Source organism: Pseudomonas sp. 1 (genome assembly GCF_056626735.1).
Genome location: NZ_JBWXMQ010000019.1, coordinates 1 through 112,521 on the forward strand (window position 1 = coordinate 1; position 112,521 = coordinate 112,521).

Annotated in this window: 106 protein-coding genes and 1 pseudogene (1 of these 107 only partly in view); 47 read left to right on the forward strand and 60 right to left on the reverse strand. The window is 61.0% G+C overall.

Translation table 11 applies throughout. The features are described from left to right. Positions 1-225: 225 nt before the first annotated feature. On the forward strand, positions 226-534 hold the full coding sequence (locus tag AC1MDC_RS24160) for a hypothetical protein (RefSeq protein WP_085607170.1): 309 nt from the start codon (positions 226-228) through the stop codon (positions 532-534). Between the two features lie 3 nt (positions 535-537). On the opposite strand, the gene greB is transcribed toward AC1MDC_RS24160, so the two are convergent. From greB to AC1MDC_RS24175, 3 genes are read right to left on the reverse strand one after another with little or no spacing between them, the layout of a single operon-like run. Continuing rightward, on the reverse strand, positions 538-1,035 hold the full coding sequence (gene greB / locus AC1MDC_RS24165) for a transcription elongation factor GreB (RefSeq protein ID WP_039770483.1): 498 nt from the start codon (positions 1,033-1,035) through the stop codon (positions 538-540). A gap of 34 nt (positions 1,036-1,069) precedes the next feature. Further along, positions 1,070-3,574 carry an ABC transporter permease gene (locus tag AC1MDC_RS24170; RefSeq protein WP_480393834.1) on the reverse strand — a complete coding sequence of 835 codons (2,505 nt, stop codon included), beginning with the start codon at positions 3,572-3,574 and terminating at the stop codon, positions 1,070-1,072. After that, positions 3,574-4,257, reverse strand: a complete 684-nt coding sequence (locus AC1MDC_RS24175; protein ID WP_007955651.1) for an ABC transporter ATP-binding protein — start codon at positions 4,255-4,257, stop codon at positions 3,574-3,576. The genes AC1MDC_RS24170 and AC1MDC_RS24175 overlap by 1 nt, the downstream gene beginning before the upstream one ends. A gap of 10 nt (positions 4,258-4,267) precedes the next feature. Between AC1MDC_RS24175 and AC1MDC_RS24180 the strand changes: the two genes are divergently transcribed. The 3 genes from AC1MDC_RS24180 to AC1MDC_RS24190 all read left to right on the forward strand — a co-directional run bounded on the left by AC1MDC_RS24180 (position 4,268) and on the right by AC1MDC_RS24190 (position 6,346). Beyond that, positions 4,268-4,873: an arylesterase gene (locus AC1MDC_RS24180; protein ID WP_007955652.1), complete on the forward strand. Its 606-nt coding sequence runs from the start codon at positions 4,268-4,270 to the stop codon at positions 4,871-4,873. A 57-nt stretch (positions 4,874-4,930) separates the two neighbouring features. After that, positions 4,931-5,224: a hypothetical protein gene (locus AC1MDC_RS24185; protein WP_003226812.1), complete on the forward strand. Its 294-nt coding sequence runs from the start codon at positions 4,931-4,933 to the stop codon at positions 5,222-5,224. A 150-nt stretch (positions 5,225-5,374) separates the two neighbouring features. After that, positions 5,375-6,346: a L,D-transpeptidase family protein gene (locus AC1MDC_RS24190; protein ID WP_064383316.1), complete on the forward strand. Its 972-nt coding sequence runs from the start codon at positions 5,375-5,377 to the stop codon at positions 6,344-6,346. Between the two features lie 124 nt (positions 6,347-6,470). Here the strand turns inward: AC1MDC_RS24190 and oprI are convergent, their stop codons facing one another. Beyond that, positions 6,471-6,722: an outer membrane lipoprotei OprI gene (gene oprI / locus AC1MDC_RS24195; protein ID WP_011335311.1), complete on the reverse strand. Its 252-nt coding sequence runs from the start codon at positions 6,720-6,722 to the stop codon at positions 6,471-6,473. Between the two features lie 637 nt (positions 6,723-7,359). Here oprI and AC1MDC_RS24200 point away from each other — a divergent pair. After that, a complete protein-coding gene (locus AC1MDC_RS24200; RefSeq protein WP_007955658.1) occupies positions 7,360-7,641 on the forward strand; it encodes a GNAT family N-acetyltransferase in 282 nt (93 codons plus the stop codon). A 68-nt stretch (positions 7,642-7,709) separates the two neighbouring features. Here the strand turns inward: AC1MDC_RS24200 and AC1MDC_RS24205 are convergent, their stop codons facing one another. Continuing rightward, positions 7,710-8,786, reverse strand: coding sequence for a 3-deoxy-7-phosphoheptulonate synthase (locus AC1MDC_RS24205; protein ID WP_011335309.1), 1,077 nt, complete (start codon positions 8,784-8,786; stop codon positions 7,710-7,712). A 130-nt stretch (positions 8,787-8,916) separates the two neighbouring features. Continuing rightward, on the reverse strand, positions 8,917-9,360 hold the full coding sequence (locus AC1MDC_RS24210; RefSeq protein ID WP_085700012.1) for a PilZ domain-containing protein: 444 nt from the start codon (positions 9,358-9,360) through the stop codon (positions 8,917-8,919). Between AC1MDC_RS24210 and AC1MDC_RS24215 the strand changes: the two genes are divergently transcribed. The 5 genes from AC1MDC_RS24215 to cysB all read left to right on the forward strand — a co-directional run bounded on the left by AC1MDC_RS24215 (position 9,359) and on the right by cysB (position 13,317). Next, a complete protein-coding gene (locus tag AC1MDC_RS24215) occupies positions 9,359-9,745 on the forward strand; it encodes a thioredoxin family protein (RefSeq protein ID WP_085700014.1) in 387 nt (128 codons plus the stop codon). The two genes, AC1MDC_RS24210 and AC1MDC_RS24215, sit on opposite strands and share 2 nt — an antisense overlap. Further along, positions 9,742-10,698 (forward strand): putative 2-dehydropantoate 2-reductase, encoded by a 957-nt coding sequence (locus AC1MDC_RS24220; RefSeq protein ID WP_176247767.1) that lies wholly within the window; start codon positions 9,742-9,744, stop codon positions 10,696-10,698. Before AC1MDC_RS24215 ends, AC1MDC_RS24220 begins: the two co-directional genes overlap by 4 nt. 23 nt (positions 10,699-10,721) lie before the next feature. Next, positions 10,722-11,627 (forward strand): 5'-nucleotidase, encoded by a 906-nt coding sequence (locus AC1MDC_RS24225; protein WP_085700018.1) that lies wholly within the window; start codon positions 10,722-10,724, stop codon positions 11,625-11,627. Positions 11,628-11,725: 98 nt separating this feature from the next. Next, positions 11,726-12,229, forward strand: coding sequence for a universal stress protein (locus AC1MDC_RS24230; RefSeq protein ID WP_007955683.1), 504 nt, complete (start codon positions 11,726-11,728; stop codon positions 12,227-12,229). Positions 12,230-12,342: 113 nt separating this feature from the next. Then, a complete protein-coding gene (gene cysB, locus AC1MDC_RS24235) occupies positions 12,343-13,317 on the forward strand; it encodes an HTH-type transcriptional regulator CysB (RefSeq protein ID WP_085700020.1) in 975 nt (324 codons plus the stop codon). 22 nt (positions 13,318-13,339) lie between these two features. On the opposite strand, the gene AC1MDC_RS24240 is transcribed toward cysB, so the two are convergent. Next, positions 13,340-13,822 (reverse strand): GreA/GreB family elongation factor, encoded by a 483-nt coding sequence (locus AC1MDC_RS24240; RefSeq protein WP_085704410.1) that lies wholly within the window; start codon positions 13,820-13,822, stop codon positions 13,340-13,342. Positions 13,823-13,824: 2 nt separating this feature from the next. Then, the gene (locus AC1MDC_RS24245; protein ID WP_227233151.1) at positions 13,825-14,232 is read right to left on the reverse strand and encodes a hypothetical protein; all 408 of its coding nucleotides are present in this window, start codon (positions 14,230-14,232) and stop codon (positions 13,825-13,827) included. A 124-nt stretch (positions 14,233-14,356) separates the two neighbouring features. On the opposite strand from AC1MDC_RS24245, the gene earP reads away from it, so the two are divergent. Both earP and AC1MDC_RS24255 read left to right on the forward strand, forming a co-directional pair. Further along, positions 14,357-15,499: an elongation factor P maturation arginine rhamnosyltransferase EarP gene (gene earP, locus AC1MDC_RS24250; RefSeq protein ID WP_480393835.1), complete on the forward strand. Its 1,143-nt coding sequence runs from the start codon at positions 14,357-14,359 to the stop codon at positions 15,497-15,499. 48 nt (positions 15,500-15,547) lie between these two features. Continuing rightward, positions 15,548-16,117 (forward strand): elongation factor P, encoded by a 570-nt coding sequence (locus AC1MDC_RS24255; protein WP_007955690.1) that lies wholly within the window; start codon positions 15,548-15,550, stop codon positions 16,115-16,117. Between the two features lie 65 nt (positions 16,118-16,182). Here the strand turns inward: AC1MDC_RS24255 and AC1MDC_RS24260 are convergent, their stop codons facing one another. The 4 genes from AC1MDC_RS24260 to AC1MDC_RS24275 all read right to left on the reverse strand — a co-directional run bounded on the left by AC1MDC_RS24260 (position 16,183) and on the right by AC1MDC_RS24275 (position 19,426). Beyond that, positions 16,183-17,196 carry an alpha/beta hydrolase gene (locus AC1MDC_RS24260; protein WP_085607156.1) on the reverse strand — a complete coding sequence of 338 codons (1,014 nt, stop codon included), beginning with the start codon at positions 17,194-17,196 and terminating at the stop codon, positions 16,183-16,185. 33 nt (positions 17,197-17,229) lie between these two features. Beyond that, positions 17,230-17,649 (reverse strand): organic hydroperoxide resistance protein, encoded by a 420-nt coding sequence (locus tag AC1MDC_RS24265; RefSeq protein ID WP_480393836.1) that lies wholly within the window; start codon positions 17,647-17,649, stop codon positions 17,230-17,232. 272 nt (positions 17,650-17,921) lie between these two features. Next, the gene (locus AC1MDC_RS24270) at positions 17,922-18,386 is read right to left on the reverse strand and encodes a MarR family winged helix-turn-helix transcriptional regulator (protein ID WP_085700031.1); all 465 of its coding nucleotides are present in this window, start codon (positions 18,384-18,386) and stop codon (positions 17,922-17,924) included. An 83-nt stretch (positions 18,387-18,469) separates the two neighbouring features. After that, positions 18,470-19,426: a LysR family transcriptional regulator gene (locus AC1MDC_RS24275; protein ID WP_227233148.1), complete on the reverse strand. Its 957-nt coding sequence runs from the start codon at positions 19,424-19,426 to the stop codon at positions 18,470-18,472. A 112-nt stretch (positions 19,427-19,538) separates the two neighbouring features. Here AC1MDC_RS24275 and AC1MDC_RS24280 point away from each other — a divergent pair, with 112 nt between their 5' ends. Continuing rightward, positions 19,539-20,288: a sulfite exporter TauE/SafE family protein gene (locus tag AC1MDC_RS24280; protein ID WP_227233147.1), complete on the forward strand. Its 750-nt coding sequence runs from the start codon at positions 19,539-19,541 to the stop codon at positions 20,286-20,288. On the opposite strand, the gene AC1MDC_RS24285 is transcribed toward AC1MDC_RS24280, so the two are convergent. Continuing rightward, entirely contained in the window at positions 20,278-21,132 is an 855-nt protein-coding gene (locus AC1MDC_RS24285) for a LysR substrate-binding domain-containing protein (protein WP_170929765.1), read from the reverse strand. The two genes, AC1MDC_RS24280 and AC1MDC_RS24285, sit on opposite strands and share 11 nt — an antisense overlap. Positions 21,133-21,229: 97 nt before the next feature. Between AC1MDC_RS24285 and AC1MDC_RS24290 the strand changes: the two genes are divergently transcribed. Next, positions 21,230-21,445: a DUF1127 domain-containing protein gene (locus AC1MDC_RS24290; protein WP_085700039.1), complete on the forward strand. Its 216-nt coding sequence runs from the start codon at positions 21,230-21,232 to the stop codon at positions 21,443-21,445. Positions 21,446-21,509: 64 nt separating this feature from the next. Then, positions 21,510-22,736 (forward strand): winged helix-turn-helix domain-containing protein, encoded by a 1,227-nt coding sequence (locus tag AC1MDC_RS24295; RefSeq protein ID WP_085700041.1) that lies wholly within the window; start codon positions 21,510-21,512, stop codon positions 22,734-22,736. A 132-nt stretch (positions 22,737-22,868) separates the two neighbouring features. Here AC1MDC_RS24295 and AC1MDC_RS24300 read toward each other — a convergent pair whose 3' ends face one another. Beyond that, a complete protein-coding gene (locus AC1MDC_RS24300) occupies positions 22,869-24,215 on the reverse strand; it encodes a class II 3-deoxy-7-phosphoheptulonate synthase (protein WP_064383296.1) in 1,347 nt (448 codons plus the stop codon). 150 nt (positions 24,216-24,365) lie between these two features. On the opposite strand from AC1MDC_RS24300, the gene AC1MDC_RS24305 reads away from it, so the two are divergent. Then, entirely contained in the window at positions 24,366-25,121 is a 756-nt protein-coding gene (locus AC1MDC_RS24305) for a spermidine synthase (RefSeq protein WP_085647568.1), read from the forward strand. Between the two features lie 145 nt (positions 25,122-25,266). Here AC1MDC_RS24305 and AC1MDC_RS24310 read toward each other — a convergent pair whose 3' ends face one another. Then, on the reverse strand, positions 25,267-26,058 hold the full coding sequence (locus AC1MDC_RS24310; RefSeq protein ID WP_480393837.1) for a crotonase/enoyl-CoA hydratase family protein: 792 nt from the start codon (positions 26,056-26,058) through the stop codon (positions 25,267-25,269). Between the two features lie 421 nt (positions 26,059-26,479). On the opposite strand from AC1MDC_RS24310, the gene AC1MDC_RS24315 reads away from it, so the two are divergent. Next, positions 26,480-28,153 carry a DEAD/DEAH box helicase gene (locus AC1MDC_RS24315; protein ID WP_085704422.1) on the forward strand — a complete coding sequence of 558 codons (1,674 nt, stop codon included), beginning with the start codon at positions 26,480-26,482 and terminating at the stop codon, positions 28,151-28,153. A 77-nt stretch (positions 28,154-28,230) separates the two neighbouring features. Here AC1MDC_RS24315 and AC1MDC_RS24320 read toward each other — a convergent pair whose 3' ends face one another. Beyond that, positions 28,231-28,998 carry a DODA-type extradiol aromatic ring-opening family dioxygenase gene (locus tag AC1MDC_RS24320; protein WP_085704424.1) on the reverse strand — a complete coding sequence of 256 codons (768 nt, stop codon included), beginning with the start codon at positions 28,996-28,998 and terminating at the stop codon, positions 28,231-28,233. A 102-nt stretch (positions 28,999-29,100) separates the two neighbouring features. Here AC1MDC_RS24320 and AC1MDC_RS24325 point away from each other — a divergent pair, with 102 nt between their 5' ends. Continuing rightward, a complete protein-coding gene (locus AC1MDC_RS24325; RefSeq protein WP_480393838.1) occupies positions 29,101-29,754 on the forward strand; it encodes a thiopurine S-methyltransferase in 654 nt (217 codons plus the stop codon). A 59-nt stretch (positions 29,755-29,813) separates the two neighbouring features. Here the strand turns inward: AC1MDC_RS24325 and htpX are convergent, their stop codons facing one another. Then, positions 29,814-30,701, reverse strand: coding sequence for a protease HtpX (htpX, locus tag AC1MDC_RS24330; RefSeq protein ID WP_085700052.1), 888 nt, complete (start codon positions 30,699-30,701; stop codon positions 29,814-29,816). A gap of 303 nt (positions 30,702-31,004) precedes the next feature. Then, positions 31,005-32,216, reverse strand: coding sequence for a pyridoxal phosphate-dependent aminotransferase (locus AC1MDC_RS24335; protein ID WP_007955711.1), 1,212 nt, complete (start codon positions 32,214-32,216; stop codon positions 31,005-31,007). 225 nt (positions 32,217-32,441) lie between these two features. On the opposite strand from AC1MDC_RS24335, the gene msrB reads away from it, so the two are divergent. The 3 genes from msrB to AC1MDC_RS24350 all read left to right on the forward strand — a co-directional run bounded on the left by msrB (position 32,442) and on the right by AC1MDC_RS24350 (position 33,882). After that, the gene (gene msrB / locus AC1MDC_RS24340) at positions 32,442-32,837 is read left to right on the forward strand and encodes a peptide-methionine (R)-S-oxide reductase MsrB (RefSeq protein WP_085700159.1); all 396 of its coding nucleotides are present in this window, start codon (positions 32,442-32,444) and stop codon (positions 32,835-32,837) included. Positions 32,838-32,938: 101 nt separating this feature from the next. Beyond that, on the forward strand, positions 32,939-33,424 hold the full coding sequence (locus tag AC1MDC_RS24345; RefSeq protein WP_085700054.1) for a glutathione peroxidase: 486 nt from the start codon (positions 32,939-32,941) through the stop codon (positions 33,422-33,424). Then, entirely contained in the window at positions 33,421-33,882 is a 462-nt protein-coding gene (locus AC1MDC_RS24350; protein ID WP_085700056.1) for a MarR family winged helix-turn-helix transcriptional regulator, read from the forward strand. Before AC1MDC_RS24345 ends, AC1MDC_RS24350 begins: the two co-directional genes overlap by 4 nt. On the opposite strand, the gene AC1MDC_RS24355 is transcribed toward AC1MDC_RS24350, so the two are convergent. Further along, positions 33,866-36,229 (reverse strand): hybrid sensor histidine kinase/response regulator, encoded by a 2,364-nt coding sequence (locus AC1MDC_RS24355; protein ID WP_371917935.1) that lies wholly within the window; start codon positions 36,227-36,229, stop codon positions 33,866-33,868. The genes AC1MDC_RS24350 and AC1MDC_RS24355 overlap by 17 nt on opposite strands. Positions 36,230-36,353: 124 nt before the next feature. Here AC1MDC_RS24355 and AC1MDC_RS24360 point away from each other — a divergent pair, with 124 nt between their 5' ends. Both AC1MDC_RS24360 and AC1MDC_RS24365 read left to right on the forward strand, forming a co-directional pair. Continuing rightward, the gene (locus tag AC1MDC_RS24360; protein WP_085700061.1) at positions 36,354-37,244 is read left to right on the forward strand and encodes an ATP-binding protein; all 891 of its coding nucleotides are present in this window, start codon (positions 36,354-36,356) and stop codon (positions 37,242-37,244) included. Further along, positions 37,241-37,723 (forward strand): GAF domain-containing protein, encoded by a 483-nt coding sequence (locus tag AC1MDC_RS24365; RefSeq protein WP_085700063.1) that lies wholly within the window; start codon positions 37,241-37,243, stop codon positions 37,721-37,723. The genes AC1MDC_RS24360 and AC1MDC_RS24365 overlap by 4 nt, the downstream gene beginning before the upstream one ends. On the opposite strand, the gene AC1MDC_RS24370 is transcribed toward AC1MDC_RS24365, so the two are convergent. From AC1MDC_RS24370 to AC1MDC_RS24405, 8 genes are all read right to left on the reverse strand, one after another. Then, on the reverse strand, positions 37,724-40,666 hold the full coding sequence (locus tag AC1MDC_RS24370) for an HD domain-containing phosphohydrolase (RefSeq protein ID WP_480393839.1): 2,943 nt from the start codon (positions 40,664-40,666) through the stop codon (positions 37,724-37,726). Positions 40,667-40,714: 48 nt separating this feature from the next. Continuing rightward, positions 40,715-44,359, reverse strand: coding sequence for a transporter substrate-binding domain-containing protein (locus AC1MDC_RS24375; protein ID WP_085704432.1), 3,645 nt, complete (start codon positions 44,357-44,359; stop codon positions 40,715-40,717). An 8-nt stretch (positions 44,360-44,367) separates the two neighbouring features. Then, entirely contained in the window at positions 44,368-44,994 is a 627-nt protein-coding gene (locus AC1MDC_RS24380; RefSeq protein ID WP_085700069.1) for a response regulator transcription factor, read from the reverse strand. Positions 44,995-45,333: 339 nt separating this feature from the next. Continuing rightward, the gene (locus AC1MDC_RS24385; protein ID WP_085700071.1) at positions 45,334-46,662 is read right to left on the reverse strand and encodes a deoxyguanosinetriphosphate triphosphohydrolase; all 1,329 of its coding nucleotides are present in this window, start codon (positions 46,660-46,662) and stop codon (positions 45,334-45,336) included. 68 nt (positions 46,663-46,730) lie between these two features. Beyond that, complete coding sequence (locus AC1MDC_RS24390; protein WP_085700073.1) at positions 46,731-47,894, reverse strand: EAL domain-containing protein; 1,164 nt, start codon at positions 47,892-47,894, stop codon at positions 46,731-46,733. 123 nt (positions 47,895-48,017) lie between these two features. Beyond that, positions 48,018-48,356 (reverse strand): hypothetical protein, encoded by a 339-nt coding sequence (locus tag AC1MDC_RS24395; protein ID WP_064598290.1) that lies wholly within the window; start codon positions 48,354-48,356, stop codon positions 48,018-48,020. After that, on the reverse strand, positions 48,353-48,739 hold the full coding sequence (locus AC1MDC_RS24400; protein WP_085700075.1) for a phage holin family protein: 387 nt from the start codon (positions 48,737-48,739) through the stop codon (positions 48,353-48,355). The genes AC1MDC_RS24395 and AC1MDC_RS24400 overlap by 4 nt, the downstream gene beginning before the upstream one ends. A gap of 2 nt (positions 48,740-48,741) precedes the next feature. After that, positions 48,742-49,056: an ElaB/YgaM/YqjD family protein gene (locus AC1MDC_RS24405; RefSeq protein ID WP_480393840.1), complete on the reverse strand. Its 315-nt coding sequence runs from the start codon at positions 49,054-49,056 to the stop codon at positions 48,742-48,744. Positions 49,057-49,374: 318 nt separating this feature from the next. On the opposite strand from AC1MDC_RS24405, the gene AC1MDC_RS24410 reads away from it, so the two are divergent. Continuing rightward, on the forward strand, positions 49,375-50,583 hold the full coding sequence (locus AC1MDC_RS24410) for an ammonium transporter (protein ID WP_085700079.1): 1,209 nt from the start codon (positions 49,375-49,377) through the stop codon (positions 50,581-50,583). On the opposite strand, the gene AC1MDC_RS24415 is transcribed toward AC1MDC_RS24410, so the two are convergent. Beyond that, positions 50,580-52,292: a cation:proton antiporter gene (locus AC1MDC_RS24415; protein WP_480393841.1), complete on the reverse strand. Its 1,713-nt coding sequence runs from the start codon at positions 52,290-52,292 to the stop codon at positions 50,580-50,582. The two genes, AC1MDC_RS24410 and AC1MDC_RS24415, sit on opposite strands and share 4 nt — an antisense overlap. Positions 52,293-52,483: 191 nt before the next feature. Here AC1MDC_RS24415 and AC1MDC_RS24420 point away from each other — a divergent pair, with 191 nt between their 5' ends. From AC1MDC_RS24420 to AC1MDC_RS24430, 3 genes are all read left to right on the forward strand, one after another. Then, a complete protein-coding gene (locus tag AC1MDC_RS24420) occupies positions 52,484-52,720 on the forward strand; it encodes a glutaredoxin family protein (protein WP_085700083.1) in 237 nt (78 codons plus the stop codon). 165 nt (positions 52,721-52,885) lie between these two features. After that, positions 52,886-53,203 carry a hypothetical protein gene (locus tag AC1MDC_RS24425; RefSeq protein WP_007955735.1) on the forward strand — a complete coding sequence of 106 codons (318 nt, stop codon included), beginning with the start codon at positions 52,886-52,888 and terminating at the stop codon, positions 53,201-53,203. A 69-nt stretch (positions 53,204-53,272) separates the two neighbouring features. Beyond that, positions 53,273-54,166 carry a pseudouridine synthase gene (locus AC1MDC_RS24430; protein WP_480393842.1) on the forward strand — a complete coding sequence of 298 codons (894 nt, stop codon included), beginning with the start codon at positions 53,273-53,275 and terminating at the stop codon, positions 54,164-54,166. An 83-nt stretch (positions 54,167-54,249) separates the two neighbouring features. On the opposite strand, the gene AC1MDC_RS24435 is transcribed toward AC1MDC_RS24430, so the two are convergent. Both AC1MDC_RS24435 and mobA read right to left on the reverse strand, forming a co-directional pair. Beyond that, positions 54,250-54,471: a YgdI/YgdR family lipoprotein gene (locus AC1MDC_RS24435; protein ID WP_039770418.1), complete on the reverse strand. Its 222-nt coding sequence runs from the start codon at positions 54,469-54,471 to the stop codon at positions 54,250-54,252. 78 nt (positions 54,472-54,549) lie between these two features. Further along, positions 54,550-55,152: a molybdenum cofactor guanylyltransferase MobA gene (mobA, locus tag AC1MDC_RS24440; RefSeq protein ID WP_085704438.1), complete on the reverse strand. Its 603-nt coding sequence runs from the start codon at positions 55,150-55,152 to the stop codon at positions 54,550-54,552. 81 nt (positions 55,153-55,233) lie between these two features. On the opposite strand from mobA, the gene moaB reads away from it, so the two are divergent. Next, positions 55,234-55,773: a molybdenum cofactor biosynthesis protein B gene (gene moaB / locus AC1MDC_RS24445; RefSeq protein WP_007955742.1), complete on the forward strand. Its 540-nt coding sequence runs from the start codon at positions 55,234-55,236 to the stop codon at positions 55,771-55,773. Beyond that, on the forward strand, positions 55,757-56,983 hold the full coding sequence (locus tag AC1MDC_RS24450; RefSeq protein ID WP_227233130.1) for a molybdopterin molybdotransferase MoeA: 1,227 nt from the start codon (positions 55,757-55,759) through the stop codon (positions 56,981-56,983). Before moaB ends, AC1MDC_RS24450 begins: the two co-directional genes overlap by 17 nt. Positions 56,984-57,039: 56 nt before the next feature. On the opposite strand, the gene AC1MDC_RS24455 is transcribed toward AC1MDC_RS24450, so the two are convergent. Beyond that, the gene (locus tag AC1MDC_RS24455) at positions 57,040-57,348 is read right to left on the reverse strand and encodes a hypothetical protein (protein WP_170929763.1); all 309 of its coding nucleotides are present in this window, start codon (positions 57,346-57,348) and stop codon (positions 57,040-57,042) included. A 314-nt stretch (positions 57,349-57,662) separates the two neighbouring features. On the opposite strand from AC1MDC_RS24455, the gene yegS reads away from it, so the two are divergent. Then, positions 57,663-58,580 (forward strand): lipid kinase YegS, encoded by a 918-nt coding sequence (gene yegS, locus AC1MDC_RS24460; protein WP_085700093.1) that lies wholly within the window; start codon positions 57,663-57,665, stop codon positions 58,578-58,580. Here yegS and AC1MDC_RS24465 read toward each other — a convergent pair. From AC1MDC_RS24465 to AC1MDC_RS24475, 3 genes are all read right to left on the reverse strand, one after another. After that, entirely contained in the window at positions 58,564-59,223 is a 660-nt protein-coding gene (locus AC1MDC_RS24465) for a response regulator (protein WP_085683400.1), read from the reverse strand. The two genes, yegS and AC1MDC_RS24465, sit on opposite strands and share 17 nt — an antisense overlap. After that, on the reverse strand, positions 59,220-60,113 hold the full coding sequence (locus AC1MDC_RS24470) for a sensor histidine kinase (RefSeq protein WP_085683399.1): 894 nt from the start codon (positions 60,111-60,113) through the stop codon (positions 59,220-59,222). The genes AC1MDC_RS24465 and AC1MDC_RS24470 overlap by 4 nt, the downstream gene beginning before the upstream one ends. Before the next feature lie 484 nt (positions 60,114-60,597). After that, the gene (locus tag AC1MDC_RS24475; protein ID WP_085704442.1) at positions 60,598-61,068 is read right to left on the reverse strand and encodes a hypothetical protein; all 471 of its coding nucleotides are present in this window, start codon (positions 61,066-61,068) and stop codon (positions 60,598-60,600) included. Between the two features lie 452 nt (positions 61,069-61,520). On the opposite strand from AC1MDC_RS24475, the gene AC1MDC_RS24480 reads away from it, so the two are divergent. Both AC1MDC_RS24480 and AC1MDC_RS24485 read left to right on the forward strand, forming a co-directional pair. Next, positions 61,521-62,456, forward strand: coding sequence for a chemotaxis protein CheV (locus tag AC1MDC_RS24480; protein WP_003226705.1), 936 nt, complete (start codon positions 61,521-61,523; stop codon positions 62,454-62,456). A 90-nt stretch (positions 62,457-62,546) separates the two neighbouring features. Beyond that, a complete protein-coding gene (locus tag AC1MDC_RS24485) occupies positions 62,547-63,353 on the forward strand; it encodes an MOSC domain-containing protein (RefSeq protein WP_085700099.1) in 807 nt (268 codons plus the stop codon). Between the two features lie 69 nt (positions 63,354-63,422). On the opposite strand, the gene ppnP is transcribed toward AC1MDC_RS24485, so the two are convergent. The 8 genes from ppnP to AC1MDC_RS24525 form a co-directional block, all read right to left on the reverse strand. Further along, positions 63,423-63,707 (reverse strand): pyrimidine/purine nucleoside phosphorylase, encoded by a 285-nt coding sequence (gene ppnP / locus AC1MDC_RS24490; protein WP_085700101.1) that lies wholly within the window; start codon positions 63,705-63,707, stop codon positions 63,423-63,425. Positions 63,708-63,789: 82 nt separating this feature from the next. Next, on the reverse strand, positions 63,790-64,332 hold the full coding sequence (locus tag AC1MDC_RS24495) for a 3'-5' exonuclease (protein WP_085704446.1): 543 nt from the start codon (positions 64,330-64,332) through the stop codon (positions 63,790-63,792). Positions 64,333-64,401: 69 nt separating this feature from the next. Beyond that, positions 64,402-66,363 (reverse strand): acetyl/propionyl/methylcrotonyl-CoA carboxylase subunit alpha, encoded by a 1,962-nt coding sequence (locus tag AC1MDC_RS24500; protein ID WP_480393843.1) that lies wholly within the window; start codon positions 66,361-66,363, stop codon positions 64,402-64,404. A gap of 66 nt (positions 66,364-66,429) precedes the next feature. Then, positions 66,430-67,227: an enoyl-CoA hydratase/isomerase family protein gene (locus tag AC1MDC_RS24505; RefSeq protein WP_480393844.1), complete on the reverse strand. Its 798-nt coding sequence runs from the start codon at positions 67,225-67,227 to the stop codon at positions 66,430-66,432. Then, a complete protein-coding gene (gene atuD / locus AC1MDC_RS24510) occupies positions 67,224-68,381 on the reverse strand; it encodes a citronellyl-CoA dehydrogenase (RefSeq protein WP_085700109.1) in 1,158 nt (385 codons plus the stop codon). Before atuD ends, AC1MDC_RS24505 begins: the two co-directional genes overlap by 4 nt. Before the next feature lie 29 nt (positions 68,382-68,410). Beyond that, positions 68,411-70,027 carry a geranyl-CoA carboxylase subunit beta gene (atuC, locus tag AC1MDC_RS24515; RefSeq protein WP_085704452.1) on the reverse strand — a complete coding sequence of 539 codons (1,617 nt, stop codon included), beginning with the start codon at positions 70,025-70,027 and terminating at the stop codon, positions 68,411-68,413. A gap of 3 nt (positions 70,028-70,030) precedes the next feature. Next, entirely contained in the window at positions 70,031-70,900 is an 870-nt protein-coding gene (locus AC1MDC_RS24520) for an SDR family oxidoreductase (protein WP_480393845.1), read from the reverse strand. Between the two features lie 12 nt (positions 70,901-70,912). Further along, positions 70,913-72,703 (reverse strand): acyclic terpene utilization AtuA family protein, encoded by a 1,791-nt coding sequence (locus AC1MDC_RS24525; protein WP_480393846.1) that lies wholly within the window; start codon positions 72,701-72,703, stop codon positions 70,913-70,915. Between the two features lie 194 nt (positions 72,704-72,897). On the opposite strand from AC1MDC_RS24525, the gene AC1MDC_RS24530 reads away from it, so the two are divergent. The 3 genes from AC1MDC_RS24530 (at position 72,898) to AC1MDC_RS24540 (ending at position 75,511) form a co-directional block, all read left to right on the forward strand. Next, complete coding sequence (locus AC1MDC_RS24530) at positions 72,898-73,521, forward strand: TetR/AcrR family transcriptional regulator (RefSeq protein WP_007955773.1); 624 nt, start codon at positions 72,898-72,900, stop codon at positions 73,519-73,521. 91 nt (positions 73,522-73,612) lie between these two features. Further along, complete coding sequence (locus AC1MDC_RS24535; protein WP_085700116.1) at positions 73,613-74,410, forward strand: substrate-binding periplasmic protein; 798 nt, start codon at positions 73,613-73,615, stop codon at positions 74,408-74,410. 87 nt (positions 74,411-74,497) lie between these two features. Next, positions 74,498-75,511, forward strand: coding sequence for a GNAT family N-acetyltransferase (locus AC1MDC_RS24540; protein WP_480393847.1), 1,014 nt, complete (start codon positions 74,498-74,500; stop codon positions 75,509-75,511). A 71-nt stretch (positions 75,512-75,582) separates the two neighbouring features. Here AC1MDC_RS24540 and AC1MDC_RS24545 read toward each other — a convergent pair whose 3' ends face one another. Beyond that, the gene (locus AC1MDC_RS24545) at positions 75,583-76,137 is read right to left on the reverse strand and encodes an RNA polymerase factor sigma-70 (protein WP_085700118.1); all 555 of its coding nucleotides are present in this window, start codon (positions 76,135-76,137) and stop codon (positions 75,583-75,585) included. Between the two features lie 381 nt (positions 76,138-76,518). Here AC1MDC_RS24545 and AC1MDC_RS24550 point away from each other — a divergent pair, with 381 nt between their 5' ends. The 3 genes from AC1MDC_RS24550 to AC1MDC_RS24560 all read left to right on the forward strand — a co-directional run bounded on the left by AC1MDC_RS24550 (position 76,519) and on the right by AC1MDC_RS24560 (position 91,561). Next, the gene (locus AC1MDC_RS24550; protein WP_480393848.1) at positions 76,519-89,517 is read left to right on the forward strand and encodes a non-ribosomal peptide synthetase; all 12,999 of its coding nucleotides are present in this window, start codon (positions 76,519-76,521) and stop codon (positions 89,515-89,517) included. A gap of 149 nt (positions 89,518-89,666) precedes the next feature. Next, a complete protein-coding gene (locus tag AC1MDC_RS24555; RefSeq protein ID WP_480393849.1) occupies positions 89,667-90,491 on the forward strand; it encodes an alpha/beta fold hydrolase in 825 nt (274 codons plus the stop codon). 32 nt (positions 90,492-90,523) lie between these two features. Next, positions 90,524-91,561, forward strand: coding sequence for a hypothetical protein (locus AC1MDC_RS24560; protein ID WP_227233109.1), 1,038 nt, complete (start codon positions 90,524-90,526; stop codon positions 91,559-91,561). Positions 91,562-91,595: 34 nt separating this feature from the next. On the opposite strand, the gene dsbG is transcribed toward AC1MDC_RS24560, so the two are convergent. The 5 genes from dsbG to AC1MDC_RS24585 form a co-directional block, all read right to left on the reverse strand. Next, positions 91,596-92,366, reverse strand: a complete 771-nt coding sequence (dsbG, locus tag AC1MDC_RS24565; protein ID WP_064378573.1) for a thiol:disulfide interchange protein DsbG — start codon at positions 92,364-92,366, stop codon at positions 91,596-91,598. Then, positions 92,342-93,214, reverse strand: a complete 873-nt coding sequence (locus AC1MDC_RS24570) for a TlpA disulfide reductase family protein (RefSeq protein ID WP_085704468.1) — start codon at positions 93,212-93,214, stop codon at positions 92,342-92,344. Before AC1MDC_RS24570 ends, dsbG begins: the two co-directional genes overlap by 25 nt. Further along, complete coding sequence (dsbD, locus tag AC1MDC_RS24575) at positions 93,214-94,944, reverse strand: protein-disulfide reductase DsbD (RefSeq protein ID WP_480393850.1); 1,731 nt, start codon at positions 94,942-94,944, stop codon at positions 93,214-93,216. Before dsbD ends, AC1MDC_RS24570 begins: the two co-directional genes overlap by 1 nt. 109 nt (positions 94,945-95,053) lie before the next feature. Further along, positions 95,054-95,734: a hypothetical protein gene (locus AC1MDC_RS24580; RefSeq protein WP_480393851.1), complete on the reverse strand. Its 681-nt coding sequence runs from the start codon at positions 95,732-95,734 to the stop codon at positions 95,054-95,056. A gap of 153 nt (positions 95,735-95,887) precedes the next feature. Next, positions 95,888-96,571, reverse strand: a complete 684-nt coding sequence (locus AC1MDC_RS24585; protein WP_480393852.1) for a hypothetical protein — start codon at positions 96,569-96,571, stop codon at positions 95,888-95,890. 324 nt (positions 96,572-96,895) lie between these two features. Between AC1MDC_RS24585 and AC1MDC_RS24590 the strand changes: the two genes are divergently transcribed. The 5 genes from AC1MDC_RS24590 (at position 96,896) to AC1MDC_RS24610 (ending at position 101,352) form a co-directional block, all read left to right on the forward strand. Next, positions 96,896-97,576 carry a response regulator gene (locus AC1MDC_RS24590; RefSeq protein ID WP_085704475.1) on the forward strand — a complete coding sequence of 227 codons (681 nt, stop codon included), beginning with the start codon at positions 96,896-96,898 and terminating at the stop codon, positions 97,574-97,576. Beyond that, positions 97,576-98,898, forward strand: a complete 1,323-nt coding sequence (locus AC1MDC_RS24595) for an ATP-binding protein (RefSeq protein WP_085700127.1) — start codon at positions 97,576-97,578, stop codon at positions 98,896-98,898. The genes AC1MDC_RS24590 and AC1MDC_RS24595 overlap by 1 nt, the downstream gene beginning before the upstream one ends. Positions 98,899-99,004: 106 nt before the next feature. Then, positions 99,005-99,490, forward strand: a complete 486-nt coding sequence (locus AC1MDC_RS24600) for a GNAT family N-acetyltransferase (RefSeq protein WP_085700128.1) — start codon at positions 99,005-99,007, stop codon at positions 99,488-99,490. A 141-nt stretch (positions 99,491-99,631) separates the two neighbouring features. Next, entirely contained in the window at positions 99,632-101,044 is a 1,413-nt protein-coding gene (locus tag AC1MDC_RS24605) for an aspartate aminotransferase family protein (protein ID WP_085704478.1), read from the forward strand. An 83-nt stretch (positions 101,045-101,127) separates the two neighbouring features. Further along, positions 101,128-101,352, forward strand: a complete 225-nt coding sequence (locus tag AC1MDC_RS24610) for an MbtH family protein (RefSeq protein ID WP_007917715.1) — start codon at positions 101,128-101,130, stop codon at positions 101,350-101,352. A gap of 219 nt (positions 101,353-101,571) precedes the next feature. Here the strand turns inward: AC1MDC_RS24610 and AC1MDC_RS24615 are convergent, their stop codons facing one another. The 11 genes from AC1MDC_RS24615 to soxR form a co-directional block, all read right to left on the reverse strand. Continuing rightward, the gene (locus AC1MDC_RS24615) at positions 101,572-102,471 is read right to left on the reverse strand and encodes a metal ABC transporter substrate-binding protein (RefSeq protein WP_480393853.1); all 900 of its coding nucleotides are present in this window, start codon (positions 102,469-102,471) and stop codon (positions 101,572-101,574) included. Then, positions 102,472-103,371: a metal ABC transporter permease gene (locus AC1MDC_RS24620; protein WP_085704481.1), complete on the reverse strand. Its 900-nt coding sequence runs from the start codon at positions 103,369-103,371 to the stop codon at positions 102,472-102,474. After that, the gene (locus AC1MDC_RS24625; RefSeq protein ID WP_480393854.1) at positions 103,371-104,201 is read right to left on the reverse strand and encodes a metal ABC transporter ATP-binding protein; all 831 of its coding nucleotides are present in this window, start codon (positions 104,199-104,201) and stop codon (positions 103,371-103,373) included. The genes AC1MDC_RS24620 and AC1MDC_RS24625 overlap by 1 nt, the downstream gene beginning before the upstream one ends. Further along, positions 104,198-105,127: a metal ABC transporter substrate-binding protein gene (locus AC1MDC_RS24630; RefSeq protein ID WP_480393855.1), complete on the reverse strand. Its 930-nt coding sequence runs from the start codon at positions 105,125-105,127 to the stop codon at positions 104,198-104,200. Before AC1MDC_RS24630 ends, AC1MDC_RS24625 begins: the two co-directional genes overlap by 4 nt. A 35-nt stretch (positions 105,128-105,162) precedes the next feature. After that, the gene (locus AC1MDC_RS24635) at positions 105,163-105,729 is read right to left on the reverse strand and encodes a DUF6162 family protein (RefSeq protein WP_480393856.1); all 567 of its coding nucleotides are present in this window, start codon (positions 105,727-105,729) and stop codon (positions 105,163-105,165) included. Next, positions 105,726-106,058 carry a hypothetical protein gene (locus AC1MDC_RS24640; protein WP_085700135.1) on the reverse strand — a complete coding sequence of 111 codons (333 nt, stop codon included), beginning with the start codon at positions 106,056-106,058 and terminating at the stop codon, positions 105,726-105,728. The genes AC1MDC_RS24635 and AC1MDC_RS24640 overlap by 4 nt, the downstream gene beginning before the upstream one ends. Then, positions 106,055-106,597, reverse strand: a complete 543-nt coding sequence (locus tag AC1MDC_RS24645; RefSeq protein WP_480393857.1) for a thiamine pyrophosphate-binding protein — start codon at positions 106,595-106,597, stop codon at positions 106,055-106,057. Before AC1MDC_RS24645 ends, AC1MDC_RS24640 begins: the two co-directional genes overlap by 4 nt. Continuing rightward, on the reverse strand, positions 106,594-107,793 hold the full coding sequence (locus AC1MDC_RS24650) for a PepSY-associated TM helix domain-containing protein (RefSeq protein ID WP_480393858.1): 1,200 nt from the start codon (positions 107,791-107,793) through the stop codon (positions 106,594-106,596). Before AC1MDC_RS24650 ends, AC1MDC_RS24645 begins: the two co-directional genes overlap by 4 nt. 254 nt (positions 107,794-108,047) lie before the next feature. Beyond that, complete coding sequence (locus AC1MDC_RS24655) at positions 108,048-108,923, reverse strand: alpha/beta fold hydrolase (RefSeq protein ID WP_480393859.1); 876 nt, start codon at positions 108,921-108,923, stop codon at positions 108,048-108,050. A 144-nt stretch (positions 108,924-109,067) separates the two neighbouring features. Continuing rightward, positions 109,068-109,526 (reverse strand): VOC family protein, encoded by a 459-nt coding sequence (locus AC1MDC_RS24660; protein ID WP_085700139.1) that lies wholly within the window; start codon positions 109,524-109,526, stop codon positions 109,068-109,070. 235 nt (positions 109,527-109,761) lie between these two features. After that, entirely contained in the window at positions 109,762-110,220 is a 459-nt protein-coding gene (gene soxR, locus AC1MDC_RS24665; protein ID WP_480393860.1) for a redox-sensitive transcriptional activator SoxR, read from the reverse strand. Positions 110,221-110,310: 90 nt separating this feature from the next. Here soxR and AC1MDC_RS24670 point away from each other — a divergent pair, with 90 nt between their 5' ends. Then, entirely contained in the window at positions 110,311-110,676 is a 366-nt protein-coding gene (locus tag AC1MDC_RS24670; protein WP_085700141.1) for an antibiotic biosynthesis monooxygenase family protein, read from the forward strand. A 103-nt stretch (positions 110,677-110,779) separates the two neighbouring features. Here AC1MDC_RS24670 and AC1MDC_RS24675 read toward each other — a convergent pair. Beyond that, positions 110,780-110,864: pseudogene (locus tag AC1MDC_RS24675) on the reverse strand (hypothetical protein); the annotation flags it as partial. Positions 110,865-110,989: 125 nt separating this feature from the next. Here AC1MDC_RS24675 and AC1MDC_RS24680 point away from each other — a divergent pair. The 3 genes from AC1MDC_RS24680 to AC1MDC_RS24690 all read left to right on the forward strand — a co-directional run. Further along, on the forward strand, positions 110,990-111,259 hold the full coding sequence (locus tag AC1MDC_RS24680) for a hypothetical protein (protein WP_085700142.1): 270 nt from the start codon (positions 110,990-110,992) through the stop codon (positions 111,257-111,259). 102 nt (positions 111,260-111,361) lie between these two features. Beyond that, positions 111,362-111,976, forward strand: a complete 615-nt coding sequence (locus tag AC1MDC_RS24685) for a LysE family translocator (protein WP_085700143.1) — start codon at positions 111,362-111,364, stop codon at positions 111,974-111,976. A gap of 206 nt (positions 111,977-112,182) precedes the next feature. Further along, on the forward strand, positions 112,183-112,521 hold the start of the coding sequence (locus AC1MDC_RS24690; RefSeq protein ID WP_480393861.1) for an aminotransferase class V-fold PLP-dependent enzyme. The gene runs 828 nt beyond the window's last position; only the first 339 of its 1,167 coding nucleotides appear in the window; its start codon is at positions 112,183-112,185; its stop codon lies beyond the right edge, outside the window.

Genomic DNA, 112,521 nt, shown 5'->3' on the forward strand with positions numbered 1-112,521 from the left:
GCATTATGCGGGCTTTTTTTGTTGCGGCTGATTCTTGACACTGGCCGGTCACGTTCTCTAGGATGCCGCTCATGCGCCGATTTAAACAGCTACTTGCGGGGCGCCAGGTGACTATTCTTCAGTTGCCGTCAGAAGCCGGAACAGGGCTTCGAAATACCGCTAAAGCGCTGGTTCGGTGTTGCCTCTCACCTGCCATGCAGACTTTTGAGGCAGAGACACGACACGATGAATGCACTACGCCCTCCAGCACGTCCCGCGCCGATCACGGCACACATCACCCAGCGCAATCCGAAAATCCTGCTTGGCGGCAAACATCAGCCGACGCTGTTGCGTTATCTCGATGGCTGGCCACGTCGCAGCGGCGGTCCTGCCGCATTTCTGATCCAGTTTGTCGAAGACGGTGAGTCGCTGGCGCGTTTTGCCGATGACAGCTTCGATCTGGCCGTCATTCAGGCTCCGAGTCTTGAAGAAGCGCCGGAAATGATTCGCCAACTGACCCGCGTCGCACGCCAGGGCCTGATTACCCGGCGCTGAGCGTCAGGGATATTCGATCGCCACGATGTAGACGAACTGTTCGCCGGTCGGCGTCTGTACTCGCACTTCAGCATCCAGCGCCTTGCCGATAAGGGCGCGGGCCAGTGGTGAGTCGATGCTGATCAGGCCGAGTTTCAGGTCCAGTTCGTCCGGGCCGACGATGCGATAGCGCGACTGTTTGCCGTCCTCGTCTTCGATGGTCACCCAGGCGCCGAAATAGACCTTGTTCGGATCACTCGGTTTTTCGCTGACCACTTTGAGCGCTTCAAGGCGTTTGGTGAGAAAACGCACGCGACTGTCGATCTCGCGCAGCATTTTCTTGCCGTAGGTGTACTCGGCATTTTCCGAACGATCACCCTGAGCCGCTGCCTCGCTGACCGATTGCGTCACTTGCGGACGGCGCACATGCCACAGCTCATGGAATTCGGCCCGCATCCGCGCTTCACCCTCAGGGGTGATCAGCGCGGTGCCAGCGGTGCGGGGAGGGCGATAACGGCTCATGGCAAGTTCTTTTGAGGGAGACGGCTGGAGTCTATCAACCCTCACGCAACACTGTCAGCGGGCTGGCGTTGAGCGCACGCCGTGTGCCGAACACCCCGGCGCCACCAATCAGCGCCGCGCCGATCAACGGCAACAGCAGCAACCACGGATGGGGATGCCAAGGCAGATCGAAGGCGAAGCGATACAGCACCAGGCTCACCACTTCCGAACCGATGGCCGCGAGCAATCCGCTGACCGCGCCGAGCAAGCCGAACTCGATCCGTCGCGCCTTGATCAACAATTGCCGCTCGGCACCCAGCGCACGCAAAAGCGCCCCCTGGCGAATGCGTTCATCCAGCGTTGCCTGCAACCCTGAAAACAACACCGCCATCCCCGCCGCCAACACAAACAACAGCACATACTCCACCGCCAGGGTGACTTGGGCGAGGATGCTGCGCAGCTGTTCGAGCAAGGCTTCGACCTGCAGGATGGTCACCGCCGGAAACGCTCGCGACAACTCGACAATCTGCTGATCGTGGCCGGGCGCCAGATAGAAGCTGGTCAGGTAAGTCGCCGGCAGATCCTTCAAGGTGCCGGGCTGGAAGATCATGAAGAAGTTCGGCTGGAAGTTGTCCCAGTTGATCTCCCGCAGACTGGTGACCTTCGCCTCGCGATTGACCCCGCCGACGCTGAACACCATGTGATCGCCCAGTTTGAGTTTCAGGCTTTCGGCCACTTTGCCTTCGACCGAAACGCCCGGAACGTCATCCGAAGGTTGACCGGTCCACCACGAGCCGGCGGTGATTTTATTGCCCGCCGGCAGGTCGGCCGACCAGGTCAGGCTCAGGTCGCGCTGGATGGCACGGTCGCCGGCCGAATCCTTGCTGACGATCTGCTGCACCGCCTCGCCATTGATGCTGATCAGCCGTCCCGGCACCACCGGATACAACGGCGCGGCCTGGGCCGAGACATTGATCAGGTGATCGGTGAAGGCCTGTTTGTCCGCCGGCAGGATGTTCAGAGCGAAGTAGTTGGGTGCGTTTTTCGGCAACTGGTTTTGCCAAGTGTCGAGCAGTTCGCCGCGCAGCAGTGCAATCAAAGCCATGGACAGCAGAATCAGCCCGAAGGCCAATGACTGGCCAGCCGCCGCCAAAGGATGGCGCAACAACTGACCCAGACCAAGCCGCCACGGCAGGGACGCGCGTGCGAGCAGGCGACGCAGACTCTGCAGCAGCAACAGCAGCAAGCCGCCGAGCACCAGCGCGGCCACCACGCCACCGCCAAGCAGGGCGAATGTCAGCAGCAGGTCCAGACTCAGGCGCCACATGATCAGCCCAAGCGCGCCGAGTGCCGCGCCATAGACCATCCAGGTACTCGACGGAATCGGCAGCATGTCCCGGCGCAATACCCGCAATGGCGGCACGCGGCCCAGTGCGGCGAGCGGTGGCAGGGCGAAACCTGCCAGGGCGACCAGTCCGGTGCCGATTCCGGCGAGCGCCGGCAGCAAGCCACCCGGCGGTACGTCGGTCGGCAGCAGATCATGCAACAGCGCGAACAATCCCAATTGTGCGAGCCAGCCGAGCAGGGCGCCGCTGAGGCTGGCGAGCAGGCCGAGCACTGTCAGTTGCAGACTGAACAGCACCAGGGTTTCCCGGCGCGACAAGCCCAGGCAACGCAGCAGGGCGCTGGCATCGAAACGTCGACTGGCAAAGCGGTTGGCCGACAACGCCACCGCCACCCCCGCCAGAAGCACGGCGACCAGACTGGCCATGTTCAGATAACGTTCGGCCTTGCCCAGTGCGCCGCCGATCTGTCGGTTGCCGTCGCGGGCATCCTGAATCCGCTGGTTGGCGGCGAGGCCCGGTTTGATCAGTTGACGATAGGTTTCCAGCGCTTGCGGCTCACCGCGCCAGAGTTCGCGATAGCTCACCCGGCTGCCGGGTTGCACCACGCCGGTCGCGGCGAGATCGTCGAGGTTGATCATTACGCGTGGTGTGAGGCTGTAGAAGTTGCCCGCGCGATCGGGCTCGTAGGTCAGCACTCGCGTCAGTTTCAATGTCTTCATGCCGACGTCGATACTGTCGCCGATTTTCAGGTCCAGCGCCGTCAGCAGGCGTGCTTCGACCCAGGCTTCACCGGGCTGCGGCTCGCCTCCGGCTTCTTCCGTCGCGTAAGGGGCGGGGGCGCTTTTCAGCTCGCCGCGCAGCGGATAGGCGCGGTCGACAGCTTTGATGCTGGAGAGCTGAATGCCGTTGTCCGTAGCGATGACGCTGGAAAACTCCACCACCTGCGCATGGTCCAGCCGCAGCTCGGTGCCGCTCCGGATCTGCTCCGGTCGGGCTGGCGAGCTGCCTTCGAGCGACAGGTCGGCGCCGAGAAACTCGGTGGCGCGCAGCATCATTGCGCCGTTGAGGCGGGCGCCGAAATAACCGATCGCGGTACTCGCCGCCACCGCCACGACCAAGGCGAAAAACAGCACCCGCAGTTCACCGGCGCGGGCATCGCGCATCAGTTGGCGCAGGGCGAGACTGAACAGACGCAACAGCGGCAGACGTGCCATCAAGGCTCCAGAGGGGCGACCAACAGGCCGGCTTCAAGACGGATCAGGCGCCGGCACCGATGGGCCAGGCGTTCATCGTGGGTCACCAGCACCAGGGTGGTGCCGCGTTCCTTGTTCAATTCGAACAGCAAGTCACTGATGCGCTCGCCGGTGTGACTGTCGAGGTTGCCGGTGGGTTCGTCGGCGAACAGCACGTCCGGCTCGGCGGCGAAGGCCCGGGCAATTGCAACGCGTTGCTGCTCACCCCCGGAGAGTTGGCGCGGCGAGTGAGTCAGGCGCTGGCCGAGGCCGACCCGTTGCAGCAGTTCGGTGGCGCGGCTTCTGGCGTCTTTGCGGCCGTCGAGCTCCAGCGGCAGCATGACGTTTTCCAGCGCGTTGAGGCTGTCGAGCAACTGGAACGACTGAAAGACGAAACCCACATGCTCGGCACGAATGCGCGCGCGCTGGTCTTCGTCGAGATTGCTCAGGCCTTGCCCGGCGAGAGTCACTTCGCCGCTGCTCGGCAGGTCGAGGCCGGCAAGCAGACCCAGAAGGGTGGATTTGCCGGAACCGGACGCGCCGACGATGGCCAGGCTATCGCCCTTGTTCAGTTCCAGGCTGAGTTCGTGCAGGATGGTCAGTTCACCTTCCGCGCTGGGAACCACTTTGCTAAGGTTCTTCGCGGTGAGAATGCTTGCGCCCATGGAGAATCCGATGCGTGTGTGGTTTTTGAGTGCTGGCCTGGCCTTGATGTGCATGGCCCAGAACGCAGCGGCGGGTACAGTCCTGATCGTTGGCGATAGTATCAGCGCCGGTTTCGGACTGGATACCCGGCTGGGGTGGGTGTCGTTACTCGAACAGCGGCTCAAGACCGAAGGGTTTGACGACAAAGTGGTCAATGCGTCCATCAGTGGCGACACCAGTGCCGGAGGCCAGGCGCGGCTGCCTGCGCTGCTTGCAGAGCACAAACCGGAACTGGTGATCCTCGAATTGGGCGGCAACGATGGCCTGCGCGGAATGCCGCCCACGCAATTGCAACAAAATCTTGCTTCGATGATCGACAGCTCCCGGCAGAGCGGTGCCAAGGTGCTGTTGCTTGGCATGCAATTGCCGCCCAACTACGGCAAGCGCTACACCGATGCCTTTGCCGAGGTTTACGGCAAACTCGCCGAGGAGAAAAAAATCCCGCTGGTGCCATTTTTCCTCGACGGCGTGGGCGGGCATCCGGACCTGATGCAGGCCGACGGTCTGCACCCGGCAGCCGGGGCTCAGGGCAAGTTGCTGGAAAATGTCTGGCCGACGCTAAAACCGCTGCTATGAGGCTTTTCTAGCGGCAGGCTTTCGGCTAATGTGGCGCCCCCTTATTTGGAGCCCCCGATGCCGCGTCCTGCCTGGTCCCTGTTCGCCTACCAACTGATCGAGCCTGACGAACAGCTGGATCTGTTCGCCTGCCAGGAAGTGCGGGTGCATCTGGTGACCCGTCAACTGGAGCTCGGCGGCTCGGCAGACCGGACCCTGTGCGGCAGTCTGCTGCCGGCGCAACCGCGCTGGTCGAGCGTGGATCGCCGGGTGTTTCAGGATCAGCGCCTGTGCTCGCTGTGCCGGGCGATCCTTGAATCGCAGAAGCGCGGCACCTCGCCGATCTGGCCCGAGTTGCGTTTCGAGCTTTAAGCTCAGCCATCTCCGAATGCAGTCGGAGCTAGCGCCAGCTTCAATCATGAAGAGTGATGCCAGCCCATCGGCGCATCTCCCCGAATTCTCTGGGCGCGGTGTACAATCGCGTTCTTATTACCCTTGTCGATCTTGCGAAGGATTCTCCGGATGTTGCCGCGTTTTCCTGCCGTCACCCGCTGCCTGTCTCTTGCCGCCCTGTGCGTGGCCGGTCCCGTTGCCGCACTGGAGTTTCCCCTGCCACCGCCTGGTGAAGACATCATCGGCCAGGTGCAGGTGATCAAGGCCAAGTACGAAGACACCTTTGCCGATCTGGGCACCACTTACGATCTTGGCTATTCGGAAATGGTCGCGGCCAACCCGGGCGTCGATGCCTGGCTGCCGGGCGCCGGCACCGAAATCGTTCTTCCGACCCGCTTCATCCTGCCACCGGGCCCGCGTGAAGGCATTGTGATCAACCTCGCCGAATACCGCCTCTACTACTACCCGAAAGGCCGGAACGTGGTGTACACCTTCCCGCTGGGTATCGGTCGTGAAGGCTGGGGCTCGCCGATCGCCCACACCACGATCACTGCCAAGACACCGAATCCGACCTGGACGCCACCGGCCTCGATCAAGGCGGAACACGCCGCTGACGGTGATCCGCTGCCGAACGTGGTGCCGGCGGGTCCGGACAATCCGCTGGGTCCGTTCAAGTTCACTCTGGGCACGCCGGGCTACCTGATCCACGGCTCGAACAAGAAGTTCGGTATCGGCATGCGTACCAGCCATGGCTGTTTCCGCATGTTCAACAACAACGTGCTGGAAATGGCCAGCATGGTGCCGGTGGGTACTTCGGTACGAATCCTCAACGACGCTTACAAGTTCGGTCGCAGTGGCGGCAAGATCTATCTGGAAGCGCACACGCCGATCGACGACAAGGGCAACCCGTCGGTGGTCGACAAGCACACCGCCGTGATCAACGCGATGCTCAAGCGCGAAGACATCACCAACAACCTGCGCATGAACTGGGATGTGGTGCGTGATGTGGTGGCGGCCGAAGATGGCCTGCCCACCGAAATCGGCACACCGAACACCTCGGCGCCAATGGTCTCCAGCGCACCGATCGACCTGCAGCAATAAGCTGAAAGATGAAACCCGCCGAGGCTTGCGCAGCGGCGGGTTTTTTGTTGCCTGCCGAAAACCGCAGGCACAAAAAAAGCCGACCCGAAAAACGGGTCGGCTTGATAACAATCCCGAAGGACTATTACTTGCGGCTAGCTTTTTCCAGCATGCGCAGAGCACGCTCGTTAGCTTCGTCAGCAGTCTGTTGTGCTTTTTGAGCAGCAGCCAGAGCTTCATCAGCTTTACGGTAAGCTTCGTCTGCACGAGCCTGGGCGCGAGCAGCTGCGTCTTCAGTAGCGGTCAGACGTGCTTCGGTTTCTTTCGATGCGCTGCTGCAACCGGTAGCCAGAACTGCGGCCAGAGCCAGAGCAGAGAATTTCAGAACGTTGTTCATCGTGTTCCCCTTCAAGGACTTTCAATTAAGTGGCTGTCTCCTCCGATTGAGGAAATAGCCGGCGTACATACTACCCATTACTTGTAGTAAGTAAACTGACGTGAGGCAAGAAGCAAAAAAAATTGTAGGCGTTGATTCTTTTTCGAGCAACTTTTAACTGGGCTGTATAAAAAATATCCACCTGTAAGCCGCGAGATGAGTGAGTTAATGAGAAAAAGTTCCCGTTGCCCTTCGCTGTTTTGCAGGTAGTGGCTAAAGTCTGTCTATATGGATTCGTCCACACTTCTGTTGCGAATTTGCGCAGCGCCTCGCATATCTTTGTCCATGTTGAGGTGACTTTAAAACAGGGGGCTCGTCTTAAGTCTCAACATCCGGCGATGTTCAGCCTTTCGGCTCGGGAAGATCGTCTCCCGAACCGGACCTGAGTCCACTGAAATTGCCCCGTCGATCTGAGTAAAGACGAGCGTACCTTGAGCATTTTCGCCAATGGTGCCTACTATTTGATACGTGCTCGGGTTGCGCGAGATCGGTGCAGTTCTTCTCGGTGTCCATCAGGCACAGGGTGGCGTAGATGTTCCTTCGCCGGGAAAACATCGGTAAGGTAGGGGTCAGAATTCGAGACCCGCGAGGAGTAGTGATGAGCGAGGCGTTGTCCATCCACCATGACCAGGCTGGTCATCAGTTCGAGACCAATGTGGACGGTCATCGTGCCTATCTGACTTATATGGATCTGGGGAAACAGACCCTGGATATCTACCGCACCTTCGTGCCCAACGCCTTGCGTGGCCGAGGCATCGCGGCTGCCCTGACCGAACGGGCGTTGCAGTACGCCGATGAAATGGGTTACACGGTCATTCCTTCGTGCTCCTACGTGGAGCGTTATATGGAGCGTCATCAGCGGCGCACCGCCAAGATCTGACTGACCTCACCGCACACACAAAAACGCCGGGCAATGCCCGGCGTTTTTTTATGCCTGCGAAACGGCTGTCAGCCGCGCTGACGTTTCGGCAGGACATCCTTGAGCTTGGCGTGCATGCTGCGCAAGGTGTTTTCGGTAGCGGACCAGTCGATGCACGCATCGGTGATCGACACGCCGTATTGCAGGTCGGCGAGGTCTTTCGGGATCGCCTGGCAGCCCCAGTTCAGATGACTCTCGACCATCAGGCCGATGATCGACTGGTTGCCTTCAAGGATCTGGTTGGCAACGTTCTCCATCACCAGCGGTTGCAGGGCCGGATCCTTGTTGGAGTTGGCGTGGCTGCAATCGACCATGATGTTCGGCTTGATCTTCGCCTTGTTCAGCGCCTGCTCGCACAGGGCGACGCTCACCGAATCGTAGTTCGGCTTGCCGTTACCACCGCGCAGCACCACGTGACCGTAGGCGTTGCCCTTGGTGGTGACGATCGACACGCCACCTTCCTGATTGATGCCCAGGAAACGGTGCGGGCTGGAAACCGACTGCAAGGCGTTGATTGCCACAGTCAGGCCGCCGTCGGTGCCGTTCTTGAAACCGACCGCCGAGGACAGGCCGGAAGCCATTTCGCGGTGGGTCTGGGATTCGGTGGTCCGTGCGCCGATGGCCGACCAACTGATCAGGTCCTGCAGATACTGCGGGGAGATCGGGTCGAGGGCTTCAGTGGCAGTCGGCAGGCCTTTCTCGGCCAGGTCCAGCAACAACTGGCGACCGATGTGCAGACCGTCCTGGATCTTGAACGAGTCATCCAGGTATGGGTCGTTGATCAGGCCTTTCCAGCCGACGGTGGTCCGTGGCTTCTCGAAGTAAACGCGCATGACCAGATACAGGGTGTCCGACACTTCTGCCGCCAGCACTTTCAGGCGATCGGCATATTCGTGGGCAGCCTTGATGTCGTGGATCGAGCAGGGGCCGATCACCACGAACAGACGATGGTCAGTGCCATCGAGAATGTTGCGGATGACTTCGCGACCCTTGGTGACGGTGCGCAGGGCAGCGTCGCTCAGAGGGATATCACGCTTGAGCTGATCAGGAGTGATCAGGGTCTCGTTGGAAGCGACGTTCAGGTCGTTGATCGGTAAATCAGCCATCGTTTACTCGTCAGGTCACGGGTGCCGGCCGCCAGCGATCCCCGCGCGGCGGAGCACAGCGGATTTAAGCGCGTCGGGGAGCCGAACCTTATCGCGTTAGGCGCCTGCTAGACAATGGGCAAGTAACTGTTCAGTCCGGCACTGGCTGCGCAAAAGCTTTGCGAACGGTGTCGTGAGAGAACTCGTCGGCGTGTTGTTCGACCCATTGCAGGGCCAGGGCCTGAATATCCTGGAGATCGTCGTGGGCATCGTTGAGTCGGCAATAGCGTTCGATCTGACACACCTGTTCACCCATTCGCGCACTGAACAGCGTCTGTTCGTCGGTGAAGGCGATGCCCACCAGATAGCCTTTTTTACGTCGCAGGCACCAGGCCACGTAGCCCGGATAACAGATGTCGGCGTTGAGGGTCGGCATGCGTACCTGCAAGGCGGTGCCATGGCGCCAGGCACGGTGGTAATTGCAAGCGATGCCGCCGAGGCTGATAGTGTGCAGCCGTTGACGCGAAATACACTCCGGTGTGAGCAAGGTCAATTCAACGGGCACATCATCCGGATGAGGAATAAACCGTCCCATGAGCACAGACTCCCTGTGTCGGCCATTTGACATTGTTTCCCCCAGTATAGTGGTCGAATCGCAGCTGACCGATTTCGACGCCGACCAACGGCTGCTGGCGATGGACGGCGTTTCGCTGGTGATCTTCACCAGTGTCGGCTGCGCCAGTTGTCGCTATGCCCGCGAAGTGTTGCCGGGGTTCGACTTGACCGTCGATCGCGTGTGCTGGATCGATGCCGGTGACAACGGCGGACTGGTCGAGCGTTATCAGGTCTTTCATTTGCCGGCGCTGTTTGTGGTGCGCGACGGCGAGTTTTTTGGGGCAGTGCACACGCGCCTGAATGTCGATGAGCTGAACGCAGCCGTGGCGCAGGCGCTGGGTCGAATTGCAGAGGAGTTGCCGTGATGGGAGCAGTTAACAAACCGGTGGTGGGGATCATTGGCACCGGCGCCATCGGAGGGTTTTACGGAGTGATGCTGGCCCGGGCCGGGTTCGATGTGCACTTTCTATTGCGCAGTGAATTTTCAACAGTCGCCGAGCGCGGCTTGCAAGTGGACAGTGCCGTGCATGGCGCATTGACGCTAAACCCGGTGCAGGCCTATTCGTCAGCAGAAGACATGCCGCCCTGCGACTGGCTGCTGGTCGGCGCCAAGACCACCAGCAATGCCGGGCTGGCACCGTCGATCATTCAGGCGGCGAAACCCGACGCGAAAGTGCTGTTGTTGCAAAACGGCCTCGATGTCGAAGACAGCTTGCGTGCATTGCTGCCCGATTCCCTGCATTTGCTGGGCGGCTTGTGCCTGATCTGCGTCCACCGTGAAGGGCCGGGGCAGGTCACTCACCAGGCGCTGGGGGCGGTGAACGTCGGTTATCACAGCGGCCCGGCACCGGATGAAGCGGCGCGCATGGCGATCGTCGAGGAGGGCGCCGGCCTGTTTCGGGCCGCCGGTCTCGACTCCCAGGCGATGCCGAACCTGCATCAGGCGCGCTGGCAGAAGCTGGTGTGGAACATTCCCTACAACGGGCTTTCGGTGTTGCTCGGTGCCGGCACCACGCCATTGATGGCCGACACTGACAGCCGCGCATTGATTCAGGCGCTGATGGCTGAAGTGGTGCAGGGCGCCAAGGCCTGCGGCCACGACATGCCGCCCGGTTACGCCGAATACCTGTTCATGATGACCGAGAAAATGCCCGACTATTGGCCGAGCATGTACCACGACTTTTTGCACAAGCGACCGCTGGAGCTGGAGGCGATCTACGCTCGTCCTTTGGCGGCGGCAAAAGCGGCAGGCTGCGAGTTGCCGCGTATCGAGTCGTTGTATCGCACATTGAGCTTTATCGATCGGCGCAACGTATAAACCGGTCGCACGGGGGGAAAGGCATGGCCAAGAATATCGATGACAAACTGGTGCTGGCGATTTCGTCCCGTGCCCTGTTCGACCTGAGCGAAAGTCACAAGGTGTATGAGTCGAGTGGCGTGGAAGCCTACCGGCAATATCAGATCGATCACGAAGACGAAATTCTCGCGCCGGGCGATGCCTTTCCGCTGGTGGAAAAACTGCTCAACCTCAACAGTCGCCTCGGCCGCGCCCGGGTCGAGGTGATTCTGGTGTCGCGCAACAGTGCTGACACCGGCCTGCGCGTTTTCAATTCCATTGGTCATTACGGCCTGGCGATTTCCCGTGCTGCGTTTGTCGGCGGGCGCAGTCCTTATCCGTACCTGAAGGCTTTCGGTTGCGACCTGTTTCTCTCCACCCATGCCGAAGACGTGCGCGCCGCACTGGATGCCGGTTTTGCGGCGGCGACCATTCTGTCCGGCGGCGCCAGCCGTGCGGCCAGCGATGAATTGCGCATCGCCTTCGACGGGGACGCGGTGCTGTTTTCCGACGAGTCGGAACGGGTTTATCAATCCGGTGGCCTCGAAGCCTTCCAGGCCAAGGAGCGTGAATCCGCGCGCGAACCGTTGCGCGGCGGTCCGTTCAAGGGCTTCCTCGCGGCACTCAATCTGTTGCAGCGCGAATTCTCCGATGAGGAATGCCCGATCCGTACGGCACTGGTCACTGCGCGTTCGGCTCCGGCCCACGAGCGGGTGATTCGCACCTTGCGTGAGTGGGACATTCGTCTGGACGAATCGCTGTTTCTCGGTGGCTTGAACAAATCGGCGTTCCTCGAAGCCTTCGCCGCCGACGTGTTTTTCGACGATCAGGCCGGCCACTGCGAGTTGGCCCGGGAAGTCGTGGCAACCGGTCACGTACCCCACGGCATCAGCAACGAACCGGCGGTCTAGAGCGCACGTTGTTCAAGACGTTGCGTCGCACGTCGTACTCGCGAAGGCACTGCTAAGCTGAATCAAATCTCCGCCATGTTGGCACGCGAGGAGGTCATATGATTCGTTCGATGCTGTATGCCACTGACCTCGGTCTGTACGCACCGTTAGTGATGCAGCATGCCTTGGCAATGGCACGAACGTTCAATGCCGATCTGTACGTGGTGCACGCGGTGGAGCCCATGGGGCTGTTTGCCGAATCGGTGTTGCAGAGCTATCTCGACGAACAGGCATTGAACGAATTCCACAGTCAGGGTCTGAAAACCGTTATCGCCAATATCGAGCAACGGGTGCTCGACAGCTTTCGTGAAGAGCTGGGGGACGAGGGCGAGCAGGACCTGCAGCGGATACGCGCGGTACGGGTGCTGCAGGGCGATCCGTCACAGGTGATTCTCGATCAGGTGCAGAAACTCTCTGTCGATTTGCTGATCGTAGGAAGTCACAGCCATGGGGTCGGGGCGGAGACACCCCTGGGGCGAACGGCAGCACGGCTGCTGCAATTGTCCAAGGTGCCGGTTTATCTGGTGCCGTTGGTGGAGCGTCGGCGTCGGGAGGATCGCTGAAGCAGGAATAATGGCCCTTTGATAAAAAAGTTCTAGATTTATTATTCAAACCATTAATATAGTTATATATCGTCGCTGATGCCCGTGGCGTCTACCTGCTTTGAGGGATTCATATGAAGCTTCAACAATTGCGCTACATCTGGGAAGTGGCGCACCACGACCTCAACGTTTCCGCTACAGCCCAAAGCCTCTACACCTCGCAACCGGGCATCAGTAAACAAATCCGTCTGCTGGAAGACGAACTGGGCGTCGAAGTATTCGCCCGCAGCGGCAAGCACCTGACCCGCGTCACCCCGGCCGGCGAGCGCATCATCACCACTGCCGGTGAGATTCTGCGCAAGGTCGAAAGCATCAAGCAGATCGCTCAGGAATTCTCCAACGAGAAGAAGGGCACCCTGTCGATCGCCACCACTCACACCCAGGCGCGTTATGCACTGCCGCCGGTGATCAGCAACTTCATCAAGCAATACCCGGACGTGGCGCTGCACATGCACCAGGGTTCGCCGATGCAGATCGCCGAAATGGCCGCTGACGGCACCGTCGATTTCGCCATCGCCACTGAAGCGCTGGAGCTGTTCGGCGATCTGGTGATGATGCCGTGCTACCGCTGGAACCGTTGCGTGGTCGTGCCTCAGGGCCACCCGCTGACCAAGCTGCCGAAGCTGACCCTCGAAGCGCTGGCCGAATACCCGATCGTGACTTACGTGTTCGGTTTCACCGGCCGTTCGAAACTCGACGAAGCCTTCAGCCATCGCGGCCTGACGCCGAAAGTGGTGTTCACCGCTGCCGACGCCGACGTCATCAAAACCTATGTGCGCCTGGGGCTGGGTGTGGGCATCGTGGCGAAAATGGCAGTCGACACCAAACTCGATAACGATCTGGTGGTACTCGATGCCAGCGAGCTGTTCGAGTCCAGCGTGACCAAGATCGGTTTCCGTCGTGGCACTTTCCTGCGCGGCTTCATGTGCGACTTCATTGAAAAATTCGCGCCGCACCTGACCCGCGATGTCATGGCCAAGGCCATTCAGTGCCACAACAAGCAGGAACTGGAAGAGCTGTTCGAAGGCGTCGAACTGCCGGTCCACTAAGCCCCTGTCACCAAGCGCCTGTCTACAGCACCTCGGTGACAGCAAACTGTTGCCGGGTGCCTGCCACCAGAATCTCCACCTCGTCACCCTCGAACTTGCCCAGCAGGCTTTTCCCCAGCGGCGAGCGCGGGGTGATGACGGTAATCGGCTGACCCACCACGTCGACTTTCAAGCCCGCGGCATCCGGTGCCAGAAACAGCCATTGCTCGCGACCTTTTTCGTCTTCCAGACCAAGCAGGGCGCCGACTTCAATCCCTCGCTGATCGTCGTATGCACGCAGCGTCAGGTTCTGGCACAGCGCCAGCGAGTGACGAATCTCCTCGACCCGTTTTGCCTGGCCCGCCGCCAGGTACGAAGCCTCAAGTCCCAGGGTGTCGTACTTGTTTTCGGCGATGTTCTCTTCGTGGGTCGCAGTTTCGTAAGCGGTTTGCGCCGCGCGTTCGGCGATGTCGAGGTCGACGCGCAGCCTGTCGAGAATCAGTTGGTGAACCGTCTGTTTATTCATGATCAATCGCAGAATTGCAGGACATTGGCGCGGCTTTTTTCGCTCGGGGCCGTCTGATCCTGTTGCAGCCAGAACTGGCATTTGGGATTCGACAGATTGCGTGTGTTGCCTCGGGCCTGATCCAGGCGTGCCTGTTGTTCGTTCTTGCGCAGGTTTTCTTCGTACTGCTCGAACAGGCGGTTTTGTGGCTCAGGTTCTGGCTGTGGCTGGGCGGCCACCGCAGGCTTGCTCAGTTGTTGTACCGCCTGCGCCACCGGCTGCAACTGATGGCTGAAGAGAGACGAGGCGAGCCAGCACGTCAGCGCAATGGCCAGGAAACCCAGCCACAAACCCAGCGCAATGCTGCCGGTCAATTGCAGCGCGCTAAGCTGAACAGGCAAGGGGCGACGGGGATTGGGACGATAGGGCATGGCTGCCTCCTGGCGGATGAATGCGGGCGAGTGGCGATTGTCGCACGAAGATTAATTGCCGTCGGCTCTTCTGCATGGAGACATTTATGCGGACAATCGGCGCTTTTGCCAACGGGAGCCTTGAATGCCGCAACCGATAACCCGCTGGGACATTTTTTGTACGGTCGTCGACAACTACGGCGACATCGGCGTGACCTGGCGTCTGGCCCGGCAACTGGTCAGTGAACATGCAATGACGGTGCGACTGTGGGTCGATGACCTGCGCGCCTTCGAGCGCATCTGCCCGGAAATCGACATCCATCTTGACCAGCAAAGGCAGCAGGGTGTCGAAGTCCGACACTGGTCGGCTGAATGGCCGGAAACGGACGCCGCCGACGTAGTGATCGCCGCGTTTGCCTGCCAGTTGCCGAGTCTCTACATGGACGCCATGGCCGCGCGGCAGAAGCCGCCGTTGTGGATGAACCTCGACTACCTCAGTGCCGAAGACTGGGTGGTCGGTTGCCACGGTCTGCCGTCAGTGAAGTACAAGTCGGTGCAGAAGTACTTTTTCTTTCCGGGATTCCAGCCGGGGACCGGTGGCCTTTTGCGTGAGAGCGGTTTGCTGGAGCGGCGCCAGCAGTTTCAGCAGGATCCCGAGGCGCAGCGACAATTCCTGCACGGTCTGGGGATCGTTCCTGTGCCCGGTGCGCAGTTGATTTCGCTGTTTGCCTACGAGAATGCCGGACTCGCCAGTTGGCTGGATGTACTCGCCGCTGACTCGACGCCCACTCATCTGCTGGTGCCGGAAGGGCGGATTCTCGGTGATGTCGCGCGCTGGCTCGGTGTCGAGTCACTGTCGGTCGGCGACTTCAATGTGCGTCAGTCGCTGACCGTGCAGGTGCTGCCGTTCGTCCGGCAGGATCAATATGACCAATTGCTCTGGTGCTGCGATTTCAATGCGGTGCGCGGCGAGGACTCGTTTGTCCGGGCGCAATGGGCGGGGCGTCCGATGCTGTGGCACATCTATCAGCAGGACGAAGACATCCATCTCGACAAGCTCGACGCCTTCCTTGCGCTCTACACAAAGCGCCTTTCGCCCGTAGCTGCCGAGGCGATGAACGGTCTCTGGCGCGCCTGGAGTGCCGGGCAGCCTATCGGCGATCACTGGCTCGAGGCCCGAAAACACTGGCCTGCACTGCAGGAAAATGCCCGCGCGTGGTGTCTGGAACAGGCCTCGCAGGCGGATCTTGCGACGGCGCTGGTACAGTTTTACCGAAATTGGATATGATACGCGGCCTAGATTTTTGTAAATCCCATCCAAATTCGGATATTCGCAATGAAAACTGGTAAAGAACTCAAACCCGGTACCGTGATCCGTATCGACAACGATCCTTGGCTGGTTCAGAAAGCTGAATTCACCAAGTCGGGCCGTAACAGCGCGATCATGAAGACCAAGCTGAAGAACCTGCTGACCGGTTACAAGACCGAAACCGTTTACGGTGCGGACGACAAGCTGGACGACGTGATCCTGGATCGTAAAGAAGCGACCCTGTCCTTCATCAGCGGTGACTCCTACACGTTCATGGACACCACCGACTACACCATGTACGAGCTGAACGCCGAAGACATCGAAAGCGTTCTGCCATTCGTGGAAGAAGGCATGACCGACGTTTGCGAAGCGGTATTCTTCGAAGGCCGTCTGGTTTCCGTAGAGCTGCCGACCACCATCGTGCGTCAGGTTGACTACACCGAAGGTTCCGCTCGCGGTGACACTTCCGGCAAGGTGATGAAGCCTGCCAAACTGAAGAACGGTACCGAGCTGTCGGTTGCTGACTTCATCGAAATCGGCGACATGATCGAGATCGATACCCGCGAAGGCGGTTCCTACAAAGGCCGTGCCAAATAAGCACTGTTTTTTGCGGAAAGAAAAAGCCCGACCATTGAGTCGGGCTTTTTTGTACCTGATGAAAATTACTTCTTCAGGTGTTGCTTCAGTTCTTCCGAAGCCTGCAGCATCGCCGAACGCACCGCCGGCACCTGGCTGACCACGTTGAGCAAACCGTAGTCGTGGATCATGCCGTTGTAGCGTACCGAGGTTACCGGCACGCCGGCTTCGTCGAGTTTACGGGCGTAGGCTTCGCCTTCGTCACGCAGTACGTCGGCCCCCGCAGTCTGTACCAGTGCAGGCGGCAGACCTTTCAACTGTGCGGTGGTGGCCCGCAGCGGCGAGGCGTAGATCTCGTTACGCTGGTTGGCGTCGGTGGTGTAGTTGTCCCAGAACCACTTCATCATGTTGCGGGTGAGGAAGTGCCCCTCGGCATACTGGTTATACGAACCCGTATCGAAATTGGCATCGGTTACCGGCCACAGCAGCACCTGGAATTTGATCGCCGGGGTGCCTTTGTCTTTGGCCATCAGGGCGACGACTGCCGCCATGTTGCCGCCAACACTGTTGCCCGCCACCGCCAGACGTTTGCCGTCGACGTTGATTTCTTTGCCGTGTTCGGCCACCCACTTGGTCGCCGCGTAAGCCTGGTTGATCGCCACCGGGTAATGCGCTTCCGGCGAAGGGGTGTAGTTGACGAACACCGCCGCCGCCCCCGAACCGACCACCAGATCCCGCACCAGACGTTCGTGGGTCGGGAAATCCCCCAGCACCCAGCCACCGCCGTGGAAGAACATGAACACCGGCAGCTCGCCCTTGACTCCGGCCGGCCGGACGATGGTCAGGCTCAACGGTTGGCCATCGACCTGGATGGTCTTCTCGCTGACGTCCGCCTTGGGCAACGTCAGTTTGACCCCGGACTGTGCGCCGGTCAGAACGGCTCGGGCATCCTTGGGTGTCAGCTGTTCCATCGGTTTGCCGGTGCCGGCATTCAGCACATCGAGGAACGCCTGGGTGTTGTGTTCAACCTCCCCGGCAAATGCGCTGTGGATGGACAGAGCGAGAAGGGTACCGGTCAAGACTTTGCTGAAAGTGTTCATGTTCATTTCCTGTACGGGCCTGAGTGTCAGTGATTACACGGTGACGTGCAGACGCACATCGACGTTGCCGCGAGTGGCGTTGGAGTACGGGCAGACCTGGTGCGCAGCGTCGACCAGGCTTTGCGCGTCAGCCTGTTCCAGGCCCGGCAGGCTGATGTGCAGGTCGATGTCCAGACCGAAACCGCCAGGAATCTGGCCGATGCCTACGTGAGCGGTGATCGACGAGTCGTCCGGGATTTTGCGTTTGGTCTGGTTGGCGACGAATTTCAGCGCGCCGATGAAGCAGGCCGAGTAACCGGCGGCGAACAGTTGCTCAGGGTTGGTGGCCGCGCCGCCGGCACCGCCGAGTTCTTTCGGGGTGGCCAGTTTGACGTCGAGGATGTTGTCGCTGGAGATCGCACGACCGTCACGGCCGCCGGTGGAAGTTGCGATTGCGGTGTAGAGAGTTTGCATGGTGTGAGCCTCATTAAGTGTGATTTGTTGCGCTAATTGTTTGCGCGCTAACTAGGTGCGAAGTAAATGTACTGCGCGAATATTTAGCGCGCAAGATAAATTTTCGAAAAGATCGGCAATTGGCACTTGGATCAGGTGGAGTCGTGATCTCAAGTTTTTGATATATAAGATTTTTTTTAACGTAAACGAGAGGAAAAATTTTTTCGTGGGTAAGCCGGGAAGGGGCGATTCGCCTACAGGCGCAAGGCTGCGCCCGAAGGGAAGGGAAGGTCTTAAGCGAGGCTGTCCTGCAAATGACCCCGCAAGGCCTGCAACTCGGCTTGCAGGTTTTGCAGACGCTCCAGCGTGAAGCCACTGGCACCGAGGATGCATTGTGGAACGGTTCGGGCCTTGTCTTTCAAGGCGCGTCCCTGGGCAGTCAGTTCAACGATCACTACCCGCTCATCCTCACGGCTTCGCGTACGGCTCAGCAAACCTTCACCCTCCAGACGCTTGAGCAGCGGGGTCAGCGAGCCCGGATCGGTCAGCAGGCGCGTACTGATTTCTCCGACGGTCAAACCATCCTTCTCCCACAAAACCATCATCGCCAGGTATTGCGGATAGGTCAGCCCAAGCGCTTGCAGCAGTGGCTTGTAGACCTTGGTCATCATCAGCGAAGTGGAATGCAGGGCGAAGCAGGCCTGATTGTCGAGCAGCAGGTCTTCGCAGTGATCGGAGGTGTTGCGGTCGTTGGTCATGTCGGTGCCTTGAACGGTGATACCGATGAATCTAGCGCTCGAATCTTTAATGCGCCAGACAATTGTGCCCGGTGGCGAATCGGTCAGTGCCGGCCCAACTCTCGTTGCAGGGCCAGATCCCACGGCGGCACTGGGCTGAACCGGGTCTTGAGGTATTCCAGCAACAGACGGCTGCGGGAGCTGGCCTGCTGTTGCAGCCGCAGCGCGTAAATACCGGCGCTTTCCGGTGTTGGCAGGCCATTTTCACAAAACAGCGGCAGCAACTCGCCACGCAACAGGTATTCGCTGGCCAGCCAGGTCGGCAGATGCGCAATCCCAAGCCCCGCCAGTGCGCCGCAGACCAAAGCTTCCGCGTTGTTGGCGCTCATGCGCACCCGTGCCGGGCGGTGCAATTGCATCTGTCCGTCCTGCTCGAAACGCCAGGCGAAAGGTGGGGCGAGGCCGTCCCAATCGAGGCCGTCATGCTCGCTCAATTGCGCGGGCTCGCCCGGTACGCCCCGACGCTTCAGGTAGTCGGGGCTGGCGCAGGCAATGCGCACGATGCTCGCCAATGGCGTGGCCACCAGGCGGGTGTCGGCCATCTGTCCGGCACGCAGCACCAGGTCGACCTTGCCCAGGTTCGAGCCGTCCATGTCGACGAAGCTGTCTATCAGATGCAGTTGCACGTCGAGTCCCGGATACAGCACCAGAAAATCGGCAATCACCGGGGCCAAATGCCGACGCCCGAATGCCGCCGGCGCATCCACCCGAATCAAGCCTTCCGGCGCGCTGCTTAGAGACACCGCTTCAGCCCGGGCCAGCTGCAACTCCGCCACGATGCGCCGTGCCCGTTCGGCAAACGCAAGACCGGCCGGCGTGGCGCGCACCGCATGAGTACTGCGGATAAACAACTGGCTGCCGACAGCGCTTTCCAGACTGTCGATGCGCCGGGCGACGGCCGAGGGCGTCAGCGGATGTCGCCGTGAAGCAGCAGAAAAGCTGCCGCTCTCCAGCACATCGAGGAACAGTCCAAGTTGTTCGGTCAATTGATTGGGGTTCATCGATCAGCTCAGCGCCTATGCGAATTTGGCAAAGCCATTGTGCGTTGCTATGCGTTTCCGTGCCAGCACCGACTGCGTACGATGCGCTGACTGACGTATGAGGAATGCCGCTGTGATCGATTTTATGCTGTACCTGGTATTTGGCGCCGCCCTCGGCACTTTGGGCGGAATATTCGGCATCGGCGGTGGCTTGATTGCCATTCCGCTGCTGGGCGTGTGGTTCGGGCTTGATCAGCAAATCGCCCAAGGCACGGCGCTGGTGATGGTGGTGCCGAATGTGATGCTGGCGCTGTGGCGTTATCACCAGCGTAACCGCATCGAACTCCGCCATGCGTTGCCGCTGGCAGTGATGGGATTCTGCTTTGCGTGGATCGGCTCAATCTGGGCCGTGGGCATCGACGCACAAACCATGCGCATCGGCTTTGTCGCGTTCCTTGTAGCGTTGTCGGCCTACAACCTGGTGCGCATGTTTGGCGCGCGTCAGACAGCGACTTCCGAGATGCGTTATTCGTGGCCATGGCTGGGCGTGCTCGGCGCGGCGTCGGGCGCCATGGGCGGCTTGTTCGGCGTCGGCGGGGCGGTGGTGGCGACGCCGGTGTTGACCAGCCTGTTCGGTACCACTCAAGTGGTCGCTCAGGGGCTGTCGCTGGCATTGGCGTTGCCGAGCACCGGCGTGACGCTGGTGACGTACGCGGTGCATCACGAAGTGGACTGGATGATCGGCCTGCCGCTGGCCATTGGCGGGCTGGCCAGCATCAGTTGGGGCGTGAAAGTGGCCCACGCAATGCCGGAAAAACTCCTGCGCGGGCTGTTCTGCGGGTTCCTGGTGCTGTCCGCGGTGATGCTCGCCTTTAAAGTTTGAAGCCTTCGACGATGTGCTCGGCCAGGCATTCGGTGATCGGCGAGGGATTGTTGAGGTTGCGGATCAGCATGATGCTGGCCTCGGGCAACAGTGGCAGATTTTCGGCGGCCCCAAGAATGCGCAGGTCCGGGGTGATCAGGCTTTCCAGCTGCGCGGTGATCGCCAGACCCGCGCTCACCACAGCCATCAACGCCGACAGGCTGGTGCTGTTGTAGGCAATCCGGTATTCGCGGCCCATCGCGTCCAGCGCATTGCAGGCCCACAGGCGACAGAAACAATCACTGTTGAACATCGCCAGCGGCAACGGCGTCTGTTCGTGGGCGCTGAAATTCTGCGCCTCGGCCCAGACAAAACGTTCCTTGCGCAGCAACTGGCCAATCTCGTTGCCCGGCTCGCGGGTGACGATCGACAGATCCAGGTCCGTGCGTTGCAGCAACTGTTTGGTCGACTCGCAATGCACTTCGATCTGGATCAGCGGGTAGAACTGGGCGAAGCGCGACAGGATCCCCGGCAGAAACCGCATCACGTAATCGTCCGGCGTGCCGATCCGCACCGTGCCGACCATGTGCGGCTCGCGCAGGGTGTTGAAAACTTCGCTGTGCAATTTCAGGATGCGCCGCGCGTAACCGAGCAACACTTGACCCTCGGCGGTCAGGCGCACCTGGCGCCCGTCACGCTCGAACAACTGGCGCTGCAACACATCCTCCTCCAGACGCTTCATCTGCATGCTCACCGCCGATTGGGTGCGGTTGACCATTTCGCCGGCACGGGTAAAACCGCCCTGATCGGCAATCGCGACAAAGGTGCGCAGGACATCGGTATCGATACTCGGGTACGCCGACAATTGATGAATCTCCGTGATGCATGCCATCAGAAACATTCGTTGGATTGATCGTAGCTCCGGCGCGAGACTTGAGCCATCCCTAAAGGAGGGCAACACGATGAAAGGTCAAAAAGTGTATGTGAGCGATGACAGAGTGCCGGTCCATCTGATTTCCGATCTGCTGCACAAGTTTAGCCGCTGGTACGAACTTCACCGCGAACGAGAGTTGCTTGCCAGTCTGAGCGACGAAGCGCTTAAGGACATCGGGGTCAGTCGAGCCGATGTCGAACATGAGTCGGTAAGGCCGTTCTGGGACGATCCGATGCATAAATGATGAGGCCATTGCTACACAAACCCCTTTGCAGTGAGGTAGGTTGCGAGCAGACATGGAGGTACACATGCCCGCGACATTGTCCTTTTCCCTTAAACAGGCTCGACGTCTGGCGCTGGCTGCCCAAGGGTTTCACGGGCGCCAGCCGCCGGCTGTCAAGGCCATGCACCTCAACCGGCTGATCGAACGCCTCGGCCTGTTGCAGATCGACTCCGTCAACGCCGTGGTGCGCTCGCACTACCTTCCGCTGTTCTCCCGTCTCGGTTCCTATTCTGCTGATTTGCTCGACCAGGCTGCCTGGAGTTCGGGGCGGCGTCGTTCGCTGTTTGAATACTGGGGCCATGAAGCGTCGTTGCTGCCGCTGTCGATGTATCCGTTGATGGGCTGGCGCATGCAGCGGGCCAGGCGCGGTGAGGACATTTATCAGCAACTGGCGCGATTCGGCCGTGAGCAACAGGACACAATCCGCCGGGTGCTGGCGTCGGTCCGGGAGCAGGGCGCACTGGGCGCCGGCAGCCTGTCGACCCGCAAGGAAAAGGCCGGGCCGTGGTGGGACTGGAGTGCGGAAAAACATGCGCTGGAATGGCTGTTTGCCGCTGGCGAAGTCACCGTGGCCGGACGCCGTGGCTTCGAGCGATTGTATGACTTGCCGGAACGAGTGATTCCGGCCTCCGTGCTGCAACAGCCATTGCCCGATGAGGCCGAGGCGCAGCGCGGTTTGCTGTTGCATGCGGCGCAGGCGCTGGGTGTCGGCACGGAAAAAGACCTGCGTGATTACTTCAGACTGAATCCCTCTGATGCCCGCCCGCGTCTGGCCGAACTGGTCGAGGACGGGCAATTGCTGACCTGCGAAGTCGCCGGGTGGCGGCAAATCGCCTATTGCCTGCCCGAGCCGAAAATTCCGCGCAAGGTTGAGGCCAGTGCATTGCTGTCGCCATTTGACTCACTGATCTGGGAACGCAGCCGGACCGAGCGACTGTTCGATTTTCGCTATCGGCTGGAGATTTACACCCCGCAGGACAAGCGGGTCTACGGCTATTACGTGCTGCCGTTCCTGCACAACGAACGGATTGCGGCGCGGGTTGACCTGCGCGCCGAACGGGCGGCGGGGCGCCTTGCAGTGCATGCGGTGCACGAGGAAGAAACGGGACTGGATGATGCAGGGATGCTGGCACTGGCGCTGAACTTGCGGCGCATGGCGGACTGGTTGGGGCTTGAGCAGGTGCAGCTCAATTGTCAGCGGGAAAGTGCGGGGCGGCTTCGGCTGGCTATGGTCCACATCGGCTGCGACTGAACCGGCCTCATCGCTGGCAAGCCAGCTCCCACAGTGACCGAGTCGTTCAAAAAATTGAATGTACGAATTCGATCCTGTGGGAGCCGTGCTTGCCCGCGATGAGGCCCGATCAAACAATGAAGGTTTCCGAACTCAGCGACGCACCTGTTTCAGCGTCTCGGCAATCAGAAACGCCAGCTCCAGCGACTGGTCGGCATTCATTCGCGGGTCGCAATGGGTGTGATAGCGATCCGACAAGCCATCTTCAGTGATCGGCCGCGCGCCACCGATGCATTCGGTGACGTTTTGCCCGGTCATCTCGATGTGGATACCGCCGGCGTAGCTGCCCTCCGCTTCGTGAACCTGGAAGAACTGTTTGACCTCACCAAGAATCTGCGCGAAGTCGCGGGTCTTGTAGCCGCTGCTGGCCTTGATGGTGTTGCCGTGCATCGGGTCGGAGCTCCACAGCACCTGCTTGCCTTCACGCTGTACCGCGCGAATCAGCGCCGGCAGGTGATCGCCGACCTTGTTCGCGCCCATCCGCGCGATCAGGTTGAGGCGACCCGGATCGTTGTCCGGGTTGAGCACGTCGATCAGGCGGATCAGGTCGTCAGGGTTCATGCTCGGGCCGACTTTGACACCGATCGGGTTGTTCACCCCGCGCAGGAATTCGACGTGGGCACCGTCGAGCTGACGGGTGCGGTCGCCGATCCACAGCATATGCGCCGAGCAATCGTAGTAATCGTTGGTCAGGCTGTCGCGGCGCACGAAGGCTTCTTCGTAGTTCAGCAGCAGGGCTTCGTGGGCGGTGAAGAAACTGGTTTCGCGCAGTTGCGGCGAGCTGTCCATGCCGCAGGCGCGCATGAACGCCAGGGTTTCATCGATGCGGTCGGCCAGATGGCTGTACTTTTCGGCCAGCGCCGAGTTGGCGATGAAGTCCAGATTCCACTTGTGCACCTGATGCAGGTCGGCAAAACCGCCCTGGGCGAAGGCACGCAGCAGGTTGAGAGTGGCGGTGGACTGGTGATACGACTGCAGCAGACGCTCCGGATCCGGTACGCGGCTGGCGGAGTCGAAACCGATGCCGTTGACGATGTCGCCCCGGTAGGCCGGCAGAGTCACGCCGTCGATGGTCTCGTCGTTGGCCGAGCGCGGCTTGGCGAACTGACCGGCCATGCGCCCGACTTTCACCACAGGGCAGCCGGCGGCGAAGGTCATGACGATCGCCATTTGCAGCAACACTTTAAAGGTGTCGCGGATCTTCGCGGCGGAAAACTCGGCGAAGCTTTCCGCGCAGTCGCCGCCCTGCAGCAGGAACGCCCGGCCCTGGGTGACTTCAGCAAACTGACGACGCAGCTCGCGCGCTTCGCCGGCAAACACCAGCGGCGGGTAGCTGGCCAGCGTCTGCTCGACCTGGCGCAGATGCGCGGCGTCGGGGTATTGGGGTTGTTGCTGGATCGGCAGGGCGCGCCAGCTGTCAGGGCTCCAGGGTTGGCTCATCACGGTCTCTAAGGTTCTACGCACGGACGGCCATGTTAGCAGCAATTAGTGCGTGACCTGCTCCCGCCGCTTCGCCGACAATCGCCGCTTTGCCACGGCACCAAAGCGGTGCCATCGCGTCACCGCGCCCGGTGACCACCAGGAGACGAAATGACTGAGGAGCGCGTCGAGCTGTTGCTCGCCGAGGTACAGGATGAGTTCGGCGTGATTCGCGTGCTGGAAGTGGCCGACTACCGCTTTCTGGAGTTCGGCGATGCGATCGAGCAAAGCTGCGTGTTTACCGCCGACCCGAGCTGGCTGGAGTACGACTACACCCGGGCAATGCTGATTGGTGCGCTGTGCCATGAACAACCGGAGAGTGCGCTGTTTCTCGGCTTGGGCGCGGGGACGCTGACCCAGGCCTGCCTCAAGTTCCTGCCGCTGGAAGATGTCGAAGCCATCGAATTGCGTCCGGATGTACCGCGCCTGGCCATCGAATACCTTGGCCTTGATGACGATCCACGGCTGTACATCCGCGTCGGTGATGCCCTTGAGCTGCTGCCGACCGCTGAACCTGCAGATCTGATCTTCGTCGACCTGTACACCGATGTCGGCCCTGGTGCCGGGCACCTTGCGTGGAATTTCCTCGGTGACTGTCAGAAACGTCTGAATCCCGGTGGCTGGCTGGTGATCAATCAATGGGCCACCGATGACGGCAAACCCTTGGGCGCGGCGCTGCTGCGCGGGCTCTATCACCGGCATTACTGGGAACTGCCGGTGAAGGAGGGCAACGTGATTCTGATCGTGCCGGCGGATCTCGATCAGGTGCTGGACATGCAGGCGCTAACCGCGCGAGCTGAAGCGCTGGCACCGAAGCTGGGATACTCGTTGCAGTCGTTGATCAATTGCATCCGTCCGGCGACCTGAGTTGTCAGTGATGGCCCCTTCGTCGGATCGCCGCCCGGACCCAGCCCGCTCCCACAGTTTTAGCGCCGTACACAGGTCTATGAACGACGCGGTTACTGTGGGAGCGGGCTTGCCTGCGAAGGCGGCGCTATGACCGCTACCCATTTCAGATCCCTTTGAAGACACCGGGTCGCCGCTCCACCAGCGAGCGCACACCTTCCTTGGCGTCTTCACTGGCCAGCAACTTTTTAACCAGCGGCGGCAAGCTTTTTGCCGCCGCAGTCTCGCCTTCGTAGCGCGCCTGACGCGCCGACATCAGGGTTGCCTGTACGCCAAGCGGCGCCTGCCGGGCAATCCGTTCGGCCAGTTCGATGGCGCGCGGCAGCAGATCCTCGCTGGCCATGACCTCCTGCACCAGCCCCAGGCGCAAGGCCTCATAAGCGTCGAACTCGTCGCCGGTCAGCAGCCAGCGCATCGCGTTGCCCCAACCGGCGATCTGATGAAAGCGCAGCGTCGCACCTCCGAACGGGAAGATTCCGCGCTGCACTTCCATTTGGGCAAACCGGGTGTTGCTGGCACACAGGTTGATGTCGGCGGCGAGCATCAACTCGATGCCAATGGTCAGGCAATAACCCTGTGCCGCAACAATCACCGGTTTGCTGACCCGGGGGCCGACGAACACGCCCCATGGATCGCAGCCACCGGGCGGCACCTGCCAGCCCTGGGCGAGGGTGGAACTTGCGTTGACCAGATCGAGCCCGGCGGTGAAATGCTCACCGTGTCCGAACACCACCGCCACCCGCGCTTCTTTATCAGCCTCGAATTCACCGTAGGCCAGGGCCAGATCGTTGAGCAGGTCGAGGTCGAAGGCATTGCGCTTGGCGGCGCGGTCCAGGCCGATCAAGTACACGTGACCGTCACGCGCACGGCTCACGCGGCCGGGGCAGGGCTGATTCATGGGTGTTTCCTCGCAGGGAAGAAAGGGTGCAGCGACCGGATGTCGCATGTCGGTGAATCGTTTAAGCGCCATCGCCCGCAGGGCCGGGGTCTTTGAAAAATAGACCTTTGCCCGATTATCCGCAAAACCCCGTTACACAGCGGTGACAACTGTATTTCACCGATAAAAAAAGCTCCCTTTTTGGGCAAATTCCGGTATAGTGCGCGCCGGCCTTTAACCGGGCCGCGTTTAGGTAGCGCAATTCCCCGAAGTCAGCTTCGGCTGCACGTCCGCACTGCGGGCTCTTCCTTGACGATTCTTTTCCATCCATTCGTTTTCGCAAATCCCCGCCGACAAAGCTGCCAGGGCGACTCTTGAGTCTCAACACGGCATGTGCAGCTTTGGAGCATGGGTCTTTGCGGATGCACTTAGAGGCAGACCCATGACCCAGGAAATCGGCGGCTTCGCCGCTCTTGAACTTCATCCCAATATTGTCGCTGCAGTAGTCGCTACCGGCTATGAAGAGCCTTCGGCCATTCAGCAGCAGTCGATCCCGATCATCCTCGCCGGTCACGATATGATTGGTCAGGCGCAAACCGGTACCGGTAAAACCGCTGCCTTTGCCCTGCCTATCCTGCACCGCATTGATCCGTCCAAGCGCGAGCCGCAAGCTCTGATCCTGGCCCCAACTCGTGAGTTGGCGCTGCAAGTTGCAACCGCTTTCGAAACCTACGCCAAGCAAATGCCGGGCGTGACTGTTGTGGCTGTCTACGGCGGTGCGCCGATGGGCCCACAATTGAAAGCAATCCGTAATGGCGCACAGATTGTTGTCGCCACTCCGGGCCGTCTGTGCGACCACCTGCGTCGCGACGAAAAAGTGCTGCAGACCGTGAACCACCTGGTTCTCGACGAAGCAGACGAAATGCTCAAACTGGGCTTCATGGACGACCTCGAAGTCATCTTCAAGGCCATGCCGGAAACCCGTCAGACCGTATTGTTCTCGGCGACCCTGCCGCAATCGATCCGTGCCATCGCCGAGCGTCACCTGCGCGATCCGAAGCACGTGAAGATCCAGAGCAAGACCCAGACCGTTACCGCGATCGAACAGGCTCACCTGTTGGTTCACGCTGACCAGAAGACTTCTGCCGTTCTCAGCTTGCTGGAAGTGGAAGATTTCGACGCTCTGATCATGTTCGTGCGCACCAAGCAAGCGACCCTGGATCTGGCCAGCGCCCTCGACGCCAAAGGCTACAAAGCCGCCGCGTTGAACGGCGACATCGCCCAGAACCAGCGTGAGCGCGTCATCGACTCGCTGAAGGATGGCCGTCTGGACATCGTTGTGGCGACCGACGTTGCCGCCCGTGGTCTGGACGTTCCGCGCATCACCCACGTGTTCAACGTGGACATGCCGTACGATCCGGAATCCTACGTGCACCGTATCGGCCGTACCGGCCGTGCCGGTCGCGAAGGCCGCGCGCTGCTGCTGGTGACGCCACGTGAGCGCCGCATGCTGCAAGTGATCGAGCGTGTAACCGGTCAGAAAGTTGCCGAAGTGCGTCTGCCGGACGCCCAGGCCGTTCTCGATGCCCGCATCAAGAAACTGACCAACAGCCTGTCGCCGCTGGTGGCTGACGCCGAATCGACTCACGGTGATCTGCTGGATCGCCTGACCGCCGACATCGGTTGCACCCCGCGTGCCCTGGCTGCCGCTCTGCTGCGCAAGGCCACCAATGGTCAGGCGCTGAACCTGGCAGCGATCGAGAAGGAACGTCCACTGGTACCGAACAGCGCGCCACGTGGCGACCGTCCTGAGCGTTCCGGTGATCGTCCGGAGCGTGGTGATCGTGAGCGTCGTGCGCCAATGCCTTTGGGCGAAGGCCGTGCCCGTTGCCGTACCGCGCTGGGCGCGCGTGACGGTATCGCGGCGAAAAACCTGCTGGGCGCCATCCTCAACGAAGGTGGTCTGGCACGTGAAGCCATCGGTCGCATCCAGGTGCGTGACAGCTTCAGCCTCGTCGAGCTGCCGGAAGAGGGTCTGGACAAACTCCTGACCAAGCTGAAGGACACTCGCGTTGCCGGCAAGCAGTTGAAGCTGCGTCGCTACCGCGAAGATTGATCCGCCCTTGGGTTGATTGATCGAACATAAAAAATCCCCGACTGGTTCGGGGATTTTTTTTGCCTGCAATTCGGGCATCAGCCGAAGCGGTAGATGTCCATGCCCAGCGCGCCCATGGTGAAGCCTTGATGGGCAATGCTGAAATCACCGCCGGCACCTCGGGCGAAGTACAGCGGCAACAGGTGTTCATCACTTGGATGGCTGCGCACGGCATTCGGTGCCTGCTGGCGGTAATCGTGCAGGGCAGCTTCATCGTTGGCCGCAAGCTTGTCGACAATCCAGTCACGAAAGTCCCGGGCCCAGGGCTCGACGCTTTCCGGGCCGGCGTGCCAGTCCAGTTCCCGCAGGTTGTGGGTGATGCTGCCGGAGCCGATCAACAAAATGCCTTGATCGCGCAGGCTGGCCAGCGCTTGGCCGACGCGGTTCTGCAGCGCCGGGCCACCTCGGCTGGGCAGGGAAACCTGAACCACCGGTATATCCGCCTGCGGATACATCAGCGACAGTGGCACCCACACGCCGTGATCGAACGGTCGTTGCGGATCGAGACGCGCCGGCAGGTTGTTGGCGGTCAGCAAGTCGGCGACCTCGCGAGCCAGTTGAGGATCGCCCGGAGCTGGATACTGCACCTCAAACAGCGCGCGGGGAAAACCGCCGAAGTCGTGCCAGGTTTCCGGTTGCGGATGGCTGCTGACCAGCAGTTCATGACTTTCCCAATGGGCGGAAACGATGACGATGGCTTTCGGACGTGGCAGTTCGGCTGCCAGTCGCGCCAGGGCCGGGCCGCTGGCGCCGGGTTCCAGCGCCAGCATAGGTGAGCCGTGAGAGATAAACAGGCTGGGAAACATGGAAGGGTTCCTGAGCGTTAAGATGGCTCATCTTCAGTCAGTTCATTGATCTAATTCCAATATAAGTTTTAACGCCTTTTGATCGAATTCTTGGGAGGATGCATGCAGCCGGAGTTTTGGCACAAGAAGTGGGAATCGAACCAGATCGGCTTTCACCAGCGTCAGGTGAATCCGTATTTGCAGCGGCACTGGCCCGATCTGGCCATCCCGGCGCAGGCACGTGTGCTGGTGCCGTTGTGTGGGAAAAGCCTGGATCTGCTGTGGCTCGCCGGCCGTGGCTATCAGGTGCTCGGCGTCGAGCTGTCGGAGAAGGCCGTGGAAGACTTTTTCCTTGGGCAGCAATTACAGCCGCAGATCAGCGAGCAGGGCGACTTCAAGATTTATCGCGCCGGCGCGATCGAGTTGTGGTGCGGGGATTTCTTCTTGCTGACGGCGGCTGACGTGGCCGGTTGCACCGCCTTGTACGACCGGGCGGCGGTGATTGCCTTGCCGCCGTCGATGCGCGAACGTTATGCAGCGCACTTGCAGGGCCTGTTGCCGACTTGCCGAGGGCTGCTGGTGACGCTGGATTACGACCAGTCGCAGATGCCCGGGCCGCCATTTTCCGTGGACGATGCCGAAGTGCAGCGTTTGCTGGGCCGTGTCTGGCGCGTCGAGATGCTGGAAGAACAGGACGTGCTCGGTGATAGCTGGAAGTTCGTACAGGCCGGCGTAACTCGGCTGGAGGAGCGGGTGTACCGGATTTCCGGGCAGTAATCGACAGGCAAAAAAAGGCCCGCATCACTGCGGGCCTTCTCATGGTTGCGCCGGTTTGATCAGCCGCGACGACGCAGGGCGTCGATACGCTCTTCCAGCGGCGGGTGGCTCATGAACATGCGGGCGAACCCTTGTTTGATGCCACCGTTGATGCCGAAGGCGTTCAGGGTGTCAGGCATGTGCACCGGCAGGCCCTGTTCGGCGCGCAGACGTTGCAAGGCGTTGATCATTGCGCCCGTACCGGCCAGACGTGCACCGGCATCGTCGGCACGGAACTCGCGTTTGCGCGAGAACCACATCACGATTGCGCTGGCCAGAATGCCCAGTACCAGTTCGGCGAAGATGGTCGCGATGTAGTAGGCCATGCCCTGGCCTTCTTCGTTTTTGAAGATCACCTTGTCGACGAAGTTGCCGATGATCCGCGCGAAGAACATCACGAACGTGTTCACCACGCCCTGGATCAGCGCCAGGGTGACCATGTCGCCGTTTGCCACGTGGCCGATCTCGTGGGCCAGCACGGCCCGCACCTCGTCTTCCTTGAAGCGCTCGAGCAAGCCCTGGCTGACCGCGACGAGAGCGTCGTTCTTGTTCCAGCCGGTGGCGAAGGCGTTGGCTTCGTAGGCCGGGAAAATCCCGACTTCGGGCATCTTGATCCCGGCCTCCCGGGACAGTTGCTCGACGGTTTGCAGCAGCCATTGTTCGTGGCGAGTGCGTGGCTGGGTGATGACCTGGGTGCTGGTGCTCATCTTCGCCATCCACTTGGAGATGAACAGCGAGAACAGGGAACCGGCGAAACCAAAGACTGCACAGAAAACCAGCAGCTGATTGAGGTTGAGGTCAACCCCGTTGGCCGCCATGAACCCGTTGAAGCCGAAAAGGCTCAGGGTGATGCTGGCTATCAGCACGACCGCCAGGTTAGTGGCCAAGAACAGCAGGATGCGCATCATGGTTGTAGAAATCTCCTCAAGCTAAAGATGTAGCGTACTGCGGGGTATATAAGGTGCGGCACCTGGCGATTCAACCGAGTGACTATTTCAAACTGTGTCCTACACCGGATTCGCCGGGCATGGGACATTTCCCACTGCCGAAACCGTTATGGATGACAGGCACGCGGCACCCGGTCTCATTGCCTCAGGCACGCATGATTCATATGAGTCGCAAGTGTAGAAGGTGCTGGAGGAGGGGTGGAGCAGAAGTGTTGCTGAATCAGACAGTGCGCAACGTTCGGGCCGTTGCGCACTGAGCGCCGGTTACTGGCGGTAGGACTTGAGGAAGTTGCCGATACGACCGATGGCCATGTCCAGGTCATCGACCCGCGGCAGGGTGACCACGCGGAAGTGGTCAGGCCACGGCCAGTTGAACGCCGTGCCTTGCACCACCAGCAGCTTCTCGGAGAGCAGCAGGTCGAGCACGAATTTCTCGTCGTTGTGGATCGGGCAGACTTTCGGGTCGATCTTCGGGAACGCGTACAGCGCGCCCATCGGCTTCACACAGCTTACGCCGGGAATGTCGTTGAGCAATTCCCAGGTCCGGTTGCGCTGTTCCAGCAGGCGGCCTTGCGGCAGTACCAGATCGTTGATGCTCTGATAGCCGCCCAGAGCGGTCTGGATCGCATGCTGACTCGGCACGTTGGCGCACAGGCGCATGTTGGCCAGCATGTCGATGCCTTCGATATAGCTGTGGGCGTTGTGTTTCGGCCCGGAAATGGCGATCCAGCCGGAACGGAAACCCGCCACGCGATACGACTTGGACAGACCGTTGAAGGTCAGGCACAGCAAGTCCGGGGCCAGCGAGGCGGTGCAAATGTGTACGGCGTCGTCGTAGAGGATCTTGTCGTAGATCTCGTCGGAGAACACCACCAGATTGTGCTGGCGGGCCAGTTCGAGCATGCCCAGCAGCACTTCCTTCGAATACACCGCGCCGGTCGGGTTGTTCGGGTTGATGATCACCATCGCCTTGGTGTTCGGGGTGATCTTGGCCTTGATGTCGGCCAGGTCCGGGAACCAGTCGGCACCTTCGTCGCACAGGTAATGCACCGCGTTACCGCCGGCCAGGCTCACGGCTGCGGTCCACAGCGGGTAGTCCGGCGCCGGCACCAGCACTTCGTCGCCGTTGTTGAGCAGCGCCTGCAGCGACATCACGATCAGCTCGGACACGCCGTTGCCCAGGTAGATATCTTCGATGCCGACACCTTCGACCTGTTTCTGCTGGTAGTACTGCATCACCGCCTTGCGCGCGCTGAACAGGCCTTTGGAATCGCTGTAGCCCTGGGCGGTCGGCAGGTTGCGGATCACATCCTGGAGAATTTCGTCCGGCGCTTCGAAACCAAAGGGCGCCGGGTTGCCGATGTTCAGCTTGAGGATGCGATGGCCTTCCTCTTCCAGGCGTTTGGCGTGCTTGAGCACCGGGCCGCGAATGTCGTAGCAGACGTTGGCGAGCTTGTTCGATTTGCTGAACTGCATGGCGATGTGATCCCGAAAATGAACGATCCAGGCGGCGGGTGGACAACCGTGCTGGGAATCCTGCGTCTTCACACAGGCAGGTGTCTTGGGCGGCGGTTTCCAACAATCCGTTTGAATGCGCAGGAACCCGCTGCCAGACTGGCGTGTGACGAGGCGCAATCATACGTGCCGCCCGATCCGTGGAAAAGGTACAGATCGGGCTTTTTCAGCCGCTGAGGTGTGATGATGGAAAAGATTGAAAAGACCCTGGAAGAATGGCGGGCGATGCTCGACCCCGAGCAGTTCAACGTGTGCCGCCTGAGCGCCACCGAGCGGCCGTTCTCCGGCAAGTACAACGCCACCAAGACCGATGGCGTCTACCACTGCATCTGCTGCAACGAGCCGTTGTTCGACTCCAGGACCAAATTCGACTCCGGCTGCGGCTGGCCAAGCTTCTACGCGCCGATCGGCGACAACGCCATGACCGAAATCCGTGACACCAGCCACGGCATGATCCGCACCGAAGTGAAATGCGCCAGGTGCGATGCGCACTTGGGCCATGTGTTCCCTGACGGCCCGCCGCCGACCGGTCTGCGTTACTGCATCAACTCGGTGTGCCTGGACCTGGTGCCGCGCGAGTAACCGAAATGGGCGATCCACGGGTCGCCTTTCGAATAATTAAATTGCACACAATTCAATTGCTCGCTATTTTTGCCGCCTATCCATTTTCAAGAGTGCGCACCATGAGCGATAACCTGCTGAACATTCCGTGCACCACCATCAAAGGCGAGCAAAAGACCCTCGCCGACTTCGCCGGCAAGGCAGTGCTGGTGGTCAATACCGCCAGCAAATGCGGTTTTACCCCGCAGTACAAAGGCCTTGAGGAGCTGTGGCAGACCTACAAGGATCAGGGCCTGGTGGTATTGGGTTTTCCGTGCAATCAGTTCGGCAAGCAGGAGCCGGGTAACGAGGGCGCCATCAGCGAGTTTTGCGAGCTGAACTACGGGGTCAGCTTCCCGCTGTTCAAGAAGATCGAAGTCAACGGTGCCGACGCGCACCCACTGTTCGTGCAATTGAAGAAACGCGCGCCAGGCGTGCTGGGCTCCCAGGGCATCAAGTGGAACTTCACCAAATTCCTGATCGGCAAGGACGGCCAGTTGGTCAAGCGCTTCGCCCCGGCTACCAAGCCGCAGGATCTGAGCCGCGAGATCGAAGCCCTGCTCAAATGAACAGCTTGTCCGCCGATTCGCTGAAGCTCGACAGCCAGCTGTGTTTCAAGTTGTATGCCGCTTCGCGGGCGGTGATTCGTGCTTACAAGCCGATGCTCGAACAGCTCGGCCTGACCTACCCTCAATACCTGGCGATGCTGGTGTTGTGGGAATGGCAGCAAACCGTGCCGGAGCAACCCACGGTCAAGGCGCTGGGTGAGCGTCTGGCACTGGATTCCGGCACGCTGACGCCGCTGCTAAAGCGTCTGGAGCAACTGCAGCTGGTCCAGCGTCAGCGCTCGGCCCGAGATGAGCGTGAGGTACATCTGAGCCTCACACCTCAGGGGCAAGCGCTGCGTGAACAGGTCGGGCCGTTGAAAGCACGGCTGCTGTGCGACAGCGGGGTGGATCTGGACCGGCTCAATGACTTGCGCGACGGTCTCGATCACCTGCTGGGGCAGATCAAGGCACTGTCGTAGTCGGAATCCACTGATCCAGCAGCGCCGCCAGCTCTTCACGGCGAAACGGCTTGGCCAGGTAGTCGCTCATGCCCGCCGCCCGGCAGCGTTCGCGTTCCTCGGACATGGCGTTGGCGGTCAGGGCGACAATCGGCAGATGCGGCCAGCGGCCGCTCTGGCGAATCTGGCGACTGGCTTCGTAGCCGTCCATCACAGGCATGTTGCAGTCCATCAGCACCAGATCGAAATCGTCGTGCTCCAGCTGATCCAGCGCTTCCACACCATGGGCGGCGACGACCACTTCGCAGCCGAGTTTCCCCAGCATGCCCTTGGCCACCAACTGGTTGACCGGGTTGTCCTCCACCAGCAGCACCCGACCGCGTCGCTGCGACGGCACGCTTTCGAGGCGCGCGCGGTCGATGGTGGAGAGGTCCGGCAACAGCGTCCGGCGCAGATTCTGATACAGCGCGTTGCGGGCCAGTGGTCGCGCCTGCTGCTGCAACGGCGCGAGGGCCGTGGCTTCCTCACCCGGCATGAAACTTCCGTAAGCGGTTACCAGCAGAATCGGCGCCGTCATCGCCGGGCGCAGGCCGAACAGGCATTCGGGGCAGTCGGTGATGATGACGTCGGGGGACAGGCCAAGCAGTGGATCGTCGAGGGTTCGCTGCTCGTAGGTCAGCCCCCAGACCGGCAGCAGACTTTCCAGCAGCTCTGCCAGCCCGCTGACCGCGCTGGTGATTGCCAGCACCTTGCCGTGCAACGGTGGCGGAATCACCGCGCGGGTGTGGCAGGGCAATGGCAGTTCGGCGCAGAACTGACTGCCGAAACCCACTTCGGAACTGATGGTCAGGCGCCCCTGCATGGCTTCGCACAGGTTATGGGTCAGTGCCAGGCCGAGCCCGGTGCCGCCGTACTGGCGGGTGATGCCGGCCCCCGCCTGGGTGAACGGCTGGAAAATCTTCACCTGCGCTTCCTGGGCGATGCCGATGCCGGTGTCGCAGACTTCGATCCGGACTCCGTCCTTCCAGGTAGACAAGCGCACGTCGACCCGGCCGAAGCGGGTGAATTTCAGGGCATTGGACAACAGATTGCTGACGATCTGCCTGACCCGGGTCGGATCGCCGAGCACCAGCGCCGGGAAGTACGGATCGATCAGGCAAGTCAGCTCGACACTCGGCGCCGCGTTCTGCGACAGCAGGTTGGCGGTGTCTTCGATCAGCGAACCGAGATCGAACGGAATATGTTCGAGCTCCAGTTGCCCGGCATCGAATTTCGACAGGTCGAGAATATCGTTGAGCAGCTCCACCAATACTTTGCCAGAGTCGTGAGCGATGGACAGTTGTTGCTGTTGTTCGGGGTTGAGCGGGCCGTCGAGCGAAAGGGCGATCATCCCCAGCAGGCCGTTGAGCGGGGTGCGGATCTCGTGGCTCATGTTGGCGAGAAATGCCGAGCGTGCCTCGGCCATGTCCAGTGCGGTGCTGCGGGCCACTTCCAGTTCCCGGTTGGACTGGCTTAGGCGCGCGTTGATCGCCTTGAGCTCGGCGGTACGCGCGGACACGATGTCTTCGAGTTGCGCGAGGTAATCGGTGAGCCGGTTTTCCGCATTGCGCCGCTGCTGGATTTCCGTGGCGATGTTCTCGAACTGCTGATTGGCCACCTTGACCAGTACGCCGATCTCGTCATTGGCGTGTCCGCCTGGACATTCAAGGGTGGTCGGTTCGGCACTGCGCGGGTCGCGACTGCTGAGTTCGCGGATCACCCGCACCAGCGGTTTGGTCAGCATCACGTAGAACAGCGCGAGCAGGATCCCGGTGAGAATCAGGCTGCGGGCGAAACCGTTGATCAGCGTGACCTCGGCCCGGCGCAGGAAGCGGCTGCCGAACGCGTACGTGTCGACTTCCAGACTGAGGGTGCCGAGGGATTCGTTGGGCAAGTGATCGAGATAGAGGCGGTCTTCGAACTGGCGTTTGGCGCCGAACAGGAAGTCGCTGATCATCCGGTAGCCGCTTTGCAGCTCCGGGCGTTTGACGTTGGCCAGCACCGTCTGGTTGTTGTCGGTCAGGCGTGCGGAAATGATGGCCGGCGAGCGCAGCAGTCCCAGGGTCAGCTCCTGCGCCAGTTCGGCATCGATGTTGTAGGCGATGCGCGAGGCCGGGTTGTGACTGATTTCCAGCAAAGACAGGATTTCACGGTTGATGGACGCGTCTTCACTGGCATAATCGATGCCGATTTGCAGCAGGCTGAGCAGCGTGCCCAGAATGAACCCGACCAGCACGGTAAGCCGGGCCTGTTTGTACGACAGCCGGTGGGTGAATTTGATATCCATGGGGTGTTGAACCACTTCCGTTTCCCTTCGCTGCTCAAGCATAGTCGATCATGTACGGACTCCTGAGTTCCCGAAGCGCCTTGTAGCAAGGGCCGGGACAGGTTTCGAACGCTGTCTGTCGTCGCTGCACCGCCATCATCACTGTGAACGAGCCCGAGGAGAAGACGTGGATTCCCGATTGAATGCTTTTCTTGAGCGCGCCGAGTCGGTTCTGGCGCGGATCGAACCGCTGCTGCCGGCTCCACGCCCGGTCATCGACTGGGGTACCTGCCTGGCTGCACGCTGGCAGCGTGACGGTCGCAGCGGTTATCTGCTGCCGCTGGAAGTCAGCCTCGACATGCGTCTGTCGGACCTGATCGGTGTCGACCGGCAGCTGGAGCAACTGGGCCGAAATACCCAGCAGTTTCTCGACGGCATGCCGGCCAACCATGCGCTGCTGTGGGGTTCGCGCGGCACCGGTAAATCGTCGCTGGTGCGCGCGCTGCTGGCTGAACATGCCTCGGCCGGTTTGCGTCTGATCGAAATCGAGCGCGATCACCTGGCGGACCTGCCACGGGTGGTGGAGCAGATCGCCAAGCTGCCGCAGCGCTTTGTGCTGTTCTGCGACGACTTGTCGTTCGAGTCCGGCGAAGGCGACTACCGCGTGCTGAAAAGCGTGCTCGACGGCTCGCTCGAACAGGCGCCGGACAACGTGTTGCTGTACGCCACCTCCAACCGTCGCCATCTGGTGCCGGAAAAGGAAAGCGACAACGAAAACTGGAAGCGCGTCGATGGCGAGCTGCATCCGAGCGAGGCGGTGGAAGACAAGATCGCGCTGTCGGATCGCTTCGGCCTGTGGCTGTCGTTCTATCCGTTTACCCAGGAACATTTCCTCAACGTCGTCGAGCACTGGATAGGCCAGTTGGCCACCAAGGCCGGCCTGAGCTGGGAGCGCGACGAACAACTGGACATCCTCGCCGTGCGCTGGGCAACCGGTCGTGGCAATCGCAACGGACGTTGCGCATACCAATTCGCCCGTTACTGGGTGGGACTGAAATTGTTGGAGCACAAGGCATGATTGATTTGCAACAGAGCGGCCAGGGCCTCGAAGGCTATGGCATGTTGGCCGCGCAACTGGAGTCGCTGCTGGCGGACGAACGCGATTTCATCGCCAACGCCGCGCAGTTTTCGGCGTTCCTGTACAACCAGCTCGATGACCTGAACTGGGCCGGTTTCTACCTCAATCGCAACGAAGAGCTGGTGCTTGGCCCGTTCCAGGGCCAGATCGCCTGCGTGCGCATTCCGTTCGGTCGCGGTGTGTGCGGCGCGGCGGCTGCCAGCCTGCAGACGCAACGGGTCGAAGACGTTCACGCGTTCCCCGGCCATATCGCCTGCGACAGTGCGTCGAACAGCGAGCTGGTTGTGCCGTTGGTCAAGGACGGTCGTCTGATCGGTGTGCTCGACCTCGACAGCCCGAAGCTCGCGCGTTTCGGTGCCGAGGATCAGGCCGGGATCGAACAGCTGGCGGCGATTTTCCTGCGCCTGACCGACTGCTGATCACACCGCCAGGCCTGCCTTGAGCAGCACGGCCGCCGGGTCCACGGCATCGATCTGCCGTGGATCGAGAAAACGCGTGGCGTACTGCAGATACACGCCATCGCGAACGAACAGCCCGAACAGCTCGGCATCGATGTGAGCCTCGCGGCACATGGTGGCCATGATCCCCAGCGCTTCACTGAGGGACTTGGCCTTTTTGTACGGGCGGTCGGCGGCGGTCAGGGCTTCAAAGATGTCGGCAATCGCCATCATCCGCGCCGGCAGGCTCATGTCTTCGCGTTTCAGGCGCTTGGGATAACCGGTGCCATCCATCTTTTCGTGATGCCCCCCGGCGATTTCCGCCACGCTGTTCAAATGCCCGGGGAAGGGCAGGTGACTGAGCATCAGGATCGTCTGCACCATGTGGTGGTTGATGATGTAGCGTTCTTCGCGGGTCAGCGTGCCCCGAGGAATGCTGAGGTTGTAGAGCTCGCCGCGATTGTATTTGTAAGGCGGCACGTCGAGCTTGAAGCCCCACGGATTGTCCTCCGGAATCAGCTCGCCCTCGGCGCGTTCCAGCAGATGTTCCTGCTTGTCCGCCAGCAGCGGTTCGCTGACCGGCAAGGTCGGTGCCGGGGTGCGTGCCTGACGCCGGTTCTCTTCCCACGACAAGCCCAGTCGATCATCCAGCGTGCGGGTCCAGGTACGTTGCGCAATACGTTGCAGACGTTGCAGATCGGCCTCGGCCATCGCTTCACTGCCCAGATTGCAGTGGGCGACGAATGCAAAATCGTCATCCAGTGCTGTCAGGGTTGCGTCGCGCAGCTCGGCCAGTTGCCGTTCATCGCCGCCCATGGCCACGGCTTGCCAGTAGCTGACCCATGCATCGCGCTTGAGCAATTCGAAGCGGGTGCGGATTTCATGAAGACGATCGTTCAGGGTTTCCAGTTTGGTGGCTTTGTCGACCACGTATTCCGGGGTCGTGACCTTGCCGCAATCGTGCAGCCACGCGGCAATATGCAAGGCCTCCCATTCGTCTTCATTCGGATGGTAGTCACTGAACGCCGGTGCCTGACTGGCCGCTGCGGCATGGGCGAGTATCAGCGTCAGCTCCGGCACGCGCTGGCAATGCCCGCCGGTATAAGGGCTCTTGGCGTCGATGGCGCCCGCCAGCAACTGAATGAACGCGTCCAGCAATTGTTTCTGCCGGGCTTGCAGGCGCTGGCTCTCGATACTCACCGCCGCCGCCCCGGACACCGCTTGCAGGAAGGCGATGCGATCGGGCCGCAGCTTTTCCAGATCGCTCGCCGTACCGCTGTCATTGATCAGCAGTACCAGCAGGCCGACGGTCTCGTTGTGCCGGTTATGCAGGCGGATACCGATCAGATGAACCCTCGGCGATTCCATGGCCAGCAGCACTTTCTGCAGGTCGGTGGCCTGTTCGAAACCCAGATTGCTCACGACCGTGTTGGCGTTCGCCAGTTGTCGGAACCATTCGGGACTCGGAGCGGTGTCAAGGTTGTGCCCCTGAATATCGAACGCGGCCAGGCTTTGGGACACGCCGTCGACCACCAGACCGCAGGGCTCCATGCGATCGCCATCGTTTTCGCGCAGATAAATCAGGCCCGCCTGGGCCTGGGCGATCTGCACGGTCTCGAACAGCACCCGTTGCAGCAGCGGGGCGAAGCGGGTTTCGGCGGTCAGACTGTCGGTGATCCGAAAGAAACTGGCCAGAGTGTCTTTCATGCGGGCCATCGACAGACTCAACTGGTCGACCTCCAGCACCGGCGAACGTCGGGTCACGGGAAAATTGAAATCGAAACTGCGAATCGCGTCGGCCTCCTTGACCAGCGCATGCAGCGGCTTGACCAGAATTCGCGAGATCAGCCAGCCCAGCGGCAGGCACAGCAGAAGGGTGGCCAGCGTGATCAGCGCGCCTTGCCAGCGCATGCGGTAGGCGTCGACCAGCAACTCGTCCTCCGGCACCAGCAACGCCATCTGCAAGCCCTTCGGTCCACCTTCCTGCAACTGGCTGCGGGCGACGATCCATTGCCGGCCGTCGGCCTTGATCCGATTGCCCTGGTGACCGGAAAACAAGGCATGCAGGGCGGGGCTCAAGTCGGCAACCTTGGCCAGACGCGCGGTTCGGTCATCGACGATCAACCGGCTGCTGTCGGGATAGGCCACGGCATTGCCGTCGGCGTCGAACAGGACGATTTCCGTGGCGGGTGTCACCACGTGTTTGATCAGGGTTGCGGAGAGTGCGTCGAGGGTCAGGTCGGCACCGATCACCGCGTCATCACCGCTGCGTCGAGCCAGTGTCGTGCCGACGTTGCGGGTGGAGAAAAAGACGTAGGGTTCGGTGGTGATCTGTTCGGTCTGCTGCCGCGCGTTGATGTACCACGCCCGGCTGCGGGGATCATAAGGATCGTCGGGGTTGTCCTGCCGGCCGACCGGGGACAGGGCCTGATCGAAGAACAGCGACTGCGAATGCGCCTGACCGCTGGCGTCGTGTTCGATGCTCCAGACCTGAAAAGCCGCTGCCTCGGGTGCCTTGAGCAGGTTTTTCAGCGCCGGCGTGCGCAAAGGACGAACCATGAAGAAGTCGCCGTTGCCATATCCCAGATACAGCGAGGCCAGATCCGGATTGTCCGTCAGGGACTGGCTGAACGGCTTGAGCAGCGCCAGGCGCGGTTCGAGACCGGAAGACCGGGCGGCAGGGGTGTCGGCCAACAGACTCAGCAAATGCCGGATCGGTGCATAAGTGGCTTGCAGATCGAGGCGTACATCCTGTTCGATGCGATTGAACAGTTTTTCGCTGCTCGACAGGATGATCTGTGTGGTCTGTCGATAGTTGAACAGACCCAGCACCACCCCGGTGAGCAACAGCAGAAAGGTGAACATGACGCTGATGTGCACATGCAGCGGGAACCGGCGTTGTTCCGGGCGCAGTGGGCTGGGCATTGCGGACTCTCCGTGTAGGTAAGCACACCGCTCAGCGTCCAAGCATAGTTAAGCCCCGGTCACTTTGCTCTGGCTGATCCGGTTCAGTTGCTGTTCCAGTGCCTGCTCCAGTTCCAGGATGGCAAGGCGGCTGGCCTGACAGCGACGCTCGATCTCGTCCCCCGGCAGCGCTTGCTGACAAGCCTGCTCAAGTGCATCGCAACTGTCGATCAGACGTGTGGCCTGGGCAATGCGTGCGGCGCCTTTGATCTTGTGTGCGATGACGGCCAGCGCAGGGCGGTCCCGTGTGAGGGACACAGTCTGCAACTCCTGCCGGTCAAGACGACTGCTGTTGAGCAGTTCTGCCAGCAGGCGGTGAGTCTGGGAGGGGTTGCCGCCGGTCAGCAGCGTGAGCCCTTGCAGATTGAACACCGGCGCACGGAACAACGGCTTAACGCTGTCGACCCATTGGCTCAGGCTGTTCAGGCTCAGGGGTTTGAACAGGCACTCGTTCATGCCGGCCTGTTTGCAGCGCTGGATTTCCTCCGGCTGGGCATTGGCGGTGAACCCCAGCACCGTGCACGCCGGGCGGCGGGTGAGCATTTCGTGCTGACGAATCGCCCGGGTCAGCTCATAGCCGTTCATGACGGGCATGTTGCAGTCGGCAATGACCAGATCGAATTCGCCGTTCTTCCATTGCTCCAGTCCGCGCTGGCCATCTTCGGCAATACTGAAGCGGTGCCCGAGGTACTCCAGCTGCTGGCACATCAGAAGCCGATTGGCCGGATGGTCATCGACCACCAGAACCGTCAAGGGGATGAGGGATGCCTGAATCTGCGGTTCGTCTTCTGCTCTCGCCACTTGCGCAGGCAGGATGGCCATCGGTAGCGAGACACTGACCTGTGTGCCGACTCCGGGCAAGCTGCTCAACCGCAGTTTTCCTCCCATCATTTCGCAAAGGTTGCGGCTGATGACCAGTCCCAGGCCCGCGCCGCTGACGGTTCGTTGTCCGCCGTTGCCGGCCTGGGCGAAGGGTTCGAACAGTCGCAACTGATCCTGCGTCGTGATCCCGATGCCGCTGTCCTGTACGGTCAGTTGCACCATCGAGCGTTCCGGATCGTCGGTGGGTTGAACATCCAGCGTGATTTTGATGTGTCCTGCTTCGGTGAACTTGATGGCATTGCTGATCAGGTTCGACAGCACCTGCTTGAAGCGCAGCGGGTCGAGGTGTACATCGACATCCAGTTCCGGCGGAGAGACGGACATCGCCAGTGAAAGGTGTTTCTGCCGGGCGAGCCCTTCGAAGATTCTGACCACAGAACCGACGGTATCGATCAGGTTGATTCGCTCGGGGTTCAGACTCAGCCGCCCGGACTCGATGCGGGCAATGTCCAGGATGTCGCCGATCAGGCCCAGCAGATCCTTGGCAGAATGGTAGGCCGTTTCGATGCCGGAGCGATCCGGGTGAGCGTGGTCCATGCGCTTGAGCGTCAACTCGAGCATGCCGATCACGGCGTTCATCGGTGTGCGGATCTCGTGGCTCATGGTCGCCAGAAACGTACTTTTGGCCCGGTTGGCATCGTCCGCCTGCTCCTTGGCAGCGCGCAGCTCATCAAGCAGCTCGCGGCGCTCGCTGATGTCGATCCAGCCGCCGATGATTCCCTGAACTTCACCGCTGGAGTCCCGGTACGGCAGGATCCAGTGATAGATCGTCAGATGCCGGTTGCCGATCTGCAGCGGCCGGTCGAGCACCAGCGGTTTGCCCTCGGCCATTACCCGCTGATAGTCGGCCTGATACGTCAGGGCTTCGAAAGCATTGTTCGATGGCCCCTGCATCACACTTTTGCCAATGACGTCTTCGCGTCGGGCATTGAACGCCTGGAGATAGCTGTCATTGCAGCTTTTCAGCACGCCCTGGCGGTCACGCACGTAGATGGGGTGGGGTGTGCCGTTGACCAGTGCGCCCATGAATTCCAGTTGATCGTTCAAGGCTCGTTCGGCTGCCTTGCGTTGTTTGATCTGGCGGCGCATGTAGGCATTCCAGAACAGCGACAGCAGCAACAGCAGGCAGGCGCCGCCGATCGCCTGATAAAAAAAGCGCTGGTACTGATGCCATGTGCCTTGCGAAACACTTGAGTAGCCACGCCAGCGACCATTGATGATGCCCAGTTCTTCGGGGGTGATGCTCATCAGCGACTTGTCGATGATCGAGCTCAGTTCCGTGTTGTCTCGAGCTGTGGCCAGGGAGAAGGCCGCCTGACGTGTGCCGATGGTGGTGGTGATCTGCAGTGGCTGTTCGAAAATGCGGGATGTGATGAAGTAGTTGGCGATGACCAGCGAGTTCACTGCGCCCTCGACCTGACCTGCGTCGAGTAACGCCACGGCACTGAAGGTGTCGGGTGTTTCGATCAGTTGGATACGTGGAAATTCGGACCGCAGGTATTCGATCATCGGATTGCCCTGGGCGATCGCCAGTCGTTTGCGTTTGAGCTGACCCAGGTGGGTCGGACTGTCGGCCGCTTTTCGGGTCAACAGGACATAGGAGTTTTCCAGGTAGGGGCGACTGAAGGTCAGGGTTTGCTCGCGCTGAGTGGTGGGCAGCAGGGCGGCGATAAGGTCGGCCTGGTGATTTTCAACCTGCTTGATCATCTCTGCATCGTTGCGGCTGCGGCGGACGTCGAAACGCAGGCCGGTGCGCAAGCGGATGAGTTCGAGCAGGTCGGCACTGATGCCGCGAAAGTTGCCATCACTGTCGAAGAACGTCAGCGGGGCGAAGGCCTCGTTGACGACCACACTTACCACCGGATTCCTTTTCAGCCACTGTTCTTCGCGTCGGGTCAGTTGCAGCTTCTGGTCTGTGAGCAGTGTGTCGCTGCCGACGCTCCAGCGCTTGGCGATGTTTTCGCGCTCGCTGCCAGGGACAGTCTTGAGCACGGTGTCGATGATTTTGACCAGCTGTGCGTTGTTGCGATGCACGGCGAAGCTGAACCCGTGAGCCTCGTGCTTGCCGAAATTGGCCATGCGGATGTTGTTCAGGTAACCCTTGCTGATCATGTAGTGCGTGGAAATGGTGTCGCCGAGAAACACGTCCGCCTGATCGAATGCGACGGCGTTGATTGCGTTCTGGTAGGACGGATAGGACGTGATGAGGGCTTTGGGATACATCGCCTTGACCTCATCCAGCGGCAGATAGTGATAGAGCATGCTCAGCCGCAGACCGGCCAGGCCTTCGGTCAGAGAGCGGGTTTCGCCTTCGCGGGTCACCAGCACCGGTTGATCGACGGCGTAGGGGCGGGACAGCACGATGTCCGGGTTTTCCGCTTCGAAGCCGTTGGATGTGCCGAGCATGTCGATGCTGCCGTCGATCAATGCCCGAATCGCGGCTTCTCGAGACGCGAAGCGCCTGACCTTGACCGGCAGACCGGTCGCCTGGCCGACCAGCCCCGCGTAGTCCGCCGTGAATCCCTCGAAGTCGTGCCCGCTGGTGGTCATGTCGAAGGGCGGATAGTCGGGAGCAGAGGCCCCAAGAATCAACTCATTGCGAGCGTGCAGCCACGCCATCTGCGCGGGCTCGAGCGAGACCGATATGGATCTGTCGGTCGAGCGCGCAAGCAGGACAAAGTCCTGGAAGGTAAGCGATGCAACCGTGACAGGTGCGCTGATACACAGGCATGCACTCAATGCAATCAGAAAACTCTTTAAGCGACTGGGCATGTTGGCTCTCACACGAGTGCGTTACGTTTGGCCATTTCGATAAGTTCTACAAGGGACTTGGCTTTGAGTTTTTGCATGAGGCGTTTTTTATAAGTACTGACGGTTTTATTGCTGAGAAACATGCCTTTGGCTATTTCCTTGTTGGTGCGTCCTTGAGCAAATAATTGCAGCACCATCAGTTCCCGGTCATTGACGGATTTGAAAAGTTCAAGTTCTACATAGCGCACATCATCTTGACGAACCGGATTCAAGGCCTGGCTGGGAAAGTAGTTGTAACCGGACAGTACGGCTTTGATTGCACTGACCAGTTCGCTCAGGTCTTCCTGTTTGCACACGTAACCCGAGGCACCTGACTGCATGCAACGTATGCCGAACAGGGTCGGGCATTGCGCAGTCAATACCAGCGTCTTGAATGGCGAACTCATTGCGTTGAAGCGGGACAGGACTTCCAGGCCGTCGAGTTTGGGAATGCTGATGTCGAGGATGATCAGGTCGGGCATGCATTCGCGAACCATCTGCATGGCATCGACACCGTTATCGGTTTCTCCGACGACTTTATAACCTTCATGCTCCAGCAGCATTCGAACGGCAAGGCGGATGACCGGGTGATCGTCGACAATAAAAACGGAGTTCATAATCAAATCCCATACGAGCGCAAATAAAGGGCGAACCTTAGCTCAGATGAATGAACGCTCGCATGAACTGGCAGGCCGTCAGCAGCAATCAGGGAGAAGTCCTACAAATAAAGAAGAATCAGACTACGTGTTAACTAGGTTTGACGTAGGTAGAGGCGTGAGATGTTCAAGAGTTGTTCTTGTTTAAGTTTGGAGGGGGCGCAGTGCGGTCGATGCTGAAACTATTATCGGTTTTCCGGTTTCGCCTTCTTGAACATATAAAAAAGGAAAGGTCTGTCTTTTCGCCGTTATTGCACAAGACCCGCCCGATCCATTGCAGATTGGGCGGGGGTGCAGGCGTCAGTGGCTGGAACGGCCGGTCATTTCCAGCGCCATGTCGCTGGCGTAGCTGTCGGTCATGCCGGCGATGAAGTCGATCATGCGCAGGAACGATGTGTGTAGAGGACCGTACGGATCCGGTGCGTTGTTGCCCAGCAGATCGAGAATCCGGCGGCTCTTGAACGACGGCGTGCGGCCGTTGTGCTGTTCCAGGGCCGCACCGCAGAAGGCGTTGAGCAAAATCTCCAGGGTCGTGTAAGCACCAATTTCATGCAGGGTCTTGCGCTTGTCCTGAAAGATTTTCTTGCGGGCGATGTCTTTGGCGTTCAACACGCAGCGCTTGGCCGGACCGTGCATGTGCTCCACCAGATCCCCCGGCAGCGTACCGGCCAGCAGTGCGTCCTGTTGTTCGACGAAGGCTCGGGCGGCCGCGTTGGTCAGATGTTCGATGGCCTTGCCGCGCAGGATTGCCAGTTTGCGCCGGCGTGAATCCTGCGGGCCGAGCTGGCGATAGGTTTCGGGCAGATCATCGCCGACCAGACCGAGCAGCAGCGACTCGACTTCGGCATAATCCAGCAGCTCCATTTCCAGGCCATCTTCCAGATCGATCAGGGCGTAGCAGATGTCGTCCGCCGCCTCCATCAGATACACCAACGGATGGCGTGCCCAACGTTGCTCTTCCAGTTGCGGCAGACCCAGCTTGTGGGCGATCTGCTCCAGCAACGGCAGTTCGCTCTGATAGCAACCGAATTTGTGCTTCTTGTAACCGAGGGAGTCAGCGTGTCGCGCGGTCCACGGGTACTTCAGATAGGTGCCGAGGGTGGCGTAGGTGAGTCGTGTCCCGCCGTCGAACTGGTGATATTCCAGCTGCGTGAGCACCCGGAAACCCTGGGCATTGCCTTCGAAATTCAGGAAGTCGCCGCGCTCGGCGTCGCTCATCGCGTCCAGCCATCCGCGCCCGGCAGCCTGCTGGAACCAGTGACGGATCGCGTCTTCACCGGAATGGCCGAACGGCGGATTGCCGATGTCGTGTGCCAGGCAGGCCGATTGAACCACCATGCCCAGATCGCTCGGTTCGCACCATTCGGGCAGGGCGCGGCGCAGGGTTTCACCGACGCGCATGCCCAGCGAGCGGCCGACACAACTGACTTCCAGCGAGTGGGTCAGGCGCGTGTGAATGTGGTCGTTGCTCGACACCGGATGCACCTGGGTCTTGCGCCCCAGGCGGCGGAAGGCGCCGGAGAAGATGATGCGGTCATGGTCTTTATGGAACGGGCTGCGGCCCAGTTCCTGCGGGCTGTGCAAGGGTTTGCCGAGACGTTCGCGGTTGAGCAGGGTATGCCAATCCAAGGCTGATTCTCTCCGTCTGGTGACTGATTCCCTAGCTTCCCGGTTCAGGCTGGCATCTGCAAGCGCAACTACAATCCTGCCGCATCGATGTCGATCAGCAGCAGGCGCTCGCCGTTATCGAAAAACTGTCCGGCGGTCAGGCAATACTGGTTGCTGGTGGCGTCGCGATAGGTGTTGGAAAGCGTCAGGCGCCGTTCTTCCCAGCCTTCGGCCAGCAGGTGATAGAAGTACGGGCGCCACGACCAGTTGTGGCCCAGGTAGCGATTGTCGGCGACCCAGCCGCTTTGTCGCCATTCCAGGTTTGGCGTCAGCTGGGTGCCGTGACGGTCGCATTGGTAAAAGCGCAGCAGCCACGGGAAGGCGTCGAGCTGTGGCAGGGCGCTGAGCGGGGCGCGGGCCTGGGCCCAGGTTTGCAGGATGGTCATGAGTTCGCCGAGCTGCTGGCGCATGAACATCCATCTGCTGCGTTCGGCCAGCTTCTGGCGCACGTAGGACTGGCGCAGCTCGGCAAAGCGCTCAACGAAGTCATCCGTGCCGAAAAGTGCCTCATGCGCCCGGGCGAACAGAAAACCTTGCACGTAGCGCGATCCGCACTCCAGCGCGAAATTCAGCTGCGCCGTGGTTTCCACGCCTTCGGCAATGATCCAGCAGCCGGTTTTTTCGGCCATTTGCGCGAGGGCTTTGACCACGTCACTGCTCGGGCCGCCAAGTGCGGCGGCCTGGAACAGGCGCATGTCGAGTTTGAGAATGTCCGGTTGCAGCGCCAGCACGCGATCAAGCTGCGAATAGCCGGCGCCGAAATCGTCGATGGCAATCCGGGCACCGGCATCGCGATAGCGGGCCACGACTTCGCTCAGGCGCTGGCTGTTGCCGCCAAGTTCAGTAATCTCGAAAACAATCCGCTGTGGATCGATACCGTGCCGTGCAAGCTGTTTCAGGCTCGGCAAGGCCTGGTCGGCACGCAAGCGACTGATCCAGCGCGGTGACATGTTCAGGCTGAGAAACCAGTCCGGCGGCGCTTCGTGCAGTCGGCTCAACGCGTTATCCCGGATCTGCCGGTCCAGTCGGCGCAGCGCGACGGCCGGGGTGCGCGGGTCGGCGAACAGCGGTCCGACCGATACCAGTTGGCCATCGGCCTGGCGCAGACGACCCAGTGCCTCGACACCTGCAATGCGTCCGGTGGCGGTATCGATGAAAGGTTGAAAGCAGGCGAGCGGTTGCCCGTCGATCACGGGGCCTCCTTGTCGTTCTTGTTCTGGTCGAATTCTGCCGGCCGGATAGGCGAGCGGGATTGAATCTCCGGATAAGAGATTCAATCCCGCTGATGTTGCAAGAATGCAGCCAGATGCGAAGGGTCAGCGTTTGCTCGAACTCTGCATGACCAGCTTGATCAGTGGAGCGAGGCTGGTGCCCAGGCGGATCAGTCGGGTCAAGCCGCCGACACCACCGCTTTTGGCTCCTTTTCCCGTGATGAAGCCCAGCAGCGTCACGGCCGCCACGCCCCATAACGGCGCGTGCTTGATGCCGAAACCGCCCTGCAGGTTTTGCGTCATGCCACGCATGCGTTGCAGTGGTTGCAGGACCTGGCCGGTTTCGTGGCGGATTTCCTGACGATGCATTTCCATGCGCAAACGGATCAGTGCCTTGCGCATTTCCCGGCGTGAGCTGTTGTGCGGAAGTTCAGGCAGGCTCATGGCAACAGGCGCTCCCGGTCGTTGGCCAATTCTTCCAGCGTGCCGTGGAAGGGCGAGGATTCATCGAAGATCGCGGCCTTGAGACGCAGCGCGCAAAAGATTGCTGCCAGGGTATAGAACACACACAGACCAATGATTGCAGCCAGGCGATAGGTGTCCCAGAACACAATCAGGACAAGCGTCGACAGGCCAACCAGCAACAGCAGCGCAAACACCAGCGCGAGGCCGGCGAACAGCAACAGGCTGACGGTACGTGACTTCTGCTCCTGCAATTCGATACCGAACAATTCGACGTGGCTGTGCAGCAGACCGAGAACGGCGGCGCCCAGACGTCGTGTGGAGGAGGCGGTGCCCGTGTTCGGGCCGGATTCACCGATCGACATGATCAGCGCCGCGTGGCCAGCAGGCCGATCAGAAACCCTACGCCGGCGGCGATGCCCACCGATTGCCAAGGGTTGGCGGACACATATTCCTCGGTGGCGGTGACCGCAGCCTGACCGCGCTCGCGCAGAGTCTCTTCAGTCAACTTCAGGGTTTCCCGTGCGCGCAGCAGGCTCTCGTGGATTTGCTCGCGCAACTCGTCAGCCTGATCACCGGCCAGCGTGGCGGTGTGTTCCAGCAACCGTTCAGTGTCGCTGACCAGCGTCTGGAAGTCGTTCATCAGGATTTCTTGAGCAGTCTTTGCCTTGATGCTGGCCATGGGGGATCTCCGTAAGTGGCGTTTTGAAGCAGCGTTCTGAAGCGTTCGAGTATGAGCCAAGTGTGAAGGTTCAGTGCAAATGGCTGGTACAACTTTTGCTGTGTCGTGGTGCGTCGATCGGTAGCAGTGCGCTGTTGCCGGGCGCGAACCCGGGCAAAGCATGGCCCGGACGATGAGGGTTCATGTCAGCCCATCGACCTAGTGCGCCAAAGCGGTTCACCGAACTACCGGATCAGTGACTGCGCAGGCGCAACTTGGTGCATGAAATGTGCGCATGAACCGCTTTGGTGCCTTTTTCAGCTTCGGGTCTGCCTCCTCATGGAAAATCTGCAAAGCGCTGTGGACACACTGGTTCACAGTTCGAACACGTTGTTCATTCTGATCGGTGCGGTCATGGTGCTGGCCATGCACGCCGGATTCGCGTTTCTGGAGGTCGGAACGGTTCGCCAGAAAAACCAGGTCAACGCCCTGTCGAAGATTCTCAGCGACTTCGCGGTGTCGACGCTCGCCTATTTCTTTATAGGCTATTGGCTTTCGTACGGGGTGACCTTCCTGCAACCGGCGGCGGTGCTCAGTGCCGATCATGGTTATGGACTGGTGAAGTTTTTCTTCCTGCTGACCTTTGCAGCGGCGATCCCGGCGATTATCTCCGGCGGCATCGCCGAACGGGCGCGGTTTGTGCCACAACTGTGCGCCACGGCGCTGATCGTAGCGTTCATCTACCCGTTTTTCGAAGGCATGATCTGGAACGGCAACTACGGCCTGCAAGCCTGGCTGACTGCGCAGTTCGGTGCAGCCTTCCATGACTTTGCAGGTTCTGTGGTGGTGCATGCCATGGGCGGTTGGCTGGCGCTGGCGGCGGTGTTGCTGCTCGGGCCGCGCAACGGGCGCTATCGTGACGGCAAGCTGGTGGCGTTCGCGCCTTCGAGCATTCCGTTTCTGGCATTGGGTTCGTGGATTCTGATCGTCGGCTGGTTTGGCTTCAACGTAATGAGCGCGCAAACCCTGCAGGGAGTCAGCGGACTGGTGGCGGTCAACTCGCTGATGGCGATGGTCGGCGGCACGGTGGCGGCGTTGATCGTCGGGCGCAACGACCCGGGCTTTCTGCACAACGGTCCGTTGGCCGGGCTGGTGGCGGTGTGCGCCGGTTCCGACCTGATGCACCCGGTCGGCGCGCTGGTGACGGGCGCGATTGCCGGTGCCCTGTTTGTCTGGTGCTTCACGGCGGCGCAAGTCAAATGGCGGATCGATGACGTGCTGGGTGTCTGGCCGTTGCACGGTCTGTGTGGCGTGTGGGGCGGCATTGCCTGCGGGATCTTCGGCTCGACCGCGCTGGGCGGACTCGGCGGCGTCAGCCTCATCAGCCAGTTGATCGGCACCGCCCTTGGTGTGGCGGTGGCGCTGATCGGCGGGTTTGTCGTCTACGGTTCGATCAAGGCACTGCATGGTTTGCGCCTGAGCCAGGAACAGGAGTACTACGGCGCCGACCTGTCGCTGCACAAGATCGGCGCGGTGAGCCAGGACTAGGTTTCCTCATCGTCGGCTCCGGGGTAAAAACCGTGAAGCAGGCGATAGCGATCGATGCGCACCTGATCGACTTTCTCCTGCACCCGATGCGCAGGAAACCCCAGCAGGATCAGCGCATGGGAGCCGAGCATCAGGCTTGACTCCAGCAGCTCCGGCACCACTTCACTGGCGCCGGCCGCTTTCAGCTCGGCCGACTGGCTGTCATCCCGGGTGCGTACCAGAATCGGTACTGTCGGGTTGAGGCGCCGGGCCTCCTTGAGAACCCGCAAGGCTACGTCGGCTTGATCCACGGCAATGACCAGCAACCTGGCGCGCAGCAAGCCGACGGCGGTCAACAGATCGCCGCGGGTTGAATCGCCGTAGTGGACGTCGCGTTCGACGGTGGCGGCTTCCTGTATTCGCACCGGATCGTTATCCAGTGCGACGTAGGTTTGCCCGGCATTGCGCATGAAGCGCCCGATCGACTGACCGACACGGCCGTAACCGCAGATCACCACATGCCCGTCGAACCCGGCATTGAGGGCGCTGATTTCCTCGATCTGCGCTTCCTGATTGGGTTTGCGGTGCAGGGCGGCGGCGATGCGCGGTGCGGCGCGTAACAGCAAAGGCGTCAGCAGCATCGAGCAGAAGGTGGCGGCGAGCAGCAGGGCGCCGAGCTCGGCGGGGAGCAGCCGGTTCTGCTGCATCTGCGCCATCAGGGCGAAGCAGAATTCTCCGCCCTGGGCGAGAGCAAGACCGCTGCGCCAGGCCGTTTCACTGTCGCTGCCGCGCCATTTCACCAGCAGCGTCACCACCAGGCCTTTGATCACCAGTAAACCCAGGGTCATGCCGATAATCTGCAGGCTGTGACTGGCGAACAGTTGCAGGTCGATCAGCATGCCGATACTGACGAAAAACAGCCCCAGCAGAATGTCGCGAAACGGCCGGATATCGGCCTCGATCTGATGCCGGTAGTGGCTTTCGCCCAGCAGCATGCCCGCGAGGAACGCGCCGAGGGCCGGAGACAGGCCCAGCAAGTGGGTCAGCCAGGCCGTCAGCAGGACAATGACCAGTGCCAGCAACACGAACAGCTCCGCCGAGCGGGACGCCGCGACTTCCTGGAACAGGCGTGGCAGCAGCCAGCGACTGGTCAGCAACAAACCGAAGAACAGCAATACGGTCTTCAACAAGGTCAGGGGCAGCGCCCAGTACCAGGCCTGATCACTGCTGCCGGCGAACACCGGCACCAGCGTCAGCAGCAACACTGCCACCACGTCCTGGAACAACAGCACGCCCACCGCGTTCTGGCCATGGCTGCTGAAAATTTCGCCGAGACTGCCCAGCTCCTTGGTCACAATCGCCGTGGATGACAACGACAGGCCGGCGCCCAGCAGCAAGGCCGGTGTGGCAGGCATGCCCAGCAGCATCAGCACGCTTCCCAGCAGCACCGTGGTGATCACCACCTGCTGGCTGCCCAGTCGGAAGACCACCTTGCGCAGGGCAATCATTTTCGACAGGGAGAATTCCAGCCCCAGGGAAAACAACAGAAACACCACACCCAGTTCGGCAAGATCCGGCAAATGTTCGCTTTCATTGATCCAGTCGAACGCCTTCGGCCCGACCATCAACCCTACGCACAGATAGCCCAGCACAGGTGGCAGGCGCAGGCGACGGAACAGGGCAATCATCACCAGGGACGACGCCAGAATGATCAGCAGATTGGCAAACACAAGACACTCCGGGACAGATCAGGCTCTTCAAGCGTAGAGGTAAAAAACACCGGAGCATCGCGCAAGCGGCGATTTTGTGGGCTGATTTACGTCAGGGTTTTGCCAAGGCCGGTTTTCGCACCGGATGGGTGGGTCGACGGGCCTTGTGAGCGGGCCTAGAATGATCACTCGATTTTTGGGGTTGAACGCACATGCTTCCTGAATGCCAGTTGTTCGGCACCCTGGGGTGCCATTTGTGTGAAGTCGCAGAGGCCGAACTGATGCCTTTTGTCGAGCATGGTCTGCTGGTGGAACTGGTGGACATTGCTGACAACGAATCGTGGTTCGAGGCTTACAGCCTGCGCATCCCTGTCCTGCGCAGGGTTGATACCGGCGCGGAACTGGGGTGGCCGTTCAGCGCCGATCAGGTGGTGGCATTCCTGCGTTAAGGTTTTTTCCTCTTCTGCGTTGATGGCATTCGTCACCTTCGCTCAATCACGGCTTGGCACCTTTCGGGTTATTCGGTTACTGTATGCGCATACAGTAATTGGATTGGCCTGCCATGCCGTTTTCAGGCATTGCTCAGGCCAAACCGGATGTCAGAGGGAGCAACCGTGGTCAATGTCGAACAGTTGAAAAGCAGCGTGAACGGGATGTCGGTTGACGTGGTGCGCGAGGCCGTCCACGAATTGCGCCTGGACGGTCTGGTCACGGAAGGCAAGACTCCCTTCAACAAGCTTCATTTCAATACGTGCTTTGCCGAGATCGAGGCATTGTTCCAGCGTGCCGGCTATCACAAGCAGCTGGATGTGGTTGGGTATCAGGGTTTGTTGTACGCCTTGTACGATCCGGGTCGTTGGGATGCCGTGGATGTGTTGCGCTGGCTCAAGGAATTTACCGAGGCGGCGGCGCTCAAATCGATCCCCGCCTGATTCCGCGCTAGGTCTGCTGCGTCCGGTGTTGGATAATGCCGCTCTGCTTTGAGAGTTCGAGTTTTCCGTATGTCCAGCACACCCACGTTTTCCGCCGCACAGAATCAGGCCAGCACGCTGTATCTGCCCCCCGGTAGTTGGCGGACAGTGCTGGACTGTCTGTGTGAGCACTTCAGTGCCATAGGGCGCGATCAATGGCTGGATCGAATCGCCCGGGGCCGGGTGCTCGATGGTCAGGGGCAGCCGATCCCGCTGGATTTGCCCTACAAGGAAGGGCTGCGCATTCACTATTTTCGTGAAGTGCCGGATGAAAAGCCGATCCCGGCGGTCGAGACGATTCTGTACGCGGACGAGCATCTTGTGGTGGCCGACAAGCCGCATTTCCTTCCGGTGACCCCGGCGGGCGAGTACGTCGAACAGACCCTGCTTCGCCGATTGATCCGGCGCCTGGACAATCCTCATCTGGTACCGCTGCACCGGATTGACCGGCACACGGCCGGGCTGGTGATTTTCTCTGCCAATCCACAGACACGGTCGGCGTATCAGTCGCTGTTCCCGACGCGGCAAATCGAAAAACGCTATGAAGCCATTGCTGCCGCGCTGCCCGGGCTGGAATTTCCGTTGGTGCACAAGAGCCGCATGATTGACGGTGAACCGTTTTTCCGCATGCAGGAAGGACCAGGTGTGAGTAACACCGAAACGGCGGTGGAGGTTCGTGAAAAGAACGGCGAACTATGGCGGTACGGACTGTATCCGGTGACCGGCAAGAAGCATCAGCTGCGGGTACACATGACGTCGCTGGGGGCGAGCATCTGCAATGATCCGTTTTACCCCGAAGTGCTGAAAGACGTTGAGGATGATTATGCCAATCCGCTCAAGCTGCTGGCACAGGGGTTGCGGTTTATCGATCCGGTCACAGGGCAGGTGCGCGAGTTTGAAAGCCGGATCACACTGGACTGGTGATCCCGGGTATCGACCCTTATCTGTCAGACACGAAAAAGCCCGCATGTTGCGGGCTTTTCTGTATCCGCTGTCGAACTGAAAGCTTACAGCTCTTTGACAGTGCGGACCTGGTCCTTGTTGATGCGAGTGTGCTTGCCGTCCAGTTGCTCGAACTCGTAGAAGCCCGAATCTTCATCATACTTAGGGGCGTCGACAGCCTGGATTTCGCGACCGTCATTCAAGGTGATCACTGTTGGCGAAGCGCAACCGGCGAGGGTGGCGAGGCCCAGTGCGAGCATGAAAGTGGCGAGGGTCCGTTGAGTCATGAGTGTGTCTCCGTAGGGAAATTCTTTTGGTTACTGAGCTTGAGACGTATACAAGGCGTGCAAGTTCCTTGAATGCTGTCAGTCTGACACAGTGTTGTGCGAACTCAACAGTTCAGGGGTGTTGAGATTGGCCAGGCGTGGATCGTTGTCAGGGCAAACCAGGGCCTGGGCATCAAGTGTGCGCATCACCCGGCCGGGGCTGCGTTCTCCTGCGTTCCAGGCGTTTTCGAAAGCGGGCAGGAGCGCCACCGGGATCACGCAAAGCAGCGGTTCCCAGTGATCGTCATGTCGCAACATTAAAGGTTTTTCAGAATTCAGACTGGCCGCCTCGCGCATGCTGTGCAGCAGCGCAAGATCGATTCGCGGAACATCGCAGGGCAGTACCAGCAGGTGAGTATGGCGCGCGGCTTTCAAGCCGGCGCGAATGCCAGCCAGGGGACCAGGAAAGTCTTCCTCGTCATCGCTCACCAATTGGTCAGCGAATGGCGCATAGCGTTCATGATTGCGGTTGCAGGAAATGATCAGATCATCTGTCAGCGGGCGAACCTTGCGCTGCAGATGTGCGATCAGCGGTTCACCGTGCCATTCCACAAGTCCCTTGTCCTGGCCGCCCATTCGCTGACCGCGCCCACCTGCCAGCAACAGGATGGAACAAGGTGACAATGGCGTGTTCGAGGTCATGGCAGCTCTCTGCAGGGGCGGCGAAAAAAGGGGGCGCTGTGATATAACACCGGGCTGTTTCTCCTACAACTGGACGAGCCTATGAAAGCCAAGGCTGATGTACCTTTCGTACCGCTCAATATCGCGGTACTGACGGTCAGCGACACCCGAACTCTGGAAACCGATACTTCCGGTCAGGTTTTTGTCGACCGTCTGACGGCCGCAGGCCACCATCTGGCGCAGCGGGTGCTGCTCAAAGATGACCTTTACAAGATCCGTGCGCAAGTCGCGCACTGGATTGCCGAAGACGTCGTGCAAGTAGTGCTGATTACCGGCGGAACCGGTTTTACCGGCCGTGACAGCACCCCCGAAGCGGTAGCTTGCCTGCTGGACAAGCAGGTCGATGGTTTTGGTGAGCTGTTTCGTCAGATCTCGGTGGCCGATATCGGCACCTCCACCGTGCAATCCCGGGCTTTGGCGGGACTGGCCAATGGCACGCTGGTGTGCTGCCTGCCTGGCTCGACCAACGCAGTGCGCACCGGTTGGGATGGCATCCTCGCCGAGCAACTGGACTCACGCCACCGCCCATGCAATTTCGTCACTCATTTGAAACAGGCGGCGCCTTGTGAATCCCGTGGGTAAGCCGGGCAAAACTGGCAGCCTGATGCCGGTTGAAGAGGCATTCGCGCGGTTGCTGGAAATGGCCGAGAGCTCGCGGATTGTCGAATACGAGTTTTTGCCACTGGCTCAGGTTCAGGGGCGGGTACTGGCGCAGGATCTGATTTCGACACTGGATCTGCCGCCGTGGCCGAACAGCGCCATGGACGGTTATGCCTTGAATCTGGCTGACTGGACCGGCGAGCCGTTGCCGGTCAGTCAGAAGATTTTCGCCGGACAGGCGCCAGAGCCTTTGAAACCGGGCACTTGCGCCCGAATCTTTACCGGCGCGCCGGTGCCTGCCGGTGCGGACTGTGTCGAGATGCAGGAAAACACCGAGATTCATGCCGATGAACGCGTGAGTTTTACCGAGGCGATGGTGGCCGGGCAGAACATTCGTCCACAAGGCCAGGAAACGACGGTCGGTGAGTTGGTATTGCCCGCCGGAACCCGGCTCGGTCCGATCGAGCAGGGGTTGGCTGCATCGCTGGGTTGTTCAGGACTTGAGGTAGTCCGCCGGGTTCGTGTGGCGGTACTGTCCACGGGTGATGAGTTGGTCGAGCCGGGCACGGCATTGGGGCCGGGGCAGATCTACAACAGTAACCGGGTGTTGTTGTGCAGCTGGTTGCAGCGCTTGGGATGTGAAGTGGTGGATGCCGGTATTCTGCCTGATGACCTGCCTACCACCCGCGCGCGACTTGGAGCGCTTCAGGATGTAGATCTGATTCTTTCAACCGGGGGTGTATCTGTCGGGGAAGCTGATTTCCTTGGAATCGCCTTGAGGGAAGAGGGCGAGCTGACGCTCTGGAAGCTGGCAATCAAACCTGGCAAACCGCTGACGGTCGGGCATTTTCGTGGTGTCCCTGTGATTGGATTGCCGGGAAATCCTGCTTCGACACTGGTGACTTTTGCCTTGTTGACCCGACCTTATCTGTTGCGTCGCCAGGGCGTGCAGGATGTCGAACCGCTGAAGTTTTCAGTGACCGCAGGCTTTGCCTGGCCCCAGGCCGGTAACCGCCGTGAATTTCTGCGCGGACGTCTGGAGCAGGGGCAAGCGATTATCTACCGTAACCAGAGCTCGGGCGTCCTGCGCAGCGCTGCCTGGGCCGAGGGGTTGGTGGAAGTGCAGGAAGGGCGAGTCCTGGCCAAGGGAGACCAGGTGCCGTTCATTCCACTCAGCGAACTTCTTGGTTGATTGCAGGCATATGAAAGGCAGGCACTGTCGCTTAACGGTGCCTGCCTTTCAACTGATCAACGGCTGAGCAGTGTAAGCAGTTGATCGAACCGGCTGTTGGCAATCCAGCCCAACAGTCCGAGCACCATCGCTGTCGCGCCTGCCGAGTAGGCCAGGCGATGTTTGATGGCTTTGACGTCTCCCCTGACTTCGTCCATATCGCGTCGAATGTACTTCAGGTGAGTTTCCAGCTCGGTGACACGCGGCTCCATATCGCTTTCTCCAGCATTTCTGGCGCTGCATTTGAATTCGTCTTTGAGACTGGCGCGACTTTCGGAGAGAGAGGCAACCGGACTCACGGATAGTCTTGCTTCATGGCTTTGCATGGAAATGTCCACCTGTGGCCATTGAGGGCTGTTGGCAAATGCCGGAATGCAAGAAATCGAAAATCCTGAAACTGTATCCACTCATTACATGCACATCCTTGTGTAATTGAATTGAAGATCTCTAACGCCGACACACGTTGTACCAATGACCTGGCCGGGTCAATTGAGCCGATTCCTTACGTTCTGTACGAAAAATTACCGATATGTAGGGCGGGCAGGACGAGCGTCAGGAATTAATTGGAAGGTGTGCGACTTTTTTACCCGCGTTGAGGGTCAAGATGTCCGGTACTGATTCAATTCCGGGAGTGACCGTAATGAGTGAACGCAAGGCATTGTTGATTCTGCATGGCAAGCAGGCACTCAACGAGGCGGTTCGTGCCGCTGTCGAGAACAAGCGTAAACAGGGCTGGGAACTGGCCGTGCGCCTGACCTGGGAGGCCGGCGATGCCCAGCGTCTGGTGGAAGAGGCGTTGGCGGCGGGATACCGTCAGATCATCGCCGGTGGTGGAGATGGCACCCTGCGTGATATCGCCGAAGCGCTGGCGGCGCAGCCAGGCAAGGCCAGTCTGGTGCTGTTGCCGCTGGGAACCGCCAATGATTTTTCCCGTGCGGCCGCTATTCCCCTGGAACCGGCCGAAGCGCTCGAATTGCTTGAGGCGCACGCCCATGACATCGATCTGGGTGAAGTCGGCGGGCAGATATTCCTGAACATGGCCACCGGCGGGTTCGGCAGTCAGGTGACGGCCAACACGTCGGAAGATCTGAAAAAAGTGCTGGGCGGCGCGGCTTACCTGTTTACCGGTTTATCGCGGTTCAGTGAACTGCATGCCGCCTACGGCGAGTTGCAGGGGCCGGATTTTCATTGGCGTGGCGAGCTGCTGGCGCTGGGGATCGGCAATGGTCGCCAGGCCGGTGGCGGGCATGTGTTGTGCCCGGAAGCGCTGGTGGATGACGGTCTTCTGGATATCAGCATTCTGCCGGCGCCGCAGGAATTGGTCGGTACGCTGAAAAATCTGCTCAGCGACGGGTTCGGCATCGACAACATGTTCGTGCGCACCCGTTTGCCGTGGGTTGAAATCAAGGTTGCCGAAGGGCTTTGCATCAATCTCGACGGTGAGCCACTGGAGGGCGACAGTCTGCGGTTTGCGGCGCGCCCCGCAGCCTTGCGTGTACATTTGCCCAAGGACTCGCCGCTGTTGAGCACAACGACCCGGCTCAGTCGTCCAGACTGATGATCTGTTCCCGCACGGCAAACAGCACCAGGCCCGCCACATCGTAGATCTGCAGGCGTTTCATGATCTGCGAGCGGTGAGTTTCGACCGTCTTGATGCTCAAGCCCAGACCATTGGCGATTTCCCGTGTGGACTTGCCGCGTACGATCAGACGCAGGATTTCCAGTTGGCGTGCTGTCAGGTTGTGCGACTCGGTGACTTCCGGTTGCTGCTTGAGGTTGCGTGTCAGCGCCTGATTGATCACGGTGTGGGCGATGGCTGGGCTCAAGTAGCGCTCGTTGTTGCGCAGTGCTTCCAGTGCATGTTCGAGCTCGGTGGCCGTGGTGTCCTTGAGCAGGTAGCCGTGAGCGCCGGACTCCAGCGCCTGCATGATCAGCGCGGGGTCGGTGTGCATCGAGAGGATCAGCACTTTGGCGTGCGGGCGTACGCGTCTGAGCCGCTGGAGGGCTTCCAGTCCGCCGGTTTCCTTCATGGAAATGTCCAGCAATACGATATCGGGAGACAGCTGCTCGACCATCTCGAGCAGCTGCGAGCCGTCATTGGCCTCGCCGATCACCGCATAACCGGGAATATCCAGCACCAGGGCGCGTACGCCGGCCCTGATCAGCGAGTGGTCATCCACCAGAAGTAAGTTACAAGTCAACGCATAACCTTATTCGTACTGGCCCGCTCGAGTGCACGGGGCGCCCAGGGGAATAGTGCTTCGATTTGAGTACCTTTGCCCGGCTCGCTGGTCACGCTCAGTGTGCCGCCCAGTTGTTCGATCCGTTCGGCCATTCCGGCCATGCCCCGTTGTCCTTCGCGCCCCGGATTCGCTGCCGGGGAAAAGCCCAGGCCATCATCGCTGATCAGCAAGGTCAGGCCCTGCGGCAGGCGTTGTACGCGGATCAACAGGTTTTTGGCCTGTGCATGGCGAAGGATGTTGGTGACCGCTTCCTGAGTGATGCGAAAGGCAGCGACCGCCATTTCTTCGGGGATTCCATTCAGGCGCTGCTGGCAATCAAGACTCCAGTGCACCGAAGTATTGGCCAATACCTTGAGCAAATGCGCCCGCAGGCTTGCTTCCAGGCCAAGGCTGGTCAACTGCCGCGGATTGAGAATGGCCGAGACGTCGCGAACCTTGTTGAGGGTTTCTTCCAGGGTCTCGCAAAGGACCGAGCAGTGTTCCTGCATATCTGCGGGCAGGCGGCGCTTGAGCCATTCGCTTTGCAGCTTGGCGGCGGTCAGCAGCTGGCCGATATCGTCATGCAGTTCACGACTCAGGCGATGGCGCTCGTTTTCCTGGACTTCCAGCAAACGGTCGGCCAGTTCCTGAGGCTGGAACTTGATGGATTTGCGCGACAGACGATGTTGGGTCCAGACACAGCCGGCAGCCGCCACGTTGATCAGCAGCAGGCCGAGCGGCAACGGCGCAGAGAAGCCATAGCACAACAGGCTGCCCAAGGCCGAAGCCGTGCACAACAGGAGTGTGAACCTGCGGGCATTTTCTCGGGAGGGAGGCCATGTGGTGATTGACTTGAGGCTGGCGTACATAGCGGATGGAGCCAATGGATGTTCGCTGCGGGCAGACCGGTCAGAAGGGCTGGCGGTCTCTGTCTGGAAAACTGTCATTCAGGTTGTTGATTTCAAAGACGGTTCAGTGATCGATAATTGAGCGCCAACTTTGCTGGAGACCGATCATTGAAGTCACATTGCCATTAACTGAAACAACTAACGGGCGGCATAATACCACTTAACATACCGTTGGTCGCGTTTGCCCTATATGTCCAAAGAGTCAGGAAACAGGCCATGTTGGACGACGGTTCCATTATGGAAAAGTTGAAGTACCTGACTCGATAATTAGCGATGCAACCGCAAGTTTTCTTTTACACAGGAAAACCCTGACATCCGTAGAGGATAGTCCGCATTCATCGCTCGTAATTATTTATTGGAAGAGGTCGCGGGCAGGTATGAACTATTCAATTGCGACATACGACTGCGAGAACTGACGGGCCTGAACAACCCATGGTGTATCTCGTTACGCCTGGTGCTCCGACCAGGTGACGAGGGACATCGGCTTGCCATTGAGCGGCAATTGGAAGTGAGCCTGTCCGACCTGACAGGCAAAGGCTTCTATGAGCGATGCCTGTTCGCTTTCATCCAGTCCAAGCTGGCCGGTGCGTGGGTCAACCAGTTCCAGTTGCCAGGCCATCAGGGTGAAGCACTCTTTCAGTGCTTCCAGGGCCTGCGCATGCAAATCCACGTGATCCTGTACCTGGGTGAGCAAGCCATGCAGGTGCAGGGAAAATCCGGACACCGCCTCCAGTGACAGGGCATCGGCCTTGTTCGCAAGCTTCAGGAGGGTGCTGAGCATGCAGTCGATGGCGTCCTTGTCATTGCTGATCAACTGCAGGTGGCTGAGGCATTCTTCAGACTTGGCCAGGAGCGTTTCGGCCTCGACAAGGAATTCGGGGAACCGCTGCGCCCAATCACTACGGTCGTTCGGCATGCTTATCTCCACCACGTCATGTCTGATGAGGGAATGCCGTGTGTGTCGACGATCATGAACCGTCGCGAGACCGCGCCCCGGTGTGCATCCGCACGGACCTGGGGTTTCAAGAGGATGTGTTTCCACTGAACTGCGATCGCACACAATAGCCTGACTCCGTTCATGCAATGAGAATGGCGTCACATTAATGGCTATTGGATATCGCGAACATCAGGTTGGGCCTGATTGTTACTAGGGGATTCCCTTAGGCACGGGAACCTGTCGCGCAAACCGAGGTCGCGCCGAAGAGAATGTAGCAGATGATTTCACCGGGCCAGTAAAGCATGATGTTAATGTGACATCAATGCCCGCTCGTGGCATTTTGTTGGTGATTTGTGACGGGATCAAGATCCGCCAGATTCAGCCGATAACCCCCAATAGTGAATTCATCAGAACAAGCCCAGGAGTCATTGATGGCCGGCATTCTCGACACGGTAGACCAACGCACGCAACTGGTGGGTGAGAATCGCCTGGAAATTCTCATGTTTCGACTGGCCGGACGCCAATTGTTCGCGATCAACGTGTTCAAGGTTCAGGAAGTCCTGCAACTGCCGAAGCTGACCCTGATGCCCCAGCGTCACCCGTTTGTCTGCGGTGTGGTCAACCTGCGTGGCCAGACGCTGCCAGTGATCGACCTGTCCCAGGCGATCGGCATGCGCCCGCTGGTGCCGGGCCCGAACAGCACGATCATCGTCACCGAATACAACCGTTCGGTTCAGGCGTTCCTCGTCGGTGGCGTGGATCGCATCGTCAACATGAACTGGGAAGCCATCCTGCCGCCGCCGACCAGTGCCGGTCGACAGCATTACCTGACCGCCATCAGCAAGGTTGACGACCAATTGGTGGAAATCATCGACGTCGAGAAAGTCCTCGCCGAAATCGTGCCGTACAACGCCAAGGTTTCTCGCGACAAACTGGACGATCCGGTGCTGGAACGCGCCCGTGGCCGCGAAGTGTTGCTGGTGGACGACTCCAACGTGGCGCTCTCGCAATTGCGCGACACCCTCGGCCAGTTGGGCGTGAAGATGCACATCGCCAGCGACGGCCTTAAAGCCTTGAACATGCTCAAGGCCTGGGCGGACACCGGGGTGAACATGACCGACAAACTGCTGATGGTGTTCACCGATGCCGAAATGCCGGAGATGGACGGCTATCGCCTGACCACCGAAATCCGCAACGACCCGCGCCTGCGTGGCCTGTATGTGGTGCTGCACACTTCGCTGTCCGGCAGCTTCAACGATTCGATGGTGAAGAAGGTCGGTTGCGACAATTTCCTCTCCAAGTTCCAGCCGGACAAACTGGTCGACGTGGTGCGCCAGCGTCTGATGCTCGACGAAGTACCGGCCTGATCAACCTTTCGAGGCTGACCCCGCGTCAGCCTTTGATTCGCTGACAAAGCTCGTATAGGGTGGCGTTTTTGACCCACCAGGGAGCTGGCCATGCTGCGTCTGAGCGCGCTTTATCGTTACCCGTTGAAATCCGCAAAGGGCGAGGTCCTGCAAAGGATCGGCCTGGACAAACTGGGGCTTGAGGGCGACCGACGCTGGATGCTGGTGGACGAGGCCAGCGGGCGGTTCCTGACCCAGCGTGCCGAAGCGAAAATGAGCCAGCTGTCGGCGCTATGGAATGCCACTGGCGGCCTGACGCTCAGCGCGCCGGGGCATTCGGCAATCGATGTCGCCTTGCCCGGCGGTGACGACGACCTGCGTGGCGTAACCATCTGGCGCGATACCTTGCGCGTACCGGATGCCGGCGAGGAAGCGGCCCGCTGGGTCAGCGAATTCATCGGCAAGCCGACGCGTCTGGTGCAAGTGCCGCTGGAGCGCGCCCGTGCGACGCAGGCCGGCTATGGCAAGGACGACGATCAAGTGGCATTCGCCGACGGCTTTCCGCTGCTGCTGATTGGCGAGGCCTCGCTGCAACACTTGTCGCAGGAAGTCGGGCGACCTTTGGAAATGCTGCGGTTCCGGCCGAATCTGGTGATCGAAGGCAGTGACGCCTACGCCGAGGACGGCTGGAAGCGGATTCGTATCGGTGAGGTCGAGTTCCGCGTGGTCAAGTCCTGCTCGCGATGCATTCTCACCACCATCGATCCGCAGACCGGTGAGCGCAGCGCAGACCGCGAACCACTGGCGACCCTGCAGAAGACCCGTGCCCAGGCCGACGGCGCGATGTTCGGCCAGAACCTGGTCAACGACAGCAACGGCCGGCTTGAAGTCGGCATGCCGGTGGAAATCCTCGAATAACCCGCCGGAAACGAAAAATGCCCGTGTCCTTCGACACGGGCATTTTCATGAGCGCAGGAAACCGGTGTTTCAGCCGCGGTATTCGCACAGGTAAGCGGTGTCGACGGCCACCTTCAGCTGGAACTTGCTGTTGGCTGGCACGTTGAACTGGCTGCCCGCGGCGAAGGTCTCCCAATCGGCGCTGTCCGGCAGCTTGACGGTCAGTGCGCCCGAGACAACGTGCATGATTTCACGCTGGCTGGTGCCAAATTCGTATTCGCCCGGGGCCATGACGCCGATGGTCGCAGGGCCTTCAGCAGTGCCGAAAGCGATCGACTTGACGGTGCCGTCGAAGTACTCGTTGACTTTAAACATGGGCGATTCCTCTCGAAAAGGGCTTAAAAGGGTCAAAAAGGGTCGGCCAGTATGCACAAGGCTTATGGCGCCGTCACCTGCGCTAGAGCGGCAGCACCAACGGCAATAAGCGGGCGGTATTGCGCGCATCTTCCAGCGCTCGATGCTGCTGACCGGTGAACTGCATGCCCGCCAGTTGCAACGCGCCATTGAGCCCCAGCGGCCGCTCGAGGCGTCGGGCCTTGGCGAAGCGCTGTTTGAGGTTCATGTGCGGCACCCGGCTCAGGGCACTGTCGAGTTGCAGCCGCTGCCATTCCTGAAGCAACTGCTTGCGGTCGTAATCGCCCCAACTGGCCCAGCCTTCAAGGCGCGTCCGATGCTGGCCAAGCCAACGCTCGAAGACCGGCCAGACGTCGCTCAACGGCTGCGCCGCATCGATGTTGGCCTGGGTGATGTGCGTGAGTTCGCGGCAAAACGGCGTCAACAAGGGGCGCCGCGTCGGTTTGACGAAGCGCTGAAAGTGATCCTGCTCGCGACCGGCGCGATCCACCAGGGTCGCGCCGATCTCGATGATCTCCATTTCCGTAACCGGCCAGCCACCCTCATCGGTGGTGGCTTCCAGATCTATGACCAGCCAATGGGGCATCGCAGGTTTCCTGATTTCCGCGTCCTGATTATTCAGAGCGTAGTCAAACCTTGCGGATGCGCGCGGCGACTACTCGACCTGCAACAGAACCTGACGATTTTTTACCTGATCGCCGACCTTGACCTGCACCCGCTTGAGCACGCCGTCGATGCCGGCCTTGAGCGGGTGCTCCATTTTCATCGCCTCCAGCACCACCAGCAGTTGGCCCTTGCTGACCGGGCTGCCTTCGCTGACGAGCACTTCGATGATGGCGCCATCCATCGGGGCTTTCAACGTGCCGGAACTGACGCTGGTCTGACTGTCGATCACCGCATGAGTTCGATCCACCAGATGCAGGCTGCCGGGGTGGGTGAACAGCCAGAGCTGCTCGTCGCGCAGGCGATAGGCATGGCGCTGGCGCAGGCCATCGATCTCCAGCGTCACGGCTCCGGCAGTGTGTTCGACGAGTCTGAGTTCGATGACACGTTCTGCGACCTGCACTTCAAACGCATTATTTGAACGGGTGCGAAGTTGCACGTTCCAGTCGCGGGCGTCGAGGCCGATGCGATAGAGCAACGGCGCACTGGCGTTGTTGCGCCATCCCGACAACGGAGCGCGGTGTTGCTGTGCGGCGCACAGGTAAAACAGCGCCGCCGCCAAGGCCAGCACTTCGGCACTGGGCAAACAGGCGCGTAGGCAGTCGTGGTCGGCAAAGTGCTGCGCAATGAACCCGGTGCCGAACTCCCCACTGATGAACTGCGGATGCTGCAACAGGCTGGCCAGCAGCCGCTGATTGCTCTGCACGCCCAGCAACACGCTGTCCTGAACTGCGCACAACAGTTTGCGCCGCGCCTCTTCACGGGAGGCCCCGTGGGCGATCAGTTTGCCGAGCATCGGGTCGTAGAACGGTGAGATCGACTGCCCTTCGATCAGGCCGTGATCGATCCGCGCACCGCGATCCAGCGCCGGCGCCCAGGCTTCGACACGCCCGGTCTGCGGCAGAAAACCCTGGGCCGGATCTTCGGCGTAGAGGCGCACTTCCATCGCGTGGCCATCGAGTTTCACCTGCGCCTGGGTCAGCGGCAGCGGCTGACCTTCGGCAACCGACAGTTGCCACGCCACCAGATCCAATCCGGTAATCAGTTCGGTCACCGGGTGCTCGACCTGCAGCCGGGTATTCATTTCCAGAAAGTAGAACTGGCCTCGGGCATCGAGCAGAAATTCCACGGTGCCAGCGCCCACATAGTTCACCGCACGCCCGGCCTTGAGCGCCGCTTCGCCCATCGCCTGACGCAGTTCTTCGGTCATCACCGGGCACGGCGCTTCTTCGATGACTTTCTGGTGGCGGCGCTGAATCGAGCAGTCGCGCTCGCCGAGGTAGATCAGATTGCCGTGGTGATCGCCGAACAGCTGCACTTCGACATGGCGCGGTTCGATCAGCGCCTGTTCGAGGATCAGTTCATCGCTGCCGAATCCGTTCAAGGCTTCCGAGCGTGCTGTGCGCAATTGCGCCGGCAGCTCTTCGGCGCTGTGCACCAGCCGCATGCCGCGTCCGCCACCGCCGGCGCTGGCCTTGATCATCAGCGGGTAACCGATGCGCTCGGCTTCACGGGTCAGGGTCGCGTCGTCCTGATCCGCACCTTGATAGCCGGCGATGCACGGCACACCGGCCGCGAGCATGGCGATTTTCGACTGGCGTTTGCTGCCCATCAGTTCGATGGCTTCGACGCTGGGGCCGATGAAGGTCAGGCCGGCCTGTTCGCAGGCGCGGGCGAATTCGGCATTTTCCGAAAGGAAGCCGTAGCCCGGGTGTATGGCGTCGGCACCGCTGCGCCGGGCGGCGTCGAGGATCGCCGGGATATTCAGGTAGGACTGCAGCACCGGCGCCGGGCCGATGTTCACCGCTTGATCGGCCATCTGCACGTGCAGTGCATCGGCGTCGGCATCACTGAAAACGGCGACCGTGCGATAGCCGAGGGCCTGGGCGGTGCGCTGGATGCGGCAGGCGATTTCACCGCGGTTGGCGATCAGGATCTTGTGGAGGGCGGGCATGGTGGTTTTTCCTGAATGTTGGCGGTGAATGGAAGGGCCTCATCGCGGGCTTGCCCGCGATGTTTTTTAAGAGGCCCACCTCGGTTTGCGCTTTTGCACAAACGCCATCGTGCCTTCGATCCCTTCGGCACCGGTCACCGCTTCGCTGAACCATTGCGCCGCTTCATCCAGCAGTTCACTTGGCGGCTGGCCGGCGCTGGCCAGCAACAGTTTTTTCGTCACGGCATTCGCTTCGGGAGCGCAGCAGAGGACGTGGTCGAGCACTTCATCCAGCCGCTCGGCGAGCGCCTGTGGATCCTGCTCGACAAAATGCACCAGCCCCAGGCGTCGTGCCTGGTGGCCGTCGAAGCGGGCGGCGGTCAGGGCCAGGCGGCGGGTTTCGGTCAGGCCGATGCGCTGCACCACAAACGGCGCGATCTGCGCCGGCAGCAGACCAAGACTGGTTTCCGGCAAACCGAACTGCGCCTGATGATCGGTGATGGCGATATCGCTGACACAGGCCAGCCCGAAGCCGCCCCCCAGCACAGCGCCCTGCAACACGGTGATCAGCACTTGCGGCGCGTGCTGTGCTTCTTCCAGCAATGACCCGAAGGCTCGGTTCAACTCGCGATAGGCATCGCTGCCCTGGGCGCGGGCGTTGGCCATGTCCTTGATGTCGCCACCGGCGCAGAAATGCCCGCCGGCACCGCTGAGCACCAAGGCGCGCACGCTACGGTCATCGCGCACAGCGGCCAGAATTGCGCGTAGCTCGGCGACCATTTGCAGGCTCATGGCGTTGTGGCATTCCGGGCGATTGAGGGTGATGTGCAATACGCCGTTGTGCCGTTCCAGCAGCAGCGTCTGGCAATCGGGCAGGGCGCTCATTTCTTTTTCCCCGGCAGGATGCCCATCAGTTTGCAGATGATGCCCAGCATGATTTCGTCGGCGCCGCCGCCAATCGACACCAGTCGCACGTCGCGATAGGCACGGGCCACCGGGTTGTCCCACATGAAGCCCATGCCGCCCCAGTATTGCAGGCAACTGTCACTGACTTCGCGGCCGAGACGCCCGGCCTTGAGCTTGGCCATCGACGCCAGTCGGGTGACGTCCTGACCTTTCACGTATTGCTCGGTGGCCTGATAGACCAGCGCCCGCAGGCATTCGATTTCGGTCTGCAATTCGGCGAGGCGGAAGTGGATCACCTGGTTGTCGATCAGCGCGTTGCCGAAGGTCTTGCGTTCCTTGCAGTACTCGATGGTGCTGTCGACGCAATATTCCAGGCCTTTGATCATGTTGGCCGCGCCGAACAGACGTTCCTCCTGGAACTGCAGCATCTGCATCATGAACCCGGCGCCTTCGTGGCCGATGCGATTGCGCTGGGGCACGCGCACGTTGTCGAAAAACACCTGGGCAGTTTCCGAGCTGCGCATGCCGAGCTTGTCGAGGTGTGAACTGAGGCTGATGCCCGGCGTGTTCATCGGCACCATGATCAGCGATTTGTTGACGTGCGGCTTGTCGTCCGAGGTGTTGGCCAGCAGGCAGATGAAGTCGGCGCTGGGCGAGTTGGTGATCCACATCTTGCTGCCGTTGATCACATAGTCGTCGCCGTCCTTGCGCGCGGTGGTCTTGAGCCCGGCGACATCGGAGCCGGCACCGACTTCCGAGACGCCGATGCAGCCGACCTGCTCGCCGGTGATCGCCGGGCGCAGAAACTCTTCGCGCAATTCATCGGAACCGAAGCGGGCGAGGGCGGGAGTGCACATGTCGGTCTGCACGCCGATCGACATTGGAATGCCGCCACAATGGATGGTGCCGAACTCTTCGGCGGCGACGATCGAATAGCTGTAATCCAGGCCCATGCCGCCGAACTTTTCCGGTTTGGAAATCCCCAGCAGACCGAGGTCGCCGGCCTTGCGGAAAATCTCGTGGATCGGAAAGCGCCCGGCCTTTTCCCATTCATCGACGTGCGGGTTGATCTCGTGCTCGACGAATTGGCGGACGGTGCGGCGCAGGGCTTCGTGTTCCGGGGTGAAGATCATTTTTATTGTTCTCCTTTAATCCGTGGCGATCAGAACCGGCTGACGCCGAAGCTGTTGGGTTGCAACGTGCGGATGTCGGCTTCGTGGCAGATGTCCAGCAGATAGCCGAGCAGGGTGCGGGTGTCACGCGGATCGATCAGCCCGTCGTCCCACAGGTTGGCGCTGCCGTAGAGGGCGGTGGACTGGTTGTCGAGTTTCTGCGCGGTGACCTGCTCCAGCATGTCGAGCATTTTCGGGTCGGGCACCAGGCCGTCCTTCAACTGCTTGGCTTCGGTGACGATGCGCAGCACCTTGCCGGCCTGAGCGCCGCCCATCACGGCGGTGCGGCTGTTGGGCCAGGCGAAGATGAAGCGCGGATCGAGCCCGCGTCCGCACATCGCGTAGTTGCCCGCGCCGTAGGAACCGCCGACCACGATCGTCAGTTTCGGCACCCGCGCATTGGCCACGGCCTGGATCAATTTCGAGCCATGCTTGATCACCCCGTGCTGTTCCGATTCGGTGCCGACCATGAACCCGGTGGTGTTGTGGAAAAACAGCAGCGGCGTCTGGCTCTGGTCGCACAGTTGAATGAACTGCGCCGCCTTGCTCGCGCCGTTGGGCGTGATCGGGCCGTTGTTGCCGATAAAACCGCAGGCGCGGCCCTGAATTTTCAGGTGGCCACAAACGGTCTGCTGGTCGAACTCACCCTTGAACTCCAGGAAGCGCGATTCATCGGCGATCCGCGCAATGATTTCGCGCACGTCGTAAGGTTTTTTCGGGTCGTCCGGGATCAGCCCGAGCAGTTCGTCGATGGGATACAGCGGCTCCTTGAATTGCGGTTCGGGCAGCCACGGTATTTGCTCGTTCCAGTTCAGCAGGCTGACGATTTCCCGCACCTGACGCACGCCATCGGCATCGTTTTCGGCCAGGTATTCGGCGGTGCCGGCGACTTGCGCGTGCATCTCGGCGCCACCCAGTTCTTCGTCGGTGGCGACTTCACCGGTCGCTGCTTTAAGCAACGGCGGGCCGGCAAGAAACAGCTTGGCCTTGCCGCGCACCACCACCACGTAATCCGACAACCCCGGCTGATAGGCGCCGCCAGCGGTGGCCGAACCGTGTACTACGGTGATCTGCGGCAAACCCATGGCCGACATCCGCGCCTGATTGGCAAAGCTGCGTGCGCCTTCGACGAAAATTTCCGCCGCGTAATTGAGGTTGGCGCCGCCGCTTTCGGCGAGGGTGATGACCGGCAGTTTGTTTTCCTGGGCGATCTGTTGCAGGCGCAGGGATTTCTTCAGGCCCGACGGGGAAATCGTCCCGCCCTTGATCGCGCTGTTGTTCGCCACGATCAAGGCGCGCACGCCGGACACGTAACCAATGCCGGCGATCAAGCCGCCACCGGCCGAGCTGCCGTCCTTGTCGTCGTGCAGTTTGTAGCCGGCCAGGCTCGCCAGTTCGAGGAATGGCGCGCCGGGGTCGAGCAACAGATTCAGGCGTTCGCGGGGCAGCAATTGTCCGCGTTTGTCGAATTTCGGTTTGGCTTCGGCGGCCTTGTTCAGCAGGTTCTGTTCGAGTTGCCGGACTTGCTCGATGGCGGCGAGCATCGCTGCGCGGTTGCGGGTAAAGGCTTCGCTGTGCGGGTCGAGCCGGGACTGGATCTGCGGCATGGCTTACTCCTTGTCCTTCAAAACGTCGGGCATGCAGGCCCGGTGAAAACCATTGAAGGATTCGCTGTGGGACGCCTTGTGCAACGGCCAGGCGCGACTGCCCAGGCTGGCCGCGCCATCGATGCGCAAGGTGCTGCCGCTGATGAACGCGGCTGCCGGGCTGAGCAGAAACACGATCGCTGCGCTGACCTCCGATTCGGTGCCGATGCGCTTGAGCGGCACGTGTTCGCGCAAGGTCGGGATCACCGCTTTGAACGCGCCTTCGTAAGTGTCCATGCCGCTGGAAGCGATCCAGCCCGGCGCCACCGCATTCACCCTAACACCGGCATAACCCCATTCGAATGCCGCCGTCTTGGTGAAGTTGTCCATGCCCGAACGCGCAGCGCCCGAGTGGCCCATGCCGGGCATGCCGCCCCACATGTCGGCGAGCATGTTGACGATGCTGCCGCCGTGTTTGCTCATCGACTGGTTGAACACTTCCCGGGCCATCAGGAAACCGCCTACCAGATTGGTCCGCAGCACGGTTTCGAAACCCTTCTGATTGATCGAGGCCAGTGGCGACGGGTACTGGCCGCCGGCATTGTTGACCAGTCCGTGAATCGGCCCGTGCTCGCGGATCAGCTCGCTGACCAGCGCCTTCACCGCCTCTTCGTCACGGATATCGCAGACCTGCCAGTGGGCGCGCCCGCCATCCTCGGCAATTTCAGCGGCGACGGTTTGCAGCTTTTCCGGCTTGCGTCCGACCAGCACCACGTTGGCCCCGAGCGCTGCCAGTTCGTGGGCGGTACAACGCCCGATGCCACTGCCGCCCCCGGTGACGATGACGGTCTGGCCGCTGAACAGATCGGCCCTGAAAATCGATTCATACGCCATGGTGCCAATCCTCTAGTCGAACTGTTCGGCGATGCTCTGCGGCACCGGGATCTGGATTTCCAGTAGTTGTTGGGCGAAGGCCTTGCCTTGCGGGTCGATGCGCAAACTCGCCACGCCGCCGCCACCAAGGGCATTTTCCAGCAGGAAGTTGAGGCTGTGGGTGCCGGGCAGATACCAGCGTTCGACCCGACCGTGAATCGGGTCGAGGACATGGCTCATCCAGTCGACGACCACCGCCGGGGTCAGTGCTTCGGCGATCCACGGCAGGTATTCGGGACGACGTGGCATGACGCCAATGTTGCTGTGATTGCCCTTGTCGCCGGAGCGCGCGACCGCCAGTTTGACCAACGGCACGCTCGCATCGGCGCGGCCCTGGGGTTTGGGCGTTTCGTGGGGCAGTGGCAGATCCTGGCTGTCGAGGGTGGCGGGGGCGGGCAGGGCGAACGGGTGAGATTCGCCGGCGATGTCGATCTGCAATGTGCAGGCGCTTTTGTCGATCAGGAAGGAGAACAGCCGGATCAGCGGATACACCGTCGGCCGTCCGCCGACGATGCCGGTCAGCCCCGGCGCCATGCCGGTCGCGGCCTGGGCGATTTCTCGGGAGAACAGGATCAGCGCTTGTTTGTTCGGGTGGCGCACGGCGAGTCTGATCACCACTTCGCGACTGTCCCGGCGCTGACCGTGAGGGCCGTAGGTGGCTTCGCTGCCAAGCAGTTCGACGTGGGTTTCGGTGTATGGCCCGAGGCCTTTGTGGTCGAGCATTTCCGAGGTTTTGTCGAGGATCGCCTGGCTGACGCGTCGGGCTTTTTCCACCGCGTCAATCCCGGCTATCAGGCAACTGGCGGTACACCGGAAACCGTCCGGATACGTTGCACTGACCTTGTATTGGTCGCTGGGCGGCAGGCCTTTGGCACCGTGTACCCGCACGGCGTTTTTGCCCTGTTGCTGGAGCTTGACCTGGCTGAAATCGCAGACCACGTCGGGCAACAGATAGGCCTGCGGATTGCCGATTTCGTAGAGCATCTGTTCGCCTACGGTCAGGGGGGTGACCAGCCCGCCGGAGCCCTCGGGTTTGCTGACGATGAACTGGCCGTCGGCGCTGACTTCGACGATCGGGAAACCGATGTGCTCGTAATCCGGCACATCGCGCCAATCGGTGAAATTGCCGCCGGTGCATTGCGCGCCACATTCGATGATGTGCCCGGCCAGGGCGGCTTGCGCGAGTTTGTCGTAGTCGTGCCATGACCAGCCAAATTCATGCACCAGCGCAGCGCTGACCACTGCGCTGTCGACCACCCGGCCGGTGATCACGATGTCGGCCCCCAGACGCAGCGCTTCGACGATGCCCGGCGCGCCGAGGTAGGCGTTGGTCGACACGCACATCGGCGGCAGCGGGGCGCCGCTGAACATTTCCGTAATGCCTTGGGAGGCGAGTTGTTTGAAGTGCGGTTGCAGGTCATCGCCCGACAGCACGGCGATTTTCAGCGCCACGCCGGCCTTGTCGCAGGCCGCTTGCAGCGCGGCGGCGCAGGCCTTTGGATGGACCCCGCCGGCATTGCTGATGACGCGAATTTTCTGCTCGGCCAGTTGCGGCAACAGAGGCGCGAGGACTTCGATGAAATCGCCGGCAAATCCCGCCTGCGGGTCCTTCATGCGCGCGCCAGCCATGATCGACATGGTTATTTCGGCCAGATAGTCGAAGACCAGATAATCCAGCTGTCCTCCGGCCACAAGCTGTGCGGCGGCGGTCGAGGTGTCTCCCCAGAATGCGCTGGCGCATCCGATGCGAACCGTGGTGGGCATTTTGATCTCCGACTCAGGAACCTGTGACAGAAGTGCATCGAGGCTACCAAGCAAGCGCTTGGTTTGTAAACAGGCGAAATTATCTTCTGCCCAAGCGCTTGCTTGGTCACCGCCGGCGGCTTAAATTGCCCGCGCAACCCCGCCGTTTCTGCGGGCTACGACGCATTTGACTGATCGACTGTAGGAGAGAACGGGTGGACGAGCAAAAAGCCCTGAGGGTCATGCGTGAACTGGTCGATGCCGGCCAGCTGACCGATCCGGACAGCGCTCGCGGCAAACTGCTGCAAGTGGCGGCCCACCTGTTCCGCAACAAAGGCTATGAGCGCACCACGGTGCGCGATCTGGCCGGTGCCGTGGGGATTCAGTCCGGCAGCATCTTTCATCACTTCAAGAGCAAGGATGAAATCCTGCGGGCGGTGATGGAAGAAACCATCCGCTACAACACTGCGCTGATGCGCGCAGCCCTGGCTGACGCCGCCGATGTGCGCGAGCGGGTACTGGCGCTGATCCGCTGCGAATTGCAGTCGATCATGGGCGGCAGCGGCGAAGCGATGGCGGTGCTGGTGTATGAATGGCGCTCGTTGTCCGAAGACGGTCAGGCCAAAGTGCTGGCGCTGCGCGACATCTACGAAGACCTCTGGCTGCAAGTGCTGGGCGAGGCCAAAGAGGCAGGTTTCATCCGTGGCGACGTGTTCATTACCCGACGTTTTCTCACGGGCGCATTGTCCTGGACCACCACCTGGTTCCGCGCCGGCGGCAGCCTGAGCCTGGATCAACTGGCCGAAGAAGCGCTGATTCTGGTACTCGAAGAGCGCTAGGCGCTTTCTATCGGGCCGGGAAACTGGCTAACTGGGCGAAACCGCCTAGCTTGAATGCAATGATCGGTACTTTTTCGGGGAGTGGGGTGTTTTGAAGTCTTCGCCAATTCGGACGGCCGCCGGGCTGATGCTCGCAGCGCTGGCTGCATTATGGGTATTGCCTGCTCCGGCGGCGCAAGTGGTTCGGGTGGGCGCGGCGCATTTTCCGCCCTACACCATTCGCCCGGAAAACGGCGCCGACACCGGCCTGCTGCCGGAACTGGTCGCGGCGTTGAACGGCGCCCAGAGCGACTATCGTTTCGAGCTGGTGCCCACCTCGATTCCTCGCCGGTTCGGTGATTTCAAGGATGGTCGCACCGACATGGCGATCTTCGAAAACCCGGAGTGGGGCTGGAAAGACATTCCCCACGCCACCGTCGACATGGGCCTGGAGGACGCGGAGATTTTCGTCGCGCAGAACAAGCCCGGACGCCAGCAGAATTACTTCGCCGATCTCAAGGGAAAACGGCTGGCGCTGTACAGCGGCTATCACTATGAGTTCGCCAACTTCAACGCCGATCCCAAATACCTCGCGGAGGCCTACAGCGCCACGCTGACCTATTCCCACGACAGCAACCTGCTGATGGTCTTGCGCGGGCGCGCAGACATTGCCCTGGTCACTCGCTCGTATTTGTTCGATTACCTGCTGCGTAACGAAAAAGTGCGCGACGAGTTGCTGGTGTCCCAGCGTATCGACCAGATCTACCACCACTACGCGATTCTCAGTCCGAAGGCGCCGATCACCGGCGAAGCGTTCGGCAAGCTGCTGCAGGGCCTGCGCGACAACGGGCAGATGCTGAAGATCTTCGATCCGTACAAGATTGCGGTGGTGCCGGTACCGCATCAATGACCGACGGTTTTTCGCGCCAGGCCTAAATTTCCCGCCCCGGCTCACGTCCCATCGTTGAACTGTCGACGATTACCGTGAGCCCGACCCATGTCCAATCTGAATGACCTGACTGCCCTGGCCCTGCCTTCGGGCAGCCAACTGGTAGCCGATGCCACCGAAAGCCGTCTGAGCCTGAGCCTGGACGGGCAACCGCTGATTCGCCTGCGCCTTGATCGCGAAGGCCAGGGGCCGATCCAGATTGATGAACGCTACGCGCTGCCGCCAGGCCAGGCGTTGTGGGCGGCCTGTTATTGGCTGTTTGCTCGTGATCCGGCGTGTCAGCAATTGATCTGGCAACTGGATCAGGCGCCAACCGAAGCCTTGCGCAGCGGTTTGCTGGTGGGCACTGAAGTGGCGGGTGAATATCGCTGCGAGCGCACGTTGTTCTGGCAACTGCCGCAACCGTGGCTGGGCAATTCGCTGAGGGGCAGTTATCCGCAGCAGATGGTCATCAGTAACGGCAAGCGTCATCCGCTGCGACCGGTGAAGCCGCGTGGTGAGGTTTACCGGCGTTTCGATGCGCGTCTCGGTGCCTGGATTTCCCTGCGAACGGTGGAAATCGAGCAGGATCTTGCGCGTTTCAATCGCTGGCAGAACAGTCCGCGAGTCGCCAGTTTCTGGCAGGAAGAGGGCAGCCTCGAACAGCATCGCGAGTACCTGAGCAAGCTTGACGCCGATCCGCACACCCTGACCCTGATCGGTTGTTTCGATGATCAGCCGTTTGCCTATTTCGAAGCTTACTGGGCCAAGGAGGACCGCATCGCGCCGTTCTACGATGCCGACAATTACGATCGCGGCATCCACATGCTGGTCGGGGAAGAAGACCATCGCGGCCCGCACAAGGTGGCGAGCTGGCTGTCGGCGCTGGTGCACTACCTGTTCCTGGATGATCCGCGCACTCAGCGAGTGGTCGCCGAACCTCGTGCCGACAACGCGAAGATGATCGGCCATATGCACAATCAGTGCTTCCATTGCGACAAGGAGTTCGACTTCCCGCACAAGCGCGCGGCGCTGATGATCCTTGGTCGCGAGCGGTTTTTCGACCGCTGCACGCTGGTGTGACATTTCCCTGAAAACAAAAAAGATCGCTGCCTTTCGACAAAGGCTGCGATCTTTTTTTTGGCCGATTTTTATCAGCGACGGTTTGCGGACATGGCATCGGCGCGGCTGCCGGATACCTTGCGGCAGTGCACCAGCGCATCACGAATCATGAAGTTGACCAGCGTCGGCGACACACCGAGTTCCTTGGCGATGTCCTTCTGCGGCACGCCGTGCAGACGGTACATCTCGAATGCATAGCGGGTGCGGACCGGCAACTCGGTCAGTGCGTCGGCGATGTGTTCCAGGGTCGAGAAGTTGATGTGCGAGGTTTCCGGCGAAGCGCCCTGAATGACCACGTTCAACCCTTCCTCCTCGGGGCCGGCGTACTTCTGCTCCAGCGCCTGTTTGCGGTAGTGATCGATCGCCAGATTGCGCACGATCTGGAACAGATAACTCAGTTGGGCCTTGATCGACGACGTGATCGGCGGCGCCGATTGCAGTCGGAAGAACGCATCCTGCACCACATCTTCGGCGCGTGACCGGCAGCCGGTAATGCGGGCTGCAATCTTGACCAGAATCAGTCGATTGTCGACGAATGCCTGAAGTAGCGGTGAATCGCACCTGCTTGTGGATACTTGTTCCGTCATGGAAATCACCTTGCTGCCAATAGGTTAGTGGGACGCCTGGGGGACGGGGCCGTCCTACACATCGAGCGACAAATTATGTTGAATGATAATGATTGTCAATTGAGAAAGAGAACTAATGATCCATAACGGTGCGATCCGTGAACTGCGACACGCCGCCGCACACCGCCCAAGCGCCCAGCGCCGTTGGTGATCCAGCCTGCCGACTAATTATTTCAAGACGTCATCCGTTCTCATTGGTGAATGGATCCGGGTACGCAGCCCCGGACCTACCGCATTCCAATGCCTTGCACGGTCGGCGAAGACCGTGTCCCGCATGCCTTGCACGGGCATGCCGCAGCCAACCCGATTCCATCAGCAAGCCGAATTCAGGCAGGAAACCTCATGACCGACGCGTTCGAACTCCCCAGCACTCTGGTCCAAGCCCTCCAGCGCCGCGCGGCCCTGACGCCGGATCGGCTGGCCTTGCGCTTTCTCGCCGAAACCGAGGAACAGGCTGTGGTGCTCAGTTATCGCGAACTCGATCAGCGCGCGCGCACCATCGCGGCAGCGTTGCAGGCCGAGGCCGGATTCGGTGATCGCGCGGTATTGCTGTTTCCGAGTGGCCCGGATTACGTCGCGGCGTTCTTCGGTTGCCTCTACGCGGGCGTGATCGCGGTGCCGGCCTATCCGCCGGAGTCGGCCAGGCGTCACCATCAGGAGCGCCTGCTGTCGATCATCGCTGACGCCGAACCGCGCCTGCTGCTGACCAGCGCCGACCTGGGCGACGCCCTGCAGCAAATCGAAGGCGCGCCGCCGCTGTTGTGCGTCGATACCCTGGACGCTTCGCTCGCCGAGCGCTGGGCCGAACCGACCTTGCCGCAAGACCACATCGCCTTCCTGCAATACACCTCCGGCTCCACCGCGCTGCCCAAGGGCGTGCAGGTCAGCCACGGCAACCTGGTGGCCAACGAACGGCTGATCCGCCACGGCTTCGGCATCGATGTGAACCCCGACGACGTGATCGTTAGCTGGCTGCCGCTGTACCACGACATGGGTTTGATCGGCGGCCTGCTGCAACCGATCTTCAGCGGCGTGCCGTGCATCCTGATGTCGCCGGCTTACTTCCTCGGCCGGCCGTTGCGCTGGCTTGAAGCGATCAGCCAATACGGCGGCACCATCAGCGGCGGCCCGGACTTTGCGTATCGTCTGTGCAGCGAGCGTGTCAGTGAATCGGCGCTGGAACGTCTCGACCTGAGCCGCTGGCGCGTGGCCTATTCCGGTTCCGAGCCGATCCGCCTCGACACCCTCGAGCGCTTCGCCGAGAAATTCACTGCATGCGGTTTCAGCGAAAGCAGCTTCATGGCGTCCTACGGTCTGGCCGAAGCGACACTGTTCGTCGCCGGCACACCGCGCGGCACCGGCATTCCGGCGCTACGTGTGGACGATCAAGCCCTGGCACAGAACCGTGCCGAAGCGGGCGAGGGCAGTCCGATCATGAGTTGCGGCATCAGCCAACCCGAGCATGCGGTGCTGATCGTCGAGCCAAACACCCTCGAAGCGCTCGCCGACAACGCCGTCGGTGAAGTCTGGGCAGCCGGCCCGAGCATCGCCCACGGCTACTGGCGCAATCCCGAAGCGACTGCCAAAACCTTCGTGCAGCACGCCGGCCAGACCTGGCTGCGCACTGGTGACCTGGGTTTCATCCGCGACGGTGAACTGTTCATCACCGGTCGCCTGAAAGACATGCTGATCGTGCGCGGTCACAACCTCTATCCGCAGGACATCGAGAAGACGGTCGAGAACGAAGTGGAGGTGGTGCGCAAGGGCCGCGTCGCTGCGTTCGCGGTCAATCAGAATGGCGAAGAAGGCATCGGCATCGCGGCGGAAATCAGCCGCAGCGTGCAGAAAATCCTCCCGCCCGAAGCGCTGATCAAAGCTATTCGCCAGGCCGTGGCCGAGGCGTATCAGGAAGCGCCAAGCGTGGTGGTGTTGCTCAACCCGGGTGCGCTGCCGAAAACTTCCAGCGGCAAGCTGCAACGTTCGGCCTGCCGTAATCGTCTGGCCGACGGCAGCCTCGACAGCTACGCGGTGTTCCCGTCGGCCACCGCTGAAGCCTGCGATTCGACCGCGTCCACCTCCGAACTGGAAGCATTGATCGGCAGAATCTGGGCCGAGCAATTGAACGTCAAACAGGTCAACGCCGACGATCACTTCTTCCTGCTCGGCGGCAACTCGATCGCAGCCGCCCAAGTGATCGCCAAGGTTCGCGAAGAGCTGAGCCTGGAGCTGAATTTGCGTCTGCTGTTCGAAGCCCCGACCCTGTCCGCGTTCGCCGCCGCTGTCGCACAACAGCAACGGGACGGCGGCAGCGCCCAGGGCGAAATCACCGCGCTTTCGCGCCACGAAGCCTTGCCGCAATCGCTGGCGCAAAACCGTCTGTGGATCACCTGGCAGCTCGATCCGCACAGCAGCGCTTACAACATTCCCGGTGCCCTGCGCCTGCGCGGCGAACTGGACGAGGACGCCCTGCGCGTCAGTTTCCAGCAACTGATCGAACGTCATGAATCTCTGCGTACGCGTTTCTTCGAGCGCGACGGCGTGGCGTTGCAACAGGTCGAAGTGGCAGGTGAGTTCAACCTGCAACTGATCGACATCAGCGATCTGCCGGCCAGCGAGCGTGAAGCCCGCGCACAACAGATCCGCGAAGACGAGGCCCGCACCCGGTTCGATCTGGAGAAAGGCCCGCTGCTGTGGGTGACGCTGGTTCGCCTCGATGACGAAGATCACCAGTTGCTGGTGACCATGCACCACATCATCGCCGATGGCTGGTCGCTGAACGTTTTGATCGACGAGTTCTCGCGCCTGTACGCCGCCGCTTGCCAAGGCCAGCGCGCCGAACTCGCGCCGCTGCCCACCCAATACGCCGACTACGGCAGCTGGCAGCGCCAATGGCTGGCCCAAGGTGAGGGCGAGCGGCAACTGGCGTACTGGAAAGCGCAGTTGGGCGACGAGCATCCGACCCTGGAGCTGGCGACCGACCATCCGCGTTCTGCCAGGCAAAAACACAGTGCCGCGCGCCACAGCGTTCGCCTGGGGGTGAGCCTCAGCGATGCGATCCGCCAGACTGCCCAAGCCTGTCAATCCACGCCATTCATGCTGCTGCTCTCGGCGTTCCAGAGCCTGTTGCATCGCTACAGCGGCCAGCGCGATATCCGCATCGGTGTGCCGAACGCCAACCGTCCGCGTCTGGAAACCCAGGGCCTGATCGGCTTCTTCATCAACACCCAGGTGCTGCGCGCCGATGTCGATTCGCGTCTGCCATTCAACGAGTTGCTGGCGCAAACCCGTCAGGCTGCACTCGGTGCCCAGGCGAATCAGGACCTGCCGTTCGAACAACTGCTCGAAGCCTTCCCGCAGGCCCGCGAACAAGGTCTGTTCCAGGTCATGTTCAACCATCAGCAACGCGACCTGAATGCGCTCAAACGACTGCCGGGCCTGCTCGCCGAAGAACTGCCGTGGCACAGCCGCGAGGCCAAGTTCGATCTGCAACTGCACAGCGAAGAAGACCGAAACGGTCGCCTGACGCTGTCCTTCGACTACGCCGAGGAGCTGTTCGACGCGGCGACCATCGAGCGTCTGGCCGAGCATTTCAGCAACCTGTTGCGGGCTGTCTGCGAACGTCCGGAGCAGACCATCGGTGACCTGCCGCTGCTGACCGCCACCGAGCACACTCAGCAAAACGCGTGGAGCATCGCCCCGTGCACCCCGGCGCAACAATGGCTGCCGGAACTGCTGAATGAACAAGCCCGGCAGACTCCGGATCGAACCGCGCTGGTATGGGACGGTGGCAGTCTCGATTTTGCCGAACTGCACGCCCGGGCCAACCGTCTGGCCCATTACCTGCGTGACAAAGGCGTCGGCCCGGATGTCTGTGTGGCCATCGCCGCCGAGCGTTCGCCGCAACTGCTGATCGGCCTGCTGGCGATCATCAAGGCCGGCGGCGCCTACGTGCCGCTGGATCCGGATTACCCCGCCGAACGCCTGGCCTACATGCTCAGCGACAGCGGTGTCGAACTGCTGCTGACCCAGACGGCACTGCTCGACCGCTTGCCGGCCAGCGAAGGCGTCAGCGTGATCGCCATGGACACCCTGCACCTGGAGAACTGGCCGAGCCAGGCACCGGGCCTGCACCTGCACGGCGACAACCTCGCCTACGTGATTTACACCTCCGGTTCCACCGGCCAGCCGAAAGGCGTGGGCAACACTCACGCGGCGCTGGCCGAGCGTCTGCAATGGATGCAGAACACCTATTGCCTGAACGACACCGACGTGCTGATGCAAAAGGCACCGATCAGTTTCGACGTGTCGGTATGGGAGTGCTTCTGGCCGCTGATCACGGGCGCGCGCCTGCTGATTGCCGGCCCCGGTGAACACCGTGATCCGCATCGCATCGCGCAGCTGGTTCAGCAATACGGCGTGACCACGCTGCACTTTGTGCCGCCGCTGCTTTCGCTGTTCATCGACGAACCATTGAGCGCCGGATGCACCAGCCTGCGCCGTGTGTTCTCCGGCGGTGAAGCGCTGTCGGCGGAGCTGCGCAACCGCGTGCTGGCGCAACTGCCGGCGGTGCAGCTGCACAACCGTTATGGCCCGACCGAAACCGCGATCAATGTCACCCACTGGCATTGCTCCGTGGCGGATGGCGAACGTTCGCCGATTGGCCGTCCGCTGGGCAACGTGGTCTGCCGCGTGCTCGACAGCGATCTCAACCCAGTACCGGCCGGTGTGCCGGGTGAACTGTGCATCAGCGGCATCGGCCTGGCCCGTGGTTACCTCGGTCGCCCGGCGCTGACCGCCGAACGTTTTGTGGTCGATCCGCTGGGCGAGCAGGGCGCGCGTCTGTACCGCACCGGTGACCGTGCGCGCTGGACAGGCGACGGTGTGATCGAATACCTCGGCCGTCTCGATCAGCAGGTCAAACTGCGCGGCTTCCGCGTCGAACCGGAAGAAATCGAAGCCCGTCTGCTGGCTCAGGACGGTGTGGCCCAGGCTGCCGTACTGGTGCGTGAAACCGTCGCCGGCCTGCAACTGATCGGCTACTTCACTGCCACCGATACCGGCGAAGATCAGGACGCACAAATGGCTCGCCTGAAAACCGCACTGGCTGCCGAGCTGCCGGAATACATGGTCCCGGCACAACTGATGCGCCTGGACGCTATGCCCCTGAGCCCGAGCGGCAAACTCGACCGCCGCGCCTTGCCCGAGCCGCAATGGCAGGTGCGCGAACACGTCGAACCGGTCACCGAGCTGGAGCAGCAGATCGCCGCGATCTGGCGTGAAGTGCTGGGCCTGAAACAGGTCGGCCTGCGCGACGACTTCTTCGCCCTCGGCGGTCACTCGCTGCTGGCCACGCAAATCATCTCTCGCACCCGTCAGGCCTGCGACGTCGAGCTGCCGCTGCGCGCCTTGTTCGAGCACAGCGAGCTGGGTGATTTCGCCGAACAAATTCGCCAGATCCAGGCCAGCGGCCGCACCAACAAGCAGCCGCCCATCGACAAGGTTGATCGCAGCAAACCGGTGCCGCTGTCCTATTCCCAACAGCGCATGTGGTTCCTCTGGCAGATGGAGCCGGACAGCCCGGCGTACAACGTCGGCGGCATGGCGCGCCTGCGTGGCGTGCTGGATGTGGGGCGTTTCGAGGCGGCACTGCAAGCGCTGATCCTGCGCCACGAAACCCTGCGCACCACGTTCCCGAGCGTCGACGGCGTGGCCCGTCAGCAGGTGCATGCCGAGACCGGCGTGCGCATGGACTGGAAGGATTTCTCGAAACTCGCCGCTGATGTGCGCGAGCAGAAAGTCCAGCAACTGGCCGACGATGAAGCGCATCTGCCGTTCGATCTGGAAACCGGTCCGCTGCTGCGCGCCTGCCTGGTCAAGACCGCCGGGCAGGAGCATTACTTCGTCCTGACCCTGCACCACATCGTCACCGAAGGCTGGGCGATGGACATCTTCGCCCGCGAACTCAGCGCGCTGTACGAAGCGTTCGTCGATGACCGCGATTCGCCGCTGGAGCCGCTGCCGGTGCAGTACCTCGACTACAGCGTGTGGCAGCGCAACTGGCTGGAATCCGGCGAGCGTCAGCGTCAGCTCGATTACTGGACCGCGCAACTGGGCCGCGAACATCCGCTGCTGGAATTGCCGGGCGACCGTCCGCGTCCGCCGGTGCAAAGCCACCAGGGCGAGCTGTTCCGTTTCGACCTGAGCGACGATCTTGCCGCGCGGGTCCGGGCGTTCAACGCGCAGAACGGTCTGACCCTGTTCATGACCATGACGGCTGCGCTCGCAACCCTGCTTTACCGCTACAGCGGCCAGACCGATCTGCGAATCGGCGCGCCGGTGGCCAACCGTATCCGTCCGGAAAGCGAGGGGCTGATCGGTGCGTTCCTCAACACTCAAGTGCTGCGATGCCAGCTCGACGGCCAGATGTCGGTCGGCGAGTTGTTCGAGCACGTGCGCCACACCGTGATCGAAGGTCAGTCCCATCAGGATCTGCCGTTCGATCATCTGGTTGAAGCCCTGCAACCACCGCGCAGCGCCGCGTACAACCCGTTGTTCCAGGTGATGTGCAATGTACAGCGCTGGGAATTCCAGCAAAGCCGCATGCTCGCCGGGATGACCGTCGAGTACCTGGCCAACGATGCGCGGGCGACCAAATTCGACCTCAACCTGGAAGTCACCGACCTCGATCATCGCCTCGGTTGCTGCCTGACTTACAGTACCGACTTGTTCGACGAGCCGACGATTGCGCGCATGGCCAGGCACTGGTGCAACCTGCTGGAAGCGCTGATCGCCGATCCGCAGCAACGCCTCAGCGAACTGCCGCTGCTCGATGCGCCCGAGCAACAGCAATTGCTCGACAGCCTCGGCGTCGAGCCGGGCGAGCGACGTCTTGACCAGTGCATTCATCACCTGTTCGCCGAACAGGCGCTGGCGCGCAAGGACGCACCGGCCCTGACTTTTGCCGGGCAGACCCTGAGCTACGCCGAACTCGACGCTCGCGCCAATCGCCTGGCCTGGGCCCTGCGTGAGCGCGGTGTCGGCCCGCAAGTTCGAGTAGGCCTGGCGCTGGAGCGTTCGCTGGAAATGGTCGTCGGTCTGCTGGCGATCCTCAAGGCCGGTGGCGCCTATGTGCCGCTGGATCCGGAATACCCGCTCGACCGTCTGCATTACATGATCGAAGACAGCCGCGTCGGCCTGCTGCTCAGCGACCGCGCAATGTTCAAGGCCCTCGGCGAACTGCCGTCGAACGTGGCGCGCTGGTGCCTGGAGGACGACAGCGCGGCGCTTGCCGATTACCCGGCTACCGAGTTGCCATTTGTCAGCCTGCCGCAGCATCAGGCGTACCTGATTTACACCTCGGGTTCCACCGGCAAGCCGAAAGGCGTGGTGGTGTCTCACGGTGAAATCGCCATGCATTGCCAGGCCGTGATCGAGCGCTTCGGCATGCGTCCAGACGATTGCGAGCTGCACTTTTATTCGATCAACTTCGACGCCGCTACCGAGCGTCTGCTGGTGCCGCTGCTCAGCGGGGCGCAGGTCGTGCTGCGTGCGCAAGGTCAATGGGACGCGGAAGAGATCTGCGGCCTGATCCGCGAACATCGGATCAATATTCTCGGTTTCACCCCGAGCTACGGCAGCCAGTTGGCGCAGTTCCTGGCGACGCAAAACGACATCCTGCCGGTGCGCATGATCATCACCGGCGGTGAAGCGCTGACCGGCGAACATCTGCAACGGATTCGTGCAGCGTTCAAACCGAGCCTGTTCTTCAACGCCTATGGCCCGACCGAAACCGTGGTCATGCCGCTGGCCAGTCTTGCGCCTGAAAGGCTGGAAGAGGGCGTCGCCAGTGTGCCGATCGGCAGCGTGATCGGTGATCGCGTGGCTTACATTCTCGACGCCGATCTGGCGCTGGTGCCGCAAGGTGCGACCGGTGAATTGTTCGTCGGTGGCGCCGGTCTGGCGCTGGGCTATCACGATCGCGCCGGCATCACCGCCGAACGTTTTGTCACTGACCCGTATGCCGCCGATGGCGGGCGCATGTACCGCACCGGCGACCTGGTGCGCCAGCGCGCCGATGGCTTGGTGGAATATCTGGGGCGGATCGACCATCAGGTGAAAATCCGTGGTTTCCGGATCGAACTGGGCGAGATCGAAACCCGCCTGCTCGATCACGATTCGATCCGCGAAGCGGTGGTGCTGGCGCTGGATGCCCCGAGCGGCAAGCAACTGGTCGGCTATCTCGTGACCGAGGCCGCTTCGCGAAGCGAAGCCGAGCAAGCCGAACTGCGCGAAGCACTGAAGTCGCACCTGAAGATGCAACTGCCGGACTACATGGTGCCGACGCATCTGATTCTGCTGGCGAGCATGCCGCTGACCGCCAACGGCAAGCTCGACCGCCGCGCGTTGCCGGCGCCGGATCCGGAGCTCAATCGTCAGGATTACGTGGCGCCGAGCAACGAGCTGGAGCAGACCCTGGCGCAGATCTGGTGTGAAGTCCTCAACGTCGAGCAGGTCGGTCTGAACGACAACTTCTTCGAACTGGGCGGCGACTCGATCCTGTCGATTCAAGTGGTCAGCCGGGCGCGTCAGCAAGGCATTCATTTCAGCCCGCGTGATCTGTTCCAGCACCAGACCGTGCAGACCCTGGCGGCTGTTGCCAGCCGCAGTGAAACCGTGACCGCCGAGCAAGGTCTGGTGATCGGCGAATCGCGTCTGACGCCGATCCAGCACTGGTTCTTCGACACCGAGATTGTCGAGCGTCAGCACTGGAACCAGGCGTTGCTGCTGGAGCCGACGGTGGCGCTGGAACCGCACCGCCTGGAGCAAGCATTGCTGGCGGTGATCGAGCAGCATGACGCCCTGCGTCTGCGCTTCACCGAGGTCGACGGCGCATGGCAAGCGGCCCATCAACCGGTGACCGATGCAGCGGTGCTTTGGCAAGTTCGCGTGCCGTCGATGGACAAATGCGCCGCACTGTTCGCCGATGCCCAGCGCAGTCTCGATCTCGCGCAAGGCCCGCTGCTGCGCGCCGTGCTGATCGATGGGCCGGACGGCCAGCAACGGCTGTTCATCGCAATCCATCACCTGGTGGTCGACGGTGTATCGTGGCGCGTTCTGCTCGACGATCTGCAAACCGTGTATCGCCAGCTCGACGCCGATCAGTCGGTGAAACTGCCGGCGAAAACCAGCGCCTTCAAGGACTGGGCGGCGCGTTTGCAGGCTTATGCCGGCAGTGAATCCCTGCGTGAAGAACTGAGCTGGTGGCAAACGCAACTGGCCGGTCCGAATGCCGACTTGCCGTGCGAACGCCCAGAGGGCGGTCGCGAGAATCGTCACGCACAGACCGTCAGCGTGAGTCTGGATGCCGAGCGCACCAAACAACTGTTGCAACAGGCACCGAGCGCCTATCGCACGCAGGTCAACGACCTGTTGCTGACCGCGCTGGCCCGCGTGCTGTGCCGCTGGAGCGGTCAGCCGTCGGCGCTGATTCAACTGGAAGGCCACGGCCGCGAAACCCTGTTCGACGAGATCGACCTGACCCGCACCGTCGGCTGGTTCACCAGCGCCTATCCACTACGCCTGACCCCGCACAACATCGAAGAAGCCGCCGGGCAGGGCGCTTCGATCAAGGCGATCAAGGAACAATTGCGCGCCGTTCCGCACAAGGGGCTGGGCTATGGCGTGCTGCGCTATCTGGCCGATGACGCCGGTCGTCAGAGCATGGCGGCGTTGCCGAACGCGCCGATCACCTTCAACTACCTCGGCCAGTTCGACCAGAGTTTCGGCAGCGATGCGTTGTTCCGTCCGCTGAATGAATCGGTCGGCGCGGCCCACGATCCGCAGGCACCGCTGCCGAACGAGTTGAGCGTCGACAGTCAGGTGTACGGCGGTGAGCTGCTGCTGCGCTGGACCTTCAGCGCCGAACGCTACGACGCGCAGACCATCAACGAGCTGGCCGATGCCTACGTTGGCGAGTTGCAGAGCCTGATCGAACATTGCCTGCAAGACGAGGCCGGTGGCCTGACGCCGTCGGACTTCCCGCTGGCGAAACTGACCCAGGCGCAACTTGACGCACTGCCGGTGCCGGCGGCGCACATCGAAGACGTGTACCCGCTGACGCCGATGCAGGAAGGCATGCTGCTGCACACCTTGCTCGAACCGGGCACCGGGCTGTACTACATGCAGGATCGCTACCGCATCAACAGCGAACTCGACCCCGAGCGTTTCGCCCAGGCGTGGCAAGCCGTGGTCGCCCGCCATGAAGCGCTGCGTGCTTCGTTCTGCTGGAACGTCGGCGAAGACATGCTGCAAGTGATTCATACGCCGGGTCGTACGCCGATCGAATACCTGGATTGGAGCACCATTGCGGACTCCGAGCAGGAGCCGAAACTGCAAGCGCTGCTCAAGGCTGAACGCGAGACCGGTTTCGATCTGCTCAATCAGGCACCGTTTCACCTGCGCCTGATCAAGGTCGGCGCGGCGCGTTACTGGTTCATGATGAGCAACCACCACATCCTGATCGATGCCTGGTGCCGGTCGCTGCTGATGAACGATTTCTTCGAGATCTATACCGCCCTCGGTGAAGGTCGCGAAGCGCAACTGGCGAAGCCACCGCGCTACCGCGATTACATCGGCTGGCTGCAACGCCAGAGCCTGGCGGAAGCACGTCAGTGGTGGCAGCAGAACCTGCAAGGCTTCGAGCGCACCACGCCGATCCCGAGCGATCGTCCGTTCCTGCGTGAACACGCCGGTGAAAGCGGTGGCATGATCGTTGGCGACCGCTACACCCGACTGAATGTCGAGGACGGCGCCCGTCTGCGTGAGCTGGCCCAGGCCCATCAACTGACCGTCAACACCTTCGCCCAGGCGGCGTGGGCACTGGTGCTGCGCCGCATGAGCGGTGATCGCGACGTGCTGTTCGGCGTGACCGTGGCCGGGCGTCCGGTGGAGATGCCGGAGATGCAACGCACTGTCGGCCTGTTCATCAACAGCATCGCGCTGCGGGTGCAGATCCCGGCGGACGACCAGCGCGCCAGCGTGCGTCAGTGGCTGAGCGACCTGCTCGACAGCAACATGCAACTGCGCGAGTACGAATACCTGCCGCTGGTGAACATCCAGGAGCAAAGCGAACTGCCGAAAGGCCAGCCGCTGTTCGACAGCCTGTTCGTGTTCGAAAACGCCCCGGTGGAAGTCTCGGTGCTGGACCGTGCGCAAAGCCTCAATGCGACCTCGGACTCGGGCCGTACCCACACCAACTTCCCGCTGACGGCGGTCTGCTATCCGGGCGACGACCTCGGTCTGCATCTGTCCTACGACCAGCGTTACTTCGACGAGTCGACCATCGAGCGCATGCTCGGTGAGTTCAAGCGTCTGTTGCTGGCGCTGGTCGACGGCTTCCATGGCGACATGGCCGACCTGCCGCTGCTGGGCCATGAGGAACAGGATTTCCTGCTCCACGGTTGCAATCAGAGTGAGCACGACTATCCGCTGCAGCAGAGCTACGTCGAACTGTTTGAAGCGCAGGTCGCGCAACATCCGCAACGCATTGCCGCCAGTTGCCTCGATCAGCAGTTGAGCTACGGGCAACTGAACGTCAACGCCAACCGTCTCGGTCATGCACTGGTCGCGGCCGGGGTGCAGATGGATCAACCGGTGGCGCTGCTGGGCGAACGTAATCCGGATCTGCTGGGCATGATCATCGGCAGCTTCAAGGCCGGTGCCGGTTACCTGCCGCTGGATCCGGGCCTGCCGAGCCAGCGTCTGCAACGGATCATCGAACTCAGTCGCACGCCGGTGCTGGTGTGCAGCGAAGCTTGCCGTGAACAGGCGACGACCTTGCTCGACGAATTCAGCTGTGCCAACCGACCACGTTTGCTGGTGTGGGAAGAGGTTCAGGCGGGCGCAGTGTCGTCGACGAATCCGGGCATCTTCAGCGGCCCGGACAACCTGGCCTACGTGATCTACACCTCGGGCTCCACCGGGTTGCCCAAAGGCGTGATGGTCGAGCAGCGCGGCATGCTCAACAACCAGTTGAGCAAGGTGCCGTACCTGAACCTGAGCGACGCCGATGTGATCGCCCAGACCGCTTCGCAAAGCTTTGACATTTCGGTCTGGCAGTTCCTCGCCGCACCGTTGTTCGGGGCGCGGGTGGACATCGTGCCGAACACCATCGCCCACGATCCGCAAGGTTTGCTGGTGCATGTGCAGCAGCAGGGCATCACCGTGCTCGAAAGCGTGCCATCGCTGATCCAGGGCATGCTCGCTTCGGATCGTCTGAGCCTCGACGGCCTGCGCTGGATGCTGCCGACCGGTGAAGCAATGCCACCGGAGCTGGCTCATCAGTGGTTGCTGCGTTACCCGGAGATCGGTCTGGTCAACGCGTATGGCCCGGCGGAATGCTCGGACGACGTGGCGTTCTTCCGCGTCGACCTGGCCTCGACTCGCGGCAGTTACCTGCCGATCGGTACCCCGACCGACAACAACTTGCTGTACCTGCTCGATGGCGCGCTGGATCTGGTGCCGCTGGGTGCGGTGGGTGAGTTGTGTGTGGCGGGCACCGGTGTCGGTCGTGGTTATGTCAGTGATCCGCTGCGCACCGCGCCGGTGTTTGTGCCGAATCCGTTCGGTGCACCGGGCGAGCGTCTGTATCGCACCGGTGACCTGGCGCGCCGTCGCAGTGACGGTGTGCTGGAGTACGTCGGTCGGGTCGACCATCAGGTGAAGATTCGCGGTTACCGGATCGAGCTGGGTGAAATCGAGGCGCGTCTGCATGAGCAACCTGAAGTTCGCGATGGCGCGGTCGGTGTGCAGGAAGGCGTCAACGGCAAGCATCTGGTCGGCTATCTGGTCGCCGCAGATTCCGCACTGAATCAGAGCGAACGCCTGGAGCGGATCAAGCAGCGCCTGCGCGCCGAACTGCCGGAATACATGGTGCCGCTGCATTGGCTGTGGCTCGACCGGTTGCCGCTCAACGCCAACGGCAAACTCGATCGCAAGGCCTTGCCGGCGCTGGAGATCGGCCAGTTGCAGAGCCAGGATTACCTGGCGCCGCGCAGCGAACTGGAACAGACCCTGGTCGACATCTGGGCCGAGGTGCTCAAAGTCGAGAAGGTCGGGGTACGCGACAACTTCTTCGAGCTCGGCGGGCATTCTTTGCTCGCCACGCAGATCGCCTCGCGGGTGCAGAAAGCCTTGCAACGGGACGTACCGCTACGGGCGATGTTCGAGTGCAGCACGGTGGAGGAACTGGCCGGTTACATCGAAGGACTGGCGGCCAGCGACATTACCGAGGAGAAGGTTGATCGCCTGAATGACCTGATGGCGGAGCTGGAGGGCCTGTAAACAACAGCCCGCGACAACGGCGACAGAAAACATGGTTTTCTCTGTAGCCGTTGTCGCAGGTAAGGCTTTGTAATCCTTTCATATCATTGACTGTCGAGGCCGGCCCGCTCAGTCTTCGGGCTTCAGTTTCTTTGCCACGGGGGTTATCGATGCCTTTTTTCACGGTTGACGGACAGGCGCTTCACTACATTGATCAAGGCACGGGGCCGGCGGTGTTGCTGGCCGGTAGCTACCTGTGGGACCAGGCCATGTGGGCGCCGCAGATCGCTGCGCTGTCACCGCACTATCGGGTGATTGCGCTGGATCTGTGGGGCCACGGTGAATCCGGGCGCTTGCCTGAACACACCACATCACTGGACGACATCGCGCGCCAGGCGCTGGCCTTGCTCGATCATCTGGATATTGATCAGGTTTCGCTGGTCGGGCTGTCGGTCGGCGGCATGTGGGGTGTGCGTCTGGCGTTGTCGGCGCCGCAGCGGCTCAACGGACTGGTGTTGATGGACACCTACGTCGGCGTCGAGCCGGAGCCGACTCGCCAGTACTATTTCTCGCTGTTCAAACAGATCGATGAAAGCGGCGGGATCTCCGAGCAACTGCTGGATATCGTGGTGCCGATCTTCTTCCGGCCGGGCATCGATCGAGCGTCGGCGCTGTATCAGGACTTTCGCGCGAAACTCGCGGGTTACTCCGCTGAACGTCTGCGTCAAAGCATCGTGCCGATGGGGCGTATCACCTTTGGCCGTGATGATCTGTTGCCGCGTCTGGGCGAGCTGAATGCGGCCACCACGCTGGTGGTCTGCGGCGATCAGGACAAGCCACGCCCGCCGTCGGAAGCACGGGAAATGGCTGAGCTGATTGGCTGTCCGTGTGTGCTGGTGCCGGAGGCGGGGCATATCTCCAATCTGGAGAATCCCGAATTCGTGACGGAGGTGTTGTTCAGCTTTTTGAGTGAGCGCAATCGAAATACGCTGTAATTGCGCATGGAATTTCATTTTAAGGGTCTGGCGTGAAGCAATTCTTCTGGCGCGATCTTGAAGATCTGCAAGGACAATGGGGTGGGCTTAGCGTCGAGATCAGTGGCCCCCCGCAGGGCAAACCACAACTGCATCTGCGAACGGGTAACAATGCTCGTCTGAAACTGATGTTCAACGAGAGCCCTTTGCTTTGGGGAACGATAGCGACTTCGTATTACGGTGCCTGGCTGGTACGCAATCCGATGCCGATGTACTGGGAGTCGCCACCCGTTCCTGCCATTGACTCTGCACAGGTCGAACACCATCGCCATTTGCCTGCTGGGCAGCGGATGAAGGCCTGGAGTCGATACTTCATCAACCAACTGATGGAGTATCAGGCGGACTTTCTTTATCCCGGGCAATGGGTGGCACGGCCAATGATGCCTGTGGCCGTGCCAGGACAACGTGGCGAAGGTGTGAGCAACTGGTATTTCTCGACAGAGCAAGAGATGACCAGTCATTTACCGAGATGGTCAGCTCGTGGTGACGGCATTCTCGACAATCTTCAGCCACGATCGGTGGAGTGGCTCGACTGGGATTTGGGCAATCTGATTGGTCTGCACACGGTCGATCCGTATGCCGGGCGTATGAAGTGGTGGCGCAAGAAGGCGAGAGAGGACAGCCTGCCCCCCGTCTTGCTGTGGTACGTCGGCGCCTTGTGTTCTTACGTGATTATCGACGGTCACTATCGATTGCAGGCCGCGCTGGCTGAAGACGTCAAACCGACGTTTATCGTTTTGAGTTCAACTAAAACCCATCCATTCACGCTGAATCCCGATACTCAACAACGGGTTCTCAATTCCCTGATGCTGCAAAGCGAAAGGAATCCGGGATTTGATGTACGAACTTTGAACCAGGCGTTGATCCACAACTTCGATGATCGGCCCTGCCACTCAGCAAAAACTCATGCCTGGGCCGGCATACTATCGGACGTGGAGTGGTCGCAAGAGGTGACGCAGTTTTTGCTCAAGCGCGAAGCGACAGGCGAGCTGGATGACATCCTGGGCCGGTGTCAGCCCAGTAAGTGGTGACGGCTCCAGCAGCGTTTGCCGGAGCCGCCAATCATTATTTCGGGCCGAGAATCTTCGCCAGCTTGTCCGGCGTCGGCGCGCCTTGCTGTTGTTGCAGTTCGCCCTTGTCGTCCATGTAGAAGATCGCCGGGGTGGCCTGCAATTCCAGGTCTTCCATCAACTGCATGTTCGCCGCAAGTTTGGTCTGCACGGCAACCGGAATGTCCTTCAAGGCCTTGAGGGTGCTGGCCTTGCCGGCCTTCTCGTGATCTTCCAGAGCTTTGCTCGGGTCCTTGGCGGCGAGCAGGGCGGCGGCTTTGGCCGGGCTGTCTTCGCGGATGATGCCGACCATGATGTGTCGCAGCTGCACCTTGCCGGCCTTGACCCATGGACGTGCCTGTTCCCAGAACATGTTGCAGTACGGGCAGTTCGGGTCACTGAACAGATACACGGTGCGCGGTGCATCCTTGTTGCCGTCCTGAATCCAGTTGCTGGCTTCGAACTTGGCCCAGACTTCCTTGGCCATTGGCGCATAGACCAGTTTTTGCAGTGGCGCGCTGCTGAGGTCATTGCCGTCGGCGTCGTACAGGTTGCCCAGCAGCACGTGCTTGCCGTCCGGCGTCAGGTACAGCGCCATGCCGCGGTTCTGGTATTGCGCGGCGTAACCACGCAAGCCGTCGGGGGCGTCGAACTGGCCGACGATTTTTGCGCCCTTGGCTTCGATTTTCTTGATCGCTTCAGGCAGTTCTTCAGCAGCCTGGACCGACGGCAAGTGCAGCAGGGCTGCGCTCATGGTCAGTGTCAGCAGGTGGCGGAGGCGGGGCATGGCAGTTTCCTTGAAGAAGATGTGGCCGGATTCGGGCTGGAAGCCGGGGTGTCGAAGTTTTCCAGGGCGCGGGCCAGGCTGGCGTTCGACAACTCGCCCAGATGGCTGCCCAGCAGGCGACCGTCCGGGCTATAGAACAGCGTAGTCGGCAGGGCCATGGAGCCCACGGCCTGGCCGAGGCGTCCGCTGCGGTCAAACAGCACGTTGCTCAGGCTCAAGCCCTGGGTTTCGAGAAATGTGGCGACGCTTTGCATGCTTTCGGCCTGGTTGACGAACAGGAACGTCAGGTCCGGGCGTTGTTGCTGGGCGTTTTCCAGCACCGGCATTTCCCGGCGGCACGGCGGACACCAGGTGGCCCACAGGTTGATCACCAGCGGCCCGCCCTGATAGTCGGTGAGTTTCACGGTTTCCCCGGCGGCGGTGCGCAGGGTGATGTCCGGCAGGCGCGTGCCTTGCTCGTAGATGTTCAGCGACAGGGTCGCCAGCACCCAGAACGCCACACCGCTGACCACGCCGAAACCCAGCGGTCGACGCAAACCCGGCCGGCGCCAGCCGCGATACAGCGCCGCCAGCAACAGCACGATCACCCCCGGCCAGGCGAGAAAACCGCCGTCGCGCAGGTCGATGATCTGCCACAGATCGTTGCGATAGTGCCCCCAATACACCGCGACAAACGCAATGCGCGCCGCCAGCATGCCGAGCAGAAACAGGCTGAACAGCGCCGACTCGGGGTTGTCGCCGCCGCGCTTGGCCACCCGCCAGCCGACGAAGGTCGCCAGCGCCAGCGCGCTGATCAGCAGCAGGTGGTTGAGTGCGATGGCAAAGGTGCCGAGGGTGAAGGTCAGCATTAACGGGCGTCTCGGGTGGTGGTCCAGCGTTGCAGGAAAGTATCGGCATCGACCTCGCCGGTGATGCGCTGACTGCGGCGCTCTTCACCGTCGGTGCCGATCCACACGAAACTCGGTGGCCCCGGCACTTTATAACGACCGAGCAGTTCGCGGCTGGCGGCATTGTCGGCGGTGACGTCGAGTCGGAGCAAGCGCACATCACTCAAGGCCTGCATCACTCGAGCCTGGCCGAACACCTGTTTCTCCATGACTTTGCACAACGTGCACCAGTCGGCGTAGTAATCGAGCAATACCCACTGGCCCTGCGCTTTGGCGGTGTCGAGCTCGCGTTGCAGGGCGGCGGGATCCTTGATCGTCGTGAAGGCTTCGTGGCCGCTGGGCGCCGCAGATCCGGCGCGTCCGGCGCTGTACACCTGCAACGGTTGATATGGATCGTCACTGCCGCCCGCCGCACCGACCACCAGCAGACTGCCCCACAGGCCCAGCAACAGCGAGCCGGCGCCAAACAACTGCGCCACGCGACCAAAGCCGCCGGATTGTTTCCAGGCACTGTAAGCGGCGATCAACAGCAGCGCACCGCACAGGCCCAGCCACAGCGAAGGTTGCAGCACCGGACGCAGCATCAGCAGCGCGGTAGCGAGGAACAGGAAACCGAACACGCCTTTGAGCAGATTCATCCACGCGCCTGGCTTTGGCAGGAAGCGATTGCCGACCGTTACCAGCAACAGCAGCGGCACGCCGATACCGATGCCCAGGGCAAAAAGAATCAGACCGCCGTGCAGCGCGTTGCCACTTTGCGCGATGTAGAGCAGGGCACCGGCCAGCGGCGCGGTCATGCACGGGCCGACCAGTAAGCCGGACAGCGCGCCCAATACGCCCGCGCCGACCAGACTGCCGCCGCGCTGGCTGCGCGAGGCGTGCTCCAGCCGATCCCGCAGGGCCACCGGCAATTGCAGTTCGAAGAAACCGAACATCGGCAGCGCCAGAACCACGAACACTGCTGCGAACGTCCCGAGCAGCCACGGGTTCTGCAACCACGCCTGCAGGTTCGCCCCCAGCAGCGCGGCGATGACGCCCATCGCCGCATACACCAGCGCCATGCAAACCACATAACTGCCGGCCAACGCGAAACCGCGACGCGGCGTTGCACCGCTGCCCACCACCATGCCCGCCAGAATCGGCAGCATCGGCAACGAACACGGCGCAAACGCCAGCAACAGACCGAGGCCGAAAAACACCAGCAGACTCCAGCCCAGCGAGTGCTGATGCAGACCGCTGGCCAGTGCCTGATCCGGCGCTTCATCTGTCGTTGCTGCGGCTTTGCCGCCGAGATCGATCACTCGCGTCTGCGGGGGATAGCAAAGGCCGGCGTCGGCACAGCCCTGATAACTGACCTTTATCCGGCCCGTGGCGGCCGCCGGGGTTTTCAGCTCGAGGCCCTGGCGGTAAACCGGTTGTTCACCGAAATACTCGTCGCTATGGGACTCGCCTTCTGGCAGGGCCGGGACGTTTTGCGTCGCCAGCCCGTCGAACTTGAGGCGCTTCTGATACAGGTAGTAGCCGTCGGCGATTTGCCAGAACAGCTGGGTCTCACCGGATTCCAGACGTTCCGAGGTCAGCACGAATGCCTTGTCGACCGGCAGGAACTCCGGTTTTGACGCAAAAGGATCATTACCCGCTTGGGCCAGACTCGAAATCAACAGTGCAAACAGTAGAAAAAAATGACGCATGGAGGAGCCTTGTCCCTGTGCAATTGAGGGGCACAATGGGCGGCGGCGATTAACCGATGATTAACCGCGACGCCCAATCCGCTCCCCTGCGCACAGAGCAACTTACCTGTCAATCAAACAAACCGGGCCATGTTTCTTCATCGATCGGATGGGGGCCGCTGGCTTTTCGGGTCTTGAGGTCAAATCTCAGATATTCTTCGTCGGTCAAGAAAATGTAAAAATAAGTATCGAAGACCGGGTAATTATTCAGTGCGGTTGTAACGATCCGGTCTTTGTACTTTTCGAGAAAGCTCCATTCGGAATTGGCCATTGACAGTACTTTGACTTTTCTGGGGATTCCAGGGTTGTATTTGAAATAGCGTCCGTCGTTCAGTAGAACCCAGTAGGTGTGCTTGACGTCCGCCTTTTCATCCAGCATGACACCGACAATCTTGTGGAAGAAGTTTCCTAGTGGCCACCAATCGGTATCTGAAAGTTTCTTTTTGAATACCACACTGGAAGTAATCTGGGAGAACTTGCAGGCCATCGGAGTTTCGCCGTCGTAGTAAAAGAACCAGACCATGTCGCCTCCGCCGGCACTGTGCCAGTCCGGGCTTGGCACGGTGAATCCGAACCTCAGGTCGTCCACGTGCTGTTCGAAATCCCCCCAGTGCCCCTTGATCAAGATGGGGTGATGTTTTTCGAGACGATTATCGCCGAGACTGAAACTAGCGAACATGTCGGTGCCTTTAAAGAAGAAAAAGATACGATCGGGGCCGTTGCGCCAATCGATAGAGACGAAGTTATCCATGGTTGTTTTTCTTTTAGTTGGTTGAAGAGTTGTTTGTGGTTGAAGCGGTTCGTATGGGTGTTGGTGAACGCCAGATATGAATTCTGTGCAGGGAGTTAATGTTGAAGGTTCTATTAATCGCGTCGCAGAAATATTCTGGCGTCCTGCATGATTTCAATCGTGTGGGAGGCCCGGCCAACTTTCATCGTCGATTTGGATCGGGCCGTGTATTTTTTTAGACTCGTGCTCATATCGCAAGTACTCATTGCCGTGCAGGAAAATATAAAAGTACCGATCGAACGTTGGATAGTCATTCAAGACTGCTGTCATCATTCGATCACTGTATTGTTCCAGGTCGGCCCAGTCGCTGCCTTCGAGGGGGATGACTTCCAGTGTCATGCTGGTGTAATCGTAGGACAGGTAATTCCCGTTATTTAAAAGTACTCGGAGTTCATCGACGGATGAAGTCGTTTGTCGCCGCATGACACCAATGATGTTTTTGAAATATGGAAGTAGTGGGGCCCATTTGGAATCGGCAACGGTGGTGTTGGAGATTACGCTGTCAGTCTGTTGAAGGAACTGGCACACACACGGAGTATCATCCTGGTAGTAAAAAAGCCAGAGGTGGTCGATGCTGTTATTCCAGCTGGGTTCAGTGGTCGTAAAGCCGAAGCGCAGATCAGCGGCGGATATGATGTGGTCGCCCCAGTTTCCTCTCACCGGTAGTGGATAGCCACTGTCGGCTTTGTTGTCGCCTAAGGAGAAACGAGAGTATAAGTTGTGCTCTTTGAAGAAAAAGAAAATTCGGTCTGGGCCAGCGCACCAGTCAGCGGCGACAAAGTTGTTCATTTTTGGCATGTCTCAATTCCTTTAGATTAGATGGCGGCTTAGGGTATAAGCCTGTTTTGTTGGTTGTTTTGTGTTTGTGTTTTTCGATGTTGAGAGTATCGATGAATATTCAAATTTGGAATGGTTGCAGGTGGGGATGTATGTTTCAAGTTGATGCTTTTTTGGGGGGCGGGTAAAGATGAATATATAAGTGTTAACGTTATATGGAGTGTCAGGCACTTGGCAGATGGAAAAGGCGACACGAAATACGCCTTGCCTGAACTCAATCCCTCGTCATAATTTGACCTTAATCCTTGCCTGCTTGACTCATGTTTTTATTCAGAGAGCCTCCCCATGCACGTACTGGTTTGCGAAGACGACGAGTTGATCGCCAGCGGCATCGTCGCCGGCCTGACTGCCCAGGGCCTGACGGTCGAGCACGTCAATACGGCTTCAAAGGCGCGGGCGATCCTCAAGGTTGCCGAGTTCGACGTGATGGTGCTCGATCTCGGGTTGCCGGACGAAGATGGCCTCAAACTGCTGCAGCAACTGCGTCAGCAGGGGCTGGAAATTCCGGTGCTGATCCTCACTGCGCGGGATTCTGTCACCGACCGGGTCGACGGTTTGCAGTCCGGTGCCGACGACTATCTGCTCAAGCCATTCGATCTGCGCGAATTGTTCGCCCGTCTGCAAACCCTGCTGCGCCGGGTGGCCGGGCGCAGTGTCAACCTGATTGAGCACGGTGCGCTGACCTATGATCCGAGCAGCCGCGAAACCACGTTGGCAGGCCGCTCGATTGATCTGTCCCGGCGTGAACAGTCGTTGCTGCAGGCCTTGCTGCACAACCGTGGCCGGGTGCTGTCCACCGAGCAGTTGAAGGACAGCGTCTACGGCTTCAACGATGAACTGGAAAGCAACGCGCTCAACGTGCACATCCACCACCTGCGCAGCAAACTGGGCAAGGGCATCGTCGAAACCGTGCGGGGCCTGGGTTATCGCCTGGGCCCGGCCGATGGCGGAGAACCTGACAAGTGATGAGTCTGCGCCTGCGCCTGAGCCTGACCCTCGGCGCCGCGTTCGCGCTGATCTGGGCCCTGGCGGCTGCCTGGATGCTCAGCGACCTGCGCAACCAGATGATGTTTTCCCTCGACCAGCGCCTGGTGGCGTCGGCACGCATGGTCGCCGGTTTGCTGGAGCAATTGCCGGCCATTCCGAGCAAAGGCGAAGGCACCCACTTCAGCGCCGAACAATTGAACATTCCCGGCGGCATGGCCTGTCAGGTCAGTTCGCTGCGCGGGGAAATCCTCGCCCGCAGCCACAACAACCCGGAGCAGGCGCTGGAAGCCCGGAAGATGGGCTTTCACGATCAGATGATCGACGGTGCGCCATGGCGCAGCTTTACTCTGGCCCGGGGCGATGTGCGGATCACCACCGCCGACCGGGTGATCGAGCGCGAAGCCCTGAACATGTCGATCCTGCTGGCGGCCTCGGTGCCGGTCGGCGTGGCGCTGCTCGGCTGCCTGTGCCTGCTGTGGCTGGGGATCGGCCAGGGCCTGGCACCGCTCAATCGCTTGCGTGAAGCCTTGATGCGCCGCAACGCCGATTCGCTCGAGCCGTTGCAGTTGCAGTCATTCCCCAGCGAACTGAAACCGCTGCTCGAAACCCAGAACCAGTTGTTCCAGCGCATCGGCAAGACCATCGAGCGCGAACGTCGCCTGACCGGCGATGCCGCCCATGAACTGCGCAGTCCGCTGACGGCGATCAAGACCCACCTGCAAGTGGCGCGCATGACCGAAGGCAGTGCACGGGATCAGTCTCTGGCCCGGGCCGAGGAGGGCGCCGACCGCCTGCACCGGACCCTCGAGCAATTGCTGTTGCTGGCGCGGGTCGAAGGCAGTCTGTCGTTCGACGACGGCGTCCAGTGCAGTGCCGAACAGGTGGCGAAACTGGCGATTCAGGACTCGGCCAGCGACCAGCGCCAGCGCATCAGGCTGCACCTGCCTGAACGCTTGTCCGCTGCGCCCCTGCAAATGCCGGCAGTGTTGTCGATCGCAGCCTTGCGCAACCTGTTGGATAACGCTCTGCGACATACCCCGACGGACGGCGCGGTGGAACTGAGCCTGGAAACCTCCGCCTCTCATGTGCGTTTCGTGGTGCGCGATCATGGGCCGGGGATTGCGCCGGACGATCTGCAACATCTGACCCAGCGCTTCTGGCGCAACGGCCAGAGCACCGGTTGCGGACTGGGACTGGCGATTGTCCAGGCCATCGTTCAACGCTGCGCCTGCACCCTGCATTTCGACAGCCGCCCGGATGGCTTGCGGGTCGAGCTGACCATGCCGCTGCAACCGCTCTGACGTTTGCCAGGCACATCAAATGTAACCTCTCTCCATTAGTCATCTGCTGGCCGCGACGTTATTGTCGCTCCAGTCTCTGACTCAATGGATTGAGGGAAACAGCGCCATGGAAGCACCCGTCTACATCTGTCCCGCCACCCCCGCCGACGCCGGCATCATCAGCCGGATTCTCGAGCGCTCGATTCGCGTAGGTTGCGCGCTCGACCATCGCAACGATCCACAACTGGTCGACCGCTGGATCCGCCGACAATCGGCGGAACACATCAGCGCCTGGCTCGCCGATCCGCGTCTTTACCTGAACATCGCGCTGCTGCAGGACAAACCTGTCGGTGTCGGCATGGCCGCAGCCAATGGCGAGATCACGTTCTGTCATGTGCAGCCGGAGTGGTTTCGTCGCGGTGCGGGTCGCGCACTGATGGGCGATCTGGAGGGGTGGCTGCGGATTCGTGGCCAGCCTCGCGTCACGCTCGCCAGCACGCGAACCGGCGCGGCGTTCTACCGGCGCCTGGGTTATCGCGAAACGGCGTCTCCCCTCATACAACACGGCGTTGTGACTCTGCCGATGCACAAGGCGCTGGCAATCTCGGCCTGACATTCGATCAAGGGTGTAAATCCTCAACACGCTGGTGCGTTTCCAGAACAGGAAAACCTGCATGTGCGCCCCGCGACCGGAGCGCGCACTGCCTGGTGTGCAGTTTTGGTCACTATCCATAGCGTATTGAGGGGTCGAGAGATGTCAGTCGCCACCAGCCTTATCGAAGAGTCGTCGGCCCGGATCGCCTCCGCGCCGGCGGAAACGCTGTATCAGTTCAATGAGTCGCCGTTGTTGGCCCGTCAGAGCCAGCAGGAATCCAATGCCCGTAGTTACCCGCGGCGCATTCCGCTGGCGTTGAAACGCGCCAAGGGTCTGTACGTCGAGGACGTCGAGGGCCGGACCTTCATCGATTGCCTGGCGGGTGCCGGCACTCTGGCGCTGGGGCATAACCATCCGGTGGTGATCGAGGCAATCCAGCAGGTGCTGGCCGATGAGCTGCCGCTGCATACCCTGGACCTGACCACACCGGTGAAAGACCAGTTTGTTCAGGACCTGTTCGGCCTCTTGCCTCCCGCATTGGCCAAGGAAGCGAAAATCCAGTTCTGCGGCCCGACCGGCACTGACGCCGTGGAAGCCGCGCTGAAACTGGTGCGTACCGCCACCGGGCGCAGCACTGTGCTGTCGTTCTCCGGCGGTTATCACGGCATGAGTCAGGGCGCCTTGAGCCTGATGGGCAGCCTCGGTCCGAAGAAACCGTTGGGCGCATTGCTCAGCAACGGCGTGCAATTCATGCCGTTCCCGTACGACTACCGTTGCCCGTTCGGCCTCGGTGGCGCGGCGGGCGTGAAGGCCAACCTGAGTTACCTGGAAAACCTGCTCAACGACCCGGAGGCTGGCGTGCAATTGCCGGCCGCCGTCATCGTTGAAGCGGTGCAGGGCGAGGGCGGTGTGATTCCGGCGGACATCGAGTGGTTGCGCGGTCTGCGCCGCATCACCGAAAAGGTCGGCGTGGCGTTGATCATCGACGAAATCCAGAGCGGTTTCGCCCGCACCGGCAAGATGTTTGCCTTTGAACACGCCGGCATCACGCCGGATGTAGTGGTGCTGTCCAAAGCCATCGGCGGCAGCCTGCCGCTGGCCGTGGTGGTCTATCGCGACTGGCTCGACACCTGGCAACCAGGCGCCCACGCCGGGACGTTCCGTGGCAACCAGATGGCGATGGCCGCCGGTTCCGCGGTGATGCGTTACCTGGTCGAACACAAGGTCTGCGAACACGCCGCCGCCATGGGCGAACGCTTGAGTGAACACCTGCACATCCTGCAACGCGATTTCCCGCAACTGGGCGATATTCGTGGTCGTGGCCTGATGCTCGGCGTCGAGCTGGTCGATCCGAATGGCACCCCGGATGCCTTGGGCCATCCACCGGCCTTCGCACGTCTGGCGTCCCTGGTTCAGCGTGAATGCCTCAAGCGCGGGCTGATTCTGGAGCTGGGCGGGCGACATGGCGCGGTGGTGCGCTTCCTGCCGCCGCTGGTGATTACCGCCGCCGAAATCGATCGCGTCGCCGAAATCTTCGGCCGTGCGCTGAGCGCCGCGACCGCCAGCCTGTAAATTTTTCGCCGCGTCGAACGTTCTTTCTACAAACCCGGCTGCACCCGTCGTGCAGCCCACCCTTCAAGCGATGGAGACACAGCATGACGTCAGTATTCGACCGCGAGGACATCCTCTTTCAGGTCGTGGTCAACCACGAAGAGCAGTACTCGATCTGGCCGGACTACAAGGCCGTGCCGGAAGGCTGGCGTACCGTCGGCAAGAGCGGCCTGAAAAAGGAATGCCTGGCCTACATCGAAGAAGTCTGGACCGACATGCGCCCGCTGAGCCTGCGCCAGAAGATGGAAGCGCAAGCGGCTGCCCAGTAAGTCTCCAGCCAAAAAGAAACCCGCTGAACCGAGAACGGTCAGCGGGTTTTTTCATGTCTGGAAGATCGGCCTTGATGATCGTTCCCACGCTCTGCGTGGGAATGTCTCATTGGACGCTCTGCGTCCGCTTCGGAAGGGACGCGGAGCGTCCCGGGCTGCATTCCCACGCGGACGATTCGACGCCTCGACGTGGGAACGATCAACGGGGGGCGACTGGCGTTACGCGCCGCTCAAGCCCTTGAGCAACACATCCACATTCCCTTCCAGCTCCCCCACCGGGTCCGCCGCATCGGTGCTCAGCACCAGCAGCTGACTGCCCGATTCGGCGATCGCCGCTTTCACCGCGTCCGACGGCTGCCGATGGTGCAGCACCACCGCTACGTCATTGTCTTTCAGTGTGGCGGTCAGTTTTTTCAGATCTTCTGGCGTCCATTCGGCATCCGGACGCGCATCCTGTCCGATCAGTTCCAGATTCAGGCTGCCGATCAGATAACCGAAGTGGTCGCTCAGGCTCATCACACTCAGGTTATCGGCACTGGCCAGACGCGCCTCGCTGTCGGCACTGAGTTTCAGCAGACGCTGTTTCAGCGCCGCCAGATTGGCCTCGATCTTCGGTTTGTCCTTCGGCGCCAGGCGCACCAGATCCGCTGCCATCACGTCAGCCATGCGCCCCATGTTGTTGCTCGCCAGCCACGGCTGGCTGTTCAGGCCGTCAACCTTGAGCCCCGGTTGTACGGCAATGCCGGGCAAGGCGCCGTCCACCGGGCGCGCCGCGTCGACTTCTACGATGCGGATATTGCTGCGGCGGGCGATCGGGTACAGCGGATCATCGGCCCACAGCGAGCGCACGCCGATCACGGCGTCGGCGCCGGCGGCCAGTTTGCTCAGCGCGGGGGCGCCGCGCCCGGTGAAGTAAGCGGTCTGACGGCTGCCCGGCAGATTGGCCGGCGCAGCGCGTTCGAGGCTGATGTCGGTGCCCTTGAGCAGGACTTCGCCCAGACCATAAGTGATGGGCAACGAGGCCAGCACCCGCAACGGTTTCTCGGCCGCCAGCAGAGGGCTCGAAACTGCGCCGCTGAGGGCGATGGCCAGGGTCAGTTGTCGCAATGAAAAAGCCATTTATCCAAGGTTCCCTTTCAGACTGGGGACGACGCCCCGGGCAATCGCAGCGATGGCGAAGGCGATACCGGCGACCAGAATGATCGCGGCGCCGGACGGAATCGGCAGGTCGAACACGATCGGTGCGAGAATCCCGCACAGCGTGCTGACCGTGGCAATCAGCACCGAACACCAGAAGAAACCCTTGAGCGACTGGCTGAGCAAGCGGGCGGCCGCTGCCGGAATCACCAGCAGGGCGCCGACCAGAATCGCGCCGATGACTTTCACTGCCGCGACGGTGATCAGCGTCACCAGGATCACGAACAGGTAATCCAGGGTTTTCACCGCGACACCGCGCACCGCCGCCAGTTGCGGGTTGAAGCTGGCAAGCATGATCCGGTTGTACAACGGCAGGGCCAGCGCCATCACCAGTGAACCGACAATCGCCAGCACCAGCAGGTCGTTGCCGTTGACTGTCAGCACCGAGCCGAACAATACGTTTTCCAGAATGTGCACGTTGATCTTGCCCGCCAGGATCAGCAGCAGGCTGGCACCCAGCGCCAAAGACACCGACAGGAACACGCCGATCAATGTGTCCGGAGCCAGGCCGGTACGGTTGCGCAGGTAATTGAGCAGGATGCCGAACAGCAGGCAATAGCCGAACAGGCTGCCGTAAGGCCCGGTGTAGGGTTCGCCGAGCAGAATGCCGATGGCCACGCCGGTCAGCGCCGCGTGGCCGACCGCCTCGGAAAAAAACGCGAAGCGCTTGACCACCACCAGCGTGCCGAGACCGCCGAGCACCGGGCCGATCAACAGGCCGGCGAGCAGCGCGTTGACCACAAAACCGTAGGCCAGGGCTTCCGGCAGGTAACCGGACGACGCCCAGCCCTGCACCATCAAACGAAAGGCTTCATAACTCATCAGGCAGCGCTCCGTGGATGGGTCGAGAACAGGGTCAGCAGGCGCTCAGGGGTCAGGGCCTGTTGTGGCGTGGCGTCGAACAGCACGCGGCGGTTGAGGCCGGTGACGCGATTGGCCAGGCGCCCGACCGCTTCCAGATCGTGCTCGATCCACAGCACGGTGACGCCCGTCGCGCGCCAGTCGCCGAGCAAACGCTCGAACACCTGGATCCCGGCTTCGTCGAGGGCCGACATCGGTTCATCCAGCACCAGCAATTGCGGCGCCGGAATCAGACCCTGGGCGAGCAGCACCCGCTGGCGTTCGCCACCGGACAGCGCGCCCATCCGGCGCTTGCGCTTGTCCTGCATGCCGACCCGCTCCAGTGCATCACCGATGGCGCCGGCGTAGCGTTTGCTCAATCCGAGAAACGCCGGGCGACGCTGGCACATGGCGGCCATGAAATCATCGACGGTCATCGGCAGGCCGCGATCAAACTCCAGCGCCTGCGGCACGTAGCCGATGGTGCCGGGCTCGCCGGGCCATTGCAGGCTGAGCCGGCCCTGATGGGGCATTTGCCCGAGCAGAGTCTTGATCAGCGAACTCTTGCCGCCGCCGTTGGGGCCGACCAGCGCATGCACGCTGCCGGGCTGAACTTGAAAGGTGACCTTGTCGAGGATGGTCGTGCGGCCGAGGGTCAGGCTGACGTCGGCGAATTCCAGAGTCGGGCCTGATACTCGTGGGAGCGAGCTTGCTCGCGAATGCGGTTTCTCATCCAACGGCGACGTTGACTGAATGGACGCTTTCGCGAGCAAGCTCGCTCCCACAGGGAGTTCGATTTCTTTTGAAGTCATGCGCCGGACTCCTGAATCGCCCGAACCACGGTGTCGAGGTTGCCGGTCATTTCCTTTTCGTACTTGTTGGCGGTGTATTCGCCGTAGGAAATGTGCGACAGCGGGTACAGCTTCAAACCGGACTCGCGCTGGATGGTTTCGACGTAGGTAGACGGGAAGTCCATCTCGGAGAAGATCACTTTCACGTCCAGCTCGCGCAGTTGGTCAATGGTTTTCTTCAACTGGCTCGGGCTCGGCTCAATGCCATGGGCCGGCTCGACCACGGCGGTGACTTCCAGACCGAACTCGCGCAGCAGGTAGTCATAAGCGGCGTGCACCGTGGCCACTCGCAATTCGGCGTTCGGTGCCTGGGTCAGCTTGGCCAGAGCGTCGGCGCGCATCTGCCGTAAGCGCTTGCCGTAGGCGCGGGCGTTCTGGGTGTAGGTCCTGGCGTTGTCCGGGTCGAGCTTGCCCAGTTCACGGGCGATGTTGTTGACCTGGGCAATCGAGGCACTGATCGACAGAAACGTGTGCGGGTTCACCACTTTGCCGGCACCGCGCGCGGCAACCCCGGTGGCGGCCAGCAATGGCACGTTTTCGTTGGCCTCGATGGTCTTGATGTTCGGCGTTTCGCTGGCGGCGATCATGCGGTCGGCGAAGTCGTCATGCCCGACTCCGTTGAGCACGATCACATCCAGCCCGCTGATGCGCTTGATGTCTTCAGCACGCGGCTCGTAGGCGTGCGGGTTGAAGCCGGCGGGAATCAGCGGCACGACCTCGGCCTTGTCGCCGACGATGTTCGCCACATAGCTGTAATACGGATGCAGGGTGATGCCGATGCGCAGGCGCTTGGCCTGATCGGCGCTGGCCAGCGGGCTCAGCAGGCAGGCGCACAGACCGATCAGCAGCAGGCGCAGGAAGGGGCGGCGTTGAGATGAACTAGGCATGGGCAAGCGGTCTTCTCTCGAATGAAGGCGAGGGTTCAATGACGATGTTCGCGGGTCACGCCGGCATCGAATTGCGCGACGATCTGTTTCCAGCCGGCAGCGGACAGCGCTGCGTCGGACAGATCTGTCGGCGCTTGCAGGTCGGTGGCGCGGTTGAGCCAGATATCCGGTGCGGCGTCGTTCAGGCGCATCAGAAACGACCCGGCCACGGCCGGAGCCTGGCTGTGGCCGAAGTAGGCGCGGTCGGCCAGCAACTGCCAGGCATGACCGCCACGACTGACCGAGCTGGCATCCTGGGCGAATGGCGCGAACCCTCCATCTGCAAGGTCCTGCGGGGTCGGCAGCGCTTGCTGTTCTTCAAGCAGCAGGCGGATCTCGTCGAGGGTCACCCGCAAGTCGGCATAGATGCCTTGCTCGCTGGCGCCGAGGTCGCGGCGGGCATCCAGCTGATGGCTGGAAACCGGCTCGGGCTCGTGGGAGACGCCGCGCCATGCCACTACAGATCCGGCGACCGCCAGGATCAGCAGGCACATCAGCAGCACGTTGAGGGTTTCGTGCCCGGCACCGGCCGGGCGTACAACCTGGGTGGTCGGTGTGCTCATGGGGCTTCGATATCCGCTTGGTCGATTTCGACCACATGGCCGGGGCCGGCGTCGAACAGCACGTAGAACTCGGCGCCGGGTTTCTTGAAGGTCAGGGTCGAATCGGCGCCGAGCTTGCCGGGCACCAGGATGGTTTCGTCGTAGCCGATCACATCAAGGGTCACCCCCGGCGCGCCGCTGCCGTCGGAGAAACCGCCGGTGCATTTGATCTGCTCGGCGTCGATGGCCTTGCACTCGCACATCGGGTTGTGGGCCAGGGCACTGGCGCTGAAACCGGCGCACAGCGCCAGCAGTGCAGTGCGGATGCTCAGTCGGAAAGGACGGCTCATGGTTTGGCTCCTTGTTTGTTCAGCCAGGCGAGGGTGGCAGGCGAGGCCTGGCTCAGCGGGATCGAGGCTTGATGCATGCTGCCGTCCCAGCCTTCCATGGTGATCCACAGTTCGGCGTCGGCAGCGGTCTTTTCCGGCACCGGCAGCTGGGTGCCCATGCGGTAGGGTGTGCCGAAGAAAATCACCCCGGCCGCGCGCAGGCTGCGAGGTTTGCCGATGCGCAGGTACGTCGCCTTGACGTGGTCGACACAGGCATCGCAGAGGGCCGCGTTGAAATCTTTCATGTAGCCGGCCGGCCCGCTCAGGGTCGGTGCCTCATTGCGCAGTTCGGCCAGTCGCAGGCTCCAGGGACCGACCTGGATTTCGCCGATCTCCCTTTCACCCAATCCGCTGTCTCCGCGAAACAGCGAGGCGTCGGCGAAGTATTTGGGCATGAAGCCCAAAGGGATCAACAGCAACAGCACGTTGATGTGGAAGCGCCATTTGTGCCAGATCACGCTCAGCCGTGAAAGCTGAGCCACAGGAGTGGACTTGCTCACAGGTTGGCCTCCGACGTTTCACGGCGCAGGGCGGGTTGTGCCTGTACGCGCTGTTTCTTGTGCTCGCGCTTGAGGGCGTTGGCCGTGGCCAGCGCGGTGCGCTTGGTCCAGATCAACAACCCGCTGAGGACCATCATGCTCAGCAGCAGGCCGAAGAAGAACCAGATCAGCTTGACCCACAGACCGCCGAAGTCACCGGTGTGCAGCGGGCGCATGGATTCGGTGACGAACTCCAGCGACGTGCGATCGGACAACAGCCGCGAAGCCGCCACGTCACCGCTGTACGGGTTGAGCGTGGCGGTCTGGTACATCAGCGGATACCAGCCGCGCCCGCCGATATCCAGGTGCGCGTAGGCATTGCCCGGCAGGCTGATGAAGCTGGCTTCGAAGCCGGGGATTTTTGTCTGGGCGATTTCGATGGCGCGGTCCAGGCTGATACGCGGCGAGGGCAAACCATCGCTGGACTGCGGCACGGCTTCGCGAGACATGGCCGGAATGATCGGCTCGCTGGAGATGGAAATCTGGTTGTCAAACAGCAGCGCCTGGATCAGGAACCAGGTGCCGGTGATCGAAATCACCGCGATGAACCAGATCGACCAGATGCCGCTGAGGCGGTGGAAGTCGCCCCAGAAAATCCGCGCACCGTGGCGAATGCGTAAGGTCGGGCGGAAGAAACCTTTCCAGAAACGCTTGTACACCACCAGTCCGGTCACCAGCGACGCCAGCATCGGCAGGCCGAGGAACGACACCAGATACCAGCCCCAGCTGAAACCGTTGGTGAACGGCACCAGCCACCAGCCATGCAGTGCGCGGGTGAACGCCTTGAAGTTGAAGCTCGGCGCTGTGCCCTGGATCACGCCGGTGTACGGATTGACGTAGACCGTCAAGGAACGCCCGTCGGGGTAGCTGACGTCGACGTCGAGGGCAAAGTGCGATTCGTCCGGGCGGTTGATGCTTTGCACCACCGTCTGCGGTTCGGCTTTTTTGATTTCGGCGAGGATCTGGTCGTAACTCAGGCGCGGTGCATCATCCGACGGTGCACTGGCGCGCATTTGCGGGTTGGCCAGCCAGACGATCTCCTGGCTGACCACCGCCAGCGTGCCGGTGACGCAGACGATCAGAACGAAAAACCAGATCGGCAATGCCAGCCAGCTGTGTACCAGGAACCACAGTTTCGAGCGGGATTTCTTCGACATGATGACGGGTCTTGATTCAGTGAGAGGACTTGACGCTACGGGCTTCGCAGCGCGGCAGTCCCTGAAGGGCCGGTCGTGGCTTTTGCCTACGCGACCGGCCCGCATTTCTATAAGACGGATGACCGAAGCAAATCCCGATAAGCGATATGAAAGTAAATGTTTCGCGATTGCAGGTGGCGGCTGCGCGGGGCGGATTTGCGAGGAGGAGGGCTAAGCAGTCCGGCAGCGCATGCCGCCGGATTGGAGGAGGGAAATCAGCAGAGAAAATCGAGCGCTTCGACGAGCAACAGCTCAGGGACTTCTTCGGCGAGGTAATGCCCGGCAGGCAGGGCCTTGCCCCGTACGTTGGTGGCCACCTGTTCCCATTCCCTGAGCGGATCGAAGCACCGACCGACGGTGCCCTCGGCGCCCCACAGCACCAGCAATGGCAGGTTCAAGTGACGACCGGCCGCGAGGTCGGCGCGATCATGTTCCAGGTCGATGCCGGCACTGGCCCGATAATCTTCACAAATTCCGCGAGCGCTGCCGGGACGTTCCAGGCAACGCCGATATTCGCTGAACGCCTCATCGGTAAAGGGTGCCAGCCCGGCGCTGCGGCTGCCCATGACACTGCGCAGGTAACCTTCGGGATCGGCTTCGATCAGGGTTTCCGGCAGCGGCGTCGGACGGATCAGGAAGAACCAGTGCCAGTAGGCCCGGGCAAAGGCTTCGTTGGTCTGGGCGTACATCGCCAGCGTGGGGGCGATGTCGAGCAGGATCATGCGCTGCACAACCTCGGGATGATCGAGAGCCAGGCGATGGGCGACCCGGGCGCCACGGTCGTGGGCAAGGATCGAGAAATGCTCGAAACCCAACGCTTTCATCAATTGCACGCCGTCGCTGGCCATCTCGCGCTTGGAGTAATTGAGGTGAGCCTCATCGGCCGGCGGGCGACTGCTGTCGCCATAACCGCGCAGGTCTGCAGCGACCACGGTGAAATGTTCGGCCAGTTGCTCGGCGATCTTGTGCCAGATGACGTGGGTCTGCGGGTGTCCGTGCAACAGCAGCAGACCCGGGCCGCTGCCTTTGATGCGGTAGCTGATGTCCACGCCGTTGACGAGGCGCTGGTCTTTGACGAATCCGGCAAACATCTGGATGTGATCCTTTATTCAGGCGAGTGGCCTGCATCCTGAAATCGCCGGGCGTTCATGACAAGACGTGAAGCGTGGTTCGACGGTTCATGAATCGTGTTTGCCGATCCCCGCGCGCTGCGCGGGAATGGACACTCGGCGTTGCTAACCCTGCTGGAACATTTCCTTTGCCCGCTGCTCGATCTGCGCCTGCGTCAGGTCCTCCTTGCGCGTGGCCAGGAACCACAGATGCCCGTACGGATCTTTCAATGTCCCGCTGCGGTCGCCGTAGAACTGATCCTTGACCTCGGACACCGAGGTCGCGCCGGCATCCAGCGCGCGCTGGAAGGATTTGTCGACATCGGTCACGTACAGATGCAAACCGACCGACACCGCTGTGTCCGGATTGCTCAGCGGTCCTTGATCGCATGGCGAACCGAGCATGATCGCGCTGTCGCCGATGCGCAGTTCGGCGTGGCCGATGCCGCCGTCGGGCATGCTCAGGCGCATCACTTCGGTGGCACCGAACGCTTTTTTATAGAAGTCGATGGCTTCGGCAGCTTTGTGAATGCCGAGGTACGGGGTAATGCTGTGGTACCCCTCGGGAATGGGTTTGACGCTCATGGCGGTGCTCCCTGTTATTTGTTGCCTGGTTTTTATTAGAGGTTGAAGGTGTGCCTTCGCCGGGGTTGCCGGTCGCTCAACTATAGATCCGTGCCGCCGCCGTGACCGGGCAGCCGACGAGCAGCCCGCAACGCCGGAACGGAGCCCAAATGCCGACCACAAAAATCGCCGCTGGCGCTGGCGTTCCTGTTCGCTGACTACGCGCGGGAAGCCGAAGCCCGTGGCGTGGGAACCTTCACTTTGGAACGTCGAGAAAGTGCGCTCCCGGCCCCTGTTCGCCCAGCACATCGCCCTGATTGCGCAGCGGGCAAGCCTCCATCGACAGGCATCCGCAACCGATGCAACCGGTCAGCCGATCACGCAGCAGCACCAACTGATTGATCCGCTCGTTCAACTCCCGCCGCCACTGCTCCGACAACACTTTCCAGTCCGCCGCCGTCGGCGCGCGGTTATCCGGCAACTGTTTCAGCGCCTCGCCGATTTCCGCCAGTGGAATGCCCAGCCGTTGCGCCACCTTGATCAACGCCACCCGCCGCAGCACCTCCCGAGGATAGCGGCGCTGGTTGCCGGCATTGCGCTGGCTCTTGATCAAACCCTTGGATTCATAAAAGTGCAGGGCGGTAACCGCCACGCCGCTGCGGGCCGCGACTTCGCCGACGGTCAATTGCTTGTGCAGATTTTCCGCAGTGATCATTTGAAAATTGCCCCTTGATCTCTAGTTAACTCGAGGTTTTACCCTGCACGCCTTCGAATCGCAAGATTCGTCTGACAGAGTGGGGATGTCATGCAGGCACCAGCGAAAAACCGCAGCTTTACCCAATTGATCGAGTTTGAAATCGAACCCGGCCAGCAACCGGCGCTGGTCTCGGCGCTGGCGGTGCAGACCGAACGCCTGGCCCAGCGTTACCCCGGCTTCGTCAGTGCCAGCGTCCAGGCCAGCGACGATGGCCGGCGAGTGTTGAGCTTTCTGCAATGGCAGTCCCGCGAGGCGGGAGAGGCCGCGTTCCAGAGTTTCGAGACCGGCGAGCAGGACTTCTGGCAACTGATCCGTACTCATCAGGCGCGCACCGTGACCTTCGGCTCATTCCAGGTACTGAGCAGCATCGCCCGCAGTCACGACGATGGCTTGCACTGCCAACTGGTCGGCTAGATCGGCAGCTGGATAAGGCGCTCGCCTTGCGGGTTGGCCGCAGGGCGCTATTTGTTCACCGCCAACTCGCCGATCTTGATCAGCCGCGTGCAGGTCACGTTGCGGCTCCGCCTTGCAACACGCGGCGCCAGATCTTAAGGAATTCGTCGGTGACTTCGTAGCGCGCTGTGGCCGAGGAAACTGCCGTCACGAGAATATGAAGGTCAACCCTGCCCAAATTCCGATAGCCACTATTGAGAGCGTTGATTTCTGCCAAAGCGTGCCCGGGCGTAGCCTTTCTCCATCGACACACACCGCTCGCCAGGACACTCCCATGAATCGTTTACTGACTGTTTCGCTGATGCTCGCTGTCTCTGTTCTCGCCGGTTGCGCGAGCCACGTTTCCCCGGAATTGCGGCCTTACACTGCGGAAGAAACCCGGGAACTGGCCCTCGAAACCTTGAACCGTCGGGGTTTGTCCTTCGAGGAATACCACGCGAAAAAAGCCGAATTGCTCGGCCAGCCGCAGAAGACATTCGGTTTCGACAACAAGGGTGAAATGAGCGCCGAGCGGGCCGTACAGCTGCACGGTCGTCCTAGCTGATTCGCAACTGTACTGCTCGAAGTTTTACCCAACTGTCCGTGGGTTTGCGCGGCGCCGTGGGATAGGGTCAACACCTGAATGACCCCTGACGGACTGCCTGCCATGACCCTCTCGCTCGACCTGCTGCTGGGCTTCGCCCTGTTTGCCCTTGTCACCTCGATCACGCCGGGGCCGAACAACACCATGTTGCTGGCATCGGGCGTGAACTTCGGTTTTAACCGCACCATCCCCCATATGCTCGGCATTACCTGCGGCTTCTTCGTGCTGGTGGTAGCAGTGGGTTTTGGTTTGGGCGCGGTGTTCCAGACTTATCCTCTTCTTTATACGGCTCTGCGTTACGTTGGCGCGGCGTACTTGTTGTATCTGGCGTGGAAAATCGCCCATTCCGGTCCGGTCGGCGACAGCGAGCAGGGCGAAGCAAAACCGATCAGCTATCTCGGCGCGGCGGCTTTTCAGTGGGTCAATCCCAAGGCCTGGATCATGGCCATCGGCGCCATCAGCACGTACACGCCGATGCAGGGTTACTTCACCAATGTGATCGTGATTGCCGCGGTGTTTGCCATCATCAACCTGCCGAGCGTCGGCGTCTGGGCGGCGTGCGGAACGTTGCTGCGCAATGTGCTCAAGGATCGTCGCTGGCTGCGGGTGTTCAACTGGGGCATGGCGGCGTTGCTGGTGATTTCGCTGTATCCGTTACTCCTTGAAAGCTTTGGCTGACGCAGTGCTACAACCGCCGCCCCGATGCCTGTTAAAGTCGCGCTCAGGAGCGTTCCTACGCACTTTTAAATGAAGTTGTTCTTCTTTAACGGCATCCGATCAGGTATTGATGGCGCTCTCGAACCCGGACGCAGCTCACAAGGCTGCGCCGTGCCGTTTGTAGACACGAGCTTCCTGATCCCGGAACACGCTCTGCGAGTCTTTTTATGAACACACGTCCGCTGTATTTCGATTACGCCGCCACCACCCCGGTGGACGAGCGGGTCATCCAGGTGATGATCGAGTGTCTGGGCTTCAACGGTAACTTCGGCAACCCGGCCTCCAGTTCCCACGCCTTCGGCCAACAAGCCCGACAAACGGTCGAGAACGCTCGGCGACAAGTCGCCGAACTGGTTGGCGCTCAGGCACAGCAGATTGTCTGGACCTCCGGCGCTACCGAATCCAACAACCTTGCCCTTAAAGGCGTGGCCCAGGCCCGTGGTGTGTCCGGCGGGCACATCATCACCAGTCAGATCGAACACAAAGCCATTCTCGATACCGCCCGG

Excerpts from the sequence above, each read along its gene's own strand:
- AC1MDC_RS24160 (WP_085607170.1), top strand. The coding sequence starts at position 226 with ATGAATGCACTACGCCCTCCAGCACGTCCCGCGCCGATCACGGCACAC.
- greB (WP_039770483.1), bottom strand. The coding sequence starts at position 1,035 with ATGAGCCGTTATCGCCCTCCCCGCACCGCTGGCACCGCGCTGATCACC.
- AC1MDC_RS24170 (WP_480393834.1), bottom strand. The coding sequence starts at position 3,574 with ATGGCACGTCTGCCGCTGTTGCGTCTGTTCAGTCTCGCCCTGCGCCAA.
- AC1MDC_RS24175 (WP_007955651.1), bottom strand. The coding sequence starts at position 4,257 with ATGGGCGCAAGCATTCTCACCGCGAAGAACCTTAGCAAAGTGGTTCCC.
- AC1MDC_RS24180 (WP_007955652.1), top strand. The coding sequence starts at position 4,268 with ATGCGTGTGTGGTTTTTGAGTGCTGGCCTGGCCTTGATGTGCATGGCC.
- AC1MDC_RS24185 (WP_003226812.1), top strand. The coding sequence starts at position 4,931 with ATGCCGCGTCCTGCCTGGTCCCTGTTCGCCTACCAACTGATCGAGCCT.
- AC1MDC_RS24190 (WP_064383316.1), top strand. The coding sequence starts at position 5,375 with ATGTTGCCGCGTTTTCCTGCCGTCACCCGCTGCCTGTCTCTTGCCGCC.
- oprI (WP_011335311.1), bottom strand. The coding sequence starts at position 6,722 with ATGAACAACGTTCTGAAATTCTCTGCTCTGGCTCTGGCCGCAGTTCTG.
- AC1MDC_RS24200 (WP_007955658.1), top strand. The coding sequence starts at position 7,360 with ATGAGCGAGGCGTTGTCCATCCACCATGACCAGGCTGGTCATCAGTTC.
- AC1MDC_RS24205 (WP_011335309.1), bottom strand. The coding sequence starts at position 8,786 with ATGGCTGATTTACCGATCAACGACCTGAACGTCGCTTCCAACGAGACC.
- AC1MDC_RS24215 (WP_085700014.1), top strand. The coding sequence starts at position 9,359 with ATGAGCACAGACTCCCTGTGTCGGCCATTTGACATTGTTTCCCCCAGT.
- AC1MDC_RS24210 (WP_085700012.1), bottom strand. The coding sequence starts at position 9,360 with ATGGGACGGTTTATTCCTCATCCGGATGATGTGCCCGTTGAATTGACC.
- AC1MDC_RS24225 (WP_085700018.1), top strand. The coding sequence starts at position 10,722 with ATGGCCAAGAATATCGATGACAAACTGGTGCTGGCGATTTCGTCCCGT.
- AC1MDC_RS24230 (WP_007955683.1), top strand. The coding sequence starts at position 11,726 with ATGATTCGTTCGATGCTGTATGCCACTGACCTCGGTCTGTACGCACCG.
- cysB (WP_085700020.1), top strand. The coding sequence starts at position 12,343 with ATGAAGCTTCAACAATTGCGCTACATCTGGGAAGTGGCGCACCACGAC.
- AC1MDC_RS24240 (WP_085704410.1), bottom strand. The coding sequence starts at position 13,822 with ATGAATAAACAGACGGTTCACCAACTGATTCTCGACAGGCTGCGCGTC.
- AC1MDC_RS24245 (WP_227233151.1), bottom strand. The coding sequence starts at position 14,232 with ATGCCCTATCGTCCCAATCCCCGTCGCCCCTTGCCTGTTCAGCTTAGC.
- earP (WP_480393835.1), top strand. The coding sequence starts at position 14,357 with ATGCCGCAACCGATAACCCGCTGGGACATTTTTTGTACGGTCGTCGAC.
- AC1MDC_RS24255 (WP_007955690.1), top strand. The coding sequence starts at position 15,548 with ATGAAAACTGGTAAAGAACTCAAACCCGGTACCGTGATCCGTATCGAC.
- AC1MDC_RS24260 (WP_085607156.1), bottom strand. The coding sequence starts at position 17,196 with ATGAACACTTTCAGCAAAGTCTTGACCGGTACCCTTCTCGCTCTGTCC.
- AC1MDC_RS24265 (WP_480393836.1), bottom strand. The coding sequence starts at position 17,649 with ATGCAAACTCTCTACACCGCAATCGCAACTTCCACCGGCGGCCGTGAC.
- AC1MDC_RS24270 (WP_085700031.1), bottom strand. The coding sequence starts at position 18,386 with ATGACCAACGACCGCAACACCTCCGATCACTGCGAAGACCTGCTGCTC.
- AC1MDC_RS24275 (WP_227233148.1), bottom strand. The coding sequence starts at position 19,426 with ATGAACCCCAATCAATTGACCGAACAACTTGGACTGTTCCTCGATGTG.
- AC1MDC_RS24290 (WP_085700039.1), top strand. The coding sequence starts at position 21,230 with ATGAAAGGTCAAAAAGTGTATGTGAGCGATGACAGAGTGCCGGTCCAT.
- AC1MDC_RS24295 (WP_085700041.1), top strand. The coding sequence starts at position 21,510 with ATGCCCGCGACATTGTCCTTTTCCCTTAAACAGGCTCGACGTCTGGCG.
- AC1MDC_RS24300 (WP_064383296.1), bottom strand. The coding sequence starts at position 24,215 with ATGAGCCAACCCTGGAGCCCTGACAGCTGGCGCGCCCTGCCGATCCAG.
- AC1MDC_RS24305 (WP_085647568.1), top strand. The coding sequence starts at position 24,366 with ATGACTGAGGAGCGCGTCGAGCTGTTGCTCGCCGAGGTACAGGATGAG.
- AC1MDC_RS24310 (WP_480393837.1), bottom strand. The coding sequence starts at position 26,058 with ATGAATCAGCCCTGCCCCGGCCGCGTGAGCCGTGCGCGTGACGGTCAC.
- AC1MDC_RS24315 (WP_085704422.1), top strand. The coding sequence starts at position 26,480 with ATGACCCAGGAAATCGGCGGCTTCGCCGCTCTTGAACTTCATCCCAAT.
- AC1MDC_RS24320 (WP_085704424.1), bottom strand. The coding sequence starts at position 28,998 with ATGTTTCCCAGCCTGTTTATCTCTCACGGCTCACCTATGCTGGCGCTG.
- AC1MDC_RS24325 (WP_480393838.1), top strand. The coding sequence starts at position 29,101 with ATGCAGCCGGAGTTTTGGCACAAGAAGTGGGAATCGAACCAGATCGGC.
- htpX (WP_085700052.1), bottom strand. The coding sequence starts at position 30,701 with ATGATGCGCATCCTGCTGTTCTTGGCCACTAACCTGGCGGTCGTGCTG.
- AC1MDC_RS24335 (WP_007955711.1), bottom strand. The coding sequence starts at position 32,216 with ATGCAGTTCAGCAAATCGAACAAGCTCGCCAACGTCTGCTACGACATT.
- msrB (WP_085700159.1), top strand. The coding sequence starts at position 32,442 with ATGGAAAAGATTGAAAAGACCCTGGAAGAATGGCGGGCGATGCTCGAC.
- AC1MDC_RS24345 (WP_085700054.1), top strand. The coding sequence starts at position 32,939 with ATGAGCGATAACCTGCTGAACATTCCGTGCACCACCATCAAAGGCGAG.
- AC1MDC_RS24350 (WP_085700056.1), top strand. The coding sequence starts at position 33,421 with ATGAACAGCTTGTCCGCCGATTCGCTGAAGCTCGACAGCCAGCTGTGT.
- AC1MDC_RS24355 (WP_371917935.1), bottom strand. The coding sequence starts at position 36,229 with ATGCTTGAGCAGCGAAGGGAAACGGAAGTGGTTCAACACCCCATGGAT.
- AC1MDC_RS24365 (WP_085700063.1), top strand. The coding sequence starts at position 37,241 with ATGATTGATTTGCAACAGAGCGGCCAGGGCCTCGAAGGCTATGGCATG.
- AC1MDC_RS24370 (WP_480393839.1), bottom strand. The coding sequence starts at position 40,666 with ATGCCCAGCCCACTGCGCCCGGAACAACGCCGGTTCCCGCTGCATGTG.
- AC1MDC_RS24375 (WP_085704432.1), bottom strand. The coding sequence starts at position 44,359 with ATGCCCAGTCGCTTAAAGAGTTTTCTGATTGCATTGAGTGCATGCCTG.
- AC1MDC_RS24380 (WP_085700069.1), bottom strand. The coding sequence starts at position 44,994 with ATGAACTCCGTTTTTATTGTCGACGATCACCCGGTCATCCGCCTTGCC.
- AC1MDC_RS24395 (WP_064598290.1), bottom strand. The coding sequence starts at position 48,356 with ATGAGCCTGCCTGAACTTCCGCACAACAGCTCACGCCGGGAAATGCGC.
- AC1MDC_RS24400 (WP_085700075.1), bottom strand. The coding sequence starts at position 48,739 with ATGTCGATCGGTGAATCCGGCCCGAACACGGGCACCGCCTCCTCCACA.
- AC1MDC_RS24405 (WP_480393840.1), bottom strand. The coding sequence starts at position 49,056 with ATGGCCAGCATCAAGGCAAAGACTGCTCAAGAAATCCTGATGAACGAC.
- AC1MDC_RS24410 (WP_085700079.1), top strand. The coding sequence starts at position 49,375 with ATGGAAAATCTGCAAAGCGCTGTGGACACACTGGTTCACAGTTCGAAC.
- AC1MDC_RS24420 (WP_085700083.1), top strand. The coding sequence starts at position 52,484 with ATGCTTCCTGAATGCCAGTTGTTCGGCACCCTGGGGTGCCATTTGTGT.
- AC1MDC_RS24430 (WP_480393842.1), top strand. The coding sequence starts at position 53,273 with ATGTCCAGCACACCCACGTTTTCCGCCGCACAGAATCAGGCCAGCACG.
- AC1MDC_RS24435 (WP_039770418.1), bottom strand. The coding sequence starts at position 54,471 with ATGACTCAACGGACCCTCGCCACTTTCATGCTCGCACTGGGCCTCGCC.
- mobA (WP_085704438.1), bottom strand. The coding sequence starts at position 55,152 with ATGACCTCGAACACGCCATTGTCACCTTGTTCCATCCTGTTGCTGGCA.
- moaB (WP_007955742.1), top strand. The coding sequence starts at position 55,234 with ATGAAAGCCAAGGCTGATGTACCTTTCGTACCGCTCAATATCGCGGTA.
- AC1MDC_RS24455 (WP_170929763.1), bottom strand. The coding sequence starts at position 57,348 with ATGCAAAGCCATGAAGCAAGACTATCCGTGAGTCCGGTTGCCTCTCTC.
- yegS (WP_085700093.1), top strand. The coding sequence starts at position 57,663 with ATGAGTGAACGCAAGGCATTGTTGATTCTGCATGGCAAGCAGGCACTC.
- AC1MDC_RS24470 (WP_085683399.1), bottom strand. The coding sequence starts at position 60,113 with ATGTACGCCAGCCTCAAGTCAATCACCACATGGCCTCCCTCCCGAGAA.
- AC1MDC_RS24475 (WP_085704442.1), bottom strand. The coding sequence starts at position 61,068 with ATGCCGAACGACCGTAGTGATTGGGCGCAGCGGTTCCCCGAATTCCTT.
- AC1MDC_RS24480 (WP_003226705.1), top strand. The coding sequence starts at position 61,521 with ATGGCCGGCATTCTCGACACGGTAGACCAACGCACGCAACTGGTGGGT.
- AC1MDC_RS24485 (WP_085700099.1), top strand. The coding sequence starts at position 62,547 with ATGCTGCGTCTGAGCGCGCTTTATCGTTACCCGTTGAAATCCGCAAAG.
- ppnP (WP_085700101.1), bottom strand. The coding sequence starts at position 63,707 with ATGTTTAAAGTCAACGAGTACTTCGACGGCACCGTCAAGTCGATCGCT.
- AC1MDC_RS24495 (WP_085704446.1), bottom strand. The coding sequence starts at position 64,332 with ATGCCCCATTGGCTGGTCATAGATCTGGAAGCCACCACCGATGAGGGT.
- AC1MDC_RS24500 (WP_480393843.1), bottom strand. The coding sequence starts at position 66,363 with ATGCCCGCCCTCCACAAGATCCTGATCGCCAACCGCGGTGAAATCGCC.
- AC1MDC_RS24505 (WP_480393844.1), bottom strand. The coding sequence starts at position 67,227 with ATGAGCGCCCTGCCCGATTGCCAGACGCTGCTGCTGGAACGGCACAAC.
- atuD (WP_085700109.1), bottom strand. The coding sequence starts at position 68,381 with ATGATCTTCACCCCGGAACACGAAGCCCTGCGCCGCACCGTCCGCCAA.
- atuC (WP_085704452.1), bottom strand. The coding sequence starts at position 70,027 with ATGCCGCAGATCCAGTCCCGGCTCGACCCGCACAGCGAAGCCTTTACC.
- AC1MDC_RS24520 (WP_480393845.1), bottom strand. The coding sequence starts at position 70,900 with ATGGCGTATGAATCGATTTTCAGGGCCGATCTGTTCAGCGGCCAGACC.
- AC1MDC_RS24525 (WP_480393846.1), bottom strand. The coding sequence starts at position 72,703 with ATGCCCACCACGGTTCGCATCGGATGCGCCAGCGCATTCTGGGGAGAC.
- AC1MDC_RS24540 (WP_480393847.1), top strand. The coding sequence starts at position 74,498 with ATGTCCAATCTGAATGACCTGACTGCCCTGGCCCTGCCTTCGGGCAGC.
- AC1MDC_RS24545 (WP_085700118.1), bottom strand. The coding sequence starts at position 76,137 with ATGACGGAACAAGTATCCACAAGCAGGTGCGATTCACCGCTACTTCAG.
- AC1MDC_RS24550 (WP_480393848.1), top strand. The coding sequence starts at position 76,519 with ATGACCGACGCGTTCGAACTCCCCAGCACTCTGGTCCAAGCCCTCCAG.
- AC1MDC_RS24555 (WP_480393849.1), top strand. The coding sequence starts at position 89,667 with ATGCCTTTTTTCACGGTTGACGGACAGGCGCTTCACTACATTGATCAA.
- dsbG (WP_064378573.1), bottom strand. The coding sequence starts at position 92,366 with ATGCCCCGCCTCCGCCACCTGCTGACACTGACCATGAGCGCAGCCCTG.
- AC1MDC_RS24570 (WP_085704468.1), bottom strand. The coding sequence starts at position 93,214 with ATGCTGACCTTCACCCTCGGCACCTTTGCCATCGCACTCAACCACCTG.
- dsbD (WP_480393850.1), bottom strand. The coding sequence starts at position 94,944 with ATGCGTCATTTTTTTCTACTGTTTGCACTGTTGATTTCGAGTCTGGCC.
- AC1MDC_RS24580 (WP_480393851.1), bottom strand. The coding sequence starts at position 95,734 with ATGGATAACTTCGTCTCTATCGATTGGCGCAACGGCCCCGATCGTATC.
- AC1MDC_RS24585 (WP_480393852.1), bottom strand. The coding sequence starts at position 96,571 with ATGCCAAAAATGAACAACTTTGTCGCCGCTGACTGGTGCGCTGGCCCA.
- AC1MDC_RS24590 (WP_085704475.1), top strand. The coding sequence starts at position 96,896 with ATGCACGTACTGGTTTGCGAAGACGACGAGTTGATCGCCAGCGGCATC.
- AC1MDC_RS24595 (WP_085700127.1), top strand. The coding sequence starts at position 97,576 with ATGAGTCTGCGCCTGCGCCTGAGCCTGACCCTCGGCGCCGCGTTCGCG.
- AC1MDC_RS24600 (WP_085700128.1), top strand. The coding sequence starts at position 99,005 with ATGGAAGCACCCGTCTACATCTGTCCCGCCACCCCCGCCGACGCCGGC.
- AC1MDC_RS24605 (WP_085704478.1), top strand. The coding sequence starts at position 99,632 with ATGTCAGTCGCCACCAGCCTTATCGAAGAGTCGTCGGCCCGGATCGCC.
- AC1MDC_RS24610 (WP_007917715.1), top strand. The coding sequence starts at position 101,128 with ATGACGTCAGTATTCGACCGCGAGGACATCCTCTTTCAGGTCGTGGTC.
- AC1MDC_RS24615 (WP_480393853.1), bottom strand. The coding sequence starts at position 102,471 with ATGGCTTTTTCATTGCGACAACTGACCCTGGCCATCGCCCTCAGCGGC.
- AC1MDC_RS24620 (WP_085704481.1), bottom strand. The coding sequence starts at position 103,371 with ATGAGTTATGAAGCCTTTCGTTTGATGGTGCAGGGCTGGGCGTCGTCC.
- AC1MDC_RS24625 (WP_480393854.1), bottom strand. The coding sequence starts at position 104,201 with ATGACTTCAAAAGAAATCGAACTCCCTGTGGGAGCGAGCTTGCTCGCG.
- AC1MDC_RS24630 (WP_480393855.1), bottom strand. The coding sequence starts at position 105,127 with ATGCCTAGTTCATCTCAACGCCGCCCCTTCCTGCGCCTGCTGCTGATC.
- AC1MDC_RS24635 (WP_480393856.1), bottom strand. The coding sequence starts at position 105,729 with ATGAGCACACCGACCACCCAGGTTGTACGCCCGGCCGGTGCCGGGCAC.
- AC1MDC_RS24640 (WP_085700135.1), bottom strand. The coding sequence starts at position 106,058 with ATGAGCCGTCCTTTCCGACTGAGCATCCGCACTGCACTGCTGGCGCTG.
- AC1MDC_RS24650 (WP_480393858.1), bottom strand. The coding sequence starts at position 107,793 with ATGTCGAAGAAATCCCGCTCGAAACTGTGGTTCCTGGTACACAGCTGG.
- AC1MDC_RS24655 (WP_480393859.1), bottom strand. The coding sequence starts at position 108,923 with ATGTTTGCCGGATTCGTCAAAGACCAGCGCCTCGTCAACGGCGTGGAC.
- AC1MDC_RS24660 (WP_085700139.1), bottom strand. The coding sequence starts at position 109,526 with ATGAGCGTCAAACCCATTCCCGAGGGGTACCACAGCATTACCCCGTAC.
- soxR (WP_480393860.1), bottom strand. The coding sequence starts at position 110,220 with ATGATCACTGCGGAAAATCTGCACAAGCAATTGACCGTCGGCGAAGTC.
- AC1MDC_RS24670 (WP_085700141.1), top strand. The coding sequence starts at position 110,311 with ATGCAGGCACCAGCGAAAAACCGCAGCTTTACCCAATTGATCGAGTTT.
- AC1MDC_RS24680 (WP_085700142.1), top strand. The coding sequence starts at position 110,990 with ATGAATCGTTTACTGACTGTTTCGCTGATGCTCGCTGTCTCTGTTCTC.
- AC1MDC_RS24685 (WP_085700143.1), top strand. The coding sequence starts at position 111,362 with ATGACCCTCTCGCTCGACCTGCTGCTGGGCTTCGCCCTGTTTGCCCTT.